Raw genomic sequence first — 115,343 nt, 5'->3', positions numbered from 1 at the left:
CACTGTAAGGGATTTATGATTTGTCTTGGGATTTCTGCATCGTGGAGATTTGGTGCATTAAGTCTTTCATCATGCCTACTTGTACTTCTTGTACGGCCAGCAATTGTTGTTGTTGATGAATGATAAGATGATCCATTTTCTCGTGCAACATCCGCACTTCTAATTCTGATTTCAAGTTAATCATGTAATCCTTTTTCGCGCGTTGACGATCTTTATCTTCCTGCCTATTCTGGCTCATCATGATGATGGGCGCTTGGAAAGCGGCTAAACAACTTAAGATCAAGTTCAGCAAAATGAAAGGGTATGGATCGAAGGCCCGGTTACTTAACCAGTAAATATTCACAGCCATCCAAATAGCGATAAACACGAGGAAGGAAACAATGAAGGTCCAGCTACCACCAAAATCGGCTACCTTATCGGCTAAACGTTGCCCAAAGGAAAGTTTGATATCATCTTCATCGTCTTGCAATTCCCGTGTTAAGCTGCCATGGTCGCGGAGTTTATTCACTACAATCTTCTCTAATTCATCCAACTCACCCAAATCTTGCACCATGGTATCGGCAATGTATTTATACCGGAAACGGTTCAATTCCGACAATGACAAGTAGCACTTTTCATCGAACCCCGGTTCTTGTTGTTTGATGTAATTAAAGATCGAATGATGTAACGACCGTGCACTTACTTTCTCGGAAACGGGGAACGGCTTATGCGAAATATCGCTCGTGAAGGATTGCATGTTCATAAGAAAAAATTAAGGGTTGTACTACCACGTTCCGAATGTAAAACTAATTTGGAATTTATTACACAACGCTATGTAAATGATGACATAAATATAGCGGGTAGGCTATATAAACATTCATTTTTACTATGCGTGGTTCCCTTATCTTTCCCTTTTCTACAACCTCACTCTACCTGTTCTACCCGGTGTTGTTTGCGTCTTATAATGGGACGATGTTGTTGACGCGTATTGTTACCCGTGGTAGGTATCCTAACTGCTTTGAAGCTATTGAAGTGATCAAATATAACTGCTCGCTTAGCGGGCGATTGTTTTGTTCTTGTAACAACCGGTACTTCCTCTTCTTCTACTACAGAAGGTTTCACAAATACATGACTAATACACATGGTATTCTGTGTATTTCCTTTCACCAAGTATTCACGCCCGCTTTCTACTTCTACAAAAACAATCCCAACAGATACAAATAGATGGCGAGGATCGTGCTTAGCAAAGTCCATCGTTAGGGTAAAACCTTCCGTGATGGCTTCGTTCAGCGCTAAAGTATTGGTAATAACACAATTTCCATCTGAGCGGTTATGGTCGAAATCGATCGCATGTACAGCGGCTACTACTTTAAAGTGGGTAGCATTTCTAGGTACACGTAATTCGTGCTTGGGCATAAACGCGGGCATAATAACGTGTGCCTTCCCTTGTTGGCGATCGAGCTGTACGCTATAGTTGATGTTGCAAGTACGGCGGAAGGGCATATTCTTGTTAAACTCGAAACCTTGTAGTGCTTTTATATTGCCCGCTTCCACGGTTCGTTCGCCGCGTTTATGGGCCGTATCGCTTTTTAGGATGTGGAAGAGGGCAGAAGAAAGCCTGCGGTACATAGAAGCATCACGGAAAACCGTGGTAATGTTTTTAAATGCCAGTTGTACATCGGCAGCCGTTTGCGCGGCTCTTCCGAATTCCTTCCTGTGCGAGCGAATGCTTTCATACTGGGGCGCTTGCCAGTTGGTAGCTTTACGACTTTGCGGGGGAACATGGCTGTATCGGGGTGTATACCAAGCAGCCTGTTCGAGGTGTTGATATAGGTGAATAATCTTTCCCATTTTTCAATGTTAAAGGGGTTAATAAAACGGTTTACAACAAATACAATGCTATAGGGAAGATAATGAATTTTCTGCGTATTGTGGTGGGTAAAGCATACGCTTTTAGAAGGTTTTTATAAAGGTAGAGTAAGGTGCAGCTTTGATCATATAAAGGTAAATCATAGGGTGTAATAAGGAGATTATAAGGGTAGTTATAGGGGTGTTACATGGTGGTTACATGGGAGTTACTTGGGCGCTACATGGTAGGTACAGGAACATTACAGGGAGGCTACCTATTTACAAGCGGGAAAGCACAACAACAAATACATCTCTCGTCACCAAGCCATAATGAATTTGCCATACTATTCACGAACGATCATCATACTTACTACTACATGCTATGCTCCATCATCTTTTCCCATTACTACCCATTCACATCTACCCACGAAAGGGTATCTATTCGTTCGTATGACATATATAGCTATCACACATAAATAATTATAACTTATTATACATCAAAACTATAACATGTATTTTTTTGGCTGATTTATTAACAATTCTTCCCTTACTGCTGTTTATCTGGTACTATTCGGTTGCTAATTAACTAATTGCGTAAGCTGTTCGAGATGAGATGTTTTTTCGATCTGATGAAACGATAACCCAATTCAGCTTTCACTCAATGATATATCAATATTTGATGTGCTATTGCAAATGTACATCATAGGAAACCATTCGTTTTAACAGTCTATTCTCATAAAAAATAAACGCTATGGCACTACACTTATTAAAAGATTTGGTAAACAGGCCCGATGAAAACGCCGACGTTTATGCCGGCCAAGCCCTGCAGTCCATTGCATCTAGGTACCAGATGCCTGAAAAACCTTCAGACCCAAGGGCAGCGTATAATGTTATTATTGATGAGTTATTGCTCGATGGCAATTCGAAACAAAATCTCGCCACTTTTTGTCAAACATGGGTAGACGATGAAGTGCACAAAATTATGGATCGTTGTTTAGATAAAAACATGATCGACAAAGACGAATATCCACAAACGGCGGAAATTGAAAGTCGTTGTGTACATATTCTTGCTAAGCTATGGAACTCGCCCAGTGCCAAAGACACCATCGGTTGTTCTACCACAGGTTCCAGCGAAGCTGCCATGCTAGGCGGTTTAGCTATGAAATGGAACTGGCGTAAAAAGCGCCAAGCGGCTGGTAAATCTACCGACAAACCCAATTTAATTTGCGGCGCTGTCCAGATTTGCTGGCATAAATTCGCCCGTTATTTTGATGTAGAATTACGTGAAGTGCCTTTATCGCCTGGTAAAATTACCATGCAACCGGAAGATGTGATAGCGCTATGCGACGAGAATACCATTGGCGTTGTTCCAACGCTCGGTATTACTTTCACTTGTTTATACGAAGATGTAAAAGCCATTAGTGAAGCCCTCGATAAACTACAAGCCGAAAAAGGTCTCGACATTCCTATTCACGTAGATGCGGCCAGTGGCGGTTTTATTGCACCATTTTTAAGTCCTGATCTCGTATGGGATTTCAGATTAGCACGCGTAAAATCTATCAACGGCTCTGGCCATAAGTACGGCTTATCGCCACTGGGTGTGGGTTGGGCTATTTGGCGCGAGAAAACCGATTTACCGGAAGATCTCATCTTCTATGTAGATTATCTCGGTGGTAACATGCCTACGTTCGCCTTGAACTTCTCGAGGCCGGGCGGGCAAATTGTTGCACAGTATTATAATTTCATTCGACTGGGTTTTGAAGGCTATAAACAGATCATGCAATCGTGTATTGATCATGCTGCTTATATCGCCGACGAGATTGAAAAACTTGGCTACTTCGACTTGTTCTATAATGGTAGGGGCAACCTTCCCGGTGCTTCTTGGCGTATGAAAGAAGGTATTAATCCCGGCTTTACGCTGTACGATTTAAGTGATCGTTTACGCATGCGTGGCTGGCAAGTACCATCGTACCCATTGCCATCGAACATGAACGATGTGATTATCCAACGTATTTTGGTGCGCCACGGGTTTAGCCGTGATATGGCCGACCTGTTCATCAAAGACGTGAAATCATCCATTGCATACTTCCAGGAACACCCGATTACCAAGCCGCTTACCCAGAAAGAAGCGGGTGGTTATGCACACAACTAGTATTACCCCCTCATAACGCATGCACCCTGCGAGCATCGCAGGGTGCATATTAACGTATATGCGTACACGAAAATATTACACACACTCCTAAAGCGAATCGGCATATGGCAAATACAAAATCCACTACCATCAGTACTACCAGCCTAGCATTAATGACTGCCGCGGCTGTTATCAGTTTACGCGGGTTGCCCATGATGGCGAAAGAGGAATTAACGATGTTCTTTTATATTGGTTTCGCCACCATCTTGTATTTAATCCCGGCATCTTTAGTAGCCGCAGAATTGGGCTCTGCCTTTGGGAATAGAAGCGGTGGTGTTTATACCTGGGTGAAAGAAGCCTACGGCGCCAAATTCGGCTTCCTTGCTATTTGGTTACAATGGATTCAAAACGTGGTATGGTACCCTACTGTGCTAGCCTTTGCAGCCGCAGCCATTGCCTATACCATTGGCAAACCCGAGCTGGCCAACAATGGTACATTTGTGGGTATCTTCTCAATCGCCATTTATTGGTTGGCTACGCTCTTAGCCTTAAAAGGAACCGACCTTATCAGTAAAGTAACGAGCTATGGGTTCGTGGTAGGTACGGTTATACCCGGTGTGGTAATTATTCTTATTGCCATTGTATATATTTTGCAAGGTAATACCATCGAGTTTTTACACCCTGCAAATGCAGAAGGTACAATTGTAAAGGTGGTAGATGGACATGTGCATCCCCGCATCTTCCCACATATTTCCGGCATGGGCGATATCGCGTTTTTAGCGGGTATTTTGCTCTTGTTTGCCGGTGTGGAAGTACATGCCGTACATGCACAAGAATTGCCCAACCCGCAGAAGGATTTCCCTAAATCTATCTTATTAGCCGGTATCATCATCTTCGCCTTGTTCACGTTTGGCTCTTTGGCAGTAGCTACTATTTTGCCATACGACCAAATTGATTTGCAAGCTGGGTTAATGCAGGCTTTCCAAACGATTTTTGCGAAGTACCATATACCATGGATGACTTCCGTGATTGGTATACTCGTAGCCTTTGGCGTATTAGCCGGTGTTAGCTCATGGATTGCCGGGCCAAGTAGAGGTTTATTGTCGACCGCGAAAGAAGGTGTATTACCGCCTTTCTGGGCGAAAACGAATAAAGCCGGTATACAGCAAAACATTCTCTTGGTACAAGGTACCATTGTAACCATCCTTTCTGGTTTGTATTTCGTGATGGATAACGTAAGTGTGGCGTTCTTTTTATTGAGTGCCTTAACGATTGGCTTATACTTGATTATGTACTTGGAAATGTACGCGGCGGCCATTAAGCTTCGCTATACGCAGCCCGATTTACCACGCAGTTATAAAGTACCTGGTGGTAATAGCGGCATGTGGTTTTTTGCAGGTATTGGTTTTTTAGCTACGCTATTTTCCTTCGTGGTGGCCTTCTTCCCTCCTACCCAGTTACCGGTTGGTAGCCCAGCTTCTTACGTAGCTATGGTAGCAGGTGGTACCGTCATTTTTGTGGTTCTACCTTTCATCATCAGCCGCAAACCACATAGTAACCTATTGTAGCACGAAACGACAAACGCTATGAAGAAAATTCTATTACCCGGTGTTTGTGCGGTTATGCTCAGTAGCCTTGCTGCACAAGCACAAACCCAAGATACGACCATCCTATCCTTACAGCGACGAGTAGATAGTTTAGAACAACGATTCCACCGTGCGCAGGTTTTTCTTGAAAGGAACATTCCCCAAGACCGTACACAAACGCGTGCTGCTATTGAAGGCAACCGTTATGGTGGTTTCGTAGTAGCCGATATGAATAATACACGCCTTACGATAGGCGGTTATGTGCAAGCGGATTTTATTTACGACTTCAAACAAATAGGGTCAACAGATGCTTTCGTAACGAATTCCATTCCTGCTGACAATGTTTCCGAAGGTAGGCTCACCTTCAGTCCTAGGCAAACGCGTTTAACCATCTCCTCATCCTCCAACACTACCAAAGGCGAATTGAAAACGATTTTCGAACTAGATCTATTCAATAGCAATGGTACCTCTACGCCCCGTTTAAGGCATGCCTGGGGGCAAATTGGTCGTTGGGGTGCAGGGCAGTACTGGTCAACGTTTATGGATATAGATGTATTCCCCAACATACTTGATTATGAAGGTCCGAATGCGATGGTGTTTGTAAGGCAGATTCAATTGCGTTACACCCAGCCGCTTTCTAAGAATACTACCTTGGCTTTAGCTGTGGAAAACCCTGGCAGCGATACAAAATTCCCGGCGGATTCGGGCATTTCGTCGCGCACCGTTTACCCTGATGTAGTAGCACAATTTCGTTACAACATCACCCCAAGTTCGCATTTACAATTAGCGGGCTTGTTTCATCCTATTACATATAAAGACGCCGCCACCAAGAACAATAATGAAATTGGTTGGGGCGCAAATTTAACCGGTGTGATTGAATTGAGTCAACGTACCAAAGACAACTTCGTTTTCCAGGCCACCTATGGCCAAGGTATTGCCCGTTACTTTAATGATTTAGGCGGGTTGGGTTACGACGCTATTCTGAAGCCGAATGACGTTGTAAAATCATTACCCGTGTACGCGTTAATGGGTTTCTACGATCATTGGTGGGGCAATAAATGGAGTAGTACAGTGGGCTGGTCGCACATGCACGTTACGTACGACAAATCGCAAGCCGGCACCGATTACGCGTATACAGATTATGCTGTAGCGAACTTGTTATTCTACCCGGGCAAATTTGTAAAAGTGGGTCTTGAATATCTCTACGGGAAACATAAAACGGTGGATGCGCGTAGTGGCGACGATCATCGTTTACAGTTTTCCATGTTGTATAAATTTTAAGTACTTAAACCTTGTAGCATATGAAACGCACCTTTCTCCACATTATTGGTTCCTGCGCAATGAGCTTACTTTGCATCACTGCTATGGCACAAGTTCCCAGGGAATCGGAGATCAAAGCAGCCATGCAAGAAGCATACGATCAATTTAAATCAAACACGGGTGGCGCGAATGCGAATTACATCCCGTATTTAGATCATGTGAATAAAAACCTATACGGCATAGTGGTAGCTACCGTTGATGGGAAGGTATACGAGTTAGGCGATACGAAGTATGAATTCGGGATAGAATCTTGTTCTAAAATATTTGTGCTGGCACTAGCTATGCAAGAACGTGGTTTGAAACAAATAGAAGATAGTATTGGTGTAGATGCTACAGGTATGCCCTTTAATTCTGTGATAGCGATAGAATTAGAACCTCAACGCACAGTGAACCCGCTGGTAAACGCAGGGGCCATGGCTACCAACAGTTTTGTACAAGCGCCGAATAAGCAAGCAAAATGGGAAAAAATAGATGCTTGGTTTACGCGCTTTGCGGGTAGAAAACTACCTGTGATTGAAGAACTGTATAAATCTGAATCGGAAACAAACCAACATAACCAAGGCATTGCGCTTTTGCTACAATCGTACGGTAGAATGTACGACGACCCGTTAATGACTTGCGACTTATATACCCGCCAGTGTTCTTACGGTGTATCGGCCCGTGATTTAGCTATAATGGGAGCCACCTTTGCCAATGGGGGTAAGCAACCCGTTACAAAAGATCAAATCATCGACACAAAATACGTACCCCGCATTCTAGCCATTATGGCCACCAGTGGTTTGTACGATGGTAGTGGCGATTGGTTATACCGTGTAGGCTTACCGGCGAAAAGTGGTGTTGGAGGGGGTATTGTAACCGTAGTTCCGGGTAAGATGGCCATTTGTGTGTTTGCGCCGCCATTAGACAAGGCGGGCAATAGTGTGAAAGCGCAATTAGCCATTCAACACATGGTGAAAAAAATGGGATTGAATTTATTTGATTCTGTGAGCAAATAAAAGAGCAACCTTTCATTTGGCGGATTGTTATTACAGTAGGAACTAAGGAAAACTATAAACCAATTAGTATGAAAAAACTACTGTTTGCCACCGTCATCGCCATGGCCATATTTGCCTGTAATAGTACACAAGTTACTTCATCGTGGAAAGCGAGTGATGTAACCTTGAAGCAATACAATAAAATCCTTGTTGCCGGTATGGCAGGGGCCAAGGATCGCGATATCCGCGAGAGTGTTGAGAATGCTATGGCGAATTCATTAAAAGAAAGAGGTTTCAACGCCGTTACTTCCTGGTCGCAATATGGCCCGAAAGTATTCGACCAAAATGATCAAGAGAAAGCGGTAGAGAAAGTAACAAGCGATGGGTTTGATGGCGCGTTTGTGATTTCTTTATTAGATAAACAGAAGGAACGCAACTATTACCCAGGTTCTTATTACTACTCGCCTTATTGGGGCTATTATAACAACTTTTATTGGTCGTACAATTTTATGTACAACCGTTTATACGATCCAGGGTATTATACGACTACTACGAATTACGTTTTAGAGGTGAATTTCTACGATGTAGCACAGCGGAAGTTGTTGTATTCTGCGCAGACGAAGTCGTTTGATCCTGGCTCTGCCGGTAAGTTAGCGACTGATTTTAGTAAAACGGTGATTGATGATATGATTAAGGCAGGGATTATTGCTAAGTAAGTAATTCTTTTTTTGCTGAAAGCACGTTGGAAGTTTTTATCCAACGTGCTTTTTTATTTTTATGTGGGATCGGTTATGCTAGTTTTAGTTAGATCCTAATGTGTTACTTTCTTTGCTTCTCCAAAGAAAGTAACCAAAGAAAGGAGGACCAACGGCCAATTCACTTCGTGGCCGTTGGATCGGGGCTGTGATTAGGCTTTAGTGGTACTGTGGTGAACGGCGTTTGTGCTTTGTGGTGCCTGTGGTGTTGGGGTTTGGGTTATTCGAGGGGTTGGGGGGGTGGAGGTTTGATTGGATAGTGGAAATAGTTGTAGGTGTATGGGCAACTTTGGGATTATTGACACTTTTTTATTCTTTTCTTGTACAATAGTGTGGGTGGTTTTGAATGTTGGGATTTTTTTGGTACTTATGTGTTATAGGGTCCTTTCCACGGGGGGCTTGATACAAAAACATGAAATCCCATTATGGTGTCAATTTTTAGAAGCATGTATTGGAAGGTGAGCGCGGTGGTGTGTATTGGTTTGTTAACGGTATTGAGAGGTGAGGCGCAAAGAGGGGCGCATACGCTTTCTTTTAAGGGGCCTGCGGCGGCATTTACGGAGGCTTTGCCTTTGGGAAATGGGTCGTTGGGGGCGCTTATTTCGGGGAATCCTAATAGGGATCGAATTTGGTTGAATGAGATTAGTATGTGGTCGGGGGGAATTGAAGATCCTAATAACCCGGAGGCGCACAAGGTGTTGCCGGCTATTCAATCGTATTTATTAAATGGTGATAACCAGGCGGCGCAGCGAATTTTGCAGACGGCGTTTGTTTCTTTGGGGAAAGGGTCGGGTAATGGTGCAGGGGCGAATGTACCTTATGGGTGTTACCAAACTTTGGGAGATTTGTTGATTACTTGGAAAGATACGACGGCTGCTTATACACATTATGCCAGGTCGCTCGATTTGGAGAAGGCGGTGGCTACCACCACGTGGCAGCGGAACGGGGTTACGTATACACAAACTGCGTTTGTGAGTAAACCACAGCAGGCAATTATTGTACGCATTACGGCAGATAAACCAGGGAGTATCAGTTTCTCGGCCCGGTTATTTAGGCATGAGCACGTGGTAATATCCACGGGTAAAAACAGTGTTATTTTGAATGGGCAATTGCCTAATGGGAATGAACCGGGATTGAAATATGCTGCTATACTGGAGGTGTTGGCGAAGGGTGGGTCGCAGCGTACAAACGAAACCAGTATTGATGTAGATCATGCGAATGAATGCTTGTTGGTGATTTCTGCTAAAACGGACTATAATATTCACAATATTGCTAAGCGAGGGCCTAATCCTTACCCGGCAGCTAAAGCGGTGATTGATAACATTAAGGCTTTAACCTACGAATCGATTTACGATTACCATGTATTCGAACATGGGCTGCTATACAATACAACAGCTATTAAATTAAAAGCACATGATACGGCGGTAGATAGTTTATCTACACCGGAAAGGCTGGTGCGTTATGCACAACATCAAGCAGATCCACAATTACCGATGTTGTATTACAACTTTGGAAGGTATTTACTCATTTCTTCTTCTGCACCAGGAGGTTTGCCTGCTAATTTGCAAGGACTGTGGGCTACGGAATATCAAACACCTTGGAATGGTGACTATCATATCAACATCAACTTACAAATGAATTATTGGCTGGCGGAAGCAAATGGTCTTAGTACATTAACGGAGCCTTTGTTGACTTACATAGCCGGCTTAGTTAAACCCGGGCAGCGTACAGCGAAAGCTTATTATGATGCACCGGGATGGGTAGCGCACGTGATTTGTAATCCTTGGGGGTTTACAGCCCCGGGAGAAGGGGCAGAATGGGGCTCTACCCTTACAGGTGGGGCATGGTTATGTAACCATGTGTGGGAACATTTCAACTATACACGCGATACGGCTTATTTGAAGAAGTATTACCCCGTGTTAAAAGGAGCGGCGCAATTTATTAGTTCGGTGTTGATTGAAGAGCCTACCAACAAATGGTTGGTAACAGCCCCGTCGAACTCACCCGAGAACACGTACATTATGCCGAATGGGTTTAAAGGGCAAACAGCGATGGGTCCTACAATGGATATGCAAATTGCACGTGAGCTTTTTGGCAATACCATTAAAGCTGCCCAAGTATTGCGAAAAGATGCTGCTTTTGCGCGGGAATTGGAGAAGAAACGTAGCCGGTTAGCCCCTAACCAAGTGGGCGCAAAAGGCGATTTAAATGAGTGGTTACATGATTGGGAAGATGCTGAACCACAACACCGCCACGTATCGCATTTATACGGTTTACACCCTTACGATGAAATTACGCCTTGGGGTACCCCGGCATTGGCAAAGGCTGTAAGGGAAACTTTGCGGCAGCGAGGTGATGGTGGTACGGGATGGTCGAAGGCTTGGAAGATAAACTTCTGGGCGAGGTTGGGTGATGGCGATCATGCGTTGACTTTATTACACGAGTTATTAACACCCGTGGGTATTGAAGCAACGGGGATTAATATGCGCAACGGTGGAGGCACTTATGCGAATTTGTTTTGTGCGCATCCTCCCTTCCAAATAGATGGAAATTTTGGCGGTACTGCCGGGATTTCGGAGATGTTGTTACAGAGTCATGGTGAAAACCAAGTAATTCGTTTACTCCCTGCCTTACCGAGCGATGCAGCTTGGCAAGCAGGTGAAGTGCATAATATGATAGCGAGGGGGGCTTTTAAAGTATCGTTTGCATGGCAGAATGGACAAGTAACCAGTGGAAATATTTATTCCGAGCAAGGTAGCAACTGTGCTATTTTGTTGCCTGCTAACTTGTATATTGTGGATAATAACAACGAAGTGTATGCCCAGAAATTGCCGTACCCGCGGGTTGTGACGTTTGAAACGATACAGGGCACAGACTACAAGCTAACACCACGATTTGAACGCATGCTTAATAAATAAGCTATATGGAAAAGTGAGCGCCCCGCGGTAGATCCCGGGGCGTTTTTTATTTTAATCCATATTCGAAAAATGTTGTTATAAGCATAATCAACCCTGTATTATGCGAATGATCATTCTTATCTCTTTCCTCATCTTCCACCTAAACGCGCCAGCGCAACAAACTGATAGCAGTGTTGTTGTTCCATCCAACACGTTATCGGCACCTATCATTTTCGAACACGATACACTCTTCAGTATTCAATCCGCCCCACCTACAATTACCATACAAGAGCGGGCGAACTTGATTAATATGCGGATAAGCGACATAACAGCGCGGCCAGACTTTTCGGCCGATTCTTTATTGCTTGAATCAGATTCCATTGCCAGTAGAATAACTTACCGCCGCGAGATCGTAATGACGATTACGGAAGAAGATGCGCGCTTTACCGACTTAGATCGAATTGGGTTAGCAGAATCGTACTACAACATCATCAAAGATAAAACCGGTAGCATTTACGAGTTCAAAGGGTATAAACAGTTATTGATTTTCTTAGCGGAAACAGCGGCTGTCATATTGGGCTTATTGCTGTTTATTTGGGGTGTAAACTATGTATTTAGGAAAGTATTGTACCGGGTATTAAAGAAACCCATTTACCCGGCATTCCGTATGGGTAGTTACACGTTATTATCACCCGAAAAAGTAGGCAAGTTGGCCCGTGAAGCTGCGCGGTTCTTGCGTTGGGTGGTAATTATTATAGCCATTTACTTTGCGTTGCCTGTGTTGTTCAATATTTTCCCATGGACAAAGCCATTAGCAGAGAAATTACTATCGTTTGTATTGAACCCTATTAAAGATATACTTCGCGGGGTTGTGCATTACATTCCGAATCTTATTACCATCCTTATCATTTACTTCTTTACGCGGTACCTTGTACATGGTGTGAAATACATGGCGAATGAAGTTGAAAAAGGGGTATTGAAGATTCATGGGTTCTATCCCGATTGGGCGCAGCCTACTTTTAAGATTATTAAAGCCTTGTTATATATCCTGATGTTTGTGGCCATATTCCCTTATTTACCGGGCTACCAAAGCAAGGTATTCCAAGGCGTGTCGGTATTCTTAGGTATATTAATTTCATTGGGGTCCAGCTCTGCTATTGCCAATGTAATAGCAGGCATTGTAATTACCTATATGCGGCCATTCAAATTGGGAGAACGTATACAAATTGGTGAAGTAAGTGGTGATGTGATTGAGAAAAACATGTTGGTCACAAGAATACGTACCATTAAAAATGAAGAAATCACCATTCCCAATGCGCTGATATTAAGTGGACAAACCATCAATTATTCGGCAGCAGCCAAGGAAAATAAAGCCTTGATTTTACATACCACGGTTACGATTGGATATGATGTACCCTGGCGAAAAGTAAATGAAATGTTGATCCGTGCAGCTAAGCGTACAGAAGGTATATTATCTACCCCGGAACCCTTTGTATTGCAAACAGCTTTATCGGATTACTATCCTGAATATCAACTTAACGCATATACGCATCTTCCTGCTAAGATGGCCGAATTATATTCGCGCATTCATCAAAATATTATCGATGTATTTAACGAGGAAGGCATTGAAATTATGTCACCACAGCAGGTAGCTGTACGCGATGGCAATACGATACATATGCCGGAGGAGCATAGGCCGGCAGACTACGAGGCGCCTAGTTTCCATGTGAAGGTGCAGGATATAAATAAAAAACGCGAGTAAATACTCGCGTTCAAATAAATGGTCACAGATGGGGTATTATCAACAATGTTAACAATGATACAATAAGATAATGGCGGGTAATTGCGACTGAATTATAAAATGGCTACTTTGAAAAACATGCACAAGGCCCGCCAAAAAAGTTAAACTGTTTCCATTCTTTTGTATGATGTAAAAGGTTTTTTTAAAACGAGGTGCGAGTAGACACAAGCACCGTTATTACTGCCATTTCCATGGCTAACGTTTAAGCATAAAATCTTTTAATAACTCTCGAAAAGCAAATCTTTATTTCCATTTCTTTTCTCGTTCAACTGATTTCACTTGTACGGCCAATACCATGGCTAGTATCAATAGGATCACTACACCACCGAAACCTACGAAGAAGGGCCAGTTATTGGCTTCAATGGGTTTGTAATTCGGTTGTAGTTCACCTGGTCTTTCAAAGGGAGGCTTATCTTCTGTTGCCTTCGTTTCAGACTTGATGTATTCGAGAATAGATGCGATTTGAGCGGCCGTTAAATCCTGGTGATCGGGCATGGCCATTTGATTGTATTCGTTGTACAATGCAAGGGCATCCTTATCACCGCTTTTAATTACTGTTTGAGAAGAATGAATAAATTGCTCGATCCACGCTGTTTTTCTACGTTCACCTACACCAGCTAATGCCGGGCCTACTAATTTCTTGTTTACGTTATGACATGATGCGCAACGTGCAAGGAAGATTTCTTTACCTTCTGCGATATCGGCAGCGTATGTATATTGTACGCCCATCACCAATACCATGGTCAATAAAATGAGCTTTCTAAAGTTCATGTTCCAGTTTTTTAATGTCGTGAATTAACTGTTCGACCGCTTTTTCTTCCGTGCCGGTATAGTAGCCCCGGATACGACCTTGCGGGTCGAGCAAGATCAATTGTTCACTATGAATAAAATCATTTTCGCCGCCGTCGCCTTCTGTAGCCGTTACCCTAAAGCCGTTGCGGGCTAAGCGGTAGAGCTGTGGTTTATCGCCGGTGAGTAAGCGCCATTTGCTTTCTTGGATTTGATACCTGTTAGCAAATTGCGCGAGTACTGCGCTGGAATCGTGCTTAGGATCGACGCTGAAAGAGAGCATTTGCACGTTATCATCTGTAAGGAAGGCGGCTTGTACTTTTTTCAGCTGTTTCATCATCTTCGGGCATACGATGGGGCAGCGAGCGAAGAAGTAATTAGCGACGATGATTTTGTGGCCGGTTTGCTGTATGCTGTAATCGCTGCCGGATTGGGTTTGAAAAACGTATCCATGTAATTGCGTGGTATCGTTCTTAACATCCCAATTCGCGAAGTTGCTATATACAGGCAAAGCTTCAAACTTATTCTCGTAAGCCCTTACAGCTAGCCAGGCCAGCAGGGGTACTATCATTACCACTAGTACCCAAGCTGTTTTATGTTTAATCAAATTTGTTCTCATATACATCATTTATTGCTAAACAAAATCCTGTAACGTAATTGCCTATTCGAAATAAGCTATAAACCTGGCGTTGGGCTGCTTGGCAAGTGCGGTGGCGCACCTGGGCCGCCCAATCGCAATACGTCCAGTATAGTAGGAACGTACGCGATAATAATTATGATGACCATCATGATTATCCAAGGCTTAAAGCTGTTGAATAACGGGATGTATTTTTCGTCGTGATAAGATTCACTATCCGGCAAATACACTTCGGCTTCTTGGGTTTTCTTTTTGAAGATGGTACCAAAGAATACGATAAAGTAACACATACCTGCCGCAAACATGATAATACCGCCTGCGAGTGCCAACAAGGTAGAGGGTACCCATTGTGGATGGTATAGTTCGTGGTTAGGGTTTAAGTAAGTCATACCTAAGTTCGTTCTACGTGGTTCACCCATCAAACCGCCATACATCAAACCTGCAGAGAAAATCAATACACCAATCATCCATAAGTACGGTACTACTACGTTCAACTTTGGTAAGAATATTTTCTTGCCGGTTAATGCAGATAACAAGTACAAACTCATACCAATCATTGCTAAGAATACAGGACCGGCAACCGTCATATGGAAGTGACCCGGCAACCAAGAAGTATTGTGTACTACGTTATTCAAAGCATAAGAAGAATTCACAATACCGGTTAAACCACCGAAGATGAATAAAATCAAACCTGCAATCATGTACCCGAACATATACTTGTTATGATCTAAGTAAGGCAGTTTGCCCATCCATCCGAATAAACCTTTCGCACCATTTTTCTTACCGGCGTATTCCAAAGAGGCGGCCAGTGTGAAAGCCGTGATAAAGCTTGGTACGGCTACACCGAAAGTAAGAATGGTAGATACCCATTTAGAAGACTGGCTAATATTAGGATCACTGAACTGGTGGTGAACACCTACAGGAACAGAGAGTAATAAGAATAGGAAGAGGGCGATACGACCGGCATTATCGGAATACAGTTTACCACCTGCTATTTTCGGCAACATGGTATAGAACATAATGTAAGCAGGCAATAACCAGAAGTATACGAGGGCGTGACCGAAGAACCAGAATAACGTTCTGGCCAGGGTAACATTTACAGTAGCTTTAAAACCGAGTGCCCAAGGTAAAAGGAGTACGAGTACTTCGTATGCAACGGCGAGGGTACACGTAAACCAAATGATAAAATTGACTAAAGTACCGAGTACTGCTAAAGGAATTTTCGTGTGGGGGTTCTCTCTTTTCCACTGGCGGTATACATTCAACCAGTCGAATAAAGGCACCCAAGATCCCACAATCAACATGGCTGTACCGATGTAGAACAATGGGTGCGCTTTGAGGGGAGGATAGAAAGTGTATAACACGGATGCTTTACCGGCCAACATGGCGTATGCTGCTAACAAAGTACCGGTAACCATGAGTATTAAACTCGTCCACGTAGCCTTTTTATTCGGTTCTTTTTTGAGGTAGTATGTAATGGTAGCGTGCCCGAATGCCACGGCAAAAAAGGTGGTGAGCACCACGGCATTGATCACACCATGCAAGGTTAAACCTTGGTAATAATCTAGTTTTACAGCGCTGGATTGGTGGATTACACCGGCCCTATACACGGTTTGCATAAGGCCGTGGTAGATACCCAAAATCAGCAAGGTAATAGGAACAAATAGTTCTATGAGGATGACGTTCTTGAGTGAGCGACTGACTTTCATATACGTTGAGTTACTTCGTTAATAGTTATTTGGATAATTCACAATCACTTCTGCCTGCATGTTTTGGTGACCTACGCCGCAATATTCGTGGCAGGTGATTTTATAAATGCCCGGCTCTGTGAACTTCACCGTGGTTTTGTTGATACCGCCGTATACAGCCATCATATTGACGTTCTTTTCGGCGATATTAAACCCGTGTACTACGTCGCCCGATGTGACGAAGAAATCTACCTCTGCACCTACCGGTACGTAGATTTGGCTGGGTTCGAAATTCCACATCTTGGCTACGGCGAAAACTTGGTAAGTTGTGCTATCGATTTGGTTGATGCGGGGTGTAGTGTATGTTTTGTCGTAGGGAACACATTCCACTACATCTGTTTTTTGTTTCCCGGTAACGTATAACAGGGAGAATAAGAATACCATAATAATAATGGCGGTAATGCCTATGGCTTTGCCTTCGTATTTATCAAGCATAATCAAAAGTTTAAGCGCGTTCTAACATAATGTAATAGATGCCGTACCAGATGACCACGCAAAGCGTGATTAACAGCATAAAAAATGCGATCGCTCCTTTCGGGATGAATTTTTCTTCGGTATCGTGTTGACCAGGCATAACAGGATTTTTTATTGATGATGATGCCACAAAACTAGCAGCAACAAGGGGTTGAGAATATGAGTGACATAATGATGACGCGTGATTCTACTCAGACAAAAAACTGACCAGGATCAGTTGTGGCTGCTGAACATTGTGTAAATTGCAGCGTGGGCGCGCGGATGCGCGGTTTCTATATTTTGACATTCATCCAACATTGCACCGTTTTAAATCATTTGCATGTTTAGATTCGGACAAAAGTCTATACTATTCATTTCCTGCCTTGTATTAATTATTACCGTGTACTTATTAATATGGCGGCCGGATTATAACTTCTTCGACGGGGGATTGATTACCGTTATATTGTTGAGTTTGTTTATTAAAGACGATACAGTTACCAGCTGGATGGGCATTATATGTACATTGGTGGTGTTAACGGTGGCCTTCTTGCCCCATAAAAACCCCAATGTAGCCGAGGTGTTCATCGAGCACTTCTTCTCCCTTATTTTGGTAATAGGCACTACGATGCTGGTGTTATTTGTGAAGCGTTTGTATAGAACCTTAGAAGCAGATGAAAACCAGTTAACGGCATTGTTTAAGCATGCTAACGAGGGAATTATATTAACGAACCAGCAGGGCGAGATTGTATTGGCCAACCCTGAAGCTGAACGCTTATTTGGGTATTCAGCAGAAGAAATGTTGAACCAAAAGATCGAGATGTTGATACCTCGCCGTTTTACGGGGCAGCACGTACAACACCGTAGCAACTTTGCGAAGAAACCAACCGATCGTAAGATGGGCACCGGCATGGCCTTGTTCGCCTTGCGGAAAGATGGATCGGAGTTCGCGGTGGAAGTGAGTTTAAGTCATTTTAACCAAGGGAGGGAGCGTTATGTACTAGCCTTCATCATTGACGTTACATTAAGGAAGGAGTCGGAGAACAATTTACTAGCGCAAAAGAAGCAATTAGAGGAGCTTACGCAAAGTATGCAAGCACTGAATACCGACCTCGAACAAAAAGTGGATGAGCGTACTAAAAACCTCCAATCTGCCATGCAGCAATTGGAAACTTCGCAATCGGAATTGGAAGAAGCCTTGGCGAAAGAAAAGGAATTGAGTGAAATCAAATCCCGCTTCGTATCGATGGCATCGCACGAGTTTAGAACCCCGTTAAGCGCTATACTTTCTTCGGCCGCGTTAATTGGCAAATACACGCAAACCGATGATCAACCACGCCGTGAAAAGCATGTGAACAAGATAAGAGAGGCGGTGAAGCATTTGAATGAATTGTTGGAAGACTTTTTATCGTTAGGAAGAATCGAGGAAGGGAAAGTACAGATTTCTTTAGAAGTGATACCGCTGCAAGGGTTTATGGCAGAAACATCGGAAGAAGTACAGGGCTTATTAAAACAGGGGCAAACGTTGCAATGTAGTGTTGATCCACATTTACAAATCATTGCCGACAGGCGGTTACTCAAACATATTTTCGTAAACTTGCTCACCAATGCGTCGAAATTCTCCCCGGTAGAAGCACCCATTACCTGGACAATTTCGCGCCATGAAAACCAAGTTATTTGTACCGTGGCTGATCGAGGCATGGGTATCCCGGCGGAAGACAAAGCCTATTTATTTACGAGCTTTTTCCGGGGTAAGAACGTTACTAATATTCAAGGCACGGGCCTTGGCCTCCATATCGTTAAACGCTACGTAGACATGCTCGATGGCACAATTGAAGTAGACAGCGAATTGGGTAAAGGCACTACCATTACAATCACATTTCCTAACAACATAGCATAAAATAATGGCCACTATTTTAGTAGTAGATGATCATACCGACATCCGTGAAAACGTTGCAGAAATTCTTTCCCTCGCAGGTTACGAAACCATCGAAGCCGAAAATGGGAAACGTGCAGTAGAACTAGCGAAAGAGCATAAGCCCGATTTAATTGTTTGCGATATTATGATGCCCGAGCTAGATGGCTACGGCGTATTGCATTTATTGCGTAAAGTACCCGATACAGAACATATCCCGTTCATCTTCCTCACCGCTAAAACTGATAGAAGCGATTTTAGAAAAGGAATGGAACTAGGTGCCGATGATTATATTACCAAGCCATTCGAAGATGTAGAATTACTCACCGCTGTAGAAACCCGCTTGAAAAAGCAAACCTTGCTACAAGAGAAATTCAAGCAATCGCAACAACAGAGCGTTAGTCATTTATTACAAGACTGGCAATCTTCCGGCTTACTCAACCTCGATCCCGATAGCTATAGCAGCACGGTGTTATCGAAGAAACAACCCGTTTACCGCGAAGGCAAACATCCACAATACTTATACTACGTTAAATCCGGCAAGGTGAAAGCCTACCGTATGAACGACGACGGCAAAGAATACATTACCAACTTATACGGTGAAGGCGATTATTTTGGCTACGTGGCGCTTATCGAAGACCGGCCTTACGATGATAATGCCGAAGCATTGGAAAACACGGAAATAGCCCTTATTCCCAAGGAAGTGTTTTTAGAGCAATTGTTGAATGATGTATCTGTAGCCCGTACGTTTATTAAAAGAATTGCTTCGGAAGTAAAAGAGAAAGAAGATCGGTTATTACAACTCGCGTACGACTCGCTTCGCAAGCGTGTTGCCAGCGGATTGTTATCTATCCACGACAAGCTTCACAAAGAGCAAGGCTCTTCCGCCTTAATCGAGCTTTCCCGCGACGATATTGCCCGTTTCGTTGGGACTGCTACCGAATCTCTTATTCGTACATTAAGTGACTTTAAACAAGAGAAATTGATCGAGATGCAGGGTACGCGTATTCGCATTGTGCAACCGGATGCATTGAGGAAATTATTATACTGATAAAAAAAGAAAAGGCGTAGCTTAAGCTACGCCCATTTCATATCAGAGACACATACTTGTTGATCTTTTCAACAAGTCGATCCAATAGGGTTTTGTAATTCTAATACATTGGATCAAAGGATTGCATTACTAGTTAGATTCGATTATCCACCTAATAGACGCTACAAATACTCCCTTGGTACTATAAGTTGTAGAAAATTATTTTATCAGCCACATCTTCGTATCCTGTAAGTCACCCCCCATGCGGATTTTCGCCTTATTATATTCTTCATAATTATACAAACTTTCCTCTAATGGGTACATAAACCGGAGGGGAATAGTGGGCTGTACGGCTAATGGACCCAGTACAAATTGTGGATAACCCGTTCTGCGGTGGTCCATCCAACCTTCAATACCTACAAATAATTGGGCTATCCATTTTTGATGTATCAATTGGCGTAAGGTGCCGTCGTACTTTACGCTGGGTTGTTCGTAGTAATCTTCAGGCTCCTGGGCACCGTAATAGTCCATAGAAGCCGCAATGCCTTTGTAATACAAGCTAGCAGCGTTTTCGTTAGGAACCTTAACTTTCCCTATTTGTACAATTTCCGCTAGGATAAAATACACTTCGGCTGCGGTAATGAAAGTGGCTTTATTGAAATTACCTGATGGCTGGTTAAAGGCGTCGGAGAAGTGTGACATATGGTCGTTCCCACCGTTGTACTTGGAAGGATCGGGTAAGGCGTTGGGTACACCTACGTAATCGCTGGTATCTACAATGGCACCTTCTTTACGGTTTACTTTGGCTACCATTATTGGCAGGCGTGGGTCGTTGAGCGCTTTAAGGCGGTCTACTAAATCTTTGCTGGGTTTACGCTTGTCGAACTCGTCGTAGCCATTGGCGAGATCACTGAAAGGCCAACTGTCTTCGGCGCGGGAACCTAGGTACGGTAACTGTGCATTGTCGGCGTTTTGGGTAATAATGGGATAAGTATACGGGTCATCCAGCATTGTTTTGAGGATGATGGTGGCATGCGTGTACTTTTTACTACAACGTAGTAATAACCGTAGGCGTAAACTATTCGCTAATTTGCGCCATTTCAACACATCGCCATGGAAAAGCATATCGTAATTGGGATCAATTGCCGGTAAGGGGCTGGCGAGTGTAAGATTGGCGGAATTAAGTTCGTCGAGTAAAGCGGGATAAATGGTTTCTTGTGGGTCGTATGCGGGTGTGTATACGCCTTTGTAAGCTAATGCGGCTTTTGTATAGGGCACATCGCCCCATAAGTCGGTAAGGTACGAGAAGTTGATAACGCGCAATATTTTGGCTAGCGGAAGGTATTGTGGTTGTTCGTACTTCTCTGCTTCAAAAATGAGATGTTGAATAGTGGTAAGGCGGGCATACGTTTCGCGCCAATCTTGGGGGCCCCAAAGGAACTTATCCATTGTTTCGTTACGTACCATGGTAATGTAACGGCCGGCTTCCCCGGGATGATCGAGTACTGAAACATGTTGTAGTTCGTAGGCTGTTTTCGTGATGGCGGTGGATAATAGGAATTTGGGTTCTACATCATTAAAACCATACGGGTTTGTATTGATTTCTTCGAAATCATGTTTACAACTTGTTACCACAAGTAAGCACAGTAATATGATGATACTTCCACTTTTCCACATACACTAAAAGTTTACATCTAGTTTCACACCGTAGGAACGAGTTCCCGGTAAAGTCCATGTATTAATACCCACATTGTAGCGGGTATCAGCAATTTTGTTCGAGGTTTCGGGGTCGTACCCTTCGCCTGCAGCTGTATAAGAGAATAGGTTACGGGCCATGAAGGTAATGCCCACCTGTTGAATATTCTTGAAAGGGCGCATGAAGGTATAACCGAGGGCTATTTCGCGGAGCTTTACGTAGGTGGCACTGTAGCTATTGCGGGATGGGTAATCCCAATAGTAGTTGCCGTAATACGCTTCGGGACCCATCACTTTATCGCTTAACCTAAAGCTGCCATCGGGGTTTTGAATATAGCCGTATAATAGCATGCCATCGTGACGAACAAGCCCGTTTTGATCTGTCCATTCTAAACCACCATGCGCTTCATCTCTTCCGAATAAAGTCTTCTCTACCCTACCATCGCTTTGCAAATTATTGGCGGTATAGGAATAGAAAGTACCCCCTTGTCGCCAATCGACTAATGCGGAGAAATGCACATTTTTATAGGTAAGATTTTGAATGAAACCTACTGTGAAATTGGGATTGTAGTTACCGTATTGAATATACTGTTCGGCATTTACTTGGTATTCGCCGCTGGCAGTTAACCAAGGTTGCCCTTTGTAAGGACCATCCGGCACTGTTTTCCACATTTCGCCGTACATATCACCCATCCTTCCTCCTACGCGGGCTAATACTTTCGACCATTCACCGCCCGATAAATACACTTCGCCGTTGGGAATGGTAGGCGATAGTGCTACAATTTTATCCCAATTCCGCGTAAAGTTCACCGTAGTTTGCCATTGTAACTTTTGCTGGATGGGCGTGGCATTAAGTTGTAATTCGATGCCTTGGTTCTGAATGTTGCCGGCATTGATCATACGCATGGTATTACCGCTGGAAGAGGCAACAGGTATAGGGATAATTTGATTCTTGTTATTGGATTTATAATAGGTGACGTCGATACCTATACGATTTTTAAACAAGCGTACATCGGCGCCGAATTCTATACTGTTGGAGATTTCGGGTTTCAGGTCTGCATTCTTCAGCACAGCTTCCATTTCCACCCGTTTAATATTTCCCCAATCGCTTGTGTAGGCATAGGTATTGTACAAATTATACGGGTCGGTATCCTTCCCTACTTGTGCCCAGTTAGCCCTGAACTTCGCGAAACTGAGGGCGCTTGTTTTGGGAATATTAAATACTTCGGTAAGGATAAGAGAAGTAGAAATAGATGGATAGAAATACGCGCTGTGGCGCGGAGGCAAGGTGCTGGACCAATCGTTTCTACCCGTTAGTTCGATGAACCATTGCGACTTGTAGTTGGCTTGGAAAGTACCATATACACTGTTCACCCGTTTTTTATAGAAATCTTGTGAAGGCGTAATACTTCCTGGTGAGCCATTCTTGATATTATAAATCCCCGGCATCACGAGCTTTTCGGCGGCTTGGCCGTTGCTATTGCGTTCTTGGTCCATCCGGTTGGCACCTAAGTTGGCGTTAATCGACCAATGGGTGCTTACTTGCTTTTCGTAGGTTAATAGCACATCGCTGTTCATTTCCCGGAAGAAGAGATCTTCGATGCGATAGTAGCCATTTACATAATGTACAGCACTAAAAGGTTTACGGCTTTCGCGCTGCTCGGCGTATTGATCCATACCGGTTCTTAACATCAATTGTAAGCTCGGTAATAGGTTGATATTGATTTGTACGTTCCCGTTTAAGCGGTGACGATCGTAAGCATTTGTTTGTTCGTATGCAATGAAATAAGGGTTATCTACCATGGGGCGCCCTGTGTACATATCTTGTACATGGCTAAATTGTTCTACCCCCGTTTTGCCGGGCTTCCAGTAATCACGGAGTTTGCGTGTATCTACATTCGGGGTGGTGGTATATAGAATATTAATTACACCTTGTCGATCGCCGGAGTAGCGGTTGTTGCTGGCATTGTTGGAATAGGAAATATTGGTTTGTACTTGAATAGCGGGATGGAAGCGGTAAGCAGCCCCGATATTGATCATATCTTTTCGAAAATCGGTATTCGGAATAATACCTGAATTGCGCACATCTGAGAGTGATAGGCGGAAATGGCCGTGATCGTTATTACCTGCAACGGAGACTGTATTCGAAAATGTTTTGCCCGTGTTGAAGAAGTCTTTTACCCTATTGGGGTAACTCTTCCAATCCAAAGGCACTAGCTCTCCATTTTCATCGCGTGGCGAATTCCATTGTGTATGTTTGGAACCATCATTCAGTGCGGGGCCCCATGCAGCTTCCCCCCAAGTTTCAACAGCGTATAGATCTTTACCGGCACCATACACGTTTTGGAATTTCGGGAATTGCCAAGCACGATCGAGCATGATAGAAGAAGAATATGTTACACCTACACCTTGTTGGTAGCCGCTGCCCGATTTGGTGGTAATTAACACGACGCCGTTACCAGCACGCGAACCGTATAAAGCTGCGGCGGAAGCACCTTTCAATACTGTTATTTCTGCAATATCATCGGGATTGAGATCGGATATTTTGTTACCATAATCTACTTTACCGCTCACATTTTCTCTTGATTCGATGGGAATACCGTCGATTACGAAAAGAGGTTGCGTGTTGTTATTAAGAGAAGATTCGCCCCGGATAACAACCAGCGAAGAAGCACCTGGATCGGGGCTCATACTGCGAATTTGCATGCCGGGTACTTTGGCAGATAAGGAGTTGAGGATATTAGGGTTGCTGATGGTATTAAATTCCTTTTGATCAATTCTTGCTACGGCGTAGCCTAATGATTTTTGGAGTTTATTTATACCGAGCGCAGTAACTACAACGGGGCCCAGTTGTTGACTCATTTCGCTGAGTACAAACTCTACATGGTTAGTTTTCCCTGCCGTTACCTTTACCTCTTCGATCCGCTGAGAGCCGTATGCGAGGTATGAGCATTCCAGCGAGTAGGTACCCGCGTCCAGGGGCAAGGCAAAAGAGCCATCCGCCCCTGAAACGGTTCCTTTAGGGGTTCGACCTGCCCTGATAGTAGCACCGGGAATAGGTTCTCCTTGTTCGTTTACTACGCTACCGGTGATAACACCGGGGCTGGGAATGGGTTTAGCATAAATAATCATATGCTCCCCTTCCGCTTTAAAAGTAAACGGCACTTGCATAAGGAGTAATTCCAGGATGCGCGGGACAGTGGATTGTACAAATGATTTTTGTTGAATCTTGTATTTCTTCAGCTTCGCGGCATCAAATACAAAAGCAACGCCCGATACTTGTTCTAATTCTAAGATCGCTCCATCGAGTGTTTCGGATTGGAAGCGGATTGAAATAGGGCGATTTGGTACATGTTGGGCAAAAGCCAGTTGTATGGTGCATGTGCACCAAAGTATAGAGAACATCAACATGTAGCGCCATATCTTGCATCCGCGAGTTGGCATAAGTAGAATTAGTTTATCGGCAATACGTTTGAACTGATCAGTATTTTATTGGATCAAGAAATCCTTCTCATTCATCTTCGAATAAACATTACCATTCACGAGGCATAATTGCCCGATGATTTCTTGTAATGTTTGTTTACTGCTGAACTTGCAAGTAAAGCGGTATTGTGCCACTTTTGGGTATTGGAAATGAATCTTAGCCCCGTATTGCAAGGTTAGTGTAGCAGCAATTTTTTCGAATGTTTGTTGGCGGAATACGAGTTCTTTTTGCTGCCATGCTTTTACGACAGCTGTGTCGGCAATGGGATGTACATTCCATGCTTTCCCTTTTTCCAGGATAGCTTCCGTACCCGCGGTTAGCACTTCGCTTGGGTATTGATCGTTTTGTACTTTTACTTTGCCTGTTAACACGCTTACACTAAAGCATTGCAGTGATTGGTACCATTTTAAGTTGAAGGAGGTACCCAATACTTCTGTATTCACATCGCCTGCTTTTACATAAAAAGGTCGCTTGTTATCTTTTTCGATTTTGAAAAACGCTTCGCCTTGTAGTACCTCTACGCTACGTTGGTTACCGGGAAACTTGTTGGGATACACGAATACAGTACCTGCATTCATGCATACTTTCGAGCCATCGGGTAAAACGAGTGATTGGAGTTGTTGCGGCGCAACGCGGATAGTATCAAAGGAAATTTCCGCGGTATAGGATGCGTTTTTGTTGTATTGAACGCCCAGTATCGCTATTACAAGGGTAGCAACAGCGGCGGCGGCGGCCCAATACCATTTTGATTTGTTCGTATTGCGATGAAGGGTAGGCGTGAAAGGTTGCACTTCTTGCCAAAGCTTGGTACGTAGCACCTTGCGATACGTGGCATCCGACTCGAGTTGTTTAGCCGGCGAAGCGTGGTTTAACTGGTCATACCAAGCATCTACCAACTCGCGCTCGCTATCGCTGCAAGTTCCTTGCAGGTACTTATCCAATATGCTAACAGGAGGTTTTTGCTCTGGCATTACAGTTTCTTTGCTTTACAGACGCTACAAAATACTTCGCAGTACTAGAAATGTGAAAAAAATATTATGTTAAAAATACGACTTGGCTGTATAGTATAGGTGAAACCAGTAACAGCGGCACCATATTACCATAATACTGCACAACGGCAATACGCAGGCGCTTCAAGGCGGTTGTTAATTGATTCTTCACCGTTTGTTCCGAAATATCGAGCGCGGTAGCGATGGCATGTATATTCATACCTTGCTCGCGGCTCATCCGGTAAATGCGTTGCATTTTGCTTGGCATTTTCTCTACTTCTGTAGCAACGAGCGTTGCTACTTCTTTTGCTTGCACCTCGTCCATTAAATCGGTATGCTCTTCTAATGGATCGTTATATTCTTCTACCAATACCATTTTAGCCGTATAAGCTGCCCGGAAATGACTTATTACCCGGTGCTTCAAGGCGGTAAAAATATAGGCTCTAAACGACGATTGGATGGTGAGTTGCGCGCGGTGGTTCCACAATTTGATAAAGAGTTCCTGGGTACAATCCATGGCATCTTGTTCACTGCCTGTTTTGATCATGGCTTCTTTCAACATCAACTCCCAATAGCGATCGAATAAAAGGGCAAAAGCATACTCGTTCCCAGAAGAAACCAGCTGCCAAAGCGACTCATCACTATATGATTGTAGGTTGTCCATCTTAATCTAAAACTTAGCCGGCACATAAAAGATGGGGATATAACTACTGTGAAGTATCATTCTTAGGCATTGATCACAGGTTGTCCTCTATCCATTGAAAACCAGCGCGAAATTATAAAAGATTCTCGACACTTGACCATTCTAATTGTTGGGTCGATTGTTAAACAATCGTAAAATCATGGTTAGTTGTCCTATCCTTCTAAATAACGGGATTCCAATTATTTAGGATTGTAAAGATGTTACCTCTACATAAAAAAACCCCGGGCATGCAGGCATGCCCGGGGTTCCTATGCTTATTACAAAAGACGGTTTACTGTGCAGGCGCTACTGTTAACACATCCCAATTATCAGTTCTGAACGGTGCCACCGGCAAGCCATTCTTACCAAACAGGTTACCAACTGCGGCATTGCTAAACCCGAAGCGTACGGCTACAGGTTCTTTAATAGCCTTATTAGTGGCGATCAATTTATTACCTTGCAATTTAATGGTTGCAGGAAGGAATTTTTGATCGGCACCGGCTATATACACCGTTGATGGTGCTGTACCCTTTTGTTCAAGGCCGTTTTCGGCATGCTTGAAGGTGATGATAACATTGCTTTTTTGTACTTCCATGCTTTCGTATGTTGGGTAGTACGGTTGCAAGCCTTGTACTTTGTATGTTTTATCCAACGCCATGTTGGCTAAGCGGAGACCAACATCGAGCTTGTTTTTAGGGGTGGATATCGTTGATATTATCTACTAAATCTGTTACGACTACCATGCCCGTGTTTTCCAGCTTTTCGGTGTTGGCTTGTGCTTCGCGAACGAGCGCCCCGGTTTGGTCTTTATCACCACTATTATATGGAGCGATTTGTACGAAGTAAAATGGAAATACTTTCTTCCAATCGTCGCGCCATGCTTTGATCATACTAGTGAACAAGTTCGTATAAGCATCGGCGTTGGCTTTATTGCTTTCGCCTTGGTACCAAATGGTACCGGCTATATTGAACTTGGTGATAGGTGCAATCATCGCGTTGTAAGCAATACCCGGTGTATTAGGCCACCATTGTGCGGGTGCTATTTTCTTGGATGCTTCAAGTAATGATGGATTGTTGTTGACAATGTTAGCAGGCGTCCACACTTCTGCGGGAGTGCCACCCCAGCTGGCGTTTATTAAGCCAATGGGTACATTTAGTTCTTCATTCAATCGCTTTCCGAAGAAATACCCCACAGCGCTGAACCACCTAATGGTTTGTTCGTTGCATACGGTCCAGTTACCCGGCGAATTATCTTGCACGGTTTGGGCAGTTGTTTTCGGTGTATGGAAAAATCGAATGTTGGGATTATTCAAATTACCACCGGCTTTCACCACGTTGTCCCACACTTGGTTGCCCGACCATTCCATGTTAGATTGACCGCTACATACCCATACTTCGCCGATTAATACGTTGTTGAGCGTAATAGTGTTCCAGCCTTGGAGGGTAATGGTATATGGGCCACCGGCCTTCGGTGTAGGAATTTGAATTTGCCATGTAGCGTCGCCTGTTGTGGTAACGGAATCTACGCGGTTATTCCAAGAAGTGGTGATCTTGATTTTCTCATTCGGGTTTGCCCATCCCCAGAGTGTAACTGTTGTTTCACGCTGTAAGACCATGTCGTTATTAATAATCGCGGGCAAGCGAATGTTACCTTTTGCTGTACTGATACATAATGAAAACAGGGCTACAGCAAGCGCCTGTAAATAACGTGGAGGAGATTTTTTCATACAATGTATATTAACAGGATTATTGCGCTGGAATTACAACGGATTGTTGCCCGTTCATGGTGCCTGCTACTGCCGATTTCATAAATTCATCCATCTTCGCGAATTCGCTGAACATTTTACCACTGATTTCATGACCTTTTCCTTCGTAGGTATACAAGATACAAGGCTTGTTCATTTCTTGTGCTTTTTCGTAGATCGTTTTCGCACCGAACATCATTAACCAACCGGCATCGTTTGCTGTACAAAAGCGGTGGGCAGCTGTACCGTATGGCACTAATTGATCTTTGGTACCGTGCATCAGCAACATGGGCGTCCATTTGTCTTCTTTCACGGTATTCATATCGAGAACGGCCCCGGCGAAGATCATGCTGGCAGCAAACTTCTGGCGACCGAAGAATTCGTAGCGTGCCTTATCTTTCTTTTCGTACGGGTTGAAAAGGAGTTGCAGCGCAGTTTCAGCACCGGCACTGCTACCGGCAAGAACGAGCTTGGTGGTATCTATACCCAATTCGCGGGCATTTGCATATAAGTATTTTGTAGCATCGGCAGCATCTTCTACGGCCAAGCGAACGGCTTTCAATTTCTCGGGTGTGGTAGTATTACAACCGAAGCCTACCCCTTTCAAATACAAGCGGTACGAGATTACAAATACGCGGTATCCTAATTTGCATAAACCATCGGCCATCGGCTTTTGATTATCTGGATGTCCACCTTCAAATGCACCACCATGGATAAACATCACGGAAATACCGTTGCTTTTACCTACCGGCTTGTAGTGATCCATGTATAAGGTATCGGTATCTTTAATTGCATAGTTAAAGCGCGTTTTCTCTTGCGCCATAGCAGGTAGTTGTAATAACAACAAACCTAATAATCCAACAAATGTGAGCTTCTTCATAGTTTCTATCCTGTTTTTACCTTTCATAAAAGGCTCATGACGTGCGATACAAGATACAATCTTGCGGGTATTATTTATAAAAAAACCCGGTGTGGCCACCGGGCTGCTGCTTTGCTTGCTTGTTTGGTTTTATATTGACAATCTTTCTTCTTTGGAAGCGAATACCGGTTTTTCCAATGTTTTCCACACTTGGTACAAACCGCGTGGCACGTGGAAACAACCTTTCCATTTACCACCTTTCAGGTTCAGTAATACGTCGCCCCGGCGATCGAGGTACCCAAACCACTCGTTGTATTCTTTGTCTTTAAAGTGATTCCAAGTATACTCATGTACTATCTTGAACCACTCGGCATTGCGTTCATCACCTGTTTTTTGATAACCTTTTGCTAGGCAAACGAGTGTTTCGAGGTGCACCCACCATAACTTCTGATCCCATTCTAACTGTTGTGTTGGCGCTCCTTTGATATCGAGGAAATAGAAAATACCGCCATGCTCTTTATCCCAGCCATATTCGAGCGTACGGAGGGCTATGTCGTTGGCTTTTTGTGCGAGGGCAGGATCATTCAAGCGTTCGGCGAGATCCATAATGAACCACATCGCTTCAATCGCGTGGCCGGGGTTGAGTAATCTACCTTCGAAGCTATCGCTGAAGCTACCGTCGAGGAATACGTTTTCTAGGATGAGGCCCGTTTCTTCGTGGTAGAAAACATCCATTACTTCGTGGAGTACACCCGGGATAAATTCGTTCACGGTATCGCTACCAAGGATGTGTTCTAGCTCTAGGGAAAGGTTACATAAAATCATGGGTAGAGCGAAGTTTTTCAACTCGCGGGTACCCGGGTATGCTTTGCTGTATTTGCCTTTTGGATTGTTTTGGCGGCGAACGATGTTTGCAAACGTTTGCTTGGCAATTTCTGCGTAACGGGGATTCGGCACGGCTTTATACAATGCACCAAACGCCATTGCAGCAAAACAATCCGAGAAAATATTGTACGGTTGAATAAGTGGCTTACCTGTTTGATCTAAAGAAAAGTAAAACGATCCTTCTTCATCACGACCATATTTCTCCAAGAAATCGGCACCATGTAAGGCCATGTCGAGCCATTCTTGCTTTTTTTCTACATTATTGTATAACATGGAAAACATCCACACTTGTCTTCCTTGTAACCAAATAAATTTATCAGTATCAAATACATTTCCATAACGATCTAAGCAAGTGAAAAATCCGCCATGCTCTGTGTCTTTAGAATGTTGTAACCAAAACGGGATGACATTATCTAAAAGTTCGCGTTGGTATTGTTGTGCAAACGATTTCATTTCAAACATTGTACTAGGATTGTCTTTTGCTATAGGGTTTGTAAATATTCACGGTAACGGTTGTATAAATGGCCTGCTTGTAAGTAAGCAGATTGCGGGCTCATAAAATGCGAGAATTCAAATGTGATGGCTTTATCGTACCCCGCTGCCCTAGCAGCTTCTAGCTTTAAGCGCAATTTTTCGAACTTAATAGGCAAGAATTTAATCGGCATATCACGGTCGAACGATTCGGCATTGGTCCAGCATTGCATTCCAAATTGGTCGGCCATCTTTTTGTTGACGGCAAAGAACTCGGGTAACTCGTGGTAATCGATGTGCCCGTCTTGGAAGGCAACAGCATCTACCGCACCTTGTACACCGGCGAATATTTCGCTCCATTCTTTTTCATGTTCTTGAATAGAAACAACATCTTCTTTCGACAAAGTTGCAGAAGCAGCCATTACTGCTTTTTTGCCATCAATCCAAGGCGAGATAAAAGTGGGCAAACCGTTTGATACTTCTTTACATTGAAGACCCAGCGTTTTAAATGCATGAATGGCGCCTTTGGTTTTACGGCTTATTTCCATACTTAAGTACCAGCCTTTAAAGCTTTTGTGGTGACCGTATTTTTTCCACACTTCATCGATCACATACCTATTCACATCTATCTCTGCTTGCATGTCGCCGGTATCCCAATAGCGCCCGCTATCATACAAACCGAAATAAAATTGCATATCATACTTATCAGCTAGTTCAAGGAAAAGCGAGACCAAGTCAACCGGCGGAGCATAGCACCCCAATTGTTGCTGGAGATATAGGGAAGGATAGGTTATAAAGCGCCTGTAGCCGCTGCGGATCATAATTACGGTGTCGATACCCACAGCTTTCATATGCGCGAAATCGGCATCCCACTCTGCCCTGCCCCAGTTCTGGTGCGGGATATCGTGGCTAATTTCATCGATAAATGTGCCTGTTATTCTCATAAATACTTTTTACTTTTTAAATAATCCACCCAACGGATATATGCCACCATCCTTAAATGCAAGCCATCGGTTGATAGCTCTTTGATCAAACTGCCGCTTTCATCGGTGAACACTTCATGGAGGTTCACGTACGTTACTTTGTATTCCTGCGTGATGGATTGTAGCAGCTTGTTCAATGCTACAATTTTCTCATTCCGCACGTGTTCGTAGTTTTTGCCTAGCATCGATTCTACCACGGGCAATACGCTTTGCATGTAAATTTGCGTGCGGGGCGACGTAGTTTGAATGATGTGAATAATGCGTTTATAGTTTTCCGCGATAACTTCTACCGGGGTGTTTCTTTTCAGATCATTCACCCCGCACAATACAAATACTTTCTTTGGTTTGGAGGACACTACTTCGTCGAGCCGTGCAATGATACCGTATGTAACATCGCCACTGATACCACGATTTACAACGGGTTTCCCCGCTAGTAATTCTTGCCATTCGCCTGCTTCGGTAATGCTATTGCCCAAGAATACGATCTCGTTCTTTTGGTTGGGCATTGCTTTGAAGAAGGCGAGGCGTTGTTGGTAGTGTGAATTATTGTACGAGCTATCGATCTTTTGCGCTTGGCTTGTTAAGCTGCCAGCAACAAGGCTTAGGGTGATAGCTAGTTGGGTTATTTTTCTTCTGCACATACAGCTTGATTTGTCGTTACGTTTACGGTGGAAGGAGTGGGCTCGTCTTGGTACTTCAACCTATTCCACCAATTCTTTTTCAATATCCAAGTACAAGCGAAGAATACAATCGACCAGCTGAGCAATTGCATATTCTCACGGATCATGAAGTAGATTGGGATGACCACTTGCGCCATTTGCCAAACAATTCCGACAAACACATTCACCATATCTCTACCGAAATCGTTGTTAGGTTTGAAGTTTGGATCTTCGGCTAAAACTTCACGCTTAATAGGTCCCCAGAAACCCCAAGGACGCGTTTGTTTATAGAAAGCCTTCACCGCCTCACGATTTTCGAGCGGTTGCATATAAGTACCAATAATACAGCCAAGGAAAGAGAAGCCTAAGATGTAAGGGAACACGAAAATGTCGACGAATTCCGGGAAGAACACCAACTTCACCGTAGAAGCAATTAAGCCGAATAACATACCATAGAAATAGCCATTTCCAGAGAAACGCCACCAAATCCATTTCAACACGTTAGCCGCGGCATAACCACCATACAAGGCAGAAGTAATCCACAAAGTGATCTTCGTTAAGGAAGCGGCATTAAAGCCAAATACAATCCCTACAAACACCAATGCACAAGAGGCTATTACGCTCAAGCGTAAGTACTTTTTATCGGAGGCATTAGGATTGATGTATTTTTTATAGATGTCGTTCACAATGTAAGCAGGTGCCGCATTTACAAAGGCCGAGAATGTACCCATGAAAGAGGCTAATAAACCGGCGAGCAATAAACCCTGTAACCCAACCGGCACAAACTTCGCAATGGTTAATGGTAACACTTTTTCGAAATCAATTTGCCCGCCCATGGCGTTTAATTCCGGTGCTAAGTATACTAAGCCTAGTACAGCGAAGGCAGCCACCATGAGGTAACGCGGCATGTACATCACTAAAATAGTGCTTACGCTCATTTTAGCTGCATCAGATGGCGTACGGGTAGATAAGATACGTTGCATATCGTAGCTAGGCACCGGGCCTGCTAACGAAGCGAAGATGCCTTTGAACAACATCATCATAAACAATAAGCCAAACATACCAAATCCATCACTCGCAATTTTCTCGTTCACCGTAGGCATGCTCGTAGCGCTCCAATCTAAATCCAGGTGCCAACCAAACCACATGTCTTTCCAACCGGCCGGCACCGCCGCACTTACTTGCTCTGCTGTGATGTTTGTATATGCTATGTAACCAATGACTAACGCGCAGATAGTCATAATAAAAAACTGTAACACTTCTGTGGCTACCACGCTGTACATACCACCTTTGATGGTGTATAAAGTGGTGAGCACACATAAAATCAATGCATATACACGTTCAGATGATAAATGGAAGGCACCGATTTGCATACTTAAATCCCAAGGTAAAATTGAAGTACTAAACTTGCCGATACCTTCAAAGAAATAAGCAATAAATCCAATTACACTTACCACGGCGAATGTAACAATGATGATATGCGATAAACGGGCACCTTTACCGTCGCCAAAGCGGAAGGTAATCCATTGGGCGCCCGTCATGGTATTAGAGCGGCGCATCCAAATGGCGAGGTACACGAATACAAATACTTGGTTCCACACGGGCCATAGCCAAGGAATCCAAGCACTTTTTAAACCGTAAATAAAGAGAATACTTACCGTCCACATCGTACCCGAGATATCGAACATGCCGGAAGCATTACTCAAACCGAGGTAATACCATTTCATGGTGTTACCGCCGAGGAAATAAGATTGTAAATCCTTGCTGGCTTTACGGGAAATGTAAAACCCAAGGAAGATCATACCTACAACGTAGGCGAGGATAATCGAAATATCAATATAACTTAATGGCATGTATGATAGGTTGATTGTATGTTTTGATTGATTAAGTTTTCCAGTACCACTTTTTCAATACGAAGAATACGGTGATGGCGCTGACCACGCCTGTGAACAAAACGCCTTGTAAGAATCCGCCTACAGCATTGCTACCAATGGCCGTGAAATAGGTGAATATGTCCGTTGCTTTCATCAGCGGTATTAATACCAAGTTCCCGGCTGTATAAGCCACCATTGGGTTCTTACCATTTAAGGCTAAATAGTGTACAAACCCTTTTGTACTAATGGCACCTATTGCATCAAATGCCAGCAAAGCAAAGAAAGCTAGGCCGCCGGTAACGAAGTAGTAACTGTAGGTTGAAGGATCTTTTTTGATACCACCTTCAAAGGCGTCGAAAAATAAGCCCAATAACAGCAAGTAGGTACCGGCTGCTACAAGGTTTTTATAGTAGGCAGCGGCATTGGATTTTTTCAAGAACCAATGCAGGATCGCTAATAATACAATCGTTGCGATTAAATTAAACACCAAGAATCGACCAAACAAACACACGGTATTCAACACGTTCAATCCAATTCCTAATAAAGCAACCGTAGCATAAAATCCTTTGCTTGGCTGTGTTTCTTCGGCAGGGGTGCTTTTCATACGCTGCAACATCCAATCGCCCGCTATAGTGCCGGGGATGATGATGAAGAGATACTTGAGATAATAGAATTTGTACGCCCAAGCGGCCGGTGTAAAGTCGAAAATCGCTTGGTTGATGCTGCCTTTTTCTTTTGATGCGAGGAAGATGGCCATCACGAAAGGCAATATACCTATGCGCAACCATGGGTTTTTCTGAGTAAGCATCCAAATTAAGGCACCAAATAATGCCATGTTGGCCAGTACAATAATAATTACATCACTGCGGGTGATGCTGAAGCCTTTTGCGAATGGGTATTGCCATAGGAAAAATACGCCTAGCGCAAAGGCGAGTAATTTAAGGGTAAGGGCAAGCTGGGGATTCATTTTGTCGAACTTCACGAACATGAAGAACAACAACACGAAGCAGCCTATCGAGATAAGGTGATCGACAGTTGTAGGTTGGCCACTCATTACCCATGCTCTTGCATGCATGGTGAAGATGGCAAAGAATACGAGCAACACGTACCGTTGCCCAATGTATAATAATGTTTTATGGATGGGTTCTTGTTGCAATTTCTTGTGCAAAGCCAGTGGGAAGGCTGCGCCCATAGAAAAAAGAAAGAAGGGGAATACTAAATCCACCCAGGTGATACCCGGCAATAATGGATCGTATACGTGGTAGGGAGGCGGTACTTGCGCGTGGAACATCCATGCCGGTAATACAGGACCAAATGCTATGCTGCCCGATAATACCATGGCCAAAATGGCGAATCCACGTAAAGCGTCTAAACTATTATTCCTATTCATGTTGAAAGTTTTGTACCGGCACTGCTGCGTACAGCACCGGTACAAGTTTTTACTGCATTACAAATTATTAATGGTCGTATACAAAGGTCCTCCGCTAGCTGTTGGTTGACCAACCCAACCACGCGCCACGATCGTATAGAATTTATTATCGAGGGGGGAAAAATTCTTGATCTCTGTGAGCAGCGTTTTTGTACCGCCTTTGAATAATTTGATATTATACACATCCACCGGCATTTCGATGAATGGAGAAACAGTCCCGTAATCTACGTTCGAGATCAACAAAGAATCGTTGTTACTCAAACGAATGTCGATGGGCCCGACGTTCATCTGGATATTGGCTAAGCGGAATTTGCCGTAGCCTTTTTTCGCATGTGAAAAGTCGTCTTCCACCACTAAGAAGTTCTTCGCGGTATCGTATACAAACATAGAGTAGAACTTACGGCCTTCCATGTTAGTAGTATAGCTACCGATTTGAAGTGAATCTACATTCGTGCCGGTATGCGGAATCACGAGGCGTAACATTTGTTTTCCGGAAGGAATGCTTTCGAATAAACCAGCTGTAGCCGGTGTAACCAAGGAATAGAATAATGAAGCACCCAGTTTATCGTCGCCCAACTTCAAATAGCAGTTAGGTTGTTGTGGTGGGTAGTAGTATAATTTCACATTGGCGGCATCGCCTGGTTTTTGCAACTCTACGCTGCGGAATTCATTCTTCTTACAAGCAGCCAACATCGCTACGGCTGCTAAGCAAGTATATGCTAAGGATGTAATTTTTTTCATCGCTGGTGTTTTTGGTTGATGGGAATTAAGGTTGACTGAACCACATTTCTCTCGTTGCATAATCGCCGTTGATATCCATACCTAAACGATCCCATTCTGCACGGTTCCAGATATACTCGGAATTGTAGCGTGGGCGTACGCGGTAGGCAGGCTTATCACCATTCGCAAAGTAGAAGCGTTGCGGTAATTCGAAACCTTTGAATACTTGGGTACCTGTTTCAGCATCCATGTCGGTATAGTGGTAGCGACGTAAATCCGTCCAAGTTTCCACGAAGCCCCAACCCCATAACGCAATGTATTTCTGTGCCATGATATCGCTCATGCGTAAATCGGCCGCATTTTGTTTCACCACCTTCGCATTGTTCATATAAGCTGTTTTAGCAGCATCGCTGATAGCAGGAGATGTTTTGGCGAAGTATTTCTTTAGGTAGTCGAAATGACCGTTAATACCTGCTTTATAGGCTGTATGAGCAGCTCCTTTATCCCCTATTTTCATGTTCGCTTCTGCAAGAATGAATTGCATTTCGGCGTAAGTCATAATAGGGAAAGAAGCATCATCTCTGAACAGGTACTTACCTACACCTGGACCAGGGCGAGTATTTGCTGGGTAAGAGTTATATACTTTATCACCCCACACGTACGGTACACGACGGCGTGCTTGGGCTTGTTTTATTGTATCGGTATACGATACGAAAGGTTCGCCTTGTAAGGCAGAGATCGAACGGTAACCACCATTGTTTGTACCTGCAGTATCAGCTGAAATAGCTAACATAGCTTGCAAACGAGGGTCGCGGTTAGCTGGCTCGGTGCTACCGGCTGCAATGGTACCATCCATTAAGGAAACGATATACAAGCTTTGACGAACGTTGTAGAAACTTGTAGTAGCAGTATAAGAGGTACCGTAGAAGTTACAGTTAGAAGAAGAGGTTCCTAAGAAAGAAATCAAGAAATCGTCATCTGCAGATGCCATGGCTTTTTTAGCATAGTAAATAGCAGAATCGGCTTGGTAGGTGCTTTTGTTAGAAAGGTGTTGATAGTTTCTAGCCAAAATCCCGCAAACGAATTTCCTCCATTTAGAGCGATCGCCACCATATACGAAATCAATCTTGCTCATTTTCGCTTGGCTTACAGCGCCGTCTTCACGGTTAAGGTACGTTAAAGCGTCGTAGCAAAGGCTGCGTACTTCTTTGTATACTTCTTCTTGGGTATCGAATTTGAAAGTATATAAACCCGGTTTAAAGGCTTCTTTCATGATGATATCGCTATGGTAATCGGTAGCTGTTTGCCAGCACCAAGCGCGGATAGCTTTTGCAATACCCAGGTAATCCCATTTCTTCTTAGCTTCTGCATCGGCGATAATGTCTTCAATGGTACGACCAATCGCGTAATACGTCATACGCCAAATTTCACCACTTGGATCTTCGTACGCGGCGGGAACAGTCCAACCGTGCATATCGTAGGTTTCGTTGGCGTTGATGTTTTGCCAGTTTTGGGTGTATCTACCAAGGTAGGCACCATCGTATTGCATACCGCGCGCCATTTGTGTAAGAATGGAAGGCAATAAGCTTTCTCCACCAAGCAATTGCGGTGCATTTGGATCGGTGTTGATGTCGATTTTTTTACGACAAGCAGTTGCTCCTACAAGGGCACCAGCTAATAATATGAACAATAATTTTTTCATTACAATGTGGTGTTGAGGGTTTAGAAATTAACAGATAAACCAACGTTATAACCAATCGGCGCAGCAATGCTACCGTAATCGATGCCCACGCTGCCGTAACCTCCGATTGCAGGCGTATTGTAGTTCGCCATCGGGTCGGCACCGGAATAGTTTGTAATCAAAATTGGGTCGGTTACCGTTACGTAGATGCGCGCACCAGAGATCAATTTCGTACGAGATAAGAACTTGCGCGGAACATTGTAGCTCAAGGTTACGTCGCGTACACGGATCCATTTGATGTTCTTTTCGATGAAGTCTTCATCAGAGAAACCTGCTGTGCTGGTACCGATATTGTAATAGCTGTTATAGTAGTATGGTGTAACAGCGGTGTTGTTCCATGTAGGGTGATCCGTATTTTCGAAACCGTCTTTTACTACGCCTTTGATGATGCGCGGGTTTTCACGGTCGAGTGTTTTACGGCTCAACATGTTTTCGTATAAGAATGCTTCGTTACCATTATACACATCGCCACCGTAGCGGATATCTGTGTTCAGGGTGAATACGAAAGAACCAAAGCGGATATCATTTACAATACCCATTTTAAACTTCGGTGCGCGGTCGGCTACAATGCTATAATCGGTTTCCTTAATTGGCATACCGGTGGTAGCATCGATAAGGATATCGCCATTTTTGTTACGCGCGTATTTACGGGTAGTTAAGCTAGAGGTGAAGCTGTTAGGTTTGGTAATAGGGCGAACGTCGCCGGCACCGAATGTACGCGTATCGGAGAATTCTGGCACATCGGCCGGCATTTTCACAATACGACCAACGTTCCTATCAAAGTTCACCGTCATATTCCAGTCGAAATTCTTCTTCTGAACGATGGCGCCTTTTACTTGAATTTCCATACCCTCGTTCCTAATTTCACCACCATTTAAGAAGATTAACACGGCACCTGTACCATAGCTGGTACGCACGTTCAACAATTGTTTTACGCTACGTAAGCGGTAATAGGCGAAGTCGATCCCTAAGCGTTTCTTGAAGAATTGGAGTTCAGTACCCATCTCCAAGTTGTAAGTATATTCCGGTGTAATATTCGGGTTACCACTGGTAGAGTTAGCCAAGTAACCACCACCTTGGTAAGAGTTGGGCGAATATTTATTACCCATGATGTAGAACTCGTACGGTTCTTTACCTGCTGATGAGTAAGAGAAACGTAAACGACCTTCACTTAAGATATTTTGGTGCTTGAACAAACCATGCTCCGTAAATACATACGACAAGCTCGTTCCCCAGAAATCGAAGCCCGGCACTTTATAGCCAGGCGCACGACCCGGTACGTTTGGTAATGCTAGTTTAGATGCATAGTCGTAACGGTAAGTACCCGAGATATAAATTAAGCGGTTGTAATCGAATGAGTAGTTAGCAAACATCGCCCATTTGCGGAAATTACGTTCGTTGCGGTTAGCAGCAATGGTAGCAGGATCGGCGTTGTTGATACTATTGAAATCGGGAACAGATAATTTCTCACCACGTTGCGATGTTAACATCAAGCGGTTATCGTCGTAAGTAGATGACAATACCAAGGTGTTGTTAAACTTACCGAAACGCTTATTGATGGTTGCTTTTACAACCGAGTTAATTAAGCGGGAAGTTTCGCTATAGTCGGAAATGAAACCATTTGTAGCCACACCTGTTCTTGATTCTGGGTGACGGAACATATTGCTGCGTGTAGTGTATACATCGGCGCCTACGATACCTTCTAAATTCAACCAAGGCAAGATATCGATCCCTAGTTTAACGTTCCCCAACAAGCGATCATTCAAATCGGTATTACGGTTTTTGTATACATCGTAGAAAGGGTTATCATTTTCAGTACCACCACCAATTTTTCTACGAGAACCATCTTCGTTCATGTAATCTCTTACATCGTCGTTCACCGGCCATGTGAGCAAGCTCAACAATACACCACCTGTACCACGGGAAGCCTTGATGTTATTAGAAGAAACATACGTAGCAGAACCTTGGAAGTAAGCCTTCGGCGATAACTTCACGCTACCTACTAAGCGGATAGTAGATTTCTGGAAGCGGGTAGTTGGAATTACACCCGATTGGTCGATATAACCGGCAGATAATAATACAGAAGCAGTTTCTGTACCACCACTAACAGATAGGTTATGTCGTTGTGTGAAACCTGTTTGGAAGAAATTATGGATATTATCGAACAACTGTGTTGTATCGGTGTACTTTGTACCACCGAACACGCGTTGCGTATAATCATCTACACCGTTACGACCGGGGCCGTATACAGCTTGAATGCTTGGTAAGCGTTTCAATGTTTCCCAGCGGAAAGAGTTATCGTACGATACCTTGCCTTTACCAGGTTTTGGTTTCTTCGTAGTGATAACAATTGCACCCGATGCACCTTCAGAACCGTACATGGTTACTGCTTCAGGACCTTTTAAGATCGTGATGCTAGCAATATCTTCGGGGTTGATATCAATCCCACGGTTGGCATAATCGGCTGTTCTATCTAATAAAACAGTACCGGCAGTAGTAGAAGCACCGAGCATTTTATCTTGTGAAGGCGTGTTGTTACTAATCGGCAAACCATCGATTACCATCAATGGCTGGTTATTACCCGACATTGATACGGCACCACGTAACACAATGTTTACAGAAGCACCCGGTGCACCAGATGAAGAAGTAACAGTAGCACCCGGCACACGACCGGCTAAGCCCATTAAGAAGTTTTCGCGTTTTGAGCCGGCAATTTCTTCACCGCTCACAACGGGTGCAGAGTAACCCAAAGAGCGACCAGCCTTTTGGATACCATAAGAAGTACTAATGTTTACCTCTTTCAACTGTTTCGCATCGCGTTTCAGTTTTACATCCATCGTATTAGCGGCCCCTACTTTTAACTCTGTAGGTAAATAGCCGATATACGTAAATACCAAAATATCTCCTTCACTCGCCGACAAGGTGTAATACCCTTGTGTATTGGTCAGCGCCCCCTTCGTGGTACCTTTAATTTTAACAGATAGCAAGCCCAACGGCGCGCCATCGTTTGCATCAACTACAGTGCCCGTGATCGTTTTCGACTGTGCTATCGAACGAAACGGAAGCAACATGCAAAGAAGCAGCATGCAAGTGAGCATTTGTTTCATAATGCGGGATAGTTTTAAATTAAGTTTGGTTGATAAAGCAATTATTGATGCATCCAATTTCCGTTTATATCGATTTGTTGTAGTTTGAATGGATCAACCCATTGTTTGAGCCAGTTGGCCAGCTCTTTTCTTTTGATGGTTTGTTGACTGTCCTTTTCTTTATTGATAAATGTTGGAATGGTTGGTATTTGTTTGTTCCACGTATAGTTTTTCACAAACGTGTTAATCATTTCATACGCGCGGGCCTTTGTGAGGGCTGTATTGGCATTGAAGTTATTGGCATTGAAGCTGCTGTTAAACTCCATCAAGCCCAAAGCAAAGTCCTTTTCAGTAACCGTACTATCTGGGTAAAACCAAGTTTGGTTGGCCCATTTAAATGGCACCCCTTTCCCTTTCAAAATACCCGTGGCGCCTATTTCTTGAATGGCTAGGAAATGATCGTTGTAAGGCTTTACATCATAGTAAGGCATGATGTACGCTTTGGATTGCAACAAAGCACCTTGTACAGCACGAACAGAAATTTGAGCAGGTGTAGTATTTTGTTGTACACTTAATGCAGCTAAAACGCCCGCTGCTTGGCCGGTAAGCATCACGCATGGTTGTAAACGCGTGGTACCGTTTACGATGTTGGAGACAGAAATTCCTTTTTCTGCTACGATAAAATTCTTCGCTTGTTTTGGTATCATCACCCCTAAAGGCACGTTGAACGATGGCACAGGATAAAACTCTAAGTGCTGAGGCGCTTCGGCGTTTTTCTTGTGGTGATGGTCGATTGGGTAATCGCCCACGCTTATGCCTGTTCTATATAAAGGCGTACCATACGTATACGGTGCATCGATATGGCGCATCGTAAACCTTACTGCACCTTGCATACGGCGACCTTCGCGGTGGTAAGGAATAAGGGGTAATAAGTCTTTCGTTGGGAATTCATCTTCCGCTAAACCGAGGTTTTTATATCCTAATTCATGTTGAATAAAATAGACAAATCGCAAAGTAACAGCCTTCGCTTTTTCTAATGCTACGGCGCGTTCTGCATGCGACATTTCAATTACATCTAAGTAAATATCATTGCCATGCAAAGGCCAGTTGAGCAAATATTTTTCGTTAGGCAGTTTTGCATAATTCAACATCGATTGGTTATCCACACGAGGTTTTTCCAAAGTTGTATCATGACAAAACTGGGTAGTAGCGCAATCAAATTCCAAAGGATCGTAATCGGCCGGGCAAGGAATAGTTTTATCAACCCCTTTCCCAAAATCCTTTAACACAGCAGTGTAGGTAAGATCTTGGATAATGCCATTGCTTTGTTCGATACCCACTTTTTCACCGGTAATGCTGCCCGCCTCCATACCTTTATCGTATGGCACACCGGCACTTTTCATCACATCACCTAGTTCGGTAGCGTCCATTACTATGTTCGCTGTTACAGTTAACGTTTCACCTTTGGCATTTTTAAAAATAGCCCCCGTAATACGGTTTCCTTTTTTTGTAGCACGCTCAAACTCGTACCCATAGCGAATAGCCAGCTTTGCTTCTTTCGCGGCTATCACCTTCCAAATACTATCGGCTACATGGGGTTCGAATTGGGTGTTACTTACCCAACCTGTAAATACTTTTTCAGGACCACCGTATACTTTGTAGATATGATCGCGAAACTCTTTCCACAGGCCAGAAGGCAGGTTGTGGTTACCGTCAATTGCAGAAACACCTGCGGAAGACAGCATACCGCCTAACCATGGCGTAGGTTCTACGATGAGCGTTTGAACGCCCATGCGAGCAGATTGAATACCGGCAGCTGTTCCACCGGTTCCACCGCCAACAATCAACACCTGCGTGCTGATCTTTTTTTGGGCATTTACCGTTAGCGTGGAAGCACTAACGGTAAATACTAACAACATTTTATGAAGTAGTTTACATAACATGAGAATAGCAAATAAGAACGTTGTAGATTATAGATTTCCTTTCAAACCTTCGGTGAGTGCATCCCACCAACCGTTATTGATAATGTGTACAACGTCGAACACCATTACGCCATCGCTTTTCGCGCGGCACATTTTCATGGCTTTAATGAATTGGTTCTTATCTTTTGCGTATTGGTCAACATATAAACCAGCATATACAGGCACCGCACCTTTTACTAAGTCTTTGCTTAATTCAGCAGAACCTTCTACTGTGTATAAAGGAGATTTTGCAGTTTCCATACCGGCTTCTGTACGAGCCGCTTTTGCATCGCCTTTATTTACTTCCGATTTCGCTACTTCGAAGAAGTAACAGCCGGTGGTGAATAAGTCGAGTAATTCTGCGTAACCGTATTGTTTGTATTTTTTAGTTGCCCAGTTGTAGTCTTTAGATGGGTCGTATTTTTTGCTAGCCCAGTTAACACCTACTTCGTAGTAGGTGCTATACCATGCACCGGTATAGTCGCCGAAGATGATTTTCTTATTGGCTTTCTTTGCCACTTTACGTGCATCGGCGAAGAACTTGTAAATAACGCTAGCGCGCCATTCCAACCATTCTTTATATAATACACCTGGTTCGCGTTGTTTGCCTTTATAAGTGTAGATATCTGAAGGGAAGTTCGCTACTTTCTTACCGATGTATTTTTCGAAGAGTTGTTGAGATAAGGGAGAGAAATCGGCTTGAATACCGTCGTAACGACCGCGATCGAGGATGATACCGTCGAGCGTTGGGTACATATCAACGATTTCTTTTACGATACTTAGTTCGTATGCACGCACTTCGGGGTTAGCCGGGTTGAGCATCGCCGAGTATTTGGTTTTGATTTTCGAGATAGGTACTAAGCCGCTATCGGTATAGTTAAGCGATTGCCATTCTGGATGGCTGGTGTATACAACGCCGCGATCGAAATGGTTATGACCTGCAACGAATACGTTCATAGAAGCATGTGCTACCATGTTACGTTTATGAGCTTCGTTGATGAACACCTGTAGCATATCGAAATCTGCAGCACGTTTATCGCCGTTCCAATCGAGCATTTGTGGAGCGATTTTGCTTTTATACAGCACTTCGCCGGTAATAGGCTTTACATCGATTACCACGTCGGTTACACCGGCTTGTTGGCATTTATCGAGAATGTTTTTAATAGAGTCTTCGTAAGAGAAACGTTTAAAGTTAGCCGTGGCATCGAACCACAAAATGTTACGCCTTGTTTGTGCTTGCGCCATGGAAGCGAAAAAGCAGCAAATTAGAAGTTGGCAGAGTAAGCGTCCATTCATCTTCATGGAATAGTAGTGTTTTGTTTTTGAATAGTTCCGTCCTTGGGGTTTGGCAAATGTGGATGGTTGATATTTTAATGATACACTTCGTATTAAGCGTCATTAATGTAATATTAGATTTCTCGCAAGGCTAAATAAGCAAATATTTTATTAATAAAGAAATACTTATTAAAATATTTTCTTAACATGATTAATATTAACCAATAAATTTAAGATGAAATGGCTTTATAAGAATTTAATACCAATTGGCTTCCTGCATAAAAGCCCGGAAGTTATTTAATCCCTCTATATAATGTGGATAAGCTTCCACCAGCGGAAAACGGTGATGAGCGCTATTCTCGAAAACGTAATACCGCCCGCATGCTAAAACGCAGGCCTGTTTAGCGCCACCGCCGGACGAACGGCCAAAGCATACCATCATACTACATTTAGAAAGCATTTAAGAAGTTGTAAAATCTTGGCGGATGTATTTAGCGGTAAGCATTTTGTATTCAACAACTTATAACAAATCAGAATTCTTTTTTAATTTTTTTTAAAAAGATAATAATTTGATGTTTATTTGTACCCACTAACGTAAGCAAAAGCTGCTATATGAGCGCTAAACATACTTTTTTCGAAGAATTGAATCTCGAAAACATTGGCGGGGTAGCCTATAAAAACCTCAGCCTCAAGAAGAAAATAATCGCCTATTTCGCCAACACAGGAAATGCTACCATAGCTGACCTTAGCCGCGAGCTGAACTCCAGCGCGCCTAAAGTAACGCACTTGCTCAACGACCTTATTCATGATGGTATGGTGCAAGACTATGGGAAAATCGATTCTACGGGCGGTAGAAGGCCGAACCTTTACGGGCTGGCACCAGATTCAGGCTTCTTTATTGGCGTAGAAGTAAAGCGTAACCACGTAAACCTTGGCTTGCTGGATTTTAAGAAGAACTTGGTGAAGTTGGCCGAACGGGTACCTTATAAATTGCAGAATACAAAGGCCTCCCTCGATGAATTGTGCAAAACGATTCTCAGTTTCGTTGACGAGCTGCCTGTATCGAAAGATAAAATCTTGGGCTGCGGCGTAAACTTATCGGGTCGTATTAACTACGCTACGGGGTATAGTTATAGCTTTTTCTACTTTGATGAGGAACCGCTAAGCAAAATTATTGAAAGCAGGATTGGGATACGCACGTTTTTAGAGAATGATTCGCGTGCTATGGCCTACGGCGAGTTTAGTAATGGCGTGGTGAATGAAGAGAAGAACGTGTTGTTTATCAACCTCGATCATGGTATTGGCTTAGGGATATTAATCAATGGGCAGTTGTATTATGGCAAATCGGGGTTTGCCGGTGAATTCGGGCATATCCCTTTCTTTAATAACGAGTTAATCTGTCATTGTGGTAAAAAAGGTTGCTTAGAAACAGAAGCTTCTGGCCAAGCCCTTGTACGCAAGTTCCGCGAAGCCCTCGACGAAGGTTCATCTACTGTACTTACCCGTAAGCATAAACGCAGCGAGGATGTACAATTAGAAGACATTATCCAAGCCGCTATTAACGACGATGTATTGGCAATTGAGCTGATCGCTGAAATCGGGGAGCAATTGGGTCGTGGTATCGCCTTGCTTATCAACCTCTACAACCCAGAACTCGTTATCCTTGGTGGAACCTTAAGCACCACCGGCGATTACATTCGCCTTCCTATAAAGAGTGCCATTAACAAATACTCGCTCAGCCTTGTGAATAACGATACACAATTGAAGATTTCGAAACTTGGGGAGAAAGCTGGTATGATAGGTGCCTGCCTTTTGGTGAGGAATAAGTTACTAACGATGTTATAATCACATATACAATATATTGAGCCGTTTGCACTTAAGTGCAAGCGGCTTTTTTGTTGTTATCTACTTACGTGTATGGTAGTACTAAATACAACCAACCCAACATCAACATCACAACAAAGGAAACATAAGGGAAATACAAGGGAACAATAAGGTGATTATCGATGTGAATACGATGAAACTACATGGATTTACATGGAAACTACATGGAAGTTACATAGGAACTACATAGAAACTGCATGGGAAGTACAGAAAAACACATGAAAACTAGCTAAAATAGCTTGTAAGGGAAGCAGAAGGCAGGGACAATGACTGAATCACACCTTGCAAGGTGTACATTTTGCAACATAAATACAATTACCACCTACTAGGTAGTAATTTGCGACTACGGTACCTTGTTGTAATCGCACCCTGAAAGGCTATATGCAACATCCAATAACCGTCATTCGCCCTTTAGGGGATAATTAAGACAATCAATAAGAACGATTGGAACTTACATGTAGGGAGGGAATGGATTCTATTACAAATTACACCATCTTCCTGCTAATTGTACATCACTTCAATCTTATATTTCATTTGCCCAGACATCGTCCACTTCTCCACTTCTAATAAACCTAGTTGATTATATTGAAAGTATCTAATATCCACAGGAGGCAACTCCTCACCTTTGGGGCCAAAATTAGAAATCGCTTCTTCTACTACTCTTCTTTTATCGTCATACTTAAAAGTGCTTTCCTTCCACCAATCCAATCTTCCTGTTCGCTTCAGCAGAAGCCCATTTTTCACTTCATAAAAATACTTATCGTCACGAACTAGCGTATCAGCCTTGTAATCATAATAAGAAAATCCAACAGTATATTGCTTCTCTCCTTCTTCTTTGCAAAGTGTGTGCTTATGGTAAGTGCTATCATACTTCTTCATAACACGGCCATCATCCTCATAGGTATAGGCCGTGTAAAAAACAAATGTATCAATCCCATTCCGGCTTTCAAACCGGTTCACTTGATGGTGATCGTCATAGGTGTATAAATAGGTGTATTGACTAATAGTACCATCAGCATAATACTTTACTACCTCTTCTTTGGATAACAAGTTGCCGACAGTATAGTAAAACTTAACTACCTCACGTGATGAGCGTTTATTTGATTCCCTACGCTTTTCTGTTACATAATTGAAGCGTTCTATCGACACCTGTTGACCTTCATCATTGTGTTGCGAAATACTTTCTATTCTTTCCCACATCACTGTCCCACTATCGTTATACTGAATTCGTTTTCTCGTGACTTCATGTATCCCCAACGCCGCCAATACACTATCGTTCGACTGGGGGGTATAATAATCTATTTGAACAAGTCGTTTGTTCTTAGTAGTGTATTGACAAGATTGAATTGTACAAATGATCATCGTTATCCACATTAAGCGTAATATCATAGGTAAAATAGTTAGGTATAATTGCTGTTATCTAAATGAAATAAACTGCGGAATCTTCAAAGCGAAGATATCAAATCTTAAATCACTTACGGTGGTTAATTGGAACCAAACACCCTGCATACCGGGGGCTGCATTCGGGTAAGCATAGGCTGCTAATTGCAAGGTATTGATCGACAAGTTCTCGTTACGGATTCTTACACCCACACCGAAACCGCTGTAAATGGGATTACTTAGCAAGTTCGTTTTTTCGTAGTTTAACTGCGAGGCTTGTAGGCTGAGGAAGAAGTTGAATTTGAAACCGTATACGCGCAAAGGACTATACCACACGGTTTCCGACTGCACATTCAATCGTTGGTAACCATTGATGGTTGTACGCACATACCCCGTTAAGCCATTTTCACGGTTAATATTAAGGGGCCTGTAAAAGTAGTTATTCGGGTTACCCAGGTAATCGATCCGTCCAAACTGGCGGAGGTAGCCTTTCTTCCCAAATTTAAACAGGCGACTGAAATAATCCACTTCACCATGTATCACCGCATCTTCGGAAACACCGGCTTGCCAGAAGGTGCCCATACCCAGTTTAAGGGTAACAATGCCTTGCATTTTGGTTAGCCAATCTTTTTGCATTTCCACACCTGTATAGAACCGCCTTCGACCCACCCAGTTTTCCCAGCCTGCTGTTAGGCTGGCGTTGTAGCCAAAGGGAATATCTTCCGTTCTACCAAAACCGAAGAAGTGATGTGCTTTGAAGAAGTCTTGTTTGAAGATATAAAACTGGCCGATGTAATAGTGACGGTCGTTATATATAGGATCATTTTTATAGATTTCTTGGTTGGGTCGCTTGTCGAAGTTCACCCGGTAATACCTTCCGAGGATAGCCATATCGGGTTTACTCCCCATTTTACCATCGTCGCCACGGCGGCGGCGGAAATTATAACCCGTCCACACATCGAATACATTGTAGCGGTAATCGCGGTACAAGCTATCGGCACGGTTGCGGATATTCATAGAGAAGTTATGCGCCAAGGTTAAACCACCTGCTAAAGAGGCTGTTTGACGGTACAAGGGGCGGTTGACGCGTACATAATACGAACCTTCGTACACGCCCGAATCGAGGGCCGTGGTATTATTGAGGGTGGAATACCCTACGCTTGCATCGATAAATGAGCCCCAAAGGTTGTATTTAGTATAGGAGATTTCGGAGTTCCATTCCGGCTTATAATCTTTATCCCACAAGAAACCCACTTCCACCTTCTGCCCTGCACCAAATAAATTGTTATTGTACACCGATGCCCCTACGGCAGAAGTTTGCACTTTGCGAACATCGGCACCGTATTCAAATACATCCTTGGTAATTACCAGCACATCGGCGGTATCGTTATTATCGGTAGAATTAACCACGTATATCCGCGCATCCTGTATAAAAGGGCGGCTACGTAAGTACCTTTCGTTTTCAGCTAGTTCGAATGCGTTCACCGTATCGCGTTCGCGGAAGAATAGGTTTTGACGAATGAGCCATATATGCGAATTGTAATGGAGTTTATTCGCCATTTTAATGAGCTTCATATTCGTTGTAAAAGTGGTATCGTTAATACTGCCGGGACCGAATACTTTCAATTGCCTGTAGATAATGCGGCGGATTACTTTGCCCGTATGTTCCGTGAAGTACTTTTCACTTTTGTACATACTGCTATCTTCCGGCTTAGGGGGTTCGTTGGCTTTGGAGATTTTGCGGAGAACAGAATCCCGGAAGCGCCGGTTTTTCAATGAATCAACATAATCGTTTACTTTTCTGAACCAACGTTTTTTCTGTTTCTGCTCAACGGGTACAGTATCCCGGTCCGGATGTTGTGCAAAAACAGGGTTTACGGGCACACTAAAAAGTGCCAGTAAAAAGCAACAGCCGAACAGTAGTAGTATAAATATTTTACAGAAGCGGTTCAATTCGTAATCCTTCCAAAACTTAAATGGGGAAACAATTCATGAGTCGACAATAGGCAACAAATAAATTTCTTCCCCACATAAGTTAACGAAATTACCGCAATGATGTTACATAATCCTCTGCAAAACGGGAATTTATTATAACTGTAATCTTAGCTTCCACTTCGTAAGCAAGTAAGAAATGCCTAGCACCAAGAAGGAAAACGCGATACTCCATACCACGCCTGCTGCGCCTACTTTCCAAGCTGCCGGGATTACTTCCACGCCCGATAACCAAATAGCCGAGCCAATAATAAATGGTATGATATACGTTAATAACGGGTTGCTAGCAGCCGGTTGTAGGAATCCTGTCCATTTATATTGTTGTTTTATATCTACAATTAAGTAGATGATCATATACAAAACGGTGCAAATCGCCGAGCAATATAATGCCCATGGTGGTGTAGCGCCAATTTTAGAAATAGGATAGAAATAGTGTAATATGAATGCTGCTACTGCCAAAGCAAGGCCATACGCTAATGCGCGTTCGTATTTCGCACGGAAGCTCCATTTGCCATAACGTTTGCCGAAGAAGATAGTAGATAACGTTAAACCGCAGAGCACTAACGATGTATGAATAGCATGACCGGAATGTGCGCTGAAGAAGGAACCTTCGAGGCCCGGGGTTTTACCGAGTACATAAAACACGATACAAGCTGCTATCGCGGTAAACATCCAAATCAATTTATCTTTTGTAAGTAAATAAATAATGGCTGCGAAGAAGTAAGCCCAACCGATTAAGCCAAGAATACCCCACCAATGAATCTTCATACCTTCGTCGCCATTCTCGCCACCTTTGTATAGGAAATAGAGGGCAATTAATCCCGCAACACCAATACCTTTCATTGTATACACATATACCTTGTTCTCGCTATAGTACACTTTCCAAATCAGTATGACGAACAAATAAAAGAGTAAGCTCCACGCTGGGATAGGGATCAACATCTTCTCTTCATTATAGCCCCCTTCCGCATTCACCATAAACAAACCCAGCACTAATAATCCCAATGTGCGGAAAACAATATGCCATACTACTTTGCCCATGGTATCGCCTTTAGAAAGACGGTTTTTAATAGCAAAGGGAATCGACATACCCACGATGAATAAAAACGCGGGGAATACTACATCCACGAACGACATACCATCGGCTGAACCTGGCATGTGCTTCGCCCATTGGGGCATGCCGCTTACGCCTGCCAGTTCATTTACAAATACCATCACCAGGATGGTTAAACCTCTTAATACATCAATGGAGCGGATACGGGCCGCTGTTGTAGGAGAAGACATAGTTCTTTTGGTTGAAAAGGTGATGCATAAAAAACATGCACAAGCAAGAAGCCTGTGCATGTTCACTAACTTAACATGTAAAAATTATGGTCGTGGTGCTGTTTGCACTTGTACCGGTGCGCCTGCGTCGATTTCGATCACACGGCCACCGCGACCTTTGCTATCAAATACTCTGAATTTAACTTTGCCTTTCGCGTTGAGTGGCGCGATGTAGGTAGGACTTTTAGCTGAAGGTTCTTTACCATCCACGGTATAACGTACAGTCAATCCCGGGAATTGAACATTCGCAAACACTTGGCCATCTTTTACAACAGCACCGGCAGTTGGAATGCGATAAAGGTAACCACCACTGTAATTCGCTAAACGTGGTAATTCGCGTTTACCAATAATGTTCGCTAAGTGCGACCATGCCTCTTGGTACATTTGTTCAGCTTTGACTTCATCTTTTTCTTGTGCCCAAGCTGGATCTTGTGCCCAAGCGCGTTCTGCCAAACCTAGTAAACGTGGTAATAATTTATACTCGATATCTTCCGTTGTTTTGGTTGTTTCACTGAAAATAACCCCTTGAATACCTACGATATTCGACTTACCGAAATCTGTTAAGCGGTCTTTTCCAATGAAAATGTTTTTATTCAACGGTGCACCGTATGCATCTACCTTAGAGTTCTTAAAGTAATCGTACGGGATAAGGTAGAATGGTTTATCCACATCGATATAACCGCCCCAGTAGAAGCCGGGTTCATCCCAACTTTTCTCGTACGCCATATCGAAGTAGTTATTCGTTACGCAGCTTAATACCACTTTGTAACCCGCGTTGGCTAAACGGTAAGCGAGATCTTCTGCACCGCCACCCAAGATATTGTTCCATACATCCACTTGAACGTTCTTGTTCGCGAAATCGGGATTTGGAATGCTGGTAGATTTACCATCGAGCTTGGTTTTACGCATGCCCACTTCTTCCCAACCGTATAATTGGATGTTGTGTTTTTGAAGGATGTTATACACTTGTTGATAATAGTAGTACCAAACATCATCTACAGATGCAAGGTTCTTTTCTTTCATCAACTTCGCAACAGCAGGAGAACCTGTCCATGCACCATGAGGTAGCTCATCGCCACCGAGGTGCAAGATATTCAATGGCACGCCGGCTTCTTTGTAGATATCCACAAAATCTTTCACCACTGTTTCGATGAAACGGTAGGTTGAAGGTAAACCTGCATCCATTACGTTATCTGTGAATGCTTGCACAGAAGCGTACTTCGATTGTTCGTTCAGATCTTTCAGTAAATACTCCGTTGCTTTGGCTTCGTTGCCTAAAGCGTGGTAGTGAGCATAGCGAGCGTCCATAGATTTCACCGCTGCGCGGGCGTGTCCTGGTGATTCAATCTCAGGGATCACGGTAATATGGCGTGCTTGTGCGTATTTAAGGATATCGATGAATTGTGCTTTTGTGTAGAAACCAGTGCCTTGGTCGTTATTGGCATCTGGGCCTGAACCGTATGATGGTAGCAACATAGTATTGGCAGCACCATGACCACGTTTGGCACCAACAGATGTTAACTCTGGCAAGGAAGGCATTTCAATTCTCCAACCTTCATCGTCGCTAAAGTGGAAGTGCAAAGTGTTCAACTTATACAATGCCATTACATCAATCACCTTTTTCACATCGCCAACGCTGTGGAAGTTACGTGCCATATCGAGCATGAAAGAGCGGTAACCGAAGCGGGGCTCATCTGTTACATTTACATTGGTAACAGCTACCGACTTCTGTTTGCCTACCCAAGCTTGCCCTGGCATTAATGTTTTCAACGATTGTAAACCGTAGAAAATACCTACTGGGCTGCTAGCTGCAATGGTAATACCATCGGTGGTTACTTCCAAGGTATAAGCGTTTTCCGGCAAGGTGTTTTTGCGCAATGTGATGCCGTTGCCAACACCATTTTCATGAACGGTTAACGGTTTGCCAAAAACGGCCGACATTTCATTGGCAAATAATGCCGCTTCGTTTTTGAAGCTAGGATCGGTGTTGATGGCGGTATTGGGGTTGAAGTTGAAAGTACCGCTTGTTTCTTTGTAATCTTTTGGTGTTGGGAAAACCTTCACCAATTTCTCTTCCGCAATATTTTGGATGAGTGCGTTTTGACTATATACTTTACCTGCGCTGATAGGGGCGATATTATCGCCAGAAAAGCGGAGGAGTTGTTCCTTTTTAGTAGAGGGGGTTACACTGAAGTTCTTAATCGCGTACCCTTTATTCACATCACTATTCCACACTAGGTATAAACCTGCAGGGGCATCGGATTGATGCAATACCCAAGCATCAGAAACTAGATCGATTTTTACAGAATCACCTGGTGCAATACTTTTAAAACCCTCGGTGGGCGTGATTTTGTATAAATCGCCGTTAACGTGGCTTAAGCTCACACCATTAATAGCGGCCGGTTTCACCGGGCGTACGAAGTTATAATACAACTCCCAACCGCTCGCCGGGAAGGCTGTTTTTCCTTTGTTTACAATTGTGAAACCCGATAACGTGGCCATTTTCCCTTCGTGGCCATTGGTTACTACACCCCAAGTTACTTTTAAATTACCGGCGTCGAACGTTGGCTGCTGCTGCTGAGCCAGCACCGGCGACGCGCCCAATAACATGGCTACTAATAGTTTTTGTATCATCTTTTGTGAATTAGGATTGTTTGTGAGTCCTGTGATTATATGCGAAACTGTGTGTGTACCCTGTTTTTCTAACGTTTACTTTAAAGTTACATGAATCGTGTTTAATAAATAGCCTTTAGGATCACTGGAATACTCCCAGAACATTACACCGCCTAATTTGTACTTGGTTACGTAGTTACATTTCGCGATGACAGATTTTTCGTCGTCATAGGTAATGAATACTTTTTCCTTGGCATTGTACAAATACGGTGCTTGTGCATTTTCATCCCAATAAGCCGTGTAGGCACTGTCGTTCAAGAATTTCTCTTTGATGGTAGTAAATCCGCCACCACGAACGCCTTTCTCTGGCACTTGGTTTAATCCAAAGTTGGTATCGTCTTTCATTTTGAAACCACGACCGTAGAACGCGATACCCATTACAATTTTAGCAGGGGGTACGCCGGCTGCAATATACAAACGAATAGAACGATCTGCAGAAGATTCTTCAGGATCTTTTGTGGAACCGTACAAATTGGTGTGGTGACCGGCAATTTTCGATCCTTCGGTTTTGTAATCGTAGGTCATGAGGTTCACGTAATCCAAGTACTGTTGAGCCTTGTCCATTTCCGTCATTTCGATACAGCTTTTAGATGCGCCTACAGCTGTTGTGAGCAATAACTTTTGTTTGAGTTTTGCTTTCTTTTGGAGACTATCGAGGCTGTGACGGAGTTCTTTGAACATGAGGGTGAAGTTTTGTTTATCTTCTGGGCGGTAGACATTGCCTTCTTCACCAGGCAGGCCTGGGTATTCCCAATCGATATCCACACCATCCAGTTTGTACTTTGCTACGATAGCAACAGCACTGGTGGCGAACTTCTTTCTACCGGCTTCCGTGAGAACGGCATCGGAAAAGTTCTCGCTCCATGCCCAACCGCCGATAGAAATGACGATTTTGAGGGATGGGTTGATCTTCTTCAAAGCGCTCAACGTACGGAAGTTAACGGTATCCGTTTTTTCATTTGTGAGGAATGCTTCTCCATCTTTAATGTTAACAAATGCGTAGTTGATGATGGATAGTTTTGATGCGTCAATAATTGATGCGTCAACTAACCCACGATAACCACCTACATACCCTATTACCACTTTGGGCGAGGGTTTCTTTGTGCCGAAGAGGTTGAGGGAACCGAAGCACAGGGCCATGACCAAGCTAAGTTGGTGCGCTATTTTTCTGTATTGCATAGCCTTAAATATATACAACCATCGTTACAACACATAACCGCTAGTCATTTATACAAAACATTCAACAAGCGTACTTTACACGTTAATAGCAAAAGAATGGACCTGTTTTTCTATCTTTACTAAAACTAATTAACCTATGATGCGTAACAGCCTATTAATGGCCCTAATAGTAGTATTTATTGCAGCTTGTAATTCCAACACCCCTCAAACAGCAACTGGCGATTCCACAGTAGCACCTGTAAATAATGGCTTAGATTTAAAACGCTTAGCCATTGGGCACTATACGGGCGATTTCGGCGGGGCTCCTATTCACATCATTATCAACTTCGTAGAAGAAAAATTTATAGCGGGTTACAATACCCATAAAGGCAACCGTAGAAACGTAAGTGGTACGATAGAAGCAGATGGAGATAAGTGGAAAGTTATCTTGAACGAACCTGGCAGTCATGAGTACGATGGCGTGTTTACACTCATATTTGATAAAGACTTCGCTAATGCCACAGGTTCTTGGAAGCCCTTTAGCGACTCTTTATCAGCGAAGCAATTCAAATTAGTAAGGCATAACATAGATGATAATGATCCTAAAAGTTTCATGGAAAGCAACAGTTACTACGACGGTAACCATACTTTATCTTTTTACCAGGATGGTAGCTGCGAGATAGCTTATTATCCAATTAAAGCTGATTCTACTAAAGTATTACAACAAGTGATTGTAAAAGGAACTTACAAATACGCGAACGAAAAGTATTACATCAACTGGGGTAAAGAAGGATTTAATAATCGCCGTGCCGATACTTTCCTTGTAAAGCATACCAAGCCAGACCCCAATAATGAATATGAATCACTCTCTATTACGAATGCTGACTTAGAATTAATGCAAAATGAATTCTAAAATTGGTGGGGTACTGCTACGTGTAGCAGCAATGGCAGCTATATTATGGGGCACATGGTTGATGATTTTGCTTAGCCTACCATACACGAGCTTCGATCCGTATATTGATTTCTTGAACTCCAAACAGTTGGTATACCATATTAAAACGTGGCGTTACAGCTTTTATATCCACGTATTTGTAAGCACAATTGTACTAATAACCGGTTTACTACAATTCAGCAAATACATTATGTTCCGCAAGGCTCAATTACATCGTGGAAGTGGCATAGTGTATATAGTGATAGTAATTTTCCTTAGCGGCCCATCGGGCTTAATTATGGGTATTTATGCTAATGGGGGCCTTGCTGCACAGGTAAGCTTTGTATTACTATCCTTGTTGTGGATCTTGTTTACTGGATTCGCTTTTTATTATGCTACCAAGCGGAAGTTTGCGATACATGGGCATTGGATGTTGAGAAGCTTTGCTTTAACCTTATCGGCTATCAGCTTGCGGTTTTATGCTTTCCTATTAGCTACCTTTCATGTTCATTTGCATCCTAGAACAGCTTATATCCTAATAGCATGGTTGAGCTGGACATTAAATTTACTCCTTGCGGAATACTTGATCCGCAGGAAATGGATCGAAAAGTATTATTTAGGTAAATTGTTATAAAAGAAAACCCCATGCAGCATTCACTACATGGGGTTTATTATATCTTGTAATAGTTATTACCTAGATGCTAATGATGGCGTTTCTTTTACAAACTTTCCTTCTTCATTAATGGTGTACATTTCTTTATACAATTCCTTTCTCGACACTTCCTTCAATTCATCTTCATAATTCATTTCTTCACGTTTCTTTGAGAATTTCAAGTCGATAAATGTCAATTGAAACTTGCCATCTTGTAATAGGTCACCCACAACGAATGGATCTTCCAACTTATCCCGTCCAGCAATTACCATTTTATCGATGATGCGGCCTGTTTTAGCATTGTAATTACAGATTACAAACATCGGTGGTAACATGTTAGTATACATCACATCCTTCACCGCATAAATCAAACTACGGTAAATAGGCGTAGTTTTTAAAGTACCCACTGCGTAGTATACCGATCCCGTTTCGCGGGAAAACTTATCATCGCGGCTCATTTCTGGTATAAAAACTTCGTAATCATAATAAAGACTATTCTCTTCGTATAAGGGGCCTGACTTTTCGTTAAGTACTAATGGAAGTTCTATAGGTGAGAAAGAACGATAAAACAATGTCCATTGTAAGGCTGCCGGATCACCTACACCCGCAAATGCTTCTTGCAAAACATACTTTAAATTGCCATTTTCCCGGAGATATTGCATATCGGGGTCTTTCATAATTTGATCGAAATTACCGTAACCAAATTCGATGGCTGATGTTAAATAATGCTCGGCCAACTCTCTATTACCTAATAAACTATAAGCACACGAAATATTGTACAACAACTTATTCACAGGTTTATAGTCTAATGCTAAAGCCATCTTAAAAGCATTTACAGCTTCCTTCATATTGGTAGTACGCACCATTTCATTATCCCCTTTTACAGATAATAGCGCATTGCCCAATTCGTAATACGATTGTGCTTGCGGGGCAATAAAAATGGATTGTTTAAAGAAGCCGATCGCTTGTTGTGGTTGCTGTTGGTTTCGAAATAAATCAATCGCGCGTAGGAAAAGTTTTTGTGAAGAATCGTTTTTTAATTTCCCATCTTTCAATAGGGCAAAAACGGCTTCACGATTGTAGAGGTTACTAGCATTTAGTTTAGGTGTATCGTCGACCTTCTGTTGCTTTTTACCTGTTTCGGAACAGGCAAATAACAGCATCATGGGGAACAACAGCGTTAAATAGCGCATAGGAAATAGAATTTGCATAAAGTTACGTGAAATGTGGATAAATGCAAGAACCCGGTACTTGCGTACCGGGACTTTACCTAACAACTACTACACAAGTCTTTAATTTCCTAACCTAAAACGAATAGGCAAGTTGAACTGCACATTTACGGGCTTACCATTCTGCTTCCCAGGATTCCATTTTGGCATTTTCTTCACCACCCTTAAAGCCTCTTCTTCTAAGCCTCCACCACGTACGGCACCTGTTGTTTTAAAATCCTTGATATTACCATCACCATCCACTACGAAAGTTACAAATACAGTACCTTCAATTCCATTCTCAGCAGCCATAGAAGGATATACAATCTTGTCGTTCAAAAACTTGTGTAAAGCTTGGTCGCCACCAGGGAAAGAAGGCATGATTTCTACAAAGGTGTAAATCTCTTCTTTCTTCTCTACCGGCGGGGTTTCTACACCACCGGCTGTAGGGCCTAAGCCGTTGGCACTGGGGTCAAAATCACCTTCTACCCCATCAGTTGTTTTGATACCGATTGCTTTGTTATCTGTACTTTCGATTGGTGGCATTTCTTCCTCTGGCTGCACCTGGTCATTATCCACAATACGTGGATGTGTGAATGCTATTGTAGCAACTGCAGGGGGAGGCGGTGCTTGCACCGGAGGCGGGGGAGGAGTTACGGTTTCTGGAATTTCAACGTGCTCTAATACAGTTGTTACAACTACAGGCTTTCTTGATCTATCAATATTTGACAAATCACTATTACTAGCAATTACATAACCACCTACTAACAGCAATGAAATTGAGAACGTTGCTAGTATTGAGTTACGTACACGCTTATTATAGCTCTTACGTAATTCGTATGCACCATAATCTTGGTTTCTTCCATTAAAAAGAAGATCGATAAAATCGGATTGTAAAATTTTATTTGTTTCCATAGCGCGATTGATTTGTTATAGAGATGAAGCGCTACATTTTTTCCATAAAGATTTTTTTCTATTTAGCAAAAATGGGCGAATTCGCCCATTTAATTAATATATAAATCACGCTCCCACACAACCTTTTTACCATTCCCCTGTTATTGATTTTTAGCCGGAGACCACGCTAGGACAAAACCCGGTACTTCTTTTAAGCTCTATCCATATGACGAATTGGAAGCCAATGACACATAAACGTATCTTAACACTCATTATAGCCCTGCAGGCCGCCTTTGTTGCGCCACTTCTAGCACAAACAGCCGGCACTGCACCGAGTATCAACAGGTTAAATTTGCAATCCAGCATACAATATGCCCTGGAACACCAATACACCCTCTTGAATGCTCGCCTTGCCACCAAGAAATCTGTAGAACAAGTACGCGAACAAAGAGGGAAACTATTCCCCCACGCAGAAATCAATGCCAATTTCGTAGATAACATTAAGTTGGCCACATCACTTATTCCAGATATTTCTGCCGGTGGTAACCCTAATAACCGCATTCCCGTGCAATTTGGCACCAAGTTTACATCGAATGTAACAGGGCAAGTGAACCAAACCATTTTCAACAGCGATTACTTCCTCGGCCTGAAAGCGGCCAAGGTATATACCGAGTTATCTACCAAAGATCTCCGCAGAACGGAGATCGATACGCGTGTAGCCGTTACCGAGGCTTATCTAAACGTGCTCGTTAACAAAGAAGCCATCGAAATACTGGTGGCTAACCGCGACCAGCTCAAGAAAACCTTGGAAGATACCAAAGCCCGTTATGATGTTGGTATCGCTGAAAGGATTGATGTGGACAGGATACAAGTTTCCTTCAATACCACCGAAACCCAAGTGAAGAACGCAGAACGCTTACTATACTATAGCTATTTCGTACTGAAATTCCAGATGAGTATGCCGGAGGCCGATTCACTGGAGTTGATGGAAACCGTGCGCGACTTCGATCCAACGAAAGACTTACCACAAGACACTTCCATGTACGAACCGCACGACCGGGTTGAATATTCCATGCAAGAAACCCAAATCGCCCTCAATCAACTCGATCTGAAAAGTAAAAAACTCAGCATACTACCATCGCTCAATGCCTACGTAAACTACGGCTGGAACTTCTTTGGTGCCGATATGGGCGAGCTGTATAAAAGCGGTTTCGGTGCCAGCGCCTTCGGGGTTACATTCAGTTGGCCGGTTTTCCAAGGTACGGAACGTGTGCACCGGGTGAATCAAAGTAAAATCACGCTGCAACAATCATATTACGATCTGCAAAACCTTACCCTACAAATTCAATTAGAAGTACGACAAGCCTTCACCGAATATCAAAACAATATGCTCATCCTTTCTACCCAAAAGCAAAACATGGAACTCAACCAAGGTATTTACGACCGGGTGGAGTTGAAGTTTGAGCAAGGCGTAGCCACGAGCTTAGACGTGATATCGGCAGAAGCCGAGCTGAAGCAATCGCAAGGCGATTACATCAATTCATTATTGAATGCTTTGTTAAGTAAAGTACAACTCGACAAAGCCATGGGTAAGATCCAAACTACGGGTCGTTAACATTTCAAAACAGGTTATTATTAAAAAGAAGATATGCAACCATCTACTTTTAGAAGATTTCAATTACACTCGCTACTACTTGCCGGTAGCATAACGCCAATGGTGATATTACTGGCCGCTTGTGGCGGAAAGAAATCCGCGGCACCCCCTAGTATGGGTCCTACCCCGGTAGTAGCTACCACCATTAAAGCCAGTAGTTATACAGTGACCGAGAATTTCCCTGCTACCTTAACGGCGAACCATGTAGTAGAAGTACGATCCGACGTAACGGGCTTCTTAGAAGCCATAAAAGTACCCGATGGTAGCACCGTAACGAAAGGACAAGTATTATACGAAATCGACCGTAGCAGGTATGGCGCCACGGTAGAACAATCGCAAGCTTCTGTTGCCCAAGCCGAAGCCGACTTAGCACAAAAGCAAAGGGATTTCGACCGGTATAATGCCTTATTGGAGAAAGATGCGATTTCTAAACAAACAGTGGACCAAGCTAAAACGGCCGTTATGACATCGAAAGCGAATCTTGCTGCCATGAAAGCCCAATTAGCCCGAACTAATACCGACCTTACCCATTCCGTTTTGCGTGCACCCGTTAGCGGCAGCATTGGTATTGCTTCTATTCGTGTAGGCGACATCGTGAATGCAGGGCAAACATTGATCAACACCATCGTAAACGAAGACCCTATGTATGTTGATATTGATGTGCCGCAACAACGCTACCGTGAATTCGCAACAGCATTGGCCCATCAAACAGCCACACCCCGCAGTTACTTCCTCACCTTCAACGATCAAACTACGTATGAAGAGCAAGGAAAAATTTTGTTGGTGAATAATACTGTAGATCAACAAACAGGCACCATCCGAGTACGCCTTAGCTTTCCTAATGCGAAACGAGAATTAAAATCGGGTATGACGGCTGTATTGCAAGTACGTTACCAAACGCCGGATGATCAAGTGGCCATTCCTGCCAAAGCCATCCGCGAAACATTGGCAGAAGTAGACGTTTTAACGGTGGATGAACATAATGTAGTGCGTTCGAACAAAGTAGTGAGAGGCGCTATCGTAGATAGTATGCTTATTATCACCCAAGGTTTAAAGATTGGCGACAAGGTGATAACAGAAGGCATGCAAAAAGTAAGACCTGGCGATACCGTTCGCGTACAATTGCGTTAACAGGCAACTGGATCAAGGAATGGTTATTATACACTTAGTAGTAGTTACAACATGATATCCAAAACATTCATAGAAAGAAAGAATACAACGATAGTGATCGCGATCTTGCTCACGATTGTAGGTGGTATTTGCATGGTGAACTTACCCATTGCGCAGTTACCCGATATCGCGCCACCCGTTGTAGAAGTACGTTCCAACTATATTGGTGCCAACTCTACCACGGTAGAAGAAACGGTTACTACCCCCATTGAAAACCAGGTGAATGGTACTCCCGGCGCCATGTATATACAATCTGTAAGTGCGAACGATGGCTCCATGAGTATTACCGTTACGTTCGATTTAGGAGTAGATGCCGATATTGCCACCCTCGACGTACAAAACCGCGTAAACTTCGCCTTGCCGAGCGTACCCGATGATGTGCGTAGAACAGGTGTAACCACTAAAAAACGTTCGAATGATATGTTGATGGTGGTAGCCTTAAAATCGCCTAACGGCACCCACGATAGGGCATTCCTCGACAACTACATCAATATCTATATTAAACCCGAATTAGCACGTATCTACGGTGTAGGCGATGTGAACGCCTTCTCCCAAGATTACAGTATGCGTATTTGGTTAAACCCCGATAAAATGGCAGCCCTGGGTATTACTACTAACCAAGTGGCCGCTGCTATTACGGAACAAAACAGGCAAGTTCCTGCAGGTATTATTGGTGCACCACCTGCTAATAGGAACCAGGCTTTCGAGTACAACGTGAAAGTGAAAGGTCGCCTTGTTACAGCCGAAGAATTTGAGAACATCATCATAGCCTCTAACCCGCAAAACGGTGCCATCGTTCGTTTGAAAGACATTGCCCGTTCGCAGTTAGGTTCCTTCTCTTACGCCGTTAACATTGCGGCCGATGGCAAACCAGGTTCTGGTTGTGCTATTTACTTAGCACCGGGTGCAAACGCATTGAATGTGAACGATGATGTGGAAGCTAAAATGCAAGAGCTGGCCAAATCGTTCCCTTCAGATGTGGAATGGATTGTACCTTTTGAAACAACTTCTTTCGTTAAAATTTCCATTAAAGAGGTAATTGAAACCTTCGTAGAGGCTTTGATTCTCGTAGTAATCGTGGTGTTTATTTTCTTACAGAACTGGCGCACTACCTTGGTACCGGTGTTGGTAATTCCCGTGTCGATTATCGGCACGTTTATTTTCTTCCAGCTGCTTGGGTTCTCGATTAACACGCTCACCTTATTTGGTTTCGTATTGGCCATTGGTATCGTGGTGGATGATGCCATTGTGGTGGTGGAAGCGGTGCAGCACCATATTGATTTCGATAAAATGACGCCCTTACAGGCTACTTATAAAGCCATGAGCGAGGTACAGGCACCGGTAATTGCCATTGCCCTGATCTTAGCAGCGGTATTCGTACCCGTAGCATTTATTCCAGGGGTGAGTGGGCGACTGTACCAACAGTTTGCCTTAACCATTGCGTTCTCGGTATTGCTCTCGGCCTTCTTGGCATTAACGCTTACACCAGCGTTGTGTGCTATGTTATTGAAACCGGCACATTTGAGTAAAAAATCAACAGGTATTAACAAGTTCTTCTACAAGTTCAACAAATGGTTCGGGAATGTAACCGACAGGTATGGTAAAGGGGTAAGTGTAGCGATTCACAAATCGGGGTTTGTATTGATCTTGTTAATGATACTTTTCTTCGTAACGGGATTCTTATTCAAAACAACACCTACCACCTTTATTCCGCAAGAGGATATGGGTTCGATGTACTTAGCCTTGGAATTACCCGATGCATCGAGTACACAAAGAACTTTACAAATAACCGAACAGGTAAATAAAATATTGGCCAATGACAGTGCCGTACAACACTTCATGGGTATTACAGGTATTAACTTCATTGCGAATGCCATTAAACCTAACTCCGCTACTTACTTCTTACAATTGAAACCGTGGGACGAGCGCTATAAGCGGGGCGACGATATTAACAAAGTGCAAGCAAGGGTACAACGCGCTTTAGCGCAGTTTACCGAAGCTACCGCCATTGTTATTCCCGCACCTACCTTACGGGGCTTGGGTACATCGGCCGGTTTCTCCTTTATCTTGGAACAGAAATCTGGTAACGATGTGAACCAATTCAACCAAGTATTAGGGCAATTCCTTATGGAAGCCAATAAGCGACCGGAAATTATGCGGGCATATGCCTTCTTCTCGGCTACTACACCGGAAATTAATGTGACGGTAGACCGCGACAAGTGTAAACAAATGGGTGTATCAGTAGGCGATGTATTCACCACGTTACAAACCTATTTAGGTGGCTTGTACGTGAATGACTTCACCCGGTTCAGCAGGAGTTTCCGCGTAGTATTACAAGCAGATACTTCCTTCCGGGCGAACATCAATGCCTTGAATACTTTCTATGTAAAAAACCAAAACGGCGAAATGGTACCGTTAAGTGCTGTAGTAACCCATCAAACCGGGGTAGGCGCACCGGTATTGAACCACTTCAACTTGTACCGTTCTGTAGAAATTGATGGTGTAAACCAATACGGTTACAGCTCTGGCGATGCTATTAAAGCCTTGGAAGAAGTAGCGGCGCAAGTGTTGCCTTCGAACTTTGGGTACGACTGGGCCAATATCTCCAAGCAAGAGATTGAAGCCGGTAACAAAAGTACCATGATCTTCGGGTTATCTATCTTATTCGTATTCTTATTATTAACAGCTTTATATGAAAGTTGGTCGGTACCGTTCTCTGTATTATTAGCCGTTCCAATTGCCTTATTTGGTGCCATCCTTGCCTTGTTTTTAAGTAAGCAGGCGAACTCGGTATACTCGCAAATTGGGTTAATTACCTTAATTGGTTTGGCGGCGAAGAATGCGATCTTGATCGTAGAATTCGCCAAAGAGCGGGTAGATGCAGGTATCCCGTTAGTGAAGGCTACTTTGCAGGCGGTGAAATTACGTTTTAGGCCGATTTTGATGACATCCTTTGCATTCATCTTGGGCGTATTGCCGCTGGTATTTGCTGAAGGCGCTGGTGCAGCATCCCGTGTAAATATTGGCTGGACCGTAGTAGGTGGTATGTTAGCAGCCACCTTACTAGCGATTTTCACAGTGCCGGTTTTATATGTACTTATCACAAGGTTTGCCTATGGTAAAGCGAAACTCGCAGAACTCGAAGAAATGGGGCGGAAAAATCCTCCACCAGAAGATCATTTCGTGGAAGAAGGTGAAGAAGAGTAGCCATCTTCATTTGATTAGGAATTATTTTTTTAAAATGACACATGTAGAAGGGTAACATATCCTTCTACATGTTTCCCTCTCTCTCCCGCCAACCCCAAACCCGCACGCTGTTCCTGCCAACGGCGATAGGCCAACGCTCCCCTGGATTTTAACAATATATACCAAGCATTTTAGTAGGAAAACCTGTATTATTACACTTCGACAAATCATATAAAAAATCCGGCATGTCTACAGAAGTGATCAAACAATTGCAGGAAGCGGTGGCGGTATCGCCTAATAATGTGCCGTTACGCTTGCATTTGGCCCAGGTGTTATTACAAGAGCATGAATTTATTTTCGCGGAAGAGCAGTACAGGAAAGTATTAGAGCTAGACGCCAAAAATGAAACAGCCCAGTTGGGTCTTGCCCGCACGTTTTACCAACAACAAAAATATTCCGTTGCCATTGTTGTATTAGAACAATTGGAACAACAAAATCCCGATCATTTCGACGCTCTTTTATTGCATTGCAGGATACTCGTAAAAGAGAATTCTATGCAGGAAGCACGCGATGTGTATCAACATTTACTCAGCCTCAACCCAGGCTTCCGTGATGAAGTACTCGATACACACTTCCGGGTATCGCAACAAGGTCAAAACGCGTCTTTACAAGACGACGATGACGACGAAGATGAATTCTCTACCAACACCTCCCCTTTTATGTTGGAGAAACCTGACATGAACTTCGCCGATGTTGGTGGTATGGAGCGTGAGAAGCAGGAAATTGACTTGAAGATTATCAAGCCTTTACAATTCCCCGAACTCTACAAAGCTTACGGCAAACGTGCCGGTGGCGGTATTTTACTGTATGGCCCTCCAGGTTGTGGTAAAACTTACTTAGCCCGTGCTACTGCAGGCCAGATTAATGCAGAGTTTATTAACGTGGGAATACACGATGTATTGGATATGTGGATGGGGAATTCTGAAAAGAACCTCCATGCATTATTTGAACTGGCCCGTGCCAGCAAGCCTTGTGTATTGTTCTTTGATGAAGTAGATGCTTTAGGAGCGAATCGTAACACGATGCGCAATAATGGTAGCAACCTTATCAACCAGTTCTTATCGGAAATGGATGGTATTAATGCCAACAATGAAAACATCCTCATTATGGGTGCAACAAATGCACCTTGGAACCTCGACCCTGCCTTCCGAAGACCGGGCCGTTTCGACCGCATTATATTCGTAGAACCACCTGCACAAAAAGGCAGGGAAGAAATTTTAAAGATTCATTTGAAAGGCAAGCCTGTTGAAGGCATTGATTATAGCGCTATTGCAAAAGTAACTGAAGGCTATAGCGGGGCCGATTTAAAAGCCATTATCGATATTGCCATCGAAGAGAAGTTATTAGAAGCCTTACAATCGGGCACGCCATCCCCTATTACTCAAAAAGAACTCGTTAAGGCCACTAAAACCCACCGTGCTACTACGCGCGAATGGTTTAATACCGCCCGCAATTACGCGATGTACTCCAATGAATCGGGTATATACGACGATGTGCTGAAATACTTAAACATTAAGAAATAATCATGGCCGAACAACTGAATAGGGCTTGGTTCTTTATACAACATCAACGTTACCAAGATGCGATTACAACGCTACAGCACTTCTTGGGCGAATATGCCAACAATAGTGATGCGTTGTACTTACTCGCCATTTGTTACATGGAGCTGGAGCAAACCCAAAAGGCAGCAAGCATCGTAGATGCGGCCCTCGCTAATGATGCGGGCGATCCTCGTTTCCATTACATGAAATCGCGGGTACTCATCGAAGAAAGAAAGTACGATCAAGCATTCACCTTCATTGAGAATGCTGTTAGTATCGACCCATACGATGCCAGCTACTTCGCTACATGGAGCCGGATCTTCCTCATTAAAAAGAAATTCAAGGAAGCCGTGGCTAAAGCAGAAGAAGGTTTAGCGATTGATCCCGAAAATGAAAGCTGCCTCAACCTACGCTCACATGCTCTTTACTATTTAAACGATAAAGAAGCCGCATTTGCCGGCTTGCATGAAGCGTTGGAACATAACCCAGAAAACGTGTATACACACACAAATTTGGGCTGGAAACACCTTGAAAATGGAGATAAAGCCAAAGCCCTCGAACACTTCCGGGAGGCTTTGCGTAAAGATCCTACTTTCGAATGGGCGCGCAGCGGGATGGCACAAGCCATGAAATCGAAATATTGGCTCTACAAACTGTATTTGAAATACATGTTCTTCATGAGTAAACAAACCGGTAAAATGCAATGGATCATTATTGCCGGGATATTCATACTAGGACAAGTGTTAAGTAACGTTTCAGATGTTTTATTCTACATACTGGCTACGTTTGTTGTAGGTACCTGGATTGTAACGCCACTTAGTAACCTGCTCTTACGCATAAACCCGTATGGCCGTTATTTACTAACTGCGCAAGAGAAAAAGACCTCTAACCATATTGCCCTGCTTTTTGGGTTAAGTGCAACTACCGGCTTAGCATATTTGGCCTTGCCCACAGTAGCAGGCTTATTGGGTATTTGCATTTATGCCGCTATTATGGTTATTCCCATTGCTACAATGAACTTACCCGAACTGCCTAAAAACGTACGTATTTTGCGGTTATTCACAGCCGGCTTAGGTGCCATGGCTTTGTATGCCATTGGTACTGCTTTCTTTCAAAACACGATTGAAAGCTTTGCCTTTTTCTTCCCGATGATCGGGGTGTTTGCGTATCAATCTACCGCTAACTTCCTCATGATGCGGGAAAACTCGTAGTCATCATTCATTCCAACATAAAAAAAGACGCTCCGGTACAGAGCGTCTTTTTTATTATTCAATAACATTAATAGCTATTAACGATCCAAGGCTCCTGCCGCTGCCTCATCCACGAACCAATGTAACTCTCCATTTTCGGGTTTAATCACTTGGCTTGGGTAAACATCGGGATTGTATACGCCTTCTATAACGCTTTTCAAAGTAAGGGCTTTTCCTTCGCCTGTAGCCAAGAACACGATACAGCTAGCCAAGTTCACAACTGGCGCTGTTAACGTAATACGGTACATATCCTGTGCATCCAAGAAGAAGGCGCTCGCCCATTTCTTGTTTTCGTGCACGATGGGTAAGCCTGGGAAAAGTGACAAGGTATGTCCATCGTCGCCCATACCTAAGAGTACGAGATCGAAGGTGTTTTCTTGTCCTTTGAAATAACGGTGCAAGGTAGCTTCGTATTCTTTTGCTGACTGTTCCGGTTCACGGTCGGTTAACATGGGGTGAATGTTTTCCGGGTTTACTGGAACGTGGTTCAACAATACATCGAATGCCATGCGGGCGTTGTTGCGGCTATCTTCATACGGAACGGCTCTTTCGTCGCCCCAGAAGAAGTGCAATTTCTCCCACTCAATCATTTGATTATACGGTGCTTTCGCGAGCAGGGCATACAAGGCTTTCGGGGTATTACCGCCAGAAAGCACGAATGTAAAGCGCTCTTGCGTTTGCAATTTACTTTGAATGTAATTGCTCAACCATGCCGCTAAGTTTTCGCTTAGTTGGTGGGTATCTTTTGCAACGTGTAATTCCATTGTTCTAGTTTTTATCCTCTCGGTGTAGGAATGTTGATCCAAGCATGTCCGTCGCGGGCAATCAATGCTTCTGCATCTTCAGGGCCCCAAGAACCTGGTGCGTAATTCGGGAAGTCTTGCGGACCGCGTTGGTTCCATACTTCCAAAATAGGCATGATTACTTTCCATGCTGCTTCCACTTGGTCGGCACGCATGAACAAAGTCGCATCACCTTCCATTACATCCAATAACAATGTTTCGTAAGCTTCCGGTGTATGATCATCGTAGGCTTCATCGTAGTTGAAGGTCATGTTCACAGGATCTAACGTCATATTCTGACCAGGGCGTTTTGCTTGGAAACGGATACGGATATCCATTTCTGGTTGAATACTAATGGTTAACCTGTTCGGGCGCCAAGTTTCTGCCGATTCTGTTGGAAATGCATAATGTGGTGCCGGGCGGAATTGCAACGTAATATGGGTGGCTTTATCGTGCATGAATTTACCGGTTCTGATATAGAACGGTACACCTTGCCAACGCCAGTTGTCGATATAGAACTTCACAGCGGCGTATGTTTCCACTTCAGATTTAGGATCAACACCTTTTTCTTCGCGGTAACCTACTACTTGTGAACCTTTCATCCAACCGGGGCCATATTGACCGCGAACAGCGTACTCGTGTACTTCTTCTTTCGGAATACGGCGGATAGCATTCAGCACATCTACTTTCTTATTACGGATTTCGTTGGCATCGAAGGAAACAGGTGCTTCCATACCAATCATACAGATTAACTGCAGGATGTGGTTTTGCACCATGTCGCGCAATGCACCGGAGTGTTCGTAGTAACCACCACGACCTTCCAAGCCTACGCTTTCAGCCGCTGTAATTTGTACGTGCTCGATGAAGTTGCGGTTCCATACCGGTTCAAACAAAGCATTTGCGAAGCGCAAAGCCAAGATATTTTGAACGGTTTCTTTACCGAGGTAGTGATCGATGCGGAAGATTTGCTCTTCAGCAAACATTTGACCCAGCAAAGTATTCAGCTCTTGTGCAGACGCTAAATCGTGACCGAATGGTTTCTCTACTACAATGCGGGTAGCACGTTTGTCTTTGCAAAGATTCAAAGCCCCTAATTTAGGCGCAATGATAGGAACGAGTTGTGGCGCTACAGCTAAGTAGAAAATCACGTTCGGGTGTACGCCCCATTCCTCTTCCTTCTTCTTCACCAAGGCAGCAATACTATCGTAATTCGCATCATTCTCAGCATCCAACTGCAAGTAATTCACATGTTGGAAGAACTCTTCCAAGTGCGAATCGCCGCCGTCGTTTTCACGCGAAAACTTCTTAATACCATCTACCAATCTCACACGGTAATCCTCGTCGGTGTAGTTGGTACGACCGATACCCGCGATGGCAAATTGTTCGGGCATCCAATCGTCTAAGAATAAATTGTAGAGCGCTGGTGTCAGCTTTCTCAAGTTCAAGTCGCCACTGCCTCCAAAAATAAACAAGATGGAAGCCGGTGGACGTTTATGATGTAACATGATCAGGTGTATGTTGTTCGATTAGTATGTGTTCCACTCGGTATGGAAAGTACCGGGCATATCAGTTCTTTTGTAAGTATGCGCGCCGAAATAATCGCGTTGCGCTTGTACCAAGTTCGTGCTCATGCGTTCGCTACGGTACGCATCAAAGTATGATAATGCCGCCATGAAACCCGGAGCTGCAATACCTGCAGTAGCTGCGTAAGCTACGGTGTTGCGGGTACCCGCTGTTTTATCGTTCACAATTGCCGCGATATCTGCATCTTGCAAGATGTTTGGCAATGTAGGGTTAGCGGTATATGCTTTGAAGAATACTTCTAACAAGGTAGAACGGATAATACAACCACCTCTCCACACACGTACTACTTCCGGCATAGCGATGTCCATACCTAATTCTTTCGAAGCGGTTTGGAGCATGGCTAAACCTTGTGCATAGCTCATGAGGGTAGCGAATTGTAAAGCGTTGCCTACTTCTTCGATAAAGGCTGCTGTGTTAGCAACGGCTGCTGGTTCTACGCTTGGGTATAATGTAGCGGCGGATGCGCGCTCTGCTTTTAAAGAAGAGATGTTTCTACCGGCAACGGCTGCATCAATTACAGTAACAGGGATGGGTAAATCGAGGGCATCTTGTGATGTCCACTTACCTGTACCTTTTGCACCGGCTTGGTCGTCGATATAGTCTAATAAGCGGCCACCTGTTTTCTCGTCCGGCATCAAGAAAATATCTTTCGTGATTTCCATTAAGAAAGAAGGCTGCTCGTTATTCCACTTCGCAAATACTTCGTGCAATTGGTCGTTATTCAACTTCGCGCCATGTTTCAATAACACGTACGCTTCGCTCAACAACTGCATAATACCGTACTCGATACCATTGTGTACCATTTTCACGAAATGCCCTGCGCCGCCTTTACCGAGGTAAGCTACGCAAGGAGAGTCGCCCACTTTTGCAGCGATCGATTCTAAGATCGGCTTCAAAATTTCGTAGGCTTCTACGTCGCCGCCTGGCATAATGCTAGGGCCGGTACGTGCACCTTTTTCGCCACCGGAAATACCGACGCCGATAAAATGGATGCCTTTTTCTTTTAATGTATTCACGCGGCGGAGGGTGTCGGTATAGTGGGTATTACCACCATCCATTACAACATCGCCGGGTTCGAGAAGGGGGATAAGAGATTCGATAACGTCATCTACCGGTTTTCCCGCCGGTACAAGCATCATCAATTTGCGTGGGCGCTTGAGGGATTGCACCATTTGCGAAAGTTCATTAACGCCTTTAACGGTTGTGCCTGGAGTAGCGGCATTTTCTGTTGCCTGCGTTTTTTCGCTGTCTTTATCGAAACCGATAACTGAAAACCCGTGATCGGCGACGTTGAGCAATAGGTTTCTACCCATTACACCAAGCCCGATCATGCCAAAATCGTATAAGCTGTTTGCCATAATTTAAATGTGAATCACAACCATAAAGTGTAGACCATTACACTAAGATGGAACAAAATTAGGCATTTTAGTGAAAGGAGAAGGTACCGAATGCCATGAAGGTGTCATTTACCCCCGGGGTAACCACAAGGAAACGAGTTAAAACACGCGACCATGAACGGTTTCAGCAAAGCACACTAAAATTAAATTTATCGCCGTGGGCTGTTACTGGAAAAAATAGGAAAATAACAACGATTCCCCCATCTTTTTACATTCCAATTTCAATCACGGTTTTTCCCTTCGCTTTCCCACTTTTACTGAGGGCAATGGCTTCGGGTACTTCGTTGAGTGAAATCACAGTGCCTACAGGCACTTCCAGTAGTTGCTGATCCACCAAAGAACTCAATTTATCGAGTGCCGCCACGCTGCCCTTGGTTTCAAAATTGCCACCTTTCAGTCCTTTTGCACGCAAGGCTTCTTCATTGGCCACAAATACGGTGGTTAAGGCCGTACCGCCGGGCTTCACTTGTCCACTCATTTTATCGAAATCGTCTGCATTACTCACCAAGTCGATGAGGCCATCGACACCTTTCGGGTGTTTGCCTTGCAATTGGGGTATAACAGGGGCCTTTGTATGATCGATGATTTCAGAGGCTCCCAATGCTTTCATGCGGGCTTCGTTAGCGGGGCTTGCTGTAGCAATCACGTAGATGCCGCGGAGCGCTGCTAAGGTAGTAGCAAAGCTTCCCACGCCGCCGGTAGCGCCGTTAATGAGCAGGGTTTCCCCTTTTTGTAAGTTCAGGGTATCGAGTAATTGGTAGGCCGTCATCCCGCTGGTAGGAATGGCAGCGGCGGTTGTTAAAGGCACACTATTCGGTGCAATGGCAATGTTAATTTTTTCGGGCACTACAATATATTCGGCATAGGAACCCTCGCCGATAGGTGCATGGATAAACTGGCCATATACTTTATCGCCCACCTTAAAACGCGTAACGCCTTCGCCAATTTCCGCTACTACACCGGCACCGTCTACACCCATAATAAGCGGGAAAACGTGCTTCATATGGTCTTTCATGATACCATCGGTCAATTTCCAATCGTACGGGTTAAGGCCTGCGGCCGCCATTTTGACTAATACCGTACCTGGTTTTACAGCCGGTTTCGGCAAGTCCATGAGTTGGGGAGATTCATTAAAGGCAGTAACAGCTATTGCTTTCATGGTTTTAACATTTGAATGGTGTGTTTGCATTCCCTAACGGAGTAGGTTAAACGAATATACGCAATACCGGGGTACTAACCTGTATGTTTTTGTTGTAGATATAAAACAAAACAGGCCATTGTATCAGCCCCAATATATACGCTTGTATTAGTATAGCACTATATATAGTACCGCCTGGTGTTATGAAAATTAATAACGATTTCCTGAGGGTCATGTTGAATACTATATTTTTATAATATATCTTTATAAAAAGATCCACTCCCGATGCAACCTATGAAAACCGGCCTCTTGTTCGGCTTATTGTGCATACAAGCATGTTGCTTGTTTGCCCAGTACAAACCCGATTGGCAAAGCTTACAATTAACCGGCAACGTGGCCCATATTGAAGAACGCCTATATCAAAAACCCACGGGGAAACCGGAATTCGACGAGGATGATGCCGGCTTTCAACTGTGCCAAATCGGCCATGTAGATTACGACTTCAACGAAGCAGGATTAGCCATATCCCGAACATTCTGGAACTACGATGGAGAGGAGTTTATATTCCCGCAAAAATGGGCGTATACTTACCAACAAGTAGATACCTTGTTCTTAAAATCACTTTCCACCACCGAAGGCAAAACCTATGAATACTACTATAATGAAGAAGCCTTGCTTGTAAAAGAGTTTTATTACGAACATGCAGCCCTCCGCCAAGCCGACTATTACATGTATTCTACCGAAAACCAACTGGTACAAAAGCTTACACAGAACTACACCAACAACAAGTTATCTAAAAACATTACCACGAAATACACGTACGATAAATGGGGCATGCTCCGCGAAAAATCCAATACCGAAAACAAATACGTGTACCGCTACGATGCTAATAAAAAGCTGGTAGAGGAAGAGAATTACCTGCACAAAAAACTTGATTTAAAAATTACATACAACTACAATGCGCAGGGATTATTACGGGAGAAAAACAACTTAAGTGCCGACAATTACGTGCAAGAGTATCAAACATTTGTATACAACACGAATGGCAAAGAAACTTTGAATGTATTGTACCAATTGCTCGACCGGATGCCTGTAGATGAAATTCACCAAGAAACCACTTACGATGCATCTGGCAAAGTAGCTACTACCAAAGAGATGCGTAAATCGGATCATCAAATCCTCCACCGCACAGCATATTTCTACGACACGCAAGGTAACTGGGTGAAGAAATTGAGTTATGATGGGAACAACGTTATCAACATGGCATTGCGGAAAATTGAGTACTATTGATGTACATTTGACGCCATAAAAGAAATTACGTGCACTTTTTTGATATAGAGAATATACTCGTTACCGTGTTCGGGTATCCATTGAGTTATGTAGAATGCATTGGCACCATCATGGGTTTATTCGCCGTGTGGTTTGCAGCGAAACAGCATATTATTACATGGCCCGCCAGCTTAATAAATGTTACCTGTTTCTTTGCTGTATTCTACCAAGTACAGTTGTATTCCGATATGTTTTTGCAAGTTTACTTCTTCGGCATTAGTGTGTATGGTTGGGTGATTTGGAAAATGCAAAAGCAAGAAGGAAAACCTATACAACGACTCAGCAACAAACAACGTATACAAATACTTATTTGGATAGCCGCACTAACAGGCATATTCGGGTATTTCATTCAGCACTTGCACGATTATTTCCCTTCGGTATTCCAGCACCCGGCGGCCTTCCCGTATGTAGATTCGTTTATAGCTGTGGCCAGCATATTTGCCAATACGTTATTGGCACGTAGGATATTCGAGAATTGGGTATTGTGGATTGTGATAGATGCCATTTGTATTTTCGTTTACGCGTTGAAGCATATTTTATTTATATCGTTCGAGTACTTTATATTTTTCTTTATGGCATCGTATGGTTTGTATGAATGGGTTAAAATAATGAAAGATGAAAAAAGGCTTAGTACTCGGTAAGTTTTACCCTTTACATACAGGACACCTCGCTTTAATTAACCATGCTTTGTGGTTGTGTGATGAATTGTATATACTTATTTGCGCGTCGAACAAAGAAACGATACCCGGTGCTATTCGCCTACAATGGATCAAAGATAGTTTCCCGAATCAACCGTTTATAAAGCCTATTCTATTCGAATACAACGAAGCCGATTTACCGAATACATCGGTATCGGACGAAGGCGTATCGAAGGTTTGGTCGGAGGTGATTGCTACATTGGTGCCACCGATAGATGTGTTTGTAGCAAGTGAACCCTATGCAGTTTTTGTAGCGGCGCATTTACATTGTGCGTACGAGTTATTTGATGTACCGCGGGAACAATACCCAATTGCAGCGAGCGACATTCGTAAGCAACCATTGCAGCATTGGGGTTTTATAGCACCTGTTGCGCGTTCCTACTTTACCAAGAAAATCTGTTTATACGGTACCGAATCTACAGGCAAATCTACCCTTACGCAATTACTTGCCGAGCACTACCAAACGGCCTATGTACCAGAAATGGCCCGCGAGGTAATTGAGCATACGGATGAAGTACAGCCAGCACACCTGCAAGAGATTGCCACGCTACATGCTTATACGATTGTAGAGAAATTACCCACTGCTCATAAATTGTTGTTCATCGATACCGATGTAAACATTACCCGTTCTTACAGCGAGTTCCTGTTTCAACAACCGTTACAAGTAGCGCATTGGATAACAGCGGCCAATAAGATGGATTTGTACTTGTTTTTGGAGAATGATGCGCCGTATATTCAAGACGGTACGCGTTTAGACCGGGAGCGCCGGGATGCGCTTCATCTCTTCCACGAACAGCAGCTTTTAGCTTCCCAGGTTCCGTTTGTACGTATTAGCGGTACTTGGGATGAAAGATTACAACAAGCCATTACTGCCGTTGATGCGTTCCTTTCCACACAATAAGGGCAATGCTTACTACACATCAACAAATAGCCAAGGAAAAGCTTACTTTATGGAATTCATGGGCAACTGCGGTCAATACACTACCGAGCCTTTGAAAAGCCTTTGACTTCCCTTTGAGAATAACTACTAGGTATATCCTGGATATATCCTACATATATGGGAAATATATCTCCCCCCAGTAAAGAAGCGGTTTTACCATTAAAACAACATTAAACTAACATTAGGAGATATTATTTCATAAGGGTTTCAGCCGTATAGCCCGCTAGAACCCTCGCTGGTTCTACCTCTATTTTCTTCACTGCACGCACACTTCAAACGAAGTGTCCCACACCCCTACTTTCACTTCAGATCATTACCTAAACATTAACAAAAAAGGCACCAAAGAGCCTTAAATTCACCTTCAATTACAAATCCTACACACAAATTCCATTTTACAATAACAAGCCGGATTTGAGCCTAAAAAAGAGAAAGGGCCGCCACCGAAGTTTGCGACCCTACCCTGTTATACCACTTTGTATTTTGCAATTACTTGTTTAAAGCGTCGTTGAGGACTTTCATGAGCGAATTACCATTTTCTGCATCATAATCTGCAGCCCATAAGTAAGCGCCTTTAAAAGCACCGGCTTTGATATAATCGGCTTTTTGTTTCACGAGCGGTTTACCGTTGAAGTAAATACCTTTACTACTGTTAATCATTTCTTTATCGGCTGCTGTATTATCAAGCGCGATAATGTCTTTGAAAGGCACGTAATCGTAGGAACCCCAACTAGCATTGTTGCCATTGTCATCTAACTCCAAGTAGCGTAAACCAAATGCCGGTATACCTACTACCACTTTCGATGCACCCACTTTATTCACCCAAATCGCCGCTTTATCCAACATGTACTGGTAGCTCGATGCTTGGCCTAAAGGCGCACCCGGACCCACAAAAGTTGGATCTTCAAAAGCACGTACGTTAACCCAATCAGCATTCGATACATTCGGGTAATCCCAATGTTGCCAACCTACACCACCTGTAAGGGTTACCAATGAATTAGCCGGCAATGCTGCGCGTAATTCGTTGATGAATGTACCCAGCTTAGAAAGGTTTTGTGCATATAAACCAGAGTTAATGTCGGTCATTACCAAGTCAACACCATCGAAGCCTTTCGCGGTTACATAGTTTTTAATATTGTTCAGCAAGATAGCACGGGCGGCATCGTTGTAGATAGCTTGACCGAAATCGTTGGCTTCGTACAAAGCCCATCCATCAACACCCGATAAACGACCCGTAAGGCCGAGTAATACACGGCGACCGGCGATATGCCCACGGGCAACCATTTCATCGGCGCGTTGATTGGTTTCACCGGCGGAAACGTCGAGTGCGCCATCGGTTGTGACTTTACCTGCCAAGAATGATACGTGTGTTACGTTATCCCAGTTCACGCTGGCGGCAGAGCCTCCGCTTGTTACATACCCTAATGCTACTTTTGTGAAGGGCTTCGGTTCGTAAGTCGAAGGCTTTACGAGCACTTTAGTAGAACGTACGCTGGCAAGGCCGCCGTAAGTGGCTTCTAAAGTCAAGGCGAATTCGCCGCCGGTTGTGGGGGTGAATGTGAAAGCAGTGTCGGTGGATACTTCTTTTCCATCTACCTTCCAAGATACTTTTACTTGGCCGGCAGGAGAGAATAGTAAACCGGTGAATGCAACAGATTCGCCCCCGTTAATAACATGACTAGGCGTTTGAAATACGTTTTTCTGGTCGAAAATTCTCGGTTGATCACCGGGTTTCCAACCTGGATCGCTTACATCATTTTTATTGCAACTATTGCCTATAACTAGGATGGCAGCGAGTATTAGAAGATGATATATTTTTCTCATGATCGTTTCTTTTTAATTGGAATGGTGATGATTAGAGTTCTTTATCCCACCATACACGTTTATTCCAGCTATTGCCGCCAAGCGCGTCGGCAGCTTTTTGATAATTGGCGGCATTTTGTTCCCTTTCGATCAAAGGATATTCGAATCTACGTGGGATGGTTTCCGAGTTCGACAAACCAGGTACATAACCCGGTGTTAAATTCGGGAAACCACTTCTGCGCCAATTCGCATATGCTTCCGGCCCGTTTAAGAACAAGGCCACCCACAATTGCGAGTTGATCATTTGTAATTCGCGTCCAGGTGCCAACACGTTATCTGCTTGGAATTGCGATAATTGCGTGTTGGTAAATGTTGGCCCGTTGGGGAATAAACTCAATTGATAAAAGGCCGCTTCAATCCCTTTGTTGTAGTGATATTTATAATCACCTCCATTCACCGTTAAATTCCAACGGAAGCATGCTTCTGCTGTTAAGAATTCTACTTCGGCTAATGTTAAGTGTAAGAAGGGAGCATTGTTCGATAATAAAAAGTTGGCCGGTTGCATTTTTTGGGCGTTATTGTCTGCTTCTACTGATCCTACGCCTGGTACGTTCACATAGATGGTATTCATCCAATCGTCCCAGTTGTATTTACCAGGTGCAACGCCTGTCCAACCGCCGACCGCTACCACTTGTTCGGTGATATCGATACGTTCTTTGAACCTTGTTGAATTATTCGCTAAGTAATAGCGTGCTAATTTAGGTAAGCGAGGATCGTTAGTACCTCGCATATAATCTACAAACGTTTGCGACATGCGGAAAGGCATACCGGGATCTTGGTTCATTGCGCCAGATAAGCCATTACCCCGTAGATCGTCGTACGTATTTTGAATATCTGCGTGGCGCATTAACACAATATCATTCACATTATTCATTACCCCTGCTGCGAACGCTTTCTCTGCTTCTTCGCGGGCTTTTGTAGGGTTAACCTTCGTTAAGCGCATGGCTAAACGGAGGTGTAATGAATTGGCGAATGTTTTCCACTGTGCAATGTTTCCTTTGAACCAAAGATCTGTAGGAACAGGATCTTTAGCAGGATCGAGTTGTGCAGAAGCTTCTGCTAATTCTTTAAAGAAATCGGTATAGATATCTTCTTGTTTATCGTATTCCGGGAACGTAATTTTTTGTGAATAACCCGATGATGCTTGTTTGTACGGGATATCGCCATGCAAATCCGTTAAGCGGGCAAAGGAATAAACTTTCAAGATACGCGCTACGGCGTTCATGTTAGTTTTCGTCGCATCGCCTTTTGTACGGTTAACGGCATCTGAAATATTCAGTACATCGGTTAAATACGTAGGTGCCCATAAAGCTGAGAAATAAGATTCTTGCTTTACATAGGCAGCGCCGTATTGTGCACCCCATGCACCGCCTAAGTGTTGTACAATAGGTACTGTAATGAAAGCCCCGATTCTTTCGTTGGTAGTTAAATCGCCCGAGAAGCGCGCTTCTACTAAGGCTATTTGCAAGCCGGGGTCCATCGAACTACTTTTCGTAGGGTCGATATTCATGTCGCCGAAATCGTTACAGGAAAACAGGGCGGCAGTAGTACCGATGGTGAAGAATATTTTATGAAGATGTGTGAATTTCATTTGTTGCTTTTTAGAATTTAACATTCAAGTTAATACCCCAGCTTCTGCGGGAAGGCAATGAACCGTATTCTAAACCTTGACCGTTACCGTTGTTGTAGTTCGAATCTGGATCTACGTTCGGTACGTTTTTATGAATGATAAACGGGTTACGACTAACAATTGCGATGCTCGCAGCTGTTAAGCGCATGCTTTTCAATACGTTTTTCGGAATGCTGTAATTCAATGAAATCTCGCGCACTTTAATGTAAGATGCATCGTAGATGAACGGCGTAATAATACCTTCATTGTCGTTATAATAAGAACCGAAATAAGTAGCAGGATTGATCGCGCGTGTATTTTTCGCGTAGATTGGTTTACCTTGACCATCTACACCTGTTTGTACTACACCTTGCGGCACATACCCTTTCACTTGGCCCATGGCTTCCCATTCTTGCGGTGTTTTATTAGCCGCTAGTCTTGCTTCTTCCGACTTCATCCATTCGTTTCTACCTTCTGTAGTAGAAATATGGCTACCGCGGATTACGGCGAAGAGGTTCGTCATGGAATACAAATCGGCACCTTGTTTAATATCGAGGATGGTATTAAGGGTGAAGTTTTTGTAGCTGAGGGAGGTGTTCAAACCGCCAGTCCAGTCCCAAGTACCTTTACCTTGAGCCGTTCTGTTGGTCGATCTTTTAGGTGCGAGTGTGATTGGGTCGAGCACAATGTTACCGGCATCATCCTTCATGTAATCGTACCCAAGGATGGTACCATATGGCAAATTGGGTTGTGCTACTACCGATACACCTAACCAACGAGCTTCCGACAATGGTAAGAAGGCGATACCATCGCTTAAGTTTAACACGGTGTTTTTATTGTGTGCGAAGTTTACGCTCACGAACCAGTTAAAGTCTTTTGTTTGAACAGGTGTACCCGATAATAAGATTTCCACCCCTTTATTCTGGATAGTACCGGCGTTTTTAATTTCTTGTTCAAAACCGCTTGATACCGGTGCAGGAACATTCACGATTTGATCGCGCGAGTCTTGCGTATAGTATGTTAATTCGAAGCCAACGCGGTTATCGAATGCTTTCATTTCCGTACCAATCTCGAATGAGCGTGTACGTGTTGGGCGTAATACATCTGGTGGTTTAATACGGTTGCTAATACCACCTACTGCTTGATCGTTTACCGGGTATTTTTGTAAATCGTAGTAAAGATTCAACCTGAATGGATCGGTATCGCTACCTACTTCCGCTACTGAGGCCCTGATTTTACCGAAGGTGATCACATCTTTAGGAATGTGGAATGCGTCGGTGAAAATGAAGCTAGACGATAATGATGGGTAGTAATATACGTTTTCACTTAATGCTAAAGTAGAAGCGGCATCCCTACGAAACGAACCATCTACATACAACCAATTCTTATACCCTACGCTGAACATACCGTAGAAAGAATTGATTTGTTTACGCCAAGCGATATCGGTAATTACTTTGTCTTTAAAGCTGTTGTACGATACATTATCGGTTACTACCATATCCGTAGCTTCCATGTACGTACCTGGCGATGTACGGTGTGAAATACTTCCACCTAAACGTGCTGCCAAGTTCCAGTTCTTACTTACTTGCTTTTGCGCTGTTAAGAGGAAATCGGCTTCTGTTGTACTAAAACGTTGTTCTGTACCTTGTAAACGACCCGATAATGCGCCCGGTGTGGTTTTAGGACTGAACTTTCTATAAGAGAAATAAGTTTGATCGGTATTGATACGACCTTGCAAACTTAACCAGCTAGTGAACTGGTAGTTAGCGGTAATACCCCCAATGATGCGGTTTTTACGGGTTGTATTGCGCATTTCGTTGATCACCCAGTAAGGGTTCAAACGGTATTCGCCACCGCCCCAGTTGATATATTCGCCGCGTTCGTTTTTATACGCTTGTTCAAATAATGATTGGTCAACTGTATTTGCTAAACCTACGAAGTTGTTACCAATATTACCTGCATCGTCGGCCAAGGCCGGGCGATTCTTCACGTATTCACGCATATACATCACCTTCGCATCGATGGTTAATTTCTCACCGAACTTAGAATTGGTGGTTAAGTTGAACGTATTCCTTTCCATGTAACTGCCTGGTACGATATCGTTATTACGCATATCGCTGGCCGATAAACGGAAACCGGTGTTTGCTACGTGGTTAGTGAGGGAAACGGTGTTGGTAGTAGTAGAACCTGTTCTAAAGAAGTTAGAGATATTGTTCTTTACCAAGCCGTATGGGCGCTGCTTACCATCATACCCTACAACATTAATCCCTGGATCGAGCTTAGCACCCCAGTTGCTGAATAATGTTTCGCGTGATTGGTTGAAGTCGCGAGGTACGGTACCGTTGGTACCTTGACCATATTCGTATTGGTAATCGTCGAACCGTGTTAATTGTTGTTCGATAGAAGTGGTGCTATTGAATTCGATACCTAAATCTCTTTTACCGGCCCCTTTCTTTGTAGTAATCAAAATTACACCGTGAGAAGCGCGGCTACCGTATAAGGCAGAAGCACTAGGACCTTTCAATACGCTGATAGTTTCAACATCATCGGGGTTGATAGCGGAGATGGCATCACCAAAATCGTACCCGCTGCCGTAGCGGTCGTTACCTGCTTGGCCGTAGTTAGAGTTATCGATAGGCACACCATCTACTACGTAGAGCGGTTGGTTATTACCCGAAATTTCCGTGTTACCGCGGATGATAACGCGGGACGAACCGGCAGGACCACCGGCAGTTTGGTTGATAATTAAACCCGGTACGCGGCCAGCCAAAGAGTTGATCACGTTTGTTTCGCGGGCTTTCTTCATATCGTCGCCCTTCACATCGGCATACGCGTAACCGAGTGCGCGGGCTTCACGTTTGATACCTAAAGCAGTTACTACAACCGTGTTTAAGTCGGTTGCTTTATCTTCAAGCGTGATGTTAAGTACAGTATTGCCAGCAGTAACGGTTTGTGTTTGCGGTTCGTAACCGATCATCGTAAACACGAGTTCGTCGCCTACATTCGCTTCAATCGTGAAGCTACCGTCGGCACCGCTTTGCGTGGCTTTGTGGAAAGTTTTGTTTTGAATAGAAACGCCGGGCATTGGTTCGCCTTTGGCATTTTTAATTTTACCTGCAATAACAATAGGCGCTTGTACTTTTGTTGCAGGGTTATCCTTTTGGGATTGGATCATCACAATATTATCCGCGATTTTATAGCGGGTATTGATATGATCACAGAGTTTTGCAATGAGTGCGTCGAGTTCGGCATTGTCCACCTTTAAATGGATGGATCTATTTTCTTTAAGGCCGTGTGGATTGTAAGAAAAGCGCACATTCGTTTGGGCTTCAATATCTTTGAAAACCTTGCTGAGTGAGGCATTTTTCCAATTAAATGAATACAACTTAGGCGTAGGTTGCGCATAGATACCAGTGGGCAGCCAGCACAGCATAATAAGCAGTGCCGACCTCACCGAATAACTCCGAAAGCAACAGGGTAGAACTTTCTTCATTTACGTAGATTTTGTAAATAAGCGTTTGTGGTTGATAAAATACTTGGTTGAATTAAAAGCGTATGATTACTGCGTGTCCTTTGTGATCGAATTTGAAATTGTTCGTAAAGCTAATGGCATCCAGCACTACGTCGACTTGTTCATTATAAAACGTACCTGTAAACATCACCGTATCTTTCGGTTTATTTACCACATTTACTTGTACACCATAGTTTTCTTCAATGGTTTGAATGATAGTAGCTAAATCAGCCTTATCAAAAATCACCTTTCTACTTACCCAATTTTGTATATACTGTATATCAATATTTGACTTTACAATTGTATTAGAATGCTTTGCTACGCTAGCTTTTTCTCCGGGTGTTAATAAAGTAGATGAAAGGGTTTCACTTACTTCGTTCATCATGTTCACTTTAACTTTACCGCTGGCTAGCATAACGGTGAGCGAATCGTCGTCTTGGTATTTAATTTTAAAGGCCGTACCGAGTACTTCGGTGGCTACGTTACCGGTTTTAACGATAAACGGTTGAGCAGCATCTTGGTATACGGAGAAATAGGCTTCACCATCCATTTGTACAAGGCGGCATTGTTGGTTATAGCCTTCGTTGATGCGCACAATGGTATTAGGGTTTAAGATAGCCTTTGTACCGTCGGGCAAAGTGGTTTCAATTCGTTGATCGGCAGGTGCTTGTGCAAATACTTTAAACTTAGCAGATTGGAGAACGGAGGCTGTTGTTTGAGCCGTGTTAGCTTGGAAGAAGTATACACTGCTTGCGAGCAATACTAATAAGCAAGCTGCAGCAGCTGCCCAGCGCCAGTATACGACTTTTGTGCGTTTGGTCGACAATTGATCGATTCCATGTTCCACCCGGTGCCAAGCGGCAGTTTTCTGCGTTTGGGATGGTTTTATGGCCATGAGCAAGCATAATTCTTTCGCTTCGGCGATCGTTTTTGCTTGTTGGGGATGATTGTTGATATAGTGTTCCCAGAACACGATGTCTTCTTCGTTCAGCTGTAGACAATATTGTAAGAAGCTGTCGTTCAATAAGAAATCGGTGGTAGAATACTTGCTTAAGTCCATAAATTGCGCGTTCTACATACAAGTGCGGGGAACATTCAATTTTTACCAATGATTTCACAAGTTTTTTTTTGAATGATATTTTTGTATCTTAAGCAGGCAAGTAAAATCACAACCTAACGCTTTCATGTACGCCAATAGTCTCGACATACACAATCATTGGGAACTTATGGCTGATGGCGATAAGGAATCTTTCTACAGGTGTTTCAACGCTGTTTACGATGATTTATACCGGTTGGGGATTTATTTATACCGCGACCAGTACCTTGTACAAGAAAGCATTAATGAATTATTTCTTGAATTATGGAAGATTCGCGCAAAATTGACGGATGTTCACAATAAGCAGCAATATATCATTACCATCTACAAACGCATCTTATATAAAACACATGCGAAATTAAATACGGGCGCGCATGAGCCGGTGGAGAACATAGAAGAAATACCCCAACTTTCACAACCATCATACGAAGAACTCCTGATTTCAGCCCAAACCAACGACGGCATTCAACAGAAGCTAAAACGTGCCCTTACCCAGTTAACGGCCCGCCAATCGGAATTGATCAAGATGCGCTTTTACGAGGCCATGAGTTACAAAGAAATGGCGGAAAAGACTTCTTTAACAGAGCGGACCATATATAATACCTTGCATAACGCGCTGGAAGTACTACGCAAGCATATGTACTTTTTCTTTTCTTGGGTATAATCTTCCCCCACCAAACAACAAAGGCTCCCAAATTGGAAGCCCTTGCAGTATAACGTAATATTATAATACACGGAGATCGACTACAAATTCATTTGAATCCTCTGTTCTAGCTCAGCTTTCGGATGGGCGCCTACTACTTTATCTACCAACTGCCCTCCTTTAAAGAATAAGATTGCTGGTATGGAAGTAACACCATAATTAACAGGCGTTTCAGGGTTATGATCCACATCCAATTTGCCTACGTCTACTCGCCCGGCATAATCTTGTGCTAATTCTTCAATGATAGGGCCAATTGCTCTACACGGGCCGCACCATCCGGCCCACATATCTACAACAACTAATTTGTCATTATCTAATACTTCTGTTCCGAAGTTTCCGTCGGTGAATTCGAGTGTCATATGTTTTGGGTTTTGATGTTAACCAAGTTAAGTGTACCGGTGTTCAGGTAATATCACTTGTATATTGCCGAAGCAGAATATACTTCACGTTAGGGTATAAAAAGCCTGCTTATTAACAACAAAGGTTCCGTACAAGAAATATTTGTTGAATAATATGCACCTTGTAATACATGGAAATCGACTACATGTTCATTTGAATCTTTCTTTCGAGTACTGCTTTAGGTACTGCGCCTGTAATTTTATCTACTACCTTACCACCTTTAAAGAATAAGATAGCCGGAATAGAAGTAATACCGTAGTCAACCGCTGTTTCAGGGTTATGATCGACATTTACTTTGCCGATATCTACTTGTCCTGCGTAATCTTTTGATAATTCTTCAATGATAGGACCAATTGCTCTACAAGGACCGCACCATTCGGCCCACATATCTACAACTACTAATTTGTCTGAGTTGATTACTTCTGTTTCGAAGTTTGCGTCGGTGAATTCAAGTGCCATATGTTTTGGGTTTTTATTATTAACAAAGGTATTTGTATACGGGTTCAAGCAACATCGATTGTATTGATGTATAGATCAATACTATTGATGCGTAGATTGAGAAAAATTGCTTACCTGTGGTCTTGATAATGATTAGCTGGGAAGGGGTAGGGGAAAACGTATAAATAACTGTACAAGTAACAAACTACATATGCGCCATAATCTTCTTTTCAAATTCAGCCTTGGGACGAGCGCCTACTACTGTATCTACCAGTCTACCTCCTTTAAAAAATAAGATAGCCGGTATTGAACGAACGTCATAATCAATAGCTAATTGCGGGTTATGATCGATGTTAACTTTTCCAACATCTACCTGTCCTCTAAAATCTTTATATAATTCTTCTATAATAGGAGCAAGTGCTCGGCAAGGACTGCACCATTCGGCCCACATATCTACAACTACTAATTTATCATTATTTAATACTTCTGTTTCGAAGTTACTGCCGGTAAATTCAAGTGCCATATTTTTTTGGTTTTTAATTATTAACAAAGTTCTGTGTATACGGGTTCAAGCAACATCAACTGTATTGATGTATAGATCAATACTATAGATGCGTAGATTGAGAAAAATTGCTTACCTGTGGTCTTGTTAATGATTGGCTGGGGAAGTGAGGGGGAACGTATAATAAACTATGCTTGCAAACTACTTATACTTTTCAATCCTGTTTTCATATTCTTCTTTGGGATGAGCACCTACTATTTTATCTAGCAGCTTTCCATCTTTAAAAAACAAGAAAGTGGGTATTGAATGAACATCATACTGTGGAGGTATCCTAGGATTATCTTCTACATTGAAATTACCAACAGTTATTTGACCAGCATAGTTCATGGCTAATTCTTCTATAATGGGCCTCATTTCTTTACAAGGTCTACACCATTCAGCCCACATATCTACTAAAACTAATCCTGTTGCGTTTAAAACATCTGAATTAAAGCTATCATCTGTTATGAGTACCATTTTTTTAAAGGTTTAATATGAAAAATAGTGTGTATCCGGGGTTGAAGTAATATATCAATCGTTCCGATATAGCTATCGATATATTTATTAAAAAATACTTACCTGTGAACTTGCTTGTAATGGTTGGAGAAGGGGGATATTGCAATATATAAAATAGGCTTTATACGCTACCATGCTTTTCAATATGCTTTACAAATTCAGCCATGGGATGAGCGCCCACTATTTTTTCTACTAGCTTTCCGTTTTTAAATAATAAGAAAGTGGGTATTGAATGAATTTTATAATGCTTAGCTGTTTTGGGATTACTATCTAAATCAATCAACCCAACAATTAATTTCCCAGCAAATGTCTTCGCTAATTCTTCCATGATTGGCCTCATCTCTTTACAGGGTCTACACCATTCAGCTACCACATCTACTAATACTAACTTATCAACATATAAAACATCACTTTCAAATCTATTGTCTGAAGTTACAAAGATCATTTTAGGGGTTTAAATATTAACAATTGGAGTGTCCCCGGGGTCAAGTAACATCGATAGTTTCGAGGAATTGCTCAAAACTATCGATGTATGTATTGAGTAAAAATCGCTTACCTGTGTTCTTGATAAAAATGTGCCGGTGCTGCATCCAATAAGGATTTGTACTCGGCATTAGTCATACCTGGTGCATCACATACACCCACTGCATCGCGGAGGTGATTCATGGTGCGAATACCTACTACTGCCGATGTAACAGCCGGGTTTTGTAATACGAATTCCAATGCTGTTTGGGCTGCGTTACGTTTCGGGCCGCTTACACTGCGTACAGCCATGGCCACGCGTTTCACATCTTCTTCGGTATGATCTAAGAAGGTAGTAGGGCGTTTGTACACCAACATACCTTTCGCCAAGCTACCACGTGCTAGTACACCGATATTATTTTCTTCCAACAAAGGCAGGCATTCTTCTTCCGGGCGGCGATCGAGCAAACCGTATTGCATCATTACGCTACTGATATTCGATTTAGCTACGTATTCGCGGATCACATTCGGACGAATGCTTGAAATCCCGTAATGGCGAATTTTACCTTGTTGTTTTAATAATTCGAATGCTTCAATTACCTCGTCGATATTATCTTCCATGGTGCCGCCGTGTAATTGGTATAAGTCGATATAATCGGTTTGCAAGCGTTTGAGACTTTCTTCTACAGCTTGTAGAATCCATTCCTTGCTAGCATCCCAATGCCATCCTTCGCCATCGTTATTCCAGCGGTTACCCACTTTGGTGGCGATATATACTTTTTTACGTTGGCCACGTAAGGCTTTACCGAGCGTGATTTCGTTATATCCTTGTGCATATAAATCTGCCGTATCAAACAAGTTAATACCTTCCAATATGGCATTCCTAATCACTTCCTCGTTATCGGCATCGTTTGTGCCTAAACTCATGCATCCGAACGAGATTTCACTCACTTTCAAATCCGAATTTCCCAAAACATTGTATTCCATATCTTGCTTATTTATATGCTTTTGCACAATAATTGTACCTTTTAGTCGACGGTGATTTCATCTGTAAAGAGGAAACCACGTTGCACATTCTTGGCAACAACGCGAAGGTAACGTGTTTGTACGTTGTTCAGCGTAGTGCTGTATGTTTTTACTTCTGGTACATCGCGCGTAGCAGGTACATCGTTTTGAATCGTGGCGGCAGACGTGAAATTCACCCCGTCGTTCGATGTTAATATCTCGATGCTACCCGGCATATAAATACCTACGCCAATCATTTGCATAAAACGCATCGACACTTTATTCACATTTTGCGTAGTGCCAAGGTCGATTGTTACATCTATACCGTCTTTTCCATCGAAACCTTGCCATTGACCATCGCTATAAGAATAGTTACCTGTGTAGCCGTTTGTTAACGTGCTATCATCTTGTGCGTGGTATTTCTTACTGTACGGTGCATTGTACGTTACTTTTTTGCCAATGGCCTTGTGGAAATTGATATCGATTGTAGAGGGTTCACTAAGTGCCAACGTATCTTCAAAGATCGCGGCAGCTACAACTGCGTGGCCTTTAACCGGTACAGGGCCGGTATAAAGGGGCGATTGCATAGTAGGCGTGGAACCATCGAGCGTATAACGAATTTGAGGTTGATAATGTTCACTTTCCATACGAACGGAAATTGTTTGCGCGGCTTTATCTACTTGTGTTTCAAATTCTACGGCATTGGAAGGTCGGCAGTAGTTAATGAACATCCTTTGTAGCATACCTGCGTGGGCACGTAAGCGCTTTTGGAAGCTCGGCCAGTTTTTCAGTTCTTTCTGCGTCCAGTTGAGTTCAGCTACGGCAAATACGCGTGGGAACATCATGTATTCGAGGTGTTCTGAAGTGGGGATGTATTCTGTCCACGTATTGGCTTGCGCACCGAGTACGTGCTTAGCTTCGTCGGCTGTTAATTCTGCGGGTTGTGGTTCGTAGAAGTACACTTTACGTAAAGGTAAGTGAGGGCCGAAGCCTTTCGGCTGTTTGGATAATTCGGCTTGTGGGTGATCGAAGTAGAGGAAATTCTCCGGTGTCATAATTACATCATGACCTTGTTTGGCTGCTTCGATGCCTCCTTTTTCACCTCTCCAGCTCATAACCGTCGCTTCCGGCGCAAGGCCTCCTTCTAGGATTTCATCCCATCCTAAGAGTTTGCGTTTATTTTTCACGAGGAATTTCTCCATACGTTTTACTGCATAGGATTGTAATTCGTCGACATCTTTTAAATGTTCTGTATCCATGCGCTTTTTGCATTTAGGGCAAGTTTTCCATGCGCGTTTGCTGGCTTCATCGCCACCAATGTGGATATATTTGGAAGGGAAAATGTCCATTACTTCGGTAAGTACATCTTCAAGGAAAGTAAACGTGCTATCGTTGCCGATACAGAAATCGCCGTTTGTGTAGGGAATACCGCTACAGCTTAAATGTGGATAAACCGCTAACACTTCTTCGCTATGGCCGGGCATTTCGATTTCCGGGATTACGGTAATGCCGAGTTCTTTGGCATAGGCAACTACTTCGCGGGCTTGCTGCTGCGTGTAGTAACCGCCGTAGGCACTAGCACGACCTTCTTCGCTGTAACGGCTTGGGCGGGTTTTGCGCCAATCGGCATGCGTGTTTTGTGTGCGGAAAGCTGCGTGTTTTGTGAGTTCGGGGTACTTTTTAATATCCAATCTCCAACCTGCGCCATCTACGAGGTGCCAATGGAAGGTATTAAGTTTGTACAAGCTCATCACCTCCAATAATTTCTTCACCTCGGCAACAGGGAAAAAGTTACGCGATACATCGAGGTGCATACCGCGGTACGAGAACCGCGCGCTATCTTGGATATCAACAGCTGGAATAGCTGTTACATCATTGCGTGTAAGAATAATTTGTTGTAAAGATTGCATACCATACAAAGCCCCTTGTGCAGAACGTGCATAGATGGTAATATGGTCGGGGGTAATGTGCAATCGATACGCTGTAGAATCGCCTTTGGTTTTAAGTGTTTTAAACGAAATAGTGTTAGCAGCTGTAGTTGCATTAGAGCTTACGTACACAGAACGATGCGTAATATAAGGTTGTGATGACAATAATTTAGCCACCGGCAAGAAAGCTGCGGTTGACATAATTCTTGTTTTGCCGTTTAACGAAAACGATCCTTCCAGGACCTTCACAGAGGCCGGTTGTGGAATAATATTAATGGGATCGGAAATTTGGCCAAACAGCTGGCTGCTAAGCAACATGCTAACAAATAATACAATGCCGCGTTGAAACATGATTTTATATGATTTAGTGTGGATGCCCTAAATATACAAGAAAGAAAACACGGTGTTAGCAGAGTTTTACGAGCGGCATTGTTGGGAAAACACTTATAAATCCAACATAATACCACGTTCCACGGCCGATAAACGGTTTTGTGCCGAACCATCGTTTGTGAAAATAATGCAGGCTGATTGTTGATTGGGATAAAGCTTCAAGATACTATTGAAAGAACCACTGGTAGAACCTGTGTGGAAAATCTCTGATTGTCCTAAGCAATTCGTACCTAGCATCCAACTAATGCCCACCTTCCTGTACTTATCTTCGAAAGTTTGATGATGCGATAATTCCATGGCTTTATGCTTGCCCGAAAGCTGTGCTACGGCAAACTTCAGCATATCATTGATGGTTGAATTTAAGCGGGGACCACCGTAGAAGAAGCCGGATGACTGAATCATAGGAATAGTGTCGCCGCTGGGCCTGTAGCCTGTTACGATACGTTTCATATCGGCATCGCTGAGGTCGATTTTGGTATCGAACATGTTGAGGTTCTTCTTGAGGAAGTTGGTAAGTATTTGTTCGTAGGGCTGTTTGTACATGGTTTCTAGGGCAGCAACTAGTACGTGGTAGGCGAGGCCGTTGTAACTATACGTTGTGCCTGGTTGGCTTACGAGGGTAGCTTGGTGAAGATCGTGCAAGAGGGAGTCTTTGGGATAATACGTTTCCATGGCTTTCATTAAATCCAAGAAAGGCAAATCTGTAATGGATGAAGGCAATTCCCTTAAATCGTGTGGTAAACCAGATGTATGATTGGCTAATTGTACCAGCTGAATGGGTGTGCCGTTGTATTGGAGATTGGGGTAATTACCCGGTAAGTATTTCCGGACATCGTCGTCGAACTTCGCTTTTTTATCTACCACAGCTTGACTTAACATCATACCCACAAACACTTTCGCAATTGACCCCATCACGTAAATATTATCAGCCGAAGGTAATGGCCCATTTTTGCGGATAGCACCATAGTTATACACATATTTTTTACCGCTGCGTAGAATGCCAATAGACATGCCCGCGGTATTAGCTTGTAATAAATAGGCGGTGGCGTAATTGTGTACTATAGAATCTTGGTGAGATTGGAGTGGATTATCGTGAGGGAAATGCCTTCTACTATTGGGTTGCATTACAACATCGTCGATAAAATAATCATCAAACGATTGCTTGTCTTTCATTACCCAAGTTACACGGAGGTTCTTCTTTTCGCCACGCCATTCGAAGGTATGCCAGCTATTACAGTTCTGCAAGGGTTTAGCGAAGTTGATAGAACCTGTTTCCTCGCGGAGAGATTCGAGGTAACTGGTGAAGTCTTTTTCAGATTCCATTTGTTTCATTTGCTCGCTGCCCAGGGCGTAGATACCGGCGAAATCACGGTTATTATATTTTTCTAAAAGTTGCTGTGGCAAATCTTGTGCATATACCCCTACTGTCATCAACATCGTCCATATGCAAATAACAAAACGTTTCATGGCGTATAACATTTCTCTAAATTTACTATTCATCAACCCTACATCCTAATTAAAAAATTTTTAGCTCGGTAATTTTATCTAAATTACGATGGTCATACGCCAAGCAATACTACTCAACCAATTGTTACAATATGCATCTAACTGCACGAGAAACAGAGAAGTTATTGTTGTTCTTAGCCGGCGAACTTGCGGCTAAACGAAAAAACAGGGGCCTTAAACTCAACTACCCCGAAGCCATCGCCTACATTTCCAGTCATTTACAAGAAGCCGCCCGGGATGGGCAATCCGTTGCACAACTTATGCAATACGGTACTACCATTCTATCCCGTGAAGACGTGATGGAGGGCATTCCTGAAATGATCGACGAAATCCAAATCGAGGCTACTTTTCCCGACGGTACAAAACTCGTTACTGTACACCATCCCATTAAATAAAAAAACTTTTGTATGATACCTGGCGAATATTTTATCAAGGCAGGTGACATAACAGCAAATGATGGTCGTGATACCATTACCATAACTGTTGTGAATACCGGCGACCGCCCTATCCAAATAGGCGCACACTTCCATTTTTTTGAGGTGAATAAAATGATGCAGTTCAACCGCGAGCAAGCCTTCGGTAGGCGATTAAATATCCCGGCCGGGAACGCGGTGCGCTTTGAACCGGGAGAAGAAAAAGAGGTAAGCCTTACCCGCTTCGGCGGCAAGCAGGTAATTGTGGGGTTCAATAACCTCGTGAATGGTGCTGTACAAGATCCGAACATCAAAACCCAAGCCCTTGAGAAAGCGGCGGCATTGGGTTTTAAAACCAACAAAGCATGAGTTTACAAGTTCCTAAACATACATACGTTAGCATGTACGGACCCACGCAGGGCGACCGTGTGCGCTTAGCCGATACCAATTTGATAATCGAGATCGAAAAGGATTACAACGTGCATGGCGACGAAAGCAAGTTCGGCGGCGGTAAAAGTATCCGCGATGGCATGGCACAATCCGCTACTGCCATGCGCGCTGAAGGAGTAGCCGATTTGGTAATAACCAATGTGATGATTATTGACCATTGGGGTATTGTAAAAGGAGATATAGGGGTGAAAGATGGTAGAATAGTGGGCATTGGTCAATCGGGCAACCCCGATACCCAGGATGGCGTTCACCCAAACCTTATCATCGGTGCATCTACAGAAGTACATAATGGTAGCCATTTAATTGCTACTGCCGGTGGTATAGATACGCATATACATTTCATTTGTCCACAACAAATCGACCATGCGCTATTCAGTGGTATTACCACCATGATAGGCGGCGGTACAGGGCCGGCAGATGGAACAAACGCCACTACCGTTACACCAGGTGCATGGAACATACAACGGATGTTACAAGCCGCGGAGCAATACCCTATGAACTTGGGCTTCTTCGGTAAAGGGAATTGTGCAACCGAAGCACCGCTCGTAGAACAAATTGAGGCCGGTGCACTCGGACTGAAAATACACGAGGATTGGGGTGCCACACCAGCAACCATCGATGCAGCCTTGCATGTAGCGGATAAAATGGATGTACAAGTAGCTATACATACCGATACGTTAAACGAATCGGGTTTTTTAGAAGATACCATGAACGCTATTAATGGCAGGGTTATTCACACCTTCCATACAGAAGGAGCAGGTGGCGGCCACGCGCCTGATATTATCCGTGCAGCATCTTTTGAAAATGTATTACCGGCAAGTACCAACCCAACGCGCCCCTACACCGTGAATACGATAGATGAGCATTTGGATATGTTAATGGTATGCCATCACCTCGACAAGAAAGTAGCAGAAGACGTAGCCTTTGCTGATTCGCGCATACGCCCAGAAACCATTGCCGCGGAGGATATTTTACACGACTTAGGCGTGTTCAGTATTATGAGTTCCGACTCGCAAGCAATGGGACGTGTAGGCGAAGTAATTACCCGTACATGGCAAACGGCGCATAAAATGAAGCTACAAAGAGGCGCGCTTCCAGAAGATGCAGGTACAGACAACGACAACCTACGTGTAAAAAGATACATCGCTAAATACACGATTAACGCGGCATTAGCCCAGGGGATTTCGCAGCATGTGGGGTCATTAGAAGAAGGAAAGCTTGCAGACATCGTATTGTGGAAGCCGGCATTTTTTGGTGTGAAGCCGGAGATGATTATCAAAAGTGGCACCATCACCGCTAGCAGAATGGGTGATCCCAATGCTTCGATTCCTACACCACAACCTGTTATTTATAGGCATATGTTTGGCGCACATGGTAAAGCAGTATTGCAAAGTTGTGTAACCTTCGTATCACAAGCCGCCATCAACAACAATATTGGTGAACAATATGGTTTGCAAAAACAACTTATTCCAGTAAGTGGCTGTAGAACAGTACGCAAGAAAGATTTGATCCACAACAATGCCACGCCGGATATTACCGTAAACCCCGAAACATACGAAGTAAAGGTAGACGGCGAAACAATCACTTGCGAGCCATTAAAGGAATTACCATTGACGCAGCGATATTTCTTGTTCTAAAAATTGTGTTTGTATGCTGATTAGAGAGATTGTAGGCCATGTATTAAACATTGACATATCAAATAGAACACAAGACATACTTGACATTGAATGGTATGAAACCACTAAACGTATTGCGCGGAGAACCACGCGCAATGGGCAAGATATTGCATTGAAGTTACTACAAGAGAAAATGCGTTTACAAGATGGCGACATTCTCCATATGGATGAACAACAAGTCATCATTATCCACATTAAACCTTGCGAAGTATTACGTATAGCACCTGTCAACATGCGCGAAATGGCTGCTATTTGTTACGAAATTGGGAACAAACATTTGCCTTTATATATTGAAGGTGAAGCATTACTAATTCCCTATGAAGCACCCATTGATCGCTGGTTACAAGCAAGTGGATACAATGCTGAGAAAACAACAACACAGTTATTACACCCACTACAAACCAGCGTAACACCACATGGTAACGACACTTCCTTGTTCACTAAAATCTTACAATTTGCAGCCGGGAATTAGTTATATCGGTAAGCTGCTACACTTAGCAGATCCTACGTTACCAATTGGAGCGTATGCGCATTCCAATGGTGTAGAAACGTATGTGCAAAATGGGCACATCCATAATGCTACCACAGCGTTGCAATATGTACAGGATTACTTACAATACAACGTAGCTTATAACGATGCTGCCTTTGTAAAATTAGGGTACGAGGCAGAGAATATCGAAACACTTCTTCAACACGATACATTTGTTTCCGCATTAAAAGCAGCCATGGAACCAAGGGCCGCCAGCAATAAATTAGCAATGCGTACGATTAAAATATTCAATAAGCTGTATGATTACCCCATTATGCAAGCCTATGAAAAAGCGATCGTGCAACAGCAAGCCAGCGGGCATTATACCCTAACATTTGGGGCGTATGCACGGGCCATGGATATTCCTTTATACGAAACATTGTACGCTTTTTATTATAACACTTTAGTAAGTACCGTTACAAACTGCGTGAAGTTGATTCCAATTGGGCAACTTGAAGGGCAGCACATTATTCACAATTGTACGACGTTATTAGCGGATTGTATTTATACAACTATCCACTTAGATAATAAGCTTATTGGGATGTGCAATACAGCATTTGATATTCGCTGTATGCAACATGAGCGACTGTATTCGCGGTTATACATGTCGTAGTATTTATCAACAAAATCAATTATTATGGAATCTACCAGGCATTATGTAAAAATAGGTGTAGCAGGACCAGTAGGTTCAGGTAAAACGGCTTTAATAGAACGTTTAACTCGTCAACTTGCTAACCAGTACGACCTTGGCGTTATTACAAACGATATATACACAAAAGAGGATGCAGCCTTCCTCACTAAAAATAGCTTACTACCCCAGGATAGGATTATTGGAGTAGAAACAGGTGGCTGCCCTCATACCGCTATTCGTGAAGATGCGAGTATGAACTTGGAAGCGGTAGACGAAATGGTACAAAGGTTCCCGGGTATTGAAATTATTTTCATCGAAAGCGGCGGCGATAACTTGTCTGCAACTTTTAGTCCTGATTTAGCCGATGTAACCATCTTTGTAATTGACGTAGCGGAGGGCGATAAAATACCCCGCAAAGGCGGCCCTGGTATTACACGCAGCGATTTACTCGTAATTAACAAAATAGATTTAGCGCCTTATGTACATGCCGACTTAGCCGTTATGCACCGCGATGCCAGCATGATGCGAAAAGGACAGCCATTTGTGTTTACGAACTTAATGAGCTTGGAGGGATTACAGGATGTTATTGGTTGGATTAAGAAGTATGCATTATTGGAAACGGTAGAAGAACCTAATCTTGCCCGATGAACAGTGCTTTACATATTGTAATAGCCCTACGTGGTACAAAAAGCATACTTCAACATGCCTATGTAACGCCACCATTCAAAGTTGTACCATTGCCACAATATGATGCAGCCATGCCGTTACAACTCATGCTCATGAGCTCTTCGCCCGGCATGATGGATGGTGATATGTGGGATATACAAGTAACTTGTGGTGAGCATACCCGTACAAAATTGCAAACGCAATCGTACCAACGCATATTTCCAGCTAAGCAAGGTGCACATCAAAAAGCGGTGTATACCTTGGAGCAAGGTGCACATTTGCAATATATACCACACCCGCTTGTACCACATGCAGATGCTATTTTGCATGCTGAAAATAATATCTATTTGGCCGATGATTGCACGCTGGTTTGGGGTGAAGTACTTACCTGCGGTAGAAAATTGAACGGCGAGATATTTCACCTTACCTCGTTACACAACGAAACACGGGTATATCATCAGCAAAACATCATCTTCATCGATAAACAAATCATACAACCCAAACGCATTCCTATACATGCATTTGGACAGTATGAACAGTATACTCACCAAGCGTCGCTGTTGTATTTTGATACACATCAACAGCCTAATTTGCCTGTTGACACATTACACGAGCTGCTTGCTACGAAAGAAAACATCGCATTCGGCGTAAGTAAAACAGCACGCAACGGGTTAGTGGTACGACTATTAGGCAATGGTGCAGAACAACTGTTCAGCACCTTACAACAATTATCAACATTACTTCAAGCTAAAACATACGCATGAATCCAGAATTAGTGACGTTATTATTGACGGCTATTACGATCAGTTGTTTACATACCGTAACAGGGCCAGATCATTATGTTCCCTTTATTGCCTTGTCGAAATCGAGAAATTGGAATGTGTATAAAACAATCGGTTGGACCGTGGTATGCGGGATTGGTCATGTTGGCAGCTCAATTGTATTAGGTTTGATAGGTATTTACTTCGGGTGGCAATTGAGTAAGTTAACGGGTATAGAAGAAGTACGAGGTGGACTAGCCGCTTGGGCCTTATTCATCTTTGGTTGCTTATACTTATTGTATGGTATTATACAAGCCATTAGAAACCGTGCACACAAGCATTTTGATGTAACAGCAGGAGGCGATATTTACGTGTATAAACATCAGCATGGCACAGCCGTAGCGCCACGAAACCGGGTAAAAGTAACGCCTTGGATTATGTTCATCATATTTGTATTGGGGCCTTGTGAACCGTTGATACCGCTATTGATGTTTCCGGCGGCTACGCATGCCCCGATGAATATTGTGTTATTGATTGGGGTGTTCTTATTTTTTACATTGGTAGTGATGGTGGGGATGGTGTTGTTAGGCTACTTTGGGTTTTCGTTATTACAAAAATCGGCCTTAGAGAAATATATGCATGTGATTGGAGGTGCCAGCATTACTATTTGCGGGCTGGGGATGTTAGCTTTTGGATGGTAAACTTATTTAAAACAAATACCCCTGCTGAGTGTATTACCTAGCAGGGGTATTTTTATATGTAAGAAGGTTATTATTTCAAAGTAGCCATGTCAATCACGAAACGATACTTCACATCGCTTTTCAATACGCGTTCGTACGCTTCGTTTACATCTTTAATATCGATCACTTCTACGTCGGAGGTGATATTGTGTTCACCACAATAATCTAACATCTCCTGTGTTTCGGGAATACCACCAATCGAGGAGCCTGTTAGAATTCTATTCTGGCCGAGTAACAAAAAGCCATTCAGCGAGATAGGCTCTGGAGGAATACCCACGCAGATCATGGCTCCACGGGTTTTGAGCATATTCAAATACATGTCGTAATTATGTGGAGCAGACACCGTATCGATGATGAAATCGAATTTATTACGTTGTGCCCTTACTTGGTCTCTTTCTTTCGTGTTCACGAAGTGTGTTGCACCTAGCTTGCGAGCATCCGCTTCTTTGGATGGAGAAGTACTTAACATGGTTACTTCTGCACCCATGCTTGCAGCAAATTTCACAGCCATATGCCCTAATCCTCCTAAACCCAGTACCGCCACTTTATGTCCTTTCCCGATACCCCATTGTTTGATAGGGGAATAGGTAGTAATACCGGCACATAACAAAGGCGCCACCTTTTCCAAAGGCAAGTTAGCAGGTACTTTTACCACGAAAGCTTCATCGCATACAATTTGATTAGAGTAACCACCGAAGGTGAGCGTTTTACCATCGCGTTCACGCGAGTTGTAGGTAAACACGGTTTGCCCTTTTTCGCAGAATTGTTCGTAGCCACTTTTACATTGCCCACATTCGCGGCAAGAGTCGACCATGCAACCAATGCCGGCCAGGTCGCCCACTTTGAATTTCTTGACATGTTCGCCGACTTGCGTGATTTTGCCTACGATTTCGTGACCGGGCACCATGGGGTACATAGAATTGCCCCATTCGCCCCGTACTTGGTGAATATCGGAGTGGCAAACGCCGCAATACAAAATTTCGATTAATACGTCGTGGGGCTTTACATCTCTTCTTTCAAAATCCCATGGCGCCAGCGCGTCTGTAGCACTGTGAACAGCGTATGATTTTGTGGGTATCATGTGTTAAGTTTATAAAGTTCAATAATGCTTCCTATGCTAGATTGGAGTTGTTACAAATGTACCACAAGCAAGCCTCCAACCCATAGAAACTTTGGATTGATTTTTACAACTACGCATACACGCGCTATACAAACAAAGCATGATTTTGTTGCATAGTACGACTAAAAATTACACACCAATAACAATCGATTAACACGACAACTTGATTTTCTTTTTTGCGTAAAAACTTTTCCGTTTTCGATACTAGCAACGTTTCCTGGCCCACTACCTTGCATGCTCTTAAAAGCAAGTATTCATGGATTTCCTTACAAATTCCTGTCGCCGCATAGGCGCCCTATTGATGCTGATGTTGACATTCGTTCAACTCGCGCAAGCCTCTACACCGATTAATAGCGAGAATGATAAAGTGGGTACGATCACCGGCAAAGTAACCACTACCGATGGCACAGCAGCCCCTCATGTGAATGTTCAATTATTGGGTACAGAAAAAGTAACCCAAACCGGCGAAGATGGTAAGTTTACCTTCCGCCGCGTACCTGTTGGCAATTATACTGTACGGGTAACGTTATTGGGGTTTGCCCCGGTTGAAAAAGCGGTGCAAGTAGAAGATGGTAAAACACAACAGCTTTCTATTGAACTAGAAGTATCTAGTAAGCAATTGAAAGAAGTAATTATATCATCGGGCACACAAAATAAATTCACCAAAAACCAAAGTTCCGACGTAGGTAAAATGCCTTTGAAAAATTTAGAGAATGCACAAGTATATACTACTTTGACAAAGGAATTGTTAACTAGTCAACTATCAGTGAACGTTGATGACGCTATCAAAAACGTACCGGGCATTACTAAAATGTGGGATGCTATTGCACGCCCTGGTAGCGGCGGTAGTATTTATACCATGCGTGGTTTTGTTACGCAACCCAATATGCGTAATGGTATTGCCGGCTATACCACCAACCGGTTAGATGCTACTAATTTGGAACGACTAGAAGTAATCAAAGGTCCTTCTGCCACCTTGTTCGGCAACTCGCTAACTTCGTATGGAGGTTTAATTAACCGCGTAACGAAAAAGCCTTATGATCATGTTGGAGGAGAAGTAGCTTACACCGGTGGTACGTATGGTTACAATCGCTTAGCCCTAGACTTCAACACACCGCTCGATTCTGCCAAAACAACCTTATTCCGTTTAAACGGTTCTTATCAACAAAACAGAACTTGGCAAGATTTCGGGAATAGCCAAGCGTTAAACTTGGCACCTAGTATTTCTTACAAAGCCAATGAACGTTTATCCTTCTTATTCGAAGCAGAGTTCACCCGTTCTAAAGGTACCATTATGCCTTCGTTCTTCTTTTATCCAGGTATGACAATGGCACAATTAGGCGCTACGAATGCAAAGGATTTGAAAGTGGACTACAAGCGTGCCTACTTTGCCGATGACTTGCAACAGAAAGGTGAGAATAATGGGTTCTTCACACAGGCGAACTACAAAATGTCGAGCAACTGGTCAACACAAACCAACCTTTCCTATACCAGTAATACAGCGTCTGGCCCTACACCCTACTTCTACTTATTACCAGGTGGTAACTCTATAGCAAGAATGGTGTGGGAACCGAATGGCACCGACAAAACATTTGAAATTCAACAAAACTTCAACGGCGATTTCCACATTGGTCAATTCCGTAACCGCTTTGTTGGTGGTGTAGACTTCTATGCTTACGATGCTAACATTCCTTACCGCCGTTTCCAAGGTAACTTCGGTGGTTTATCGTCGGCCGACTTATTCGACATGATAGCTGCCGATGGTAAAATTCCTACTTATCAAAACTTCAACAAAGCAAAAGTCGATTCTGCGTATGCAAGCTCTAAACCAGTTGCATATAATACCATCAACAGGAGATATACTTACAGCGCGTACATTTCCGATGTATTTAACATAACCGACAACCTTTTGATCCAAGCAGGTGTACGTATCGATCATTTCGACAATAGAGGTAACCGTGATGTGGTGAACGATACAATTACCGGTAAATACAATCAAACAGCCCTTTCTCCTAAATTCGGTATCGTATACGAAGTGTTGAAAGACCGCGTATCGGTATTTGGTAACTACCAAAATGGTTTCACGAATAAAAACGGGCAAGACGAAAACGGGAAATCCTTCAAACCAGAACAAGCGAACCAATGGGAAGGAGGGGTGAAAGTTGATGTATTGGGAGGAAGAATAAGTGGTACCGTTAGTTATTACGACATTACAGTAACGGATGTGGTAAGAGCCAACCCTAGTAACCCGTTATTCTCTATTCAAGATGGGCAACAAAGATCGAAAGGTATTGAAGTAGCTGTTACAGCGAATCCATTACCAGGTTTGAACTTCATCGCGGGTTATTCTTACAACGATAGTAAGTTTGTACGTACCGATGCTAATACAGAAGGATTCAGGCCTACTACTTCTGGCCCGGCCAACTTAGCGAACTTGTGGTTAAACTACAACTTCACCAGTGGCGCCGTAAAAGGCTTAGGCTTTGGTATTGGCGGAAACTACGCTAGCGATAACAAAGTTGTGAACAACAAAGCAGCCGGCACCTTCATGCTACCGTCGTATACTTTAGTAGATGCATCTATCAACTACGAAACCAGTAAAATCCGTTTAGCAGTAAAATGCAACAATATCGGGAATCAAAAATATTGGACAGGCTATTCAACAGCGAACCCGCAAATGCTTCGCCAATTGCTGGGTAGCATTGCCTTCAAATTCTAATATATAACCAGGATGATGATTTATAAGATAGGTTCCTACACTAGTAGGAGCCTTCTTTTTTTTAGGAGTTGAAACGTTATATTCGCGCCCGATCAAAAACATCATTACACTGCTTATGAGGAAGATTTTTACGTTGCTGTTGTTATGCACAGCAGTATTAGGTTACGGTCAACAAAAGATCAATGTTATCTTAATTGGTACCTACCATTTTAACAACCCAGGATTCGACCAGAACAAGGTCATCGAAAGAAATATCTTAGAAGAAAAGAATCAACAATCCTTAGAAAGCATTTCCGACAAAATTGTAAAGAAATACAAGCCCAGCAAAGTATTTGTTGAATATCCTTTCGACGAAAATGAAGAACTGAACCAGCTATTTAGTTTGTATAAGGCCGGCAAGCCAATCGTAAACGTAGACACATTAAAGAATAACTTCTTGAAACGTTTCTATAGTGAAAATGAAATCTTTCAATTCGGCTTCCGCATAGCAAAAAAAGCGAACAACGATTCCATTTACGCTATGGACTATGATAATGTGCCCATGTATTTCAATAAAATTAAATCGAAAGTAGATAGCCTTGCCAACTTTACTTATGAAGATTTTATGAAAACGAACATGGCCTTGGCCGATGCTACGAATAAGATTGTAGGAAGCAGTAAATTAGAGCATGTGTTTCGTGGATTGAACAGTGCCGCCTATTACAAGATTAACTTAGGCTCTTACATCTGGCCAATTAACTTAATCAATAAGGATCACGACTTCTTTGGATCTGACTTAGTGGCTGCCTGGTACAAACGCAACCTCATCATGTATTCTAACATACAACGTGCTACAACGGAGAAAGACGCGACCATCGTAATTTTAGCAGGGGCAGGACATGCATCCATCATGGCTAGTTTTATTCAGCACGATGCCCGCTTCAATTTGATTAGTATAGATAAAGTTTTGTAAAGTACCACTATATTCAAAAAGAAAACCGCTCCTTACCTTACAGTAGAGAGCGGTTTTCTTTTTGGGATCGAATGGCATGCGCTAATATCTTTCAATAAGGCTATCAAGCGTTTTAGGATGAATTTCGGGTTGTTGTTTTTTCCCGAGTTTCATCACGTAATAACTGGCAACGGACCTTGCTTCCTCGGAAGTAGAAAATCCCAAAGTATCTTTACTGTTGGGGATTTTGTGCTGGTGCATCATTACTTTGTTATTCTCTAAAATATCGAACCCATACGTACCATCAGCATTCTTGAATACCTCGAAAGTAAACCGCTGAACCGGGGCGTCCAGCACTTCGGGGCCTTGATTAATACTGGGTTGCGACCTTTCAGGAGAGGGATTACATGACTCCAAAACCACTATCCATCCCATAAATAAAGAGGCGCGGAAAATTTGCTTCATTTATATAGGTTTAATACAGTCGCATACGTTCCAATGAGAACGCTCCAATGATAATGGTCGTTTTAAACTAAAAGGTAGAATTCTTCCTTTATCTCTGCTATACTGGACTTCAAAATTAGGATTTCCCCTAAAACACTTTAATAGTTAGTAATGACTATTTTTTAAAAGGCAAGATGGGTAAGTGTTACAGCCAACCGTTCTTGATCGCATACTTAATAATATCCGCCACATTACGGCTATTTGTTTTCTGCATAATGTTTTGGCGATGATTATGAACGGTATAAATGCTGATATAGAGTTTCTTAGCAATTTCGCTGGAGCTAAAGCCTTCACAGATAAGTTTTACAATTTCCATTTCGCGGTGAGAAAGCATATTGTCGGACTGAGCATAGTGTACATTCTTAACAACAGGCGTACCTGCTCCTTCTGCTGTTAGCGGTTCAATGGTATGGGTGATGCGCCCGTCGAGCCTTAAAGCTGTAATATCGGTTACGCTACCCATGGTGGCAAGGGGTTCGCCGGTGATAGATGATTGAAGGTAAACGGATTGTTGCAGTACGTTGCGGTATTCGCCTCGTTTGTTTTTGATGCGGTAGTTGCAAGTAAACAAGAAGTTGCCGTGTTCGCTGACCGGGGTCTCCTTTAAGAAACGGAGGTTTTCGGTATGCACTTTCTCGTGGAACACTTTAAAATCATCGTCGTTCCAGAGCGAACAGGTAAAATTAAGGCCGCCATTGAGGAATTCGCCGGGTGGGTAACCACTGAGGCTTTCCATCCCTTTATTAGCGAAAAGGTACTTCCCTTTGGTATAATCGAGAATATAAAGGCCGTTAAATTGGTTATCGGTAGTTTGAACCCGGTTAAAATAATCCGACGATCTTTCTTTGAGCAGCTCTTGTAGGCTGTGGGTTTCATGGTGCTGCACCATGCTCAAAAATTCAAAGTAATGATTCGTCGAAGCCATTGTTTTTTAATTAGTAACCCGGTTAATTTTCCTATGCATACAACATTCCCCCGGCTGGTTCGTTAACTAAGTTACAAAGCAAAAATAATACAGGCAAATGGTTAAACCATTACCCGCCCTATTTCTTCCATGAAAGATGGCCATCTAAACAACTTTCTTTAAATTCGGGTTAGGACAAAGTACTGGTAACCATTGCCCACGTAATACTCATAAACCCGCTAGTAGATGAAAAGATTTTTTTTATTCCTTGCTTGCTGTTTGCCTTTATTGGCTACAGCCCAAGCTAAATTAGAGCCTAAAGTTGCCGAAGACTTCTCGGAACGAGTAGCCCACTATTATCCCGTTAAGAATGATGCCATTATGATCTTCTTAAACGAACAAATGCAACGAAGTGGTGCCGGGGGGTTGGAATTGGATAAAACCATGACCGATCTTCAAAAAGACCCCGCTGCGATGGATGCTGCCTTGAAGTTCTTATATCAATACAGCGATTGTAACCGCCAAACCCTTATCTCCAACCTGCGGTTAATGCAGTTGCAATCCAATAACGTATTCCCCTTAGCTACCTACGTAGAAAAGAAATACAAAGGAGAGTCAAAACAACTTATCGACGAAAAGGCCGAATTGCTGAAATCGGGCGTGCTTACCAACACAAAAGCCCCTGCAACTCCAGCCCCACCTGCCACGGCAGCCGTTCCGGTTACGGTACCCATGACAACTCCCGTTCAGAAATCGACCGAAGAGCTGGAAACCAAACCCGTGATGCAAGCAACCACCTACTCATTGGAAGACTCTACCGATTGGAATGTTTCCAACATTTTCAAAATCAATAAACCGGCAGAACTAGTTGCTAAATACGGCAAGGAAAATATCGTTCTCCGTGATGCAAACGACCTCGCCGGTAATGATATTGGTCAAGCCTACGTTGTATTCCCCGATACCAACAATGAAATTGAGATCATTTTCGACGACTCTTCTAAGATCGTCACCTTTAGCCAAGTACGCTCTAAGTGGAAAACGCCTTTCGGTATCCGCGTAGGCGACCCACTCGATAAACTGGTGAAAGTGAATGGCAGGAATTTCAAAGTAAACGGGTTCGATTGGGAAAATGGCGGTATTGTAGCCAGCTGGGAAGGGGGTGCCTTCGATGGCAAAGGTGTTCATGTATTATTGAAAGCCAATAAAAGCGGCGATACCAAGCTGTACAATAAAGTATCTGGTGGCCAAAAAGTAAACAGTGATAATTCGGCGATGAAAGCATTGGATGTAGTGGTTGATAAAGTAAGCTTCGTTACACATCAATAAGTCATCCTTACCATAAATGAAAGGTGCCCCTACTCGATAGCGGCACCTTTTATTTATAAATTAACAGCCGGATATTTTAAAGCCCATGTTATTGATAACTAACTATTAGTAAAATAAACATGAAAATTTATCTATATCTTTACACGGCATTTATTATTCTGAAACGAAACGAATCACCGACCTTCTTACCTAATATACCATTGTGAAGCTTTTAGCATTTACGCAAACGCTCCTTGGAAGCGGGCGCGCCATCGTAGCGAGCCACATCCAAACTTACTCGATGGACGACGAACATGCTACCGTAGAGTATTTATCAAAGCATTATGATCGATTGAAACTTGCCTTACCCGGTAATCCGCCGATATTCGACAGGGGGGCAGCGCTGTGGGCTACTAAAATTATGTACCGTGCTGCTCAATGTGCTCTTATACAGCATTGGAGCAAAGAAGAAATCAACGCACTTTTACCCGATTACAACAATAGTATTCATCCTTCCAGCATTGTTAGTGCCGACCTAGTTTTACGACATTTACCCAAAGTAATGCATGCCATGCAGGACTTACCTGCTAAAGATCGCCTTTTAGCCATTGCACATGCTTGGCCCTTATCGTCGGTGGGTATAGAACTACCCAAGCCGATTGATGCTACATTAATACTAGAACATGATACGCTGCGTGGTATGTATATTGATCGTATAATAGCAACGCAGAATGTTACCCTTTTACAACCTAGTAAGAAGCCTTGGATTTCGGCCATGATTGCCGATGAGTCAACACTGCCTCCTAAAATGCAGAAGCGTATACGCCTTTACCAACTTTGTAAGAAAAGAACCAAATAATTCAATACTAGTCCTTCTTCGTTTTTTCCATTTGTTTAATAATGTTATTCACTTCTACTTCGGTAGCGCGTAATTTCGATTGGCAAAATTGGATCAACGCCGCTGCGCGTTTAACTTTTTCGGCCAGTACATCTACCGATACCGTTTCGTTTGCGATGTCGGCTTCGATTTCTTTCAGTTCTTCGAAAGCAGCTTCGTAGGTTAAGTTATTGGTGTCCATCGTAGGATTGTTTTTGCGTGATGGTAGCAGTAGCCTTACCTCCTTGCATTTGAATGCGGATGGTATCGCCTTCATTTAATTGCTGCATACCTGTTATAATTTGATCGTTCTTTTGGATGATGGCAAAGCCACGTTTGAGTGTATTTTCTGGACTTAGCAGTTTAAATACGGTATTGTAATGTTGCACAGCGAGTTGTTGTTGCTGTAATACGGTCTTACTTTTAAAGGCCATATTCATTTGCAGCTCCTTTAATAAATGTTTTTGTTCCAACAGTTGCTGTGCAGGGGAACGGGTAATATCGTGGGTAATTTGTGTTAATTGTTGCTTTTGTTGATGTAAGCGTTCCCGGGATTGTTGTACTATCCATTGCTTACTATCATACACCGCATCTTTATGTATAGAAATGATCGCTTGCGCGGAAGCGTTGATACTGTTTTGCAAGGTGGTGAGCGCTTGAAAATGGGCATGAAAGAGTTGTTGCGATCGTACAACAATATTCTTCTGCAACGTTTGCACAGCCACTTCAAATTTGCGGTTATGGGCAATTATAAACTCAGCTGCTTTAGTAGGTGTTTTCGTAGGCGTATGCGCCATCATATCCACCACCGTTTCATTCTTCTGGTGCCCAATGCCCGTAATAACCGGCAGCGGGAATTTCGCTACAGCTTTCCCCAGTAAGTAAGTATCAAACAATAAAAAGTCGGTTTGTGCACCGCCGCCGCGAATCATTACCACTGCATCATAAGGTTTCTTAGAAAGGAAAATATCGATGAGTCGTTGTAACACTAATTCGGCTTTTGTTTCGCCTTGTACTACCGTAAAATGATAATCGATATCAAACGTAAACCCAAATGGATTGTGCTCCAAGGTATGCCTAAAATCCTGGTAACCGGCAGAGTTCATGGAAGTTACCACGGCTATTCGTTGTATAACGGGCGGTAAATCCAAGCGGTTGTTCAAGGTTTCATAACGATCACCCACTTTCTGAATTACACCCGGCATATCCTCCAGCAACTTCTTTAATACCGCTTGTTTTTGTTGCTCCAGTAAGCCAATGGTGAAATTCGTGTCAATATCTAAAAGCGTGATTTGTAAGCCATATACATGGTGATAACTTACACTCACTTTCACCAATACATGGATGTCGTTTTTGAACACTTGCCCTGTTGCTTGCTCGAATGCTTGGATGCGCAATGCTCCTTCACCCCAAGCCACCGCCGATACTTTCGCTACTACAGCCCCACCATTCGCCTCCTTCTCCACCAAGTCAAAATAATGATATTGCTTTTGTTGATAGAAAGAATAATTCGTTACATCGGCCACCACCCAAAAAGTCTGCCCCGCAAATGCATCTTTCATCACCTGCTGAATGCGGGCGGTTAAGGCAGATAGTTTGATGGAAGGTGCAGACAACATGTATGGATTTGTTTACAAAAATGTTGACAAAAATACGGATTCCTGCAATAAATTACTAAATATTTTAGCAATTAGTATAGCTATATAATAACAATAAAAAAGCCAGGCACTCCAATAGGCCTGGCTTTCCATCGAGAAATGTTACTTTATTTATTAAAGATCAAGCGGTTGACATGATCTATTTCATCTTGTACAATCGTATGCCCCATATTCTTGTAAATTTTAGTGGTCACGCTTGCCCCCATACTTTCCAGTACTTTGGCTGTAGCTTCTACTCTTTCTACGGGTACATGAAAATCCGGGTCGCTCGTACCTATGAACACAGGCGCACCATCAAAGCTACCCTGGTAGTTATCAAGGTTAATCTCCGGCCCAATTAAGCCACCGGTAAAAGCTGCTACACCACCATAATTGTTTGCAAAGCGGGCTACAAATTCCAAACTCAAGCAAGCGCCCTGGGAAAACCCGGAAAAGTAGATATGCTTATACGGTATGCCTGCTGCCACAATTTCGTCTACAATTTCCTTCAGCCAACTGAGGGCCGAACTTAACCATGGCTCGTTCTGCGCAATAGGTTGCATGAACGAAGTTGGGTACCATGTATGGTTGGTTGCTTGGGGTGCCCACAAGGCAAAACCCTTGTTGTGTATATCAAAATGCTCGGCTAAGCCTAGTATATCATCGGCCGACGCACCACGACCGTGCAGCATAACGAGTACATTCTTCGCCTCCTCGATGGGCACGCCCGTTTTTACAATATTCCTAATATGCATATGCCAAATTTATTGAATCAACTTCGGTAAAACTTGTTCTATATCACTACGTTGTGGCTCGTACTGAGCAGGCAATTTCAAATGCTGGCCCAATTCATTCACCGGTTCATCTACTGCAAACCCTGGATTATCGGTAGCTAATTCAAAAAGCACGCCTCCCGGTTCACGGAAATACAAGGAATAAAAGTAGTTACGATCAATTTTCGGGGTAATAGACAAGCCTTTGCTGAGGATTTTCTCACGGAAATGCATCAACACCTCTTCGTTTTCCACCCTAAATGCAACGTGGTGATTTGTTCCACCGGCCACTATACCATGCTTCTCGTTCGGCAATTCGCGGATATCTACTACGTTGGCCGTTTCAATAGCATCGGTACGGTAACGGTAAAGCTCACCTTCTTGCTTTTCGAAAGTATAACCGAAGATATTTTCTAAGATATTAATCGTTGGCTTCGCAGATTGCAAGCTTAGGGTAATGCTATGAAACCCACGTGTTGCTTGCTGTGCCGGGATTTTATCGGTTGTCCAAGGCAAACGTTCATCTTCCACCTCGATTAAGTTCAACAATAAACCATCTGGATCTTGAAAAGGTAGGATCTTCTGCCCAAAGCGTTCCCCAATCGCCCCATATTTTACATTGTGTTGCTTAAACCAATCTTCCCAAGCATGCAAACTACCTTGTGGAACAGCATAACCTATTTCGGAAGCCATACCCGTACCTACTTTACCTTGCTGAATGCCTGTCCATGGGAAAAATGTTAGAATTGTACCCGGTGCACCTACTTCATTACCATAATAAAAGTGGTAAGTACCTGGATCATCGAAGTTTACGGTTTTCTTTACGAGTCGTAATCCAAGAATTCTTGTATAAAAATCGTAATTCACCTGCGCTTCTGTAGCGATTGCAGTAATGTGGTGCAGACCTTTAATCTTGTTGTCGGATGCCATAACTGTATATTGAAATGATTTAATGTTCAAAATTGACAATACAAAACTAGCAACAAGCGCTGGGCAGCGCAATAGACAAAATTGCGTAAATATTGTACTATTCTTCACAAGAAAACAATAGAACGCCAATCGATGTTCATTTAATATAGCTTTCGCTGGGCGTGATCAATTTCTCTGTATATTTATCGCCTGAAAGACCTATTTATCTCGATTATTCTCAAAACAAACCTTGCTTGATATTATGGCACAATCATTCGACATTATTGTAATTGGATCTGGTCCCGGCGGTTATACAGCTGCTATTCGCGCGGCGCAATTAGGTTATAAAACCGCTATCGTAGAAAAATATGCTGTGTTGGGTGGAACGTGTACCAACGTAGGTTGTATTCCTACCAAAGCTTTGCTGGATGGTACCGAGTTATATGATATGATCCAACATAAAACGGAAAAACAAGGTATCGGCTATAAAGACTTAAGTCTTGATTTCACTAAACTTATCAGCCGTAAAGCAACTGTTGTTAAGCAAAACAACGACGGTATTACGTACTTGATGAAGAAGAACAAAATTGCTGTGTTGCAAGGACTTGGAAGCTTTACCAGCAAAAATGAAATCAAAGTTACTTCCGAAGGAAAAGAAGAAAAATACACTGCGAAATACTTCATTATTGCTACCGGTTCAAAACCTTCGACGATTCCAGGTGTAGAAATCGACAAACAAAGAATTATTACCTCTACCGAGGCTTTGTCGTTGAAAGAGCAGCCTAAATCAGTGATCATCATCGGTGGTGGCGTTATTGGCGTGGAAATGGCATCTATTTACCAACGTATTGGTACGAAAGTAACGATCGTTGAATACGCCGACCATTTGATTCCTACCATGGATCATGAATTAGGGAAAGAATTGTTCAAACTCCTCACGAAAAAAGGCATCGACATCTTCTTGAACTGCAAAGTACAATCCGCTAAGAATACAGGCAGCGGGGCTTCTGTTTCTTACCTCGATGAAAAAGGCGCACAACAAACCGCTACCGGCGATTACGTACTCGTAGCAGTGGGCAGAAAAGCATACACCGAAGGTTTAGGCTTAGATAAAACAGGTATTAAAACCGACAACCGCGGCAGAATCGAAACCAACGAAAAATTACAAACGGCAGAACCTAACATTTACGCTATTGGCGACGTTATCAAAGGTGCTATGCTTGCGCATAAAGCGGAGGATGAAGCTGTATTTGTAGTAGATTCTATCCACGGACTTAAAGCACATGTAAACTACCACGCTATTCCAGGTGTAGTATATACATGGCCGGAAGTGGCTTCTGTAGGTTATACCGAAGAAGAACTCAAAGCTTCGAACACTCCATACAACAAAGGTAAATTCCCATTCACTGCCAATGGTAAAGCCCGCGCTGCCGACGATACCGATGGTTTCGCGAAAGTATTAACCGATCCTAAATATGGCGAAGTACTGGGCGTACACATCATTGGTGCTCGTGCCGCAGATATGATTGCACAAGGCGTTTACGCGATAGAATTTGAATTAACAGATACCGAAATTGCGAAATCTCCTTACGCACACCCAACCTTCTCAGAAGCATTGAAAGAAGCGTTCTTAGGAGCATCTGGTCGCGGACAACTTAATATTTGATACATCAAATAATGTAATATTACCAGCCCCTTGTTGTTTACACAGCAAGGGGTTTTTATTAACAATGTTTTATCATTGTGTTGACCGAAAATGTACGAGGTTTGTAATTCTGTGTAACGGATTAAAATGAATGGATATGAAGATTTTTATTACAAGAGAAATACCCCAAGTAGGCTTAGATTTATTAACCGCCGCTGGTCATACCTACACGCAATACACCGAAAAAGCTCCCTTATCGCCAGCAGCACTCGTTGAAGGCTGTTTACAGCACGATGCATTGCTGAGCGTGGGTCCTAATAAATTAAATACATCCTTTTTCTCGCAAGTACCGAATATTAAAGCCGTTGCGCTTTTATCGGTAGGGTACGATAATTTGGATGTACATGCTGCTACAGAACACCGTATTCCAGTAAGCAACACGCCCGGCGTACTTAGCAAAGCTACAAGCGACGTAGCCTTCCTGCTTATGCTGGCAGTTTCCCGCAAAGCGTTTTTTATGCACCAATCCATAAAGAATGGCCAATGGGGATTTTTCGAACCCAAAGCCAATCTTGGCATAGAGCTATACGGCAAAACACTGGGGGTATTTGGATTAGGAAAGATTGGGTTAGAACTCGCGAAGAAATGTAAAGCAGCATACGACATGCACATCATTTACCATAACCGCTCCCGTAATGAAGAAGCAGAAGCTTTATTAGGAGCCCGTTATGTTAGTTTTGACGAATTGTTATCCACATCCGATGTAGTTTCTGTGCATGCGAATCTATCTCCCAGCACGCAAAACATCTTCAATGCCGCAGCATTCGCTAAAATGAAACCAAGTGCGATATTTGTTAACACTGCCAGGGGCGGACTGCACAATGAAAAGGACTTAATGGAAGCACTACAACAAGAGAAGATTTGGGGTGCGGGCTTAGATGTAACGAATCCAGAACCCATGACAGCCAACAACCCATTACTCGATCTCCCCAATGTATGCATCTTACCGCACATTGGCTCTGCCACAAAAGAAACCCGCGACGCGATGGCTACGCTCGCCGCGCAAAATTTAATCGCCGCATTGAAAGGAGAAAAAATGCCGAATGTTATCAATCACGATGTATATCAATAATTGATATCTACATAAAACAAAAAATCCTCTCAAACGAGAGGATTTTTTGTTGCATTATAATTTAGCGCCGCGCTTGCTTAGGTAGCTCAAGTACTTGCTATCTTCTTCAGCAAATACAGGCTTTCCACCCAAACGGTACGCCTTATAAAGATGTTCGAAGGCTTTGTCTTCATCCTTCATTTCTAACAAAGATTGACCTAAACGCATTTGTGCAAAAGCACTCGTTTTTCCATCTTCGCAATTCAAGGATGCAGCAAAATTCTCCGCCGCATTTTCAAAATCGTCTTTCAAAAAGTACAAATCGCCGATACTAGAGTACAGCCATGCTGCACCTTCATAAGCTGATTTAGGTTGAGGGATAATATCTAAAGCCTCTTTAAATTTCTCAATTGCTGCATCATATTCTTCATCGTCAGCAAATTCGTTGCCCGCTTCCGAAAGCAGTTCAACCTGTTCATACAATTCGTCATTAAGCACTTTAGCTGCCATAGTAGAGTAATTTAGTGGTTAGGGTGAAATTAAAAAGGTTTTACTAAACGGAAAAATTGGAAGGTTCCAAAATATTTGGTAAGAAAAAAGGCCGAACACCCTAGTGCCGACCTTTTTATGGTATCAATTCGAGAATTTGGGGTAATTGTGTAAAAGTCAATTTTTCATGTAACGGAAATTTATATGACAAACGGGGATATATACATGTAAAGAAATCACCAAGCAACAAGGCGGCCTTCCTAACTAAAGTTACGTGGCAGTAATGACCCATTGCCGCAGTAAGTACATTTACACCACTTGCACATGCTTTTGAGGCTGTACTGCATATCCACCCCGTATCCCGTTCTTCGATAACACCAATTGCCACAACTGGCTGTTCCGCGCTCGAAACGATCCCGCGCAGGATAATAAGTAGTACGACCACATCCTAAAAAACGTTTCGCTGTACTTTGCCGATAATGCCGGCCAGTGCGTTACCACATTCCCATACCATGCCATCAAGGTTTTATCGTAATCTGTACCGAAATTTTGCCAATGTTCCATAATAAATAATCCCTCCATTGCCTCATCAATTAATGGCATCGTGGGTATCATGGCATTTGGAAAAATATACTTATTCAACCATGCATCGGTAAACATGGCCGGATGATTGCCCCCGATGGTGTGAAGGAGAAACAGTCCATCATCTTTTAAACATTGGTGTGCAACTTGCATATACTGGCGGTAATTCTTGTACCCCACATGTTCAAACATACCCAGCGACGCTATGGCATCGTATTGCCCTGTTAGCAAGCGGTAATCCATCAGCTGAATATCTACAGGTAATCCTTTGCAGGCATCCTGGGCAAAGGCTGCTTGTTCTTTAGAAATAGTAATACCCGTTACTTTTACGCCGTAGTTTTCCGCGGCAAACTTGGCAAAGCTACCCCAACCACAACCAATATCGAGTACATGCATGCCGGGTTGTAAATGCAGTTTCCTACAGCTTAAATCGAGTTTATAAGCTTGTGCTTCATCGAGCGTATGGGCATGCTGCCAAAAGGCACAAGTATATGTTAACCGCTTATCCAGCATTACTTCGAAGAGGTCGTTGCCAATATCATAATGTTGTTCGCCTACTTCGTAGGCTTTGGAAGGTCGTTGAAGGTTACTAACCCGCGCCCAGAAGATCTCCAATTTCAACTTCAAATCGGCTTTAATAAAAGTATCGAGGTGGGCAATGAGTACTTTCGTGAAGAGTTCGTCGAGTTGTGCACAATCCCACCACTTCGCCATATACGATTCGCCGAGGGCCAAGGTACCATGACTCAATACTTGGCGATAGAATCTTTCGTCGTGCACCTGGATATCCCAAGGATTGCTCCCATTTACATGAATATTGGCGGCTTCTAAGAGGCGGGTAAGTATTTTTTTGGCTTCCTTCATGAGATAAACAATGTTCCATGTGTAAAACACAAGGAAGCCACCCGCTGTTCAATCAGCGGATGTGGAAAACACATCCCCATACGCCTATACTTTCGCTAATTGCGTACTTTTTTGCTTGGCTAAAAACGCGCTGGGTGTATCGCCCACTATTTTCTTGAAGTAAGTATTGAAAGAAGATTTTGCCTTAAACCCACATTCGTAGGCAATCACAAGTATATTCACCGGCAAGCCTTTTTGCTGAATGCGGGTCATCATTTCAACGGCATGTGCTACGCGGTGTTCGTTGATATATTGGTAGAAGGATTTATGAGCGTAGGCATTCAACGCTTCCGACACGTGGTATTTACTTTCTTGGATAGCTTCTGCTAATTTATCTAAGCTGAGGTTGGCATCGGTATACAAATGCGATTGGGCGAGATGGGATTCTAATTTCTCTAAAATAGCCGCGTGAGAATACTCGTTAAGAATGGTCTTTTTCGTCGGCAACAAGGGTAGTTCACTTGGTAGCGACAACACTTCTTCTTCCCCTGTCATACCTTTCATTTCGTCTACTTCTTCCAACTGCGTTTGCTGGGCCACTCCTTTATATTTATAGCGAAGGATATCAATACAAATAATGGAAAGTAGTGTATAGCAGATATTCCTACACACCAAGTTCGTTGTATAATCGGCCTTGCTAACCATGCCATATACTTGGAAAACGCAGGCTATGATCCCTACGGACAATAATAAAATACCAATATGCAAAACAAGCTGTTGTTCTTGTTTTCCTTGTAAACGAGGTTGCTTTTTTAAGATAAGAATAGGGTAAATAAGTCCTGATATAATTAACATCCAAGTAGACACATCGTTGTACAACGCGAGTGCTTTATACCCAACAGGCGTATAAGCATATAATAAGCAAACAACCGTAGAATAGCCTATTGCAGCCAACAGAAAAGGTAAAAATAAATACCACTTAGTGGCTACGATTAACTGGGGTTGCAATTTCTTCCGCACATATAAATACGCCAGTGGGCCATAACACAACCCAATAAATGTATTCATCTGCATCCGCACATGTTCATCGGATACAAAACTGTAGATGTAAAATTTAATGCCTAAATGTGTAGCAATACACATTAATAACACCAATATCAATGCATCGGCTTTATCACGCACTTCGTTTCGCCATAATAATAATGTGGCCACGAAAGCTTGGAAGGCACCTATTGAAATTACATAAATCATACGGCTGAATCTGCCACTAAAATATACATCCTGTATTACGCCAAGGTTAAATCCACACTTTTCATAGCAACTTTTAGGCTTGGTAATAATTTGATAACGTTTAATAACAAATTGATTTACAACAAAGTCACGTTCACCTGCATCGCTTTTCACGTACAAACGTATCGTTACACCGAAACGGTCGACCCGCGGCGCTCATTCCTTCAACTTTGTCGAAAATTTTATCAACATGATTGCTGGTTTTAAGAAAATTTCTATCACCGCCTGTGTAGCAACGGCCTCCATAATGTCGGCCCAAGCACAAACAGTGAAGGGTGTTGTTACGGGTAAAGAAGGACATCTTCCCGGCGCTACTATTATGGTGGCCAACACAAAAATCGGCACCACAACAGATCTTAATGGTGCATTTACGTTGAATACAAATACAGTTGGGAAAGTTAACCTCATCATATCTTACATCGGCCACGAAACAAAAACCTTGGAAGTAGATGTAAAAAAAGGCATTATCGACGCAGGTACTGTACAGATTAATCCTGCCGGTCAATTAGGCGAGGTATTGATCCAAGGTACCATGGCGCCTTCCACCATTAAAGCCCTTAACATTAAACGCAATTCGCTCGCTATTATGGATGTAATTGCAGCCGATGCCATTGGTAAACTACCGGATAGAAACGCAGCTGAAGCAGTACAA

93 protein-coding genes (1 of these 93 running past the window's edge) are annotated in these 115,343 nt (G+C 43.1%); 36 read left to right on the top strand and 57 right to left on the bottom strand.

Going from position 1 to position 115,343, the window contains the following annotated elements:
- Positions 1 to 13: 13 nt before the first annotated feature.
- Positions 14 to 742, bottom strand: coding sequence for a DUF1003 domain-containing protein (locus tag LX64_RS02840; RefSeq protein WP_245952523.1), 729 nt, complete (start codon positions 740 to 742; stop codon positions 14 to 16).
- A gap of 161 nt (positions 743 to 903) precedes the next feature.
- Positions 904 to 1,830: a hypothetical protein gene (locus LX64_RS02835; protein ID WP_111596079.1), complete on the bottom strand. Its 927-nt coding sequence runs from the start codon at positions 1,828 to 1,830 to the stop codon at positions 904 to 906.
- A 748-nt stretch (positions 1,831 to 2,578) separates the two neighbouring features.
- Here LX64_RS02835 and LX64_RS02830 point away from each other — a divergent pair.
- The 7 genes from LX64_RS02830 (at position 2,579) to LX64_RS02800 (ending at position 13,252) form a co-directional block, all read left to right on the top strand.
- Positions 2,579 to 3,979, top strand: a complete 1,401-nt coding sequence (locus tag LX64_RS02830) for a glutamate decarboxylase (protein ID WP_111596078.1) — start codon at positions 2,579 to 2,581, stop codon at positions 3,977 to 3,979.
- A gap of 104 nt (positions 3,980 to 4,083) precedes the next feature.
- The gene (locus tag LX64_RS02825; protein WP_111596077.1) at positions 4,084 to 5,526 is read left to right on the top strand and encodes an APC family permease; all 1,443 of its coding nucleotides are present in this window, start codon (positions 4,084 to 4,086) and stop codon (positions 5,524 to 5,526) included.
- Between the two features lie 18 nt (positions 5,527 to 5,544).
- Entirely contained in the window at positions 5,545 to 6,825 is a 1,281-nt protein-coding gene (locus LX64_RS02820; protein WP_111596076.1) for a DcaP family trimeric outer membrane transporter, read from the top strand.
- Positions 6,826 to 6,845: 20 nt separating this feature from the next.
- Positions 6,846 to 7,859, top strand: a complete 1,014-nt coding sequence (gene glsA, locus LX64_RS02815) for a glutaminase A (protein ID WP_211324716.1) — start codon at positions 6,846 to 6,848, stop codon at positions 7,857 to 7,859.
- Positions 7,860 to 7,927: 68 nt separating this feature from the next.
- On the top strand, positions 7,928 to 8,554 hold the full coding sequence (locus LX64_RS02810) for a hypothetical protein (RefSeq protein WP_111596074.1): 627 nt from the start codon (positions 7,928 to 7,930) through the stop codon (positions 8,552 to 8,554).
- A gap of 464 nt (positions 8,555 to 9,018) precedes the next feature.
- Entirely contained in the window at positions 9,019 to 11,511 is a 2,493-nt protein-coding gene (locus LX64_RS02805) for a glycoside hydrolase family 95 protein (protein WP_111596073.1), read from the top strand.
- Positions 11,512 to 11,611: 100 nt separating this feature from the next.
- Positions 11,612 to 13,252: a mechanosensitive ion channel family protein gene (locus LX64_RS02800; RefSeq protein WP_111596072.1), complete on the top strand. Its 1,641-nt coding sequence runs from the start codon at positions 11,612 to 11,614 to the stop codon at positions 13,250 to 13,252.
- 282 nt (positions 13,253 to 13,534) lie between these two features.
- Here LX64_RS02800 and LX64_RS02795 read toward each other — a convergent pair whose 3' ends face one another.
- From LX64_RS02795 to LX64_RS25725, 5 genes are read right to left on the bottom strand one after another with little or no spacing between them, the layout of a single operon-like run.
- Entirely contained in the window at positions 13,535 to 14,062 is a 528-nt protein-coding gene (locus LX64_RS02795) for a cytochrome c (RefSeq protein WP_111596071.1), read from the bottom strand.
- Positions 14,052 to 14,699 (bottom strand): SCO family protein, encoded by a 648-nt coding sequence (locus tag LX64_RS02790; protein ID WP_158538510.1) that lies wholly within the window; start codon positions 14,697 to 14,699, stop codon positions 14,052 to 14,054. Before LX64_RS02790 ends, LX64_RS02795 begins: the two co-directional genes overlap by 11 nt.
- A gap of 56 nt (positions 14,700 to 14,755) precedes the next feature.
- Positions 14,756 to 16,426: a cbb3-type cytochrome c oxidase subunit I gene (locus LX64_RS02785; RefSeq protein WP_111596069.1), complete on the bottom strand. Its 1,671-nt coding sequence runs from the start codon at positions 16,424 to 16,426 to the stop codon at positions 14,756 to 14,758.
- A gap of 18 nt (positions 16,427 to 16,444) precedes the next feature.
- Positions 16,445 to 16,900, bottom strand: a complete 456-nt coding sequence (locus LX64_RS02780) for a cupredoxin domain-containing protein (protein ID WP_111596068.1) — start codon at positions 16,898 to 16,900, stop codon at positions 16,445 to 16,447.
- 10 nt (positions 16,901 to 16,910) lie between these two features.
- Positions 16,911 to 17,039 carry a cytochrome c oxidase subunit 2A gene (locus LX64_RS25725; protein WP_148707167.1) on the bottom strand — a complete coding sequence of 43 codons (129 nt, stop codon included), beginning with the start codon at positions 17,037 to 17,039 and terminating at the stop codon, positions 16,911 to 16,913.
- 219 nt (positions 17,040 to 17,258) lie between these two features.
- Here LX64_RS25725 and LX64_RS02775 point away from each other — a divergent pair, with 219 nt between their 5' ends.
- Positions 17,259 to 18,815: a sensor histidine kinase gene (locus LX64_RS02775; RefSeq protein WP_245952522.1), complete on the top strand. Its 1,557-nt coding sequence runs from the start codon at positions 17,259 to 17,261 to the stop codon at positions 18,813 to 18,815.
- 4 nt (positions 18,816 to 18,819) lie between these two features.
- Positions 18,820 to 19,881 (top strand): response regulator, encoded by a 1,062-nt coding sequence (locus tag LX64_RS02770; protein ID WP_111596067.1) that lies wholly within the window; start codon positions 18,820 to 18,822, stop codon positions 19,879 to 19,881.
- Between the two features lie 198 nt (positions 19,882 to 20,079).
- On the opposite strand, the gene LX64_RS02765 is transcribed toward LX64_RS02770, so the two are convergent.
- The 17 genes from LX64_RS02765 to LX64_RS02690 all read right to left on the bottom strand — a co-directional run bounded on the left by LX64_RS02765 (position 20,080) and on the right by LX64_RS02690 (position 44,425).
- Entirely contained in the window at positions 20,080 to 21,537 is a 1,458-nt protein-coding gene (locus LX64_RS02765; RefSeq protein WP_111596066.1) for a SusD/RagB family nutrient-binding outer membrane lipoprotein, read from the bottom strand.
- A gap of 3 nt (positions 21,538 to 21,540) precedes the next feature.
- Complete coding sequence (locus LX64_RS02760) at positions 21,541 to 24,999, bottom strand: SusC/RagA family TonB-linked outer membrane protein (RefSeq protein WP_111596065.1); 3,459 nt, start codon at positions 24,997 to 24,999, stop codon at positions 21,541 to 21,543.
- Between the two features lie 45 nt (positions 25,000 to 25,044).
- A complete protein-coding gene (locus LX64_RS02755) occupies positions 25,045 to 26,010 on the bottom strand; it encodes a FecR family protein (RefSeq protein WP_111596064.1) in 966 nt (321 codons plus the stop codon).
- A 64-nt stretch (positions 26,011 to 26,074) separates the two neighbouring features.
- Complete coding sequence (locus tag LX64_RS02750; RefSeq protein ID WP_111596063.1) at positions 26,075 to 26,692, bottom strand: RNA polymerase sigma factor; 618 nt, start codon at positions 26,690 to 26,692, stop codon at positions 26,075 to 26,077.
- Between the two features lie 310 nt (positions 26,693 to 27,002).
- On the bottom strand, positions 27,003 to 27,305 hold the full coding sequence (locus LX64_RS26255; protein ID WP_245952521.1) for a hypothetical protein: 303 nt from the start codon (positions 27,303 to 27,305) through the stop codon (positions 27,003 to 27,005).
- Between the two features lie 97 nt (positions 27,306 to 27,402).
- Positions 27,403 to 28,437 (bottom strand): sialate O-acetylesterase, encoded by a 1,035-nt coding sequence (locus LX64_RS02745; RefSeq protein WP_245952520.1) that lies wholly within the window; start codon positions 28,435 to 28,437, stop codon positions 27,403 to 27,405.
- 19 nt (positions 28,438 to 28,456) lie between these two features.
- The gene (locus LX64_RS02740; protein WP_158538509.1) at positions 28,457 to 29,335 is read right to left on the bottom strand and encodes an alpha/beta hydrolase; all 879 of its coding nucleotides are present in this window, start codon (positions 29,333 to 29,335) and stop codon (positions 28,457 to 28,459) included.
- Positions 29,336 to 29,464: 129 nt separating this feature from the next.
- A complete protein-coding gene (locus LX64_RS02735; RefSeq protein ID WP_211324715.1) occupies positions 29,465 to 30,661 on the bottom strand; it encodes an AGE family epimerase/isomerase in 1,197 nt (398 codons plus the stop codon).
- Positions 30,662 to 30,681: 20 nt separating this feature from the next.
- Positions 30,682 to 31,614 carry a DUF4434 domain-containing protein gene (locus tag LX64_RS02730; protein ID WP_111596061.1) on the bottom strand — a complete coding sequence of 311 codons (933 nt, stop codon included), beginning with the start codon at positions 31,612 to 31,614 and terminating at the stop codon, positions 30,682 to 30,684.
- Entirely contained in the window at positions 31,611 to 32,294 is a 684-nt protein-coding gene (locus tag LX64_RS02725; RefSeq protein WP_111596060.1) for a GDSL-type esterase/lipase family protein, read from the bottom strand. The genes LX64_RS02730 and LX64_RS02725 overlap by 4 nt, the downstream gene beginning before the upstream one ends.
- Positions 32,276 to 34,165, bottom strand: a complete 1,890-nt coding sequence (locus LX64_RS02720; protein WP_111596059.1) for a sodium:solute symporter family protein — start codon at positions 34,163 to 34,165, stop codon at positions 32,276 to 32,278. The genes LX64_RS02725 and LX64_RS02720 overlap by 19 nt, the downstream gene beginning before the upstream one ends.
- A gap of 31 nt (positions 34,166 to 34,196) precedes the next feature.
- Positions 34,197 to 35,576 (bottom strand): DUF5009 domain-containing protein, encoded by a 1,380-nt coding sequence (locus LX64_RS02715; protein WP_111596058.1) that lies wholly within the window; start codon positions 35,574 to 35,576, stop codon positions 34,197 to 34,199.
- Positions 35,577 to 35,633: 57 nt separating this feature from the next.
- Positions 35,634 to 36,356, bottom strand: a complete 723-nt coding sequence (locus LX64_RS02710) for a DUF4397 domain-containing protein (protein WP_111596057.1) — start codon at positions 36,354 to 36,356, stop codon at positions 35,634 to 35,636.
- A gap of 25 nt (positions 36,357 to 36,381) precedes the next feature.
- Positions 36,382 to 38,037 (bottom strand): SusD/RagB family nutrient-binding outer membrane lipoprotein, encoded by a 1,656-nt coding sequence (locus tag LX64_RS02705; RefSeq protein WP_111596056.1) that lies wholly within the window; start codon positions 38,035 to 38,037, stop codon positions 36,382 to 36,384.
- A gap of 20 nt (positions 38,038 to 38,057) precedes the next feature.
- Positions 38,058 to 41,183, bottom strand: coding sequence for a SusC/RagA family TonB-linked outer membrane protein (locus tag LX64_RS02700; RefSeq protein WP_111596055.1), 3,126 nt, complete (start codon positions 41,181 to 41,183; stop codon positions 38,058 to 38,060).
- A 41-nt stretch (positions 41,184 to 41,224) separates the two neighbouring features.
- Positions 41,225 to 43,081 (bottom strand): FAD-dependent oxidoreductase, encoded by a 1,857-nt coding sequence (locus LX64_RS02695; protein WP_158538508.1) that lies wholly within the window; start codon positions 43,079 to 43,081, stop codon positions 41,225 to 41,227.
- A 51-nt stretch (positions 43,082 to 43,132) separates the two neighbouring features.
- Complete coding sequence (locus LX64_RS02690; RefSeq protein WP_211324714.1) at positions 43,133 to 44,425, bottom strand: alpha amylase family protein; 1,293 nt, start codon at positions 44,423 to 44,425, stop codon at positions 43,133 to 43,135.
- Positions 44,426 to 45,010: 585 nt separating this feature from the next.
- Between LX64_RS02690 and LX64_RS02685 the strand changes: the two genes are divergently transcribed.
- Positions 45,011 to 46,243, top strand: a complete 1,233-nt coding sequence (locus tag LX64_RS02685; RefSeq protein WP_111596053.1) for an ROK family protein — start codon at positions 45,011 to 45,013, stop codon at positions 46,241 to 46,243.
- A 540-nt stretch (positions 46,244 to 46,783) separates the two neighbouring features.
- Here LX64_RS02685 and LX64_RS02680 read toward each other — a convergent pair.
- From LX64_RS02680 to LX64_RS02660, 5 genes are all read right to left on the bottom strand, one after another.
- Entirely contained in the window at positions 46,784 to 47,671 is an 888-nt protein-coding gene (locus tag LX64_RS02680; protein ID WP_148707166.1) for a hypothetical protein, read from the bottom strand.
- Between the two features lie 27 nt (positions 47,672 to 47,698).
- Positions 47,699 to 49,546, bottom strand: a complete 1,848-nt coding sequence (locus LX64_RS02675; protein ID WP_111596051.1) for a BamA/TamA family outer membrane protein — start codon at positions 49,544 to 49,546, stop codon at positions 47,699 to 47,701.
- Between the two features lie 204 nt (positions 49,547 to 49,750).
- Positions 49,751 to 50,938 (bottom strand): DUF5009 domain-containing protein, encoded by a 1,188-nt coding sequence (locus LX64_RS02670; protein ID WP_158538507.1) that lies wholly within the window; start codon positions 50,936 to 50,938, stop codon positions 49,751 to 49,753.
- An 84-nt stretch (positions 50,939 to 51,022) separates the two neighbouring features.
- Positions 51,023 to 53,611: a family 20 glycosylhydrolase gene (locus tag LX64_RS02665; protein ID WP_111596049.1), complete on the bottom strand. Its 2,589-nt coding sequence runs from the start codon at positions 53,609 to 53,611 to the stop codon at positions 51,023 to 51,025.
- A gap of 75 nt (positions 53,612 to 53,686) precedes the next feature.
- On the bottom strand, positions 53,687 to 54,829 hold the full coding sequence (locus LX64_RS02660) for a glycoside hydrolase family 18 protein (protein ID WP_211324713.1): 1,143 nt from the start codon (positions 54,827 to 54,829) through the stop codon (positions 53,687 to 53,689).
- A 136-nt stretch (positions 54,830 to 54,965) separates the two neighbouring features.
- On the opposite strand from LX64_RS02660, the gene LX64_RS02655 reads away from it, so the two are divergent.
- Positions 54,966 to 55,721 (top strand): hypothetical protein, encoded by a 756-nt coding sequence (locus tag LX64_RS02655; protein WP_111596048.1) that lies wholly within the window; start codon positions 54,966 to 54,968, stop codon positions 55,719 to 55,721.
- Positions 55,711 to 56,373 carry a DUF2306 domain-containing protein gene (locus LX64_RS02650; protein ID WP_245952519.1) on the top strand — a complete coding sequence of 221 codons (663 nt, stop codon included), beginning with the start codon at positions 55,711 to 55,713 and terminating at the stop codon, positions 56,371 to 56,373. The genes LX64_RS02655 and LX64_RS02650 overlap by 11 nt, the downstream gene beginning before the upstream one ends.
- Positions 56,374 to 56,429: 56 nt before the next feature.
- On the opposite strand, the gene LX64_RS02645 is transcribed toward LX64_RS02650, so the two are convergent.
- A complete protein-coding gene (locus LX64_RS02645; protein ID WP_111596047.1) occupies positions 56,430 to 57,584 on the bottom strand; it encodes a tetratricopeptide repeat protein in 1,155 nt (384 codons plus the stop codon).
- 99 nt (positions 57,585 to 57,683) lie between these two features.
- On the bottom strand, positions 57,684 to 58,514 hold the full coding sequence (locus tag LX64_RS02640) for an energy transducer TonB (RefSeq protein ID WP_111596046.1): 831 nt from the start codon (positions 58,512 to 58,514) through the stop codon (positions 57,684 to 57,686).
- A 205-nt stretch (positions 58,515 to 58,719) separates the two neighbouring features.
- On the opposite strand from LX64_RS02640, the gene LX64_RS02635 reads away from it, so the two are divergent.
- From LX64_RS02635 to LX64_RS02615, 5 genes are all read left to right on the top strand, one after another.
- On the top strand, positions 58,720 to 60,108 hold the full coding sequence (locus tag LX64_RS02635; protein ID WP_111596045.1) for a TolC family protein: 1,389 nt from the start codon (positions 58,720 to 58,722) through the stop codon (positions 60,106 to 60,108).
- Between the two features lie 33 nt (positions 60,109 to 60,141).
- Positions 60,142 to 61,278 carry an efflux RND transporter periplasmic adaptor subunit gene (locus tag LX64_RS02630; RefSeq protein WP_111596044.1) on the top strand — a complete coding sequence of 379 codons (1,137 nt, stop codon included), beginning with the start codon at positions 60,142 to 60,144 and terminating at the stop codon, positions 61,276 to 61,278.
- Positions 61,279 to 61,329: 51 nt separating this feature from the next.
- A complete protein-coding gene (locus tag LX64_RS02625) occupies positions 61,330 to 64,524 on the top strand; it encodes an efflux RND transporter permease subunit (protein WP_111596043.1) in 3,195 nt (1,064 codons plus the stop codon).
- A 224-nt stretch (positions 64,525 to 64,748) separates the two neighbouring features.
- The gene (locus tag LX64_RS02620; RefSeq protein ID WP_111596042.1) at positions 64,749 to 66,086 is read left to right on the top strand and encodes an ATP-binding protein; all 1,338 of its coding nucleotides are present in this window, start codon (positions 64,749 to 64,751) and stop codon (positions 66,084 to 66,086) included.
- A gap of 2 nt (positions 66,087 to 66,088) precedes the next feature.
- On the top strand, positions 66,089 to 67,315 hold the full coding sequence (locus LX64_RS02615) for a tetratricopeptide repeat protein (RefSeq protein WP_111596041.1): 1,227 nt from the start codon (positions 66,089 to 66,091) through the stop codon (positions 67,313 to 67,315).
- Positions 67,316 to 67,392: 77 nt separating this feature from the next.
- Here the strand turns inward: LX64_RS02615 and pgl are convergent, their stop codons facing one another.
- The 4 genes from pgl to LX64_RS02595 form a co-directional block, all read right to left on the bottom strand.
- Complete coding sequence (pgl, locus tag LX64_RS02610) at positions 67,393 to 68,118, bottom strand: 6-phosphogluconolactonase (protein WP_111596040.1); 726 nt, start codon at positions 68,116 to 68,118, stop codon at positions 67,393 to 67,395.
- Positions 68,119 to 68,129: 11 nt separating this feature from the next.
- Positions 68,130 to 69,641, bottom strand: a complete 1,512-nt coding sequence (gene zwf / locus LX64_RS02605) for a glucose-6-phosphate dehydrogenase (RefSeq protein ID WP_111596039.1) — start codon at positions 69,639 to 69,641, stop codon at positions 68,130 to 68,132.
- A 21-nt stretch (positions 69,642 to 69,662) separates the two neighbouring features.
- Entirely contained in the window at positions 69,663 to 71,078 is a 1,416-nt protein-coding gene (gndA, locus tag LX64_RS02600) for an NADP-dependent phosphogluconate dehydrogenase (RefSeq protein WP_111596038.1), read from the bottom strand.
- A gap of 247 nt (positions 71,079 to 71,325) precedes the next feature.
- Positions 71,326 to 72,276 (bottom strand): NADP-dependent oxidoreductase, encoded by a 951-nt coding sequence (locus LX64_RS02595; protein WP_158538506.1) that lies wholly within the window; start codon positions 72,274 to 72,276, stop codon positions 71,326 to 71,328.
- Positions 72,277 to 72,540: 264 nt separating this feature from the next.
- On the opposite strand from LX64_RS02595, the gene LX64_RS02590 reads away from it, so the two are divergent.
- Genes LX64_RS02590 through LX64_RS02580 form a run of 3 tightly spaced genes read left to right on the top strand, consistent with a single transcriptional unit; the run spans position 72,541 to position 75,183 of the window.
- Positions 72,541 to 73,545 (top strand): hypothetical protein, encoded by a 1,005-nt coding sequence (locus LX64_RS02590; protein WP_111596036.1) that lies wholly within the window; start codon positions 72,541 to 72,543, stop codon positions 73,543 to 73,545.
- Between the two features lie 29 nt (positions 73,546 to 73,574).
- Entirely contained in the window at positions 73,575 to 74,225 is a 651-nt protein-coding gene (pnuC, locus tag LX64_RS02585) for a nicotinamide riboside transporter PnuC (protein ID WP_111596035.1), read from the top strand.
- Entirely contained in the window at positions 74,200 to 75,183 is a 984-nt protein-coding gene (locus LX64_RS02580; RefSeq protein WP_111596034.1) for an AAA family ATPase, read from the top strand. The genes pnuC and LX64_RS02580 overlap by 26 nt, the downstream gene beginning before the upstream one ends.
- Before the next feature lie 525 nt (positions 75,184 to 75,708).
- Here the strand turns inward: LX64_RS02580 and LX64_RS02575 are convergent.
- The 4 genes from LX64_RS02575 to LX64_RS02560 are packed head-to-tail and all read right to left on the bottom strand — an operon-like array spanning position 75,709 to position 83,262.
- Positions 75,709 to 77,043, bottom strand: coding sequence for a glycosyl hydrolase family 18 protein (locus LX64_RS02575; protein ID WP_111596033.1), 1,335 nt, complete (start codon positions 77,041 to 77,043; stop codon positions 75,709 to 75,711).
- 31 nt (positions 77,044 to 77,074) lie between these two features.
- The gene (locus tag LX64_RS02570; RefSeq protein ID WP_158538505.1) at positions 77,075 to 78,673 is read right to left on the bottom strand and encodes a SusD/RagB family nutrient-binding outer membrane lipoprotein; all 1,599 of its coding nucleotides are present in this window, start codon (positions 78,671 to 78,673) and stop codon (positions 77,075 to 77,077) included.
- Positions 78,674 to 78,683: 10 nt separating this feature from the next.
- Positions 78,684 to 82,184: a SusC/RagA family TonB-linked outer membrane protein gene (locus tag LX64_RS02565; RefSeq protein ID WP_111596031.1), complete on the bottom strand. Its 3,501-nt coding sequence runs from the start codon at positions 82,182 to 82,184 to the stop codon at positions 78,684 to 78,686.
- Positions 82,185 to 82,236: 52 nt separating this feature from the next.
- Entirely contained in the window at positions 82,237 to 83,262 is a 1,026-nt protein-coding gene (locus LX64_RS02560; protein ID WP_111596030.1) for a FecR family protein, read from the bottom strand.
- Positions 83,263 to 83,386: 124 nt separating this feature from the next.
- On the opposite strand from LX64_RS02560, the gene LX64_RS02555 reads away from it, so the two are divergent.
- Entirely contained in the window at positions 83,387 to 83,962 is a 576-nt protein-coding gene (locus tag LX64_RS02555; RefSeq protein ID WP_111596029.1) for an RNA polymerase sigma factor, read from the top strand.
- 80 nt (positions 83,963 to 84,042) lie between these two features.
- Here LX64_RS02555 and trxA (LX64_RS02550) read toward each other — a convergent pair whose 3' ends face one another.
- The 8 genes from trxA (LX64_RS02550) to LX64_RS02515 all read right to left on the bottom strand — a co-directional run bounded on the left by trxA (LX64_RS02550) (position 84,043) and on the right by LX64_RS02515 (position 91,147).
- Positions 84,043 to 84,360: a thioredoxin gene (gene trxA / locus LX64_RS02550; protein WP_111596028.1), complete on the bottom strand. Its 318-nt coding sequence runs from the start codon at positions 84,358 to 84,360 to the stop codon at positions 84,043 to 84,045.
- A gap of 181 nt (positions 84,361 to 84,541) precedes the next feature.
- Positions 84,542 to 84,859 carry a thioredoxin gene (gene trxA / locus LX64_RS02545; protein ID WP_111596027.1) on the bottom strand — a complete coding sequence of 106 codons (318 nt, stop codon included), beginning with the start codon at positions 84,857 to 84,859 and terminating at the stop codon, positions 84,542 to 84,544.
- 184 nt (positions 84,860 to 85,043) lie between these two features.
- Positions 85,044 to 85,361, bottom strand: coding sequence for a thioredoxin (trxA, locus tag LX64_RS02540; RefSeq protein WP_111596026.1), 318 nt, complete (start codon positions 85,359 to 85,361; stop codon positions 85,044 to 85,046).
- A gap of 180 nt (positions 85,362 to 85,541) precedes the next feature.
- Complete coding sequence (trxA, locus tag LX64_RS02535) at positions 85,542 to 85,856, bottom strand: thioredoxin (RefSeq protein ID WP_111596025.1); 315 nt, start codon at positions 85,854 to 85,856, stop codon at positions 85,542 to 85,544.
- A gap of 160 nt (positions 85,857 to 86,016) precedes the next feature.
- Positions 86,017 to 86,340, bottom strand: coding sequence for a thioredoxin (trxA, locus tag LX64_RS02530; RefSeq protein ID WP_111596024.1), 324 nt, complete (start codon positions 86,338 to 86,340; stop codon positions 86,017 to 86,019).
- Positions 86,341 to 86,447: 107 nt separating this feature from the next.
- Entirely contained in the window at positions 86,448 to 87,344 is an 897-nt protein-coding gene (locus tag LX64_RS02525) for an aldo/keto reductase (protein ID WP_111596023.1), read from the bottom strand.
- 41 nt (positions 87,345 to 87,385) lie between these two features.
- Positions 87,386 to 89,641 carry a glycoside hydrolase family 20 protein gene (locus LX64_RS02520; RefSeq protein ID WP_111596022.1) on the bottom strand — a complete coding sequence of 752 codons (2,256 nt, stop codon included), beginning with the start codon at positions 89,639 to 89,641 and terminating at the stop codon, positions 87,386 to 87,388.
- Positions 89,642 to 89,734: 93 nt separating this feature from the next.
- Positions 89,735 to 91,147, bottom strand: coding sequence for a serine hydrolase domain-containing protein (locus tag LX64_RS02515; RefSeq protein ID WP_158538504.1), 1,413 nt, complete (start codon positions 91,145 to 91,147; stop codon positions 89,735 to 89,737).
- A gap of 131 nt (positions 91,148 to 91,278) precedes the next feature.
- Between LX64_RS02515 and ureA the strand changes: the two genes are divergently transcribed.
- From ureA to LX64_RS02475, 8 genes are read left to right on the top strand one after another with little or no spacing between them, the layout of a single operon-like run.
- Complete coding sequence (gene ureA / locus LX64_RS02510; RefSeq protein WP_111596020.1) at positions 91,279 to 91,581, top strand: urease subunit gamma; 303 nt, start codon at positions 91,279 to 91,281, stop codon at positions 91,579 to 91,581.
- 12 nt (positions 91,582 to 91,593) lie between these two features.
- Positions 91,594 to 91,968, top strand: a complete 375-nt coding sequence (gene ureB / locus LX64_RS02505) for an urease subunit beta (protein ID WP_111596019.1) — start codon at positions 91,594 to 91,596, stop codon at positions 91,966 to 91,968.
- On the top strand, positions 91,965 to 93,686 hold the full coding sequence (gene ureC, locus LX64_RS02500) for an urease subunit alpha (protein ID WP_111596018.1): 1,722 nt from the start codon (positions 91,965 to 91,967) through the stop codon (positions 93,684 to 93,686). The genes ureB and ureC overlap by 4 nt, the downstream gene beginning before the upstream one ends.
- 13 nt (positions 93,687 to 93,699) lie before the next feature.
- Positions 93,700 to 94,197, top strand: a complete 498-nt coding sequence (gene ureE, locus LX64_RS02495; RefSeq protein ID WP_111596017.1) for an urease accessory protein UreE — start codon at positions 93,700 to 93,702, stop codon at positions 94,195 to 94,197.
- Positions 94,181 to 94,867: an urease accessory protein UreF gene (locus LX64_RS02490; protein ID WP_245952518.1), complete on the top strand. Its 687-nt coding sequence runs from the start codon at positions 94,181 to 94,183 to the stop codon at positions 94,865 to 94,867. Before ureE ends, LX64_RS02490 begins: the two co-directional genes overlap by 17 nt.
- 24 nt (positions 94,868 to 94,891) lie before the next feature.
- Positions 94,892 to 95,533 carry an urease accessory protein UreG gene (gene ureG, locus LX64_RS02485; RefSeq protein ID WP_111596015.1) on the top strand — a complete coding sequence of 214 codons (642 nt, stop codon included), beginning with the start codon at positions 94,892 to 94,894 and terminating at the stop codon, positions 95,531 to 95,533.
- The gene (locus LX64_RS02480; RefSeq protein ID WP_111596014.1) at positions 95,530 to 96,315 is read left to right on the top strand and encodes an urease accessory protein UreD; all 786 of its coding nucleotides are present in this window, start codon (positions 95,530 to 95,532) and stop codon (positions 96,313 to 96,315) included. Before ureG ends, LX64_RS02480 begins: the two co-directional genes overlap by 4 nt.
- Positions 96,312 to 97,013, top strand: coding sequence for a hypothetical protein (locus tag LX64_RS02475; RefSeq protein ID WP_111596013.1), 702 nt, complete (start codon positions 96,312 to 96,314; stop codon positions 97,011 to 97,013). The genes LX64_RS02480 and LX64_RS02475 overlap by 4 nt, the downstream gene beginning before the upstream one ends.
- A gap of 70 nt (positions 97,014 to 97,083) precedes the next feature.
- On the opposite strand, the gene LX64_RS02470 is transcribed toward LX64_RS02475, so the two are convergent.
- Positions 97,084 to 98,133 (bottom strand): NAD(P)-dependent alcohol dehydrogenase, encoded by a 1,050-nt coding sequence (locus LX64_RS02470; RefSeq protein WP_111596012.1) that lies wholly within the window; start codon positions 98,131 to 98,133, stop codon positions 97,084 to 97,086.
- 295 nt (positions 98,134 to 98,428) lie between these two features.
- Between LX64_RS02470 and LX64_RS02465 the strand changes: the two genes are divergently transcribed.
- Together LX64_RS02465 and LX64_RS02460 are read left to right on the top strand one after the other, a co-directional pair.
- Entirely contained in the window at positions 98,429 to 100,891 is a 2,463-nt protein-coding gene (locus tag LX64_RS02465; RefSeq protein WP_111596011.1) for a TonB-dependent receptor, read from the top strand.
- A 115-nt stretch (positions 100,892 to 101,006) separates the two neighbouring features.
- Entirely contained in the window at positions 101,007 to 101,843 is an 837-nt protein-coding gene (locus LX64_RS02460; protein ID WP_111596010.1) for a DUF5694 domain-containing protein, read from the top strand.
- An 81-nt stretch (positions 101,844 to 101,924) separates the two neighbouring features.
- Here LX64_RS02460 and LX64_RS02455 read toward each other — a convergent pair whose 3' ends face one another.
- Positions 101,925 to 102,287, bottom strand: coding sequence for a DUF4907 domain-containing protein (locus LX64_RS02455; protein ID WP_111596009.1), 363 nt, complete (start codon positions 102,285 to 102,287; stop codon positions 101,925 to 101,927).
- Positions 102,288 to 102,471: 184 nt separating this feature from the next.
- The gene (locus tag LX64_RS02450; protein ID WP_111596008.1) at positions 102,472 to 103,251 is read right to left on the bottom strand and encodes a helix-turn-helix transcriptional regulator; all 780 of its coding nucleotides are present in this window, start codon (positions 103,249 to 103,251) and stop codon (positions 102,472 to 102,474) included.
- Between the two features lie 225 nt (positions 103,252 to 103,476).
- Between LX64_RS02450 and LX64_RS02445 the strand changes: the two genes are divergently transcribed.
- Positions 103,477 to 104,556, top strand: a complete 1,080-nt coding sequence (locus LX64_RS02445; RefSeq protein WP_148707165.1) for a hypothetical protein — start codon at positions 103,477 to 103,479, stop codon at positions 104,554 to 104,556.
- A 202-nt stretch (positions 104,557 to 104,758) separates the two neighbouring features.
- Positions 104,759 to 105,394, top strand: a complete 636-nt coding sequence (locus tag LX64_RS02440) for a hypothetical protein (RefSeq protein ID WP_111596006.1) — start codon at positions 104,759 to 104,761, stop codon at positions 105,392 to 105,394.
- A 7-nt stretch (positions 105,395 to 105,401) separates the two neighbouring features.
- Here the strand turns inward: LX64_RS02440 and xseB are convergent, their stop codons facing one another.
- The 4 genes from xseB to LX64_RS02420 form a co-directional block, all read right to left on the bottom strand.
- Positions 105,402 to 105,614, bottom strand: coding sequence for an exodeoxyribonuclease VII small subunit (xseB, locus tag LX64_RS02435; RefSeq protein ID WP_111596005.1), 213 nt, complete (start codon positions 105,612 to 105,614; stop codon positions 105,402 to 105,404).
- Positions 105,601 to 107,031: an exodeoxyribonuclease VII large subunit gene (xseA, locus tag LX64_RS02430; protein WP_111596004.1), complete on the bottom strand. Its 1,431-nt coding sequence runs from the start codon at positions 107,029 to 107,031 to the stop codon at positions 105,601 to 105,603. Before xseA ends, xseB begins: the two co-directional genes overlap by 14 nt.
- A 146-nt stretch (positions 107,032 to 107,177) precedes the next feature.
- The gene (locus LX64_RS02425; protein WP_111596003.1) at positions 107,178 to 107,804 is read right to left on the bottom strand and encodes an alpha/beta hydrolase; all 627 of its coding nucleotides are present in this window, start codon (positions 107,802 to 107,804) and stop codon (positions 107,178 to 107,180) included.
- A gap of 9 nt (positions 107,805 to 107,813) precedes the next feature.
- Entirely contained in the window at positions 107,814 to 108,752 is a 939-nt protein-coding gene (locus tag LX64_RS02420) for a ring-cleaving dioxygenase (RefSeq protein WP_111596002.1), read from the bottom strand.
- Positions 108,753 to 108,993: 241 nt separating this feature from the next.
- On the opposite strand from LX64_RS02420, the gene lpdA reads away from it, so the two are divergent.
- Positions 108,994 to 110,397: a dihydrolipoyl dehydrogenase gene (gene lpdA, locus LX64_RS02415; protein WP_111596001.1), complete on the top strand. Its 1,404-nt coding sequence runs from the start codon at positions 108,994 to 108,996 to the stop codon at positions 110,395 to 110,397.
- Positions 110,398 to 110,533: 136 nt separating this feature from the next.
- Positions 110,534 to 111,508, top strand: a complete 975-nt coding sequence (locus tag LX64_RS02410; RefSeq protein WP_111596334.1) for a 2-hydroxyacid dehydrogenase — start codon at positions 110,534 to 110,536, stop codon at positions 111,506 to 111,508.
- Positions 111,509 to 111,562: 54 nt separating this feature from the next.
- On the opposite strand, the gene LX64_RS02405 is transcribed toward LX64_RS02410, so the two are convergent.
- The 3 genes from LX64_RS02405 to LX64_RS02395 all read right to left on the bottom strand — a co-directional run bounded on the left by LX64_RS02405 (position 111,563) and on the right by LX64_RS02395 (position 114,652).
- Positions 111,563 to 111,997 (bottom strand): tetratricopeptide repeat protein, encoded by a 435-nt coding sequence (locus tag LX64_RS02405; RefSeq protein ID WP_111596000.1) that lies wholly within the window; start codon positions 111,995 to 111,997, stop codon positions 111,563 to 111,565.
- Positions 111,998 to 112,285: 288 nt separating this feature from the next.
- A complete protein-coding gene (cfa, locus tag LX64_RS02400) occupies positions 112,286 to 113,422 on the bottom strand; it encodes a cyclopropane fatty acyl phospholipid synthase (RefSeq protein ID WP_111595999.1) in 1,137 nt (378 codons plus the stop codon).
- Positions 113,423 to 113,506: 84 nt separating this feature from the next.
- On the bottom strand, positions 113,507 to 114,652 hold the full coding sequence (locus LX64_RS02395; protein WP_148707164.1) for a helix-turn-helix domain-containing protein: 1,146 nt from the start codon (positions 114,650 to 114,652) through the stop codon (positions 113,507 to 113,509).
- Positions 114,653 to 114,881: 229 nt separating this feature from the next.
- On the opposite strand from LX64_RS02395, the gene LX64_RS02390 reads away from it, so the two are divergent.
- Positions 114,882 to 115,343: the 5' portion of a TonB-dependent receptor gene (locus LX64_RS02390; protein ID WP_211324712.1), read on the top strand. The gene runs 1,461 nt beyond the window's last position; the window shows 462 of its 1,923 coding nt (coding positions 1–462); it begins with the start codon at positions 114,882 to 114,884; its stop codon lies off the right edge, out of view.

Origin of the sequence: Chitinophaga skermanii, assembly GCF_003259335.1 — a bacterium.
Classification (GTDB): domain Bacteria; phylum Bacteroidota; class Bacteroidia; order Chitinophagales; family Chitinophagaceae; genus Chitinophaga; species Chitinophaga skermanii.
The sequence above is the reverse complement of the archived record's forward strand: the minus strand, read 5'-3'. Positions and strand labels throughout refer to the sequence as shown.

Coding starts and splice junctions, on each gene's coding strand:
- LX64_RS02840 (WP_245952523.1), bottom strand. CDS start 742: ATGAACATGCAATCCTTCACGAGCGATATTTCGCATAAGCCGTTCCCC.
- LX64_RS02835 (WP_111596079.1), bottom strand. CDS start 1,830: ATGGGAAAGATTATTCACCTATATCAACACCTCGAACAGGCTGCTTGG.
- LX64_RS02830 (WP_111596078.1), top strand. CDS start 2,579: ATGGCACTACACTTATTAAAAGATTTGGTAAACAGGCCCGATGAAAAC.
- LX64_RS02825 (WP_111596077.1), top strand. CDS start 4,084: ATGGCAAATACAAAATCCACTACCATCAGTACTACCAGCCTAGCATTA.
- LX64_RS02820 (WP_111596076.1), top strand. CDS start 5,545: ATGAAGAAAATTCTATTACCCGGTGTTTGTGCGGTTATGCTCAGTAGC.
- glsA (WP_211324716.1), top strand. CDS start 6,846: ATGAAACGCACCTTTCTCCACATTATTGGTTCCTGCGCAATGAGCTTA.
- LX64_RS02810 (WP_111596074.1), top strand. CDS start 7,928: ATGAAAAAACTACTGTTTGCCACCGTCATCGCCATGGCCATATTTGCC.
- LX64_RS02805 (WP_111596073.1), top strand. CDS start 9,019: ATGGTGTCAATTTTTAGAAGCATGTATTGGAAGGTGAGCGCGGTGGTG.
- LX64_RS02800 (WP_111596072.1), top strand. CDS start 11,612: ATGCGAATGATCATTCTTATCTCTTTCCTCATCTTCCACCTAAACGCG.
- LX64_RS02795 (WP_111596071.1), bottom strand. CDS start 14,062: ATGAACTTTAGAAAGCTCATTTTATTGACCATGGTATTGGTGATGGGC.
- LX64_RS02790 (WP_158538510.1), bottom strand. CDS start 14,699: ATGAGAACAAATTTGATTAAACATAAAACAGCTTGGGTACTAGTGGTA.
- LX64_RS02785 (WP_111596069.1), bottom strand. CDS start 16,426: ATGAAAGTCAGTCGCTCACTCAAGAACGTCATCCTCATAGAACTATTT.
- LX64_RS02780 (WP_111596068.1), bottom strand. CDS start 16,900: ATGCTTGATAAATACGAAGGCAAAGCCATAGGCATTACCGCCATTATT.
- LX64_RS25725 (WP_148707167.1), bottom strand. CDS start 17,039: ATGCCTGGTCAACACGATACCGAAGAAAAATTCATCCCGAAAGGAGCG.
- LX64_RS02775 (WP_245952522.1), top strand. CDS start 17,259: ATGTTTAGATTCGGACAAAAGTCTATACTATTCATTTCCTGCCTTGTA.
- LX64_RS02770 (WP_111596067.1), top strand. CDS start 18,820: ATGGCCACTATTTTAGTAGTAGATGATCATACCGACATCCGTGAAAAC.
- LX64_RS02765 (WP_111596066.1), bottom strand. CDS start 21,537: ATGTGGAAAAGTGGAAGTATCATCATATTACTGTGCTTACTTGTGGTA.
- LX64_RS02760 (WP_111596065.1), bottom strand. CDS start 24,999: ATGCCAACTCGCGGATGCAAGATATGGCGCTACATGTTGATGTTCTCT.
- LX64_RS02755 (WP_111596064.1), bottom strand. CDS start 26,010: ATGCCAGAGCAAAAACCTCCTGTTAGCATATTGGATAAGTACCTGCAA.
- LX64_RS02750 (WP_111596063.1), bottom strand. CDS start 26,692: ATGGACAACCTACAATCATATAGTGATGAGTCGCTTTGGCAGCTGGTT.
- LX64_RS26255 (WP_245952521.1), bottom strand. CDS start 27,305: ATGGAAGTACAAAAAAGCAATGTTATCATCACCTTCAAGCATGCCGAA.
- LX64_RS02745 (WP_245952520.1), bottom strand. CDS start 28,437: ATGAAAAAATCTCCTCCACGTTATTTACAGGCGCTTGCTGTAGCCCTG.
- LX64_RS02740 (WP_158538509.1), bottom strand. CDS start 29,335: ATGAAGAAGCTCACATTTGTTGGATTATTAGGTTTGTTGTTATTACAA.
- LX64_RS02735 (WP_211324715.1), bottom strand. CDS start 30,661: ATGTTTGAAATGAAATCGTTTGCACAACAATACCAACGCGAACTTTTA.
- LX64_RS02730 (WP_111596061.1), bottom strand. CDS start 31,614: ATGAGAATAACAGGCACATTTATCGATGAAATTAGCCACGATATCCCG.
- LX64_RS02725 (WP_111596060.1), bottom strand. CDS start 32,294: ATGTGCAGAAGAAAAATAACCCAACTAGCTATCACCCTAAGCCTTGTT.
- LX64_RS02720 (WP_111596059.1), bottom strand. CDS start 34,165: ATGCCATTAAGTTATATTGATATTTCGATTATCCTCGCCTACGTTGTA.
- LX64_RS02715 (WP_111596058.1), bottom strand. CDS start 35,576: ATGAATAGGAATAATAGTTTAGACGCTTTACGTGGATTCGCCATTTTG.
- LX64_RS02710 (WP_111596057.1), bottom strand. CDS start 36,356: ATGAAAAAAATTACATCCTTAGCATATACTTGCTTAGCAGCCGTAGCG.
- LX64_RS02705 (WP_111596056.1), bottom strand. CDS start 38,037: ATGAAAAAATTATTGTTCATATTATTAGCTGGTGCCCTTGTAGGAGCA.
- LX64_RS02700 (WP_111596055.1), bottom strand. CDS start 41,183: ATGAAACAAATGCTCACTTGCATGCTGCTTCTTTGCATGTTGCTTCCG.
- LX64_RS02695 (WP_158538508.1), bottom strand. CDS start 43,081: ATGTTGTTAGTATTTACCGTTAGTGCTTCCACGCTAACGGTAAATGCC.
- LX64_RS02690 (WP_211324714.1), bottom strand. CDS start 44,425: ATGAAGATGAATGGACGCTTACTCTGCCAACTTCTAATTTGCTGCTTT.
- LX64_RS02685 (WP_111596053.1), top strand. CDS start 45,011: ATGAGCGCTAAACATACTTTTTTCGAAGAATTGAATCTCGAAAACATT.
- LX64_RS02680 (WP_148707166.1), bottom strand. CDS start 47,671: ATGATATTACGCTTAATGTGGATAACGATGATCATTTGTACAATTCAA.
- LX64_RS02670 (WP_158538507.1), bottom strand. CDS start 50,938: ATGTCTTCTCCTACAACAGCGGCCCGTATCCGCTCCATTGATGTATTA.
- LX64_RS02665 (WP_111596049.1), bottom strand. CDS start 53,611: ATGATACAAAAACTATTAGTAGCCATGTTATTGGGCGCGTCGCCGGTG.
- LX64_RS02660 (WP_211324713.1), bottom strand. CDS start 54,829: ATGCAATACAGAAAAATAGCGCACCAACTTAGCTTGGTCATGGCCCTG.
- LX64_RS02655 (WP_111596048.1), top strand. CDS start 54,966: ATGATGCGTAACAGCCTATTAATGGCCCTAATAGTAGTATTTATTGCA.
- LX64_RS02650 (WP_245952519.1), top strand. CDS start 55,711: ATGAATTCTAAAATTGGTGGGGTACTGCTACGTGTAGCAGCAATGGCA.
- LX64_RS02645 (WP_111596047.1), bottom strand. CDS start 57,584: ATGCGCTATTTAACGCTGTTGTTCCCCATGATGCTGTTATTTGCCTGT.
- LX64_RS02640 (WP_111596046.1), bottom strand. CDS start 58,514: ATGGAAACAAATAAAATTTTACAATCCGATTTTATCGATCTTCTTTTT.
- LX64_RS02635 (WP_111596045.1), top strand. CDS start 58,720: ATGACGAATTGGAAGCCAATGACACATAAACGTATCTTAACACTCATT.
- LX64_RS02630 (WP_111596044.1), top strand. CDS start 60,142: ATGCAACCATCTACTTTTAGAAGATTTCAATTACACTCGCTACTACTT.
- LX64_RS02625 (WP_111596043.1), top strand. CDS start 61,330: ATGATATCCAAAACATTCATAGAAAGAAAGAATACAACGATAGTGATC.
- LX64_RS02620 (WP_111596042.1), top strand. CDS start 64,749: ATGTCTACAGAAGTGATCAAACAATTGCAGGAAGCGGTGGCGGTATCG.
- LX64_RS02615 (WP_111596041.1), top strand. CDS start 66,089: ATGGCCGAACAACTGAATAGGGCTTGGTTCTTTATACAACATCAACGT.
- pgl (WP_111596040.1), bottom strand. CDS start 68,118: ATGGAATTACACGTTGCAAAAGATACCCACCAACTAAGCGAAAACTTA.
- zwf (WP_111596039.1), bottom strand. CDS start 69,641: ATGTTACATCATAAACGTCCACCGGCTTCCATCTTGTTTATTTTTGGA.
- gndA (WP_111596038.1), bottom strand. CDS start 71,078: ATGGCAAACAGCTTATACGATTTTGGCATGATCGGGCTTGGTGTAATG.
- LX64_RS02595 (WP_158538506.1), bottom strand. CDS start 72,276: ATGAAAGCAATAGCTGTTACTGCCTTTAATGAATCTCCCCAACTCATG.
- LX64_RS02590 (WP_111596036.1), top strand. CDS start 72,541: ATGCAACCTATGAAAACCGGCCTCTTGTTCGGCTTATTGTGCATACAA.
- LX64_RS02580 (WP_111596034.1), top strand. CDS start 74,200: ATGAAAAAAGGCTTAGTACTCGGTAAGTTTTACCCTTTACATACAGGA.
- LX64_RS02575 (WP_111596033.1), bottom strand. CDS start 77,043: ATGAGAAAAATATATCATCTTCTAATACTCGCTGCCATCCTAGTTATA.
- LX64_RS02570 (WP_158538505.1), bottom strand. CDS start 78,673: ATGAAATTCACACATCTTCATAAAATATTCTTCACCATCGGTACTACT.
- LX64_RS02565 (WP_111596031.1), bottom strand. CDS start 82,184: ATGAAGAAAGTTCTACCCTGTTGCTTTCGGAGTTATTCGGTGAGGTCG.
- LX64_RS02560 (WP_111596030.1), bottom strand. CDS start 83,262: ATGGACTTAAGCAAGTATTCTACCACCGATTTCTTATTGAACGACAGC.
- LX64_RS02555 (WP_111596029.1), top strand. CDS start 83,387: ATGTACGCCAATAGTCTCGACATACACAATCATTGGGAACTTATGGCT.
- trxA (WP_111596028.1), bottom strand. CDS start 84,360: ATGACACTCGAATTCACCGACGGAAACTTCGGAACAGAAGTATTAGAT.
- trxA (WP_111596027.1), bottom strand. CDS start 84,859: ATGGCACTTGAATTCACCGACGCAAACTTCGAAACAGAAGTAATCAAC.
- trxA (WP_111596026.1), bottom strand. CDS start 85,361: ATGGCACTTGAATTTACCGGCAGTAACTTCGAAACAGAAGTATTAAAT.
- trxA (WP_111596025.1), bottom strand. CDS start 85,856: ATGGTACTCATAACAGATGATAGCTTTAATTCAGATGTTTTAAACGCA.
- trxA (WP_111596024.1), bottom strand. CDS start 86,340: ATGATCTTTGTAACTTCAGACAATAGATTTGAAAGTGATGTTTTATAT.
- LX64_RS02525 (WP_111596023.1), bottom strand. CDS start 87,344: ATGGAATACAATGTTTTGGGAAATTCGGATTTGAAAGTGAGTGAAATC.
- LX64_RS02520 (WP_111596022.1), bottom strand. CDS start 89,641: ATGTTTCAACGCGGCATTGTATTATTTGTTAGCATGTTGCTTAGCAGC.
- LX64_RS02515 (WP_158538504.1), bottom strand. CDS start 91,147: ATGAAACGTTTTGTTATTTGCATATGGACGATGTTGATGACAGTAGGG.
- ureA (WP_111596020.1), top strand. CDS start 91,279: ATGCATCTAACTGCACGAGAAACAGAGAAGTTATTGTTGTTCTTAGCC.
- ureB (WP_111596019.1), top strand. CDS start 91,594: ATGATACCTGGCGAATATTTTATCAAGGCAGGTGACATAACAGCAAAT.
- ureC (WP_111596018.1), top strand. CDS start 91,965: ATGAGTTTACAAGTTCCTAAACATACATACGTTAGCATGTACGGACCC.
- ureE (WP_111596017.1), top strand. CDS start 93,700: ATGCTGATTAGAGAGATTGTAGGCCATGTATTAAACATTGACATATCA.
- ureG (WP_111596015.1), top strand. CDS start 94,892: ATGGAATCTACCAGGCATTATGTAAAAATAGGTGTAGCAGGACCAGTA.
- LX64_RS02480 (WP_111596014.1), top strand. CDS start 95,530: ATGAACAGTGCTTTACATATTGTAATAGCCCTACGTGGTACAAAAAGC.
- LX64_RS02475 (WP_111596013.1), top strand. CDS start 96,312: ATGAATCCAGAATTAGTGACGTTATTATTGACGGCTATTACGATCAGT.
- LX64_RS02470 (WP_111596012.1), bottom strand. CDS start 98,133: ATGATACCCACAAAATCATACGCTGTTCACAGTGCTACAGACGCGCTG.
- LX64_RS02465 (WP_111596011.1), top strand. CDS start 98,429: ATGGATTTCCTTACAAATTCCTGTCGCCGCATAGGCGCCCTATTGATG.
- LX64_RS02460 (WP_111596010.1), top strand. CDS start 101,007: ATGAGGAAGATTTTTACGTTGCTGTTGTTATGCACAGCAGTATTAGGT.
- LX64_RS02455 (WP_111596009.1), bottom strand. CDS start 102,287: ATGAAGCAAATTTTCCGCGCCTCTTTATTTATGGGATGGATAGTGGTT.
- LX64_RS02450 (WP_111596008.1), bottom strand. CDS start 103,251: ATGGCTTCGACGAATCATTACTTTGAATTTTTGAGCATGGTGCAGCAC.
- LX64_RS02445 (WP_148707165.1), top strand. CDS start 103,477: ATGAAAAGATTTTTTTTATTCCTTGCTTGCTGTTTGCCTTTATTGGCT.
- xseB (WP_111596005.1), bottom strand. CDS start 105,614: ATGGACACCAATAACTTAACCTACGAAGCTGCTTTCGAAGAACTGAAA.
- xseA (WP_111596004.1), bottom strand. CDS start 107,031: ATGTTGTCTGCACCTTCCATCAAACTATCTGCCTTAACCGCCCGCATT.
- LX64_RS02425 (WP_111596003.1), bottom strand. CDS start 107,804: ATGCATATTAGGAATATTGTAAAAACGGGCGTGCCCATCGAGGAGGCG.
- LX64_RS02420 (WP_111596002.1), bottom strand. CDS start 108,752: ATGGCATCCGACAACAAGATTAAAGGTCTGCACCACATTACTGCAATC.
- lpdA (WP_111596001.1), top strand. CDS start 108,994: ATGGCACAATCATTCGACATTATTGTAATTGGATCTGGTCCCGGCGGT.
- LX64_RS02410 (WP_111596334.1), top strand. CDS start 110,534: ATGAAGATTTTTATTACAAGAGAAATACCCCAAGTAGGCTTAGATTTA.
- LX64_RS02405 (WP_111596000.1), bottom strand. CDS start 111,997: ATGGCAGCTAAAGTGCTTAATGACGAATTGTATGAACAGGTTGAACTG.
- cfa (WP_111595999.1), bottom strand. CDS start 113,422: ATGAAGGAAGCCAAAAAAATACTTACCCGCCTCTTAGAAGCCGCCAAT.
- LX64_RS02395 (WP_148707164.1), bottom strand. CDS start 114,652: ATGATTTATGTAATTTCAATAGGTGCCTTCCAAGCTTTCGTGGCCACA.